85 protein-coding genes and 1 pseudogene (1 of these 86 cut by a window edge) are annotated in these 95,436 nt (G+C 74.1%); 37 read left to right on the plus strand and 49 right to left on the minus strand.

Annotation, left to right across the window (positions count from 1 at the left end; genetic code table 11):
• The 9 genes from PATMI_RS0119600 to PATMI_RS0119640 form a co-directional block, all read right to left on the minus strand.
• On the minus strand, positions 1-271 hold the beginning of the coding sequence (locus tag PATMI_RS0119600; RefSeq protein ID WP_026912107.1) for an acyclic terpene utilization AtuA family protein. It extends 1,529 nt beyond the left edge of the window; only the first 271 of its 1,800 coding nucleotides appear in the window; its start codon is at positions 269-271; the stop codon falls past the left edge of the window.
• Between the two features lie 102 nt (positions 272-373).
• On the minus strand, positions 374-1,006 hold the full coding sequence (locus PATMI_RS0119605; RefSeq protein ID WP_026912108.1) for a TetR/AcrR family transcriptional regulator: 633 nt from the start codon (positions 1,004-1,006) through the stop codon (positions 374-376).
• Positions 1,003-1,599: a TetR/AcrR family transcriptional regulator gene (locus PATMI_RS0119610; protein WP_026912109.1), complete on the minus strand. Its 597-nt coding sequence runs from the start codon at positions 1,597-1,599 to the stop codon at positions 1,003-1,005. Before PATMI_RS0119610 ends, PATMI_RS0119605 begins: the two co-directional genes overlap by 4 nt.
• Positions 1,600-1,669: 70 nt before the next feature.
• Positions 1,670-2,500, minus strand: a complete 831-nt coding sequence (locus tag PATMI_RS0119615) for a glucose 1-dehydrogenase (RefSeq protein ID WP_211241764.1) — start codon at positions 2,498-2,500, stop codon at positions 1,670-1,672.
• Entirely contained in the window at positions 2,497-4,080 is a 1,584-nt protein-coding gene (locus tag PATMI_RS0119620; protein WP_026912111.1) for a class I adenylate-forming enzyme family protein, read from the minus strand. The genes PATMI_RS0119615 and PATMI_RS0119620 overlap by 4 nt, the downstream gene beginning before the upstream one ends.
• A 92-nt stretch (positions 4,081-4,172) precedes the next feature.
• A complete protein-coding gene (locus PATMI_RS0119625) occupies positions 4,173-6,122 on the minus strand; it encodes a hydantoinase B/oxoprolinase family protein (RefSeq protein WP_026912112.1) in 1,950 nt (649 codons plus the stop codon).
• A complete protein-coding gene (locus PATMI_RS0119630) occupies positions 6,119-8,140 on the minus strand; it encodes a hydantoinase/oxoprolinase family protein (RefSeq protein ID WP_026912113.1) in 2,022 nt (673 codons plus the stop codon). Before PATMI_RS0119630 ends, PATMI_RS0119625 begins: the two co-directional genes overlap by 4 nt.
• Positions 8,141-8,144: 4 nt before the next feature.
• The gene (locus PATMI_RS0119635) at positions 8,145-8,378 is read right to left on the minus strand and encodes a hypothetical protein (protein WP_026912114.1); all 234 of its coding nucleotides are present in this window, start codon (positions 8,376-8,378) and stop codon (positions 8,145-8,147) included.
• An 81-nt stretch (positions 8,379-8,459) separates the two neighbouring features.
• Complete coding sequence (locus PATMI_RS0119640; protein WP_084270102.1) at positions 8,460-10,055, minus strand: class I adenylate-forming enzyme family protein; 1,596 nt, start codon at positions 10,053-10,055, stop codon at positions 8,460-8,462.
• A gap of 55 nt (positions 10,056-10,110) precedes the next feature.
• Between PATMI_RS0119640 and PATMI_RS0119645 the strand changes: the two genes are divergently transcribed.
• Positions 10,111-10,893, plus strand: coding sequence for an SDR family oxidoreductase (locus PATMI_RS0119645; RefSeq protein ID WP_036726161.1), 783 nt, complete (start codon positions 10,111-10,113; stop codon positions 10,891-10,893).
• Between the two features lie 54 nt (positions 10,894-10,947).
• Here the strand turns inward: PATMI_RS0119645 and PATMI_RS0119650 are convergent, their stop codons facing one another.
• The 7 genes from PATMI_RS0119650 to PATMI_RS0119680 form a co-directional block, all read right to left on the minus strand.
• Entirely contained in the window at positions 10,948-11,559 is a 612-nt protein-coding gene (locus tag PATMI_RS0119650) for a TetR/AcrR family transcriptional regulator (protein WP_026912117.1), read from the minus strand.
• A gap of 1 nt (position 11,560) precedes the next feature.
• Positions 11,561-12,319 (minus strand): SDR family NAD(P)-dependent oxidoreductase, encoded by a 759-nt coding sequence (locus PATMI_RS0119655; protein WP_026912118.1) that lies wholly within the window; start codon positions 12,317-12,319, stop codon positions 11,561-11,563.
• Positions 12,316-12,918, minus strand: coding sequence for a TetR/AcrR family transcriptional regulator (locus PATMI_RS0119660; protein WP_084270104.1), 603 nt, complete (start codon positions 12,916-12,918; stop codon positions 12,316-12,318). Before PATMI_RS0119660 ends, PATMI_RS0119655 begins: the two co-directional genes overlap by 4 nt.
• Positions 12,919-13,079: 161 nt before the next feature.
• Positions 13,080-14,336 carry a cytochrome P450 gene (locus PATMI_RS0119665; RefSeq protein WP_026912120.1) on the minus strand — a complete coding sequence of 419 codons (1,257 nt, stop codon included), beginning with the start codon at positions 14,334-14,336 and terminating at the stop codon, positions 13,080-13,082.
• 222 nt (positions 14,337-14,558) lie between these two features.
• On the minus strand, positions 14,559-15,650 hold the full coding sequence (locus PATMI_RS35115) for a helix-turn-helix transcriptional regulator (RefSeq protein ID WP_157260867.1): 1,092 nt from the start codon (positions 15,648-15,650) through the stop codon (positions 14,559-14,561).
• A gap of 219 nt (positions 15,651-15,869) precedes the next feature.
• Positions 15,870-16,955: a phosphotransferase family protein gene (locus PATMI_RS31820; protein WP_051472068.1), complete on the minus strand. Its 1,086-nt coding sequence runs from the start codon at positions 16,953-16,955 to the stop codon at positions 15,870-15,872.
• A 12-nt stretch (positions 16,956-16,967) separates the two neighbouring features.
• A complete protein-coding gene (locus PATMI_RS0119680) occupies positions 16,968-18,242 on the minus strand; it encodes an acyl-CoA dehydrogenase family protein (protein WP_051472069.1) in 1,275 nt (424 codons plus the stop codon).
• Between the two features lie 120 nt (positions 18,243-18,362).
• Between PATMI_RS0119680 and PATMI_RS36135 the strand changes: the two genes are divergently transcribed.
• The 3 genes from PATMI_RS36135 (at position 18,363) to PATMI_RS0119695 (ending at position 21,705) form a co-directional block, all read left to right on the plus strand.
• Positions 18,363-19,064, plus strand: coding sequence for a TetR/AcrR family transcriptional regulator (locus PATMI_RS36135; RefSeq protein ID WP_026912122.1), 702 nt, complete (start codon positions 18,363-18,365; stop codon positions 19,062-19,064).
• Between the two features lie 215 nt (positions 19,065-19,279).
• On the plus strand, positions 19,280-20,926 hold the full coding sequence (locus PATMI_RS0119690; RefSeq protein ID WP_026912123.1) for a class I adenylate-forming enzyme family protein: 1,647 nt from the start codon (positions 19,280-19,282) through the stop codon (positions 20,924-20,926).
• Positions 20,923-21,705 (plus strand): enoyl-CoA hydratase/isomerase family protein, encoded by a 783-nt coding sequence (locus tag PATMI_RS0119695; RefSeq protein WP_026912124.1) that lies wholly within the window; start codon positions 20,923-20,925, stop codon positions 21,703-21,705. Before PATMI_RS0119690 ends, PATMI_RS0119695 begins: the two co-directional genes overlap by 4 nt.
• Before the next feature lie 172 nt (positions 21,706-21,877).
• Here the strand turns inward: PATMI_RS0119695 and PATMI_RS0119700 are convergent, their stop codons facing one another.
• Complete coding sequence (locus tag PATMI_RS0119700; RefSeq protein WP_026912125.1) at positions 21,878-22,288, minus strand: YchJ family protein; 411 nt, start codon at positions 22,286-22,288, stop codon at positions 21,878-21,880.
• Positions 22,289-22,408: 120 nt separating this feature from the next.
• Here PATMI_RS0119700 and PATMI_RS0119705 point away from each other — a divergent pair, with 120 nt between their 5' ends.
• Positions 22,409-24,298, plus strand: a complete 1,890-nt coding sequence (locus PATMI_RS0119705) for an alpha/beta fold hydrolase (protein ID WP_169738402.1) — start codon at positions 22,409-22,411, stop codon at positions 24,296-24,298.
• A 30-nt stretch (positions 24,299-24,328) separates the two neighbouring features.
• On the opposite strand, the gene PATMI_RS0119710 is transcribed toward PATMI_RS0119705, so the two are convergent.
• Together PATMI_RS0119710 and PATMI_RS0119715 are read right to left on the minus strand one after the other, a co-directional pair.
• On the minus strand, positions 24,329-25,279 hold the full coding sequence (locus PATMI_RS0119710; RefSeq protein WP_026912127.1) for a DUF808 domain-containing protein: 951 nt from the start codon (positions 25,277-25,279) through the stop codon (positions 24,329-24,331).
• 192 nt (positions 25,280-25,471) lie between these two features.
• Positions 25,472-26,461, minus strand: coding sequence for a GlxA family transcriptional regulator (locus tag PATMI_RS0119715; RefSeq protein WP_026912128.1), 990 nt, complete (start codon positions 26,459-26,461; stop codon positions 25,472-25,474).
• 144 nt (positions 26,462-26,605) lie between these two features.
• Here PATMI_RS0119715 and PATMI_RS0119720 point away from each other — a divergent pair, with 144 nt between their 5' ends.
• The 6 genes and pseudogenes from PATMI_RS0119720 to PATMI_RS0119745 all read left to right on the plus strand — a co-directional run bounded on the left by PATMI_RS0119720 (position 26,606) and on the right by PATMI_RS0119745 (position 32,658).
• Positions 26,606-26,911 (plus strand): putative quinol monooxygenase, encoded by a 306-nt coding sequence (locus tag PATMI_RS0119720; protein WP_026912129.1) that lies wholly within the window; start codon positions 26,606-26,608, stop codon positions 26,909-26,911.
• A 165-nt stretch (positions 26,912-27,076) separates the two neighbouring features.
• On the plus strand, positions 27,077-28,072 hold the full coding sequence (locus PATMI_RS35120) for a GGDEF domain-containing protein (protein ID WP_157260870.1): 996 nt from the start codon (positions 27,077-27,079) through the stop codon (positions 28,070-28,072).
• Positions 28,069-29,268: a winged helix DNA-binding domain-containing protein gene (locus tag PATMI_RS0119730; RefSeq protein ID WP_245604215.1), complete on the plus strand. Its 1,200-nt coding sequence runs from the start codon at positions 28,069-28,071 to the stop codon at positions 29,266-29,268. Before PATMI_RS35120 ends, PATMI_RS0119730 begins: the two co-directional genes overlap by 4 nt.
• Before the next feature lie 97 nt (positions 29,269-29,365).
• A complete protein-coding gene (locus tag PATMI_RS0119735; protein WP_026912132.1) occupies positions 29,366-29,809 on the plus strand; it encodes a helix-turn-helix domain-containing protein in 444 nt (147 codons plus the stop codon).
• A 10-nt stretch (positions 29,810-29,819) separates the two neighbouring features.
• A pseudogene (locus tag PATMI_RS38735) lies at positions 29,820-30,227 on the plus strand (VOC family protein).
• Positions 30,228-30,261: 34 nt separating this feature from the next.
• Positions 30,262-32,658 carry an ATP-binding cassette domain-containing protein gene (locus tag PATMI_RS0119745; protein WP_026912133.1) on the plus strand — a complete coding sequence of 799 codons (2,397 nt, stop codon included), beginning with the start codon at positions 30,262-30,264 and terminating at the stop codon, positions 32,656-32,658.
• A 25-nt stretch (positions 32,659-32,683) separates the two neighbouring features.
• Here the strand turns inward: PATMI_RS0119745 and PATMI_RS0119750 are convergent, their stop codons facing one another.
• On the minus strand, positions 32,684-33,106 hold the full coding sequence (locus PATMI_RS0119750; protein WP_026912134.1) for a GFA family protein: 423 nt from the start codon (positions 33,104-33,106) through the stop codon (positions 32,684-32,686).
• Positions 33,107-33,277: 171 nt separating this feature from the next.
• Here PATMI_RS0119750 and PATMI_RS0119755 point away from each other — a divergent pair, with 171 nt between their 5' ends.
• A complete protein-coding gene (locus PATMI_RS0119755) occupies positions 33,278-34,303 on the plus strand; it encodes an LLM class flavin-dependent oxidoreductase (protein WP_026912135.1) in 1,026 nt (341 codons plus the stop codon).
• A gap of 52 nt (positions 34,304-34,355) precedes the next feature.
• Here the strand turns inward: PATMI_RS0119755 and PATMI_RS0119760 are convergent, their stop codons facing one another.
• From PATMI_RS0119760 to PATMI_RS0119770, 3 genes are all read right to left on the minus strand, one after another.
• The gene (locus PATMI_RS0119760) at positions 34,356-35,075 is read right to left on the minus strand and encodes an NUDIX hydrolase (RefSeq protein WP_051472070.1); all 720 of its coding nucleotides are present in this window, start codon (positions 35,073-35,075) and stop codon (positions 34,356-34,358) included.
• Positions 35,076-35,163: 88 nt separating this feature from the next.
• Positions 35,164-35,460 carry a peptidoglycan-binding domain-containing protein gene (locus PATMI_RS0119765; RefSeq protein ID WP_026912137.1) on the minus strand — a complete coding sequence of 99 codons (297 nt, stop codon included), beginning with the start codon at positions 35,458-35,460 and terminating at the stop codon, positions 35,164-35,166.
• A gap of 73 nt (positions 35,461-35,533) precedes the next feature.
• Positions 35,534-35,740: a hypothetical protein gene (locus PATMI_RS0119770; RefSeq protein WP_026912138.1), complete on the minus strand. Its 207-nt coding sequence runs from the start codon at positions 35,738-35,740 to the stop codon at positions 35,534-35,536.
• A gap of 214 nt (positions 35,741-35,954) precedes the next feature.
• On the opposite strand from PATMI_RS0119770, the gene PATMI_RS0119775 reads away from it, so the two are divergent.
• Positions 35,955-37,424, plus strand: a complete 1,470-nt coding sequence (locus PATMI_RS0119775; RefSeq protein ID WP_026912139.1) for a sigma-70 family RNA polymerase sigma factor — start codon at positions 35,955-35,957, stop codon at positions 37,422-37,424.
• A 113-nt stretch (positions 37,425-37,537) separates the two neighbouring features.
• The gene (locus PATMI_RS0119780) at positions 37,538-38,197 is read left to right on the plus strand and encodes a hypothetical protein (RefSeq protein WP_026912140.1); all 660 of its coding nucleotides are present in this window, start codon (positions 37,538-37,540) and stop codon (positions 38,195-38,197) included.
• A 26-nt stretch (positions 38,198-38,223) separates the two neighbouring features.
• Here the strand turns inward: PATMI_RS0119780 and rpmB are convergent, their stop codons facing one another.
• Positions 38,224-38,460, minus strand: a complete 237-nt coding sequence (gene rpmB, locus PATMI_RS0119785) for a 50S ribosomal protein L28 (protein WP_026912141.1) — start codon at positions 38,458-38,460, stop codon at positions 38,224-38,226.
• Between the two features lie 71 nt (positions 38,461-38,531).
• On the opposite strand from rpmB, the gene PATMI_RS0119790 reads away from it, so the two are divergent.
• A complete protein-coding gene (locus PATMI_RS0119790) occupies positions 38,532-39,056 on the plus strand; it encodes a hypothetical protein (RefSeq protein WP_026912142.1) in 525 nt (174 codons plus the stop codon).
• Between the two features lie 60 nt (positions 39,057-39,116).
• On the opposite strand, the gene PATMI_RS0119795 is transcribed toward PATMI_RS0119790, so the two are convergent.
• Positions 39,117-40,982: a copper resistance CopC/CopD family protein gene (locus tag PATMI_RS0119795; protein WP_026912143.1), complete on the minus strand. Its 1,866-nt coding sequence runs from the start codon at positions 40,980-40,982 to the stop codon at positions 39,117-39,119.
• 90 nt (positions 40,983-41,072) lie between these two features.
• Complete coding sequence (locus tag PATMI_RS0119800) at positions 41,073-41,402, minus strand: hypothetical protein (RefSeq protein ID WP_026912144.1); 330 nt, start codon at positions 41,400-41,402, stop codon at positions 41,073-41,075.
• Between the two features lie 126 nt (positions 41,403-41,528).
• On the opposite strand from PATMI_RS0119800, the gene PATMI_RS0119805 reads away from it, so the two are divergent.
• The 4 genes from PATMI_RS0119805 to PATMI_RS0119820 all read left to right on the plus strand — a co-directional run bounded on the left by PATMI_RS0119805 (position 41,529) and on the right by PATMI_RS0119820 (position 44,493).
• Positions 41,529-41,876 (plus strand): hypothetical protein, encoded by a 348-nt coding sequence (locus PATMI_RS0119805; protein WP_026912145.1) that lies wholly within the window; start codon positions 41,529-41,531, stop codon positions 41,874-41,876.
• Positions 41,877-41,987: 111 nt separating this feature from the next.
• Positions 41,988-42,623: an iron transporter gene (locus PATMI_RS0119810; protein ID WP_026912146.1), complete on the plus strand. Its 636-nt coding sequence runs from the start codon at positions 41,988-41,990 to the stop codon at positions 42,621-42,623.
• Positions 42,620-43,867: a DUF7405 family protein gene (locus PATMI_RS31835; protein WP_036729138.1), complete on the plus strand. Its 1,248-nt coding sequence runs from the start codon at positions 42,620-42,622 to the stop codon at positions 43,865-43,867. The genes PATMI_RS0119810 and PATMI_RS31835 overlap by 4 nt, the downstream gene beginning before the upstream one ends.
• A complete protein-coding gene (locus PATMI_RS0119820; RefSeq protein ID WP_157260871.1) occupies positions 43,864-44,493 on the plus strand; it encodes a hypothetical protein in 630 nt (209 codons plus the stop codon). The genes PATMI_RS31835 and PATMI_RS0119820 overlap by 4 nt, the downstream gene beginning before the upstream one ends.
• A gap of 497 nt (positions 44,494-44,990) precedes the next feature.
• Here the strand turns inward: PATMI_RS0119820 and PATMI_RS31840 are convergent, their stop codons facing one another.
• The 4 genes from PATMI_RS31840 to PATMI_RS0119840 all read right to left on the minus strand — a co-directional run bounded on the left by PATMI_RS31840 (position 44,991) and on the right by PATMI_RS0119840 (position 47,958).
• Positions 44,991-45,506, minus strand: coding sequence for an Hsp20/alpha crystallin family protein (locus PATMI_RS31840; RefSeq protein ID WP_051472072.1), 516 nt, complete (start codon positions 45,504-45,506; stop codon positions 44,991-44,993).
• Positions 45,507-45,732: 226 nt separating this feature from the next.
• Positions 45,733-46,029 (minus strand): putative quinol monooxygenase, encoded by a 297-nt coding sequence (locus tag PATMI_RS0119830; RefSeq protein ID WP_026912148.1) that lies wholly within the window; start codon positions 46,027-46,029, stop codon positions 45,733-45,735.
• Between the two features lie 53 nt (positions 46,030-46,082).
• Complete coding sequence (locus PATMI_RS35125; protein WP_157260872.1) at positions 46,083-46,856, minus strand: L,D-transpeptidase; 774 nt, start codon at positions 46,854-46,856, stop codon at positions 46,083-46,085.
• A gap of 46 nt (positions 46,857-46,902) precedes the next feature.
• Positions 46,903-47,958, minus strand: coding sequence for an ice-binding family protein (locus PATMI_RS0119840; RefSeq protein ID WP_245604224.1), 1,056 nt, complete (start codon positions 47,956-47,958; stop codon positions 46,903-46,905).
• Between the two features lie 559 nt (positions 47,959-48,517).
• Between PATMI_RS0119840 and PATMI_RS0119845 the strand changes: the two genes are divergently transcribed.
• Entirely contained in the window at positions 48,518-48,904 is a 387-nt protein-coding gene (locus PATMI_RS0119845; protein ID WP_036726169.1) for a hypothetical protein, read from the plus strand.
• Between the two features lie 159 nt (positions 48,905-49,063).
• Here the strand turns inward: PATMI_RS0119845 and PATMI_RS0119850 are convergent, their stop codons facing one another.
• Complete coding sequence (locus PATMI_RS0119850) at positions 49,064-49,501, minus strand: hypothetical protein (RefSeq protein ID WP_026912151.1); 438 nt, start codon at positions 49,499-49,501, stop codon at positions 49,064-49,066.
• A 1,122-nt stretch (positions 49,502-50,623) separates the two neighbouring features.
• On the opposite strand from PATMI_RS0119850, the gene PATMI_RS0119860 reads away from it, so the two are divergent.
• The gene (locus PATMI_RS0119860) at positions 50,624-52,003 is read left to right on the plus strand and encodes a class II 3-deoxy-7-phosphoheptulonate synthase (protein ID WP_026912152.1); all 1,380 of its coding nucleotides are present in this window, start codon (positions 50,624-50,626) and stop codon (positions 52,001-52,003) included.
• A gap of 42 nt (positions 52,004-52,045) precedes the next feature.
• On the opposite strand, the gene PATMI_RS0119865 is transcribed toward PATMI_RS0119860, so the two are convergent.
• Positions 52,046-52,486: a VOC family protein gene (locus PATMI_RS0119865; RefSeq protein WP_245604225.1), complete on the minus strand. Its 441-nt coding sequence runs from the start codon at positions 52,484-52,486 to the stop codon at positions 52,046-52,048.
• A gap of 102 nt (positions 52,487-52,588) precedes the next feature.
• Between PATMI_RS0119865 and PATMI_RS0119870 the strand changes: the two genes are divergently transcribed.
• The 4 genes from PATMI_RS0119870 (at position 52,589) to ilvD (ending at position 55,681) form a co-directional block, all read left to right on the plus strand.
• Positions 52,589-52,837 carry a hypothetical protein gene (locus tag PATMI_RS0119870; RefSeq protein ID WP_026912154.1) on the plus strand — a complete coding sequence of 83 codons (249 nt, stop codon included), beginning with the start codon at positions 52,589-52,591 and terminating at the stop codon, positions 52,835-52,837.
• Positions 52,834-53,016: a hypothetical protein gene (locus PATMI_RS36895; protein WP_157260873.1), complete on the plus strand. Its 183-nt coding sequence runs from the start codon at positions 52,834-52,836 to the stop codon at positions 53,014-53,016. Before PATMI_RS0119870 ends, PATMI_RS36895 begins: the two co-directional genes overlap by 4 nt.
• A 94-nt stretch (positions 53,017-53,110) precedes the next feature.
• Positions 53,111-53,692: a hypothetical protein gene (locus tag PATMI_RS0119880; protein ID WP_026912155.1), complete on the plus strand. Its 582-nt coding sequence runs from the start codon at positions 53,111-53,113 to the stop codon at positions 53,690-53,692.
• 87 nt (positions 53,693-53,779) lie between these two features.
• Positions 53,780-55,681, plus strand: coding sequence for a dihydroxy-acid dehydratase (gene ilvD / locus PATMI_RS0119885; protein WP_026912156.1), 1,902 nt, complete (start codon positions 53,780-53,782; stop codon positions 55,679-55,681).
• 101 nt (positions 55,682-55,782) lie between these two features.
• On the opposite strand, the gene PATMI_RS0119890 is transcribed toward ilvD, so the two are convergent.
• Complete coding sequence (locus PATMI_RS0119890; protein WP_026912157.1) at positions 55,783-57,267, minus strand: protein adenylyltransferase SelO; 1,485 nt, start codon at positions 57,265-57,267, stop codon at positions 55,783-55,785.
• 26 nt (positions 57,268-57,293) lie between these two features.
• A complete protein-coding gene (locus PATMI_RS31850; protein WP_051472074.1) occupies positions 57,294-57,728 on the minus strand; it encodes a type II toxin-antitoxin system Rv0910 family toxin in 435 nt (144 codons plus the stop codon).
• A gap of 59 nt (positions 57,729-57,787) precedes the next feature.
• Between PATMI_RS31850 and PATMI_RS0119900 the strand changes: the two genes are divergently transcribed.
• On the plus strand, positions 57,788-58,396 hold the full coding sequence (locus tag PATMI_RS0119900) for an NUDIX hydrolase (protein WP_026912158.1): 609 nt from the start codon (positions 57,788-57,790) through the stop codon (positions 58,394-58,396).
• A gap of 42 nt (positions 58,397-58,438) precedes the next feature.
• Here PATMI_RS0119900 and PATMI_RS0119905 read toward each other — a convergent pair whose 3' ends face one another.
• Positions 58,439-61,528, minus strand: a complete 3,090-nt coding sequence (locus PATMI_RS0119905; protein WP_026912159.1) for a helix-turn-helix transcriptional regulator — start codon at positions 61,526-61,528, stop codon at positions 58,439-58,441.
• 290 nt (positions 61,529-61,818) lie between these two features.
• On the minus strand, positions 61,819-62,097 hold the full coding sequence (locus PATMI_RS0119910) for a hypothetical protein (RefSeq protein WP_026912160.1): 279 nt from the start codon (positions 62,095-62,097) through the stop codon (positions 61,819-61,821).
• A gap of 105 nt (positions 62,098-62,202) precedes the next feature.
• Between PATMI_RS0119910 and PATMI_RS0119915 the strand changes: the two genes are divergently transcribed.
• Complete coding sequence (locus tag PATMI_RS0119915; protein WP_157260875.1) at positions 62,203-62,709, plus strand: hypothetical protein; 507 nt, start codon at positions 62,203-62,205, stop codon at positions 62,707-62,709.
• Positions 62,710-62,739: 30 nt separating this feature from the next.
• Here PATMI_RS0119915 and PATMI_RS0119920 read toward each other — a convergent pair whose 3' ends face one another.
• Positions 62,740-63,366 (minus strand): TetR/AcrR family transcriptional regulator, encoded by a 627-nt coding sequence (locus tag PATMI_RS0119920; protein WP_026912162.1) that lies wholly within the window; start codon positions 63,364-63,366, stop codon positions 62,740-62,742.
• Between the two features lie 45 nt (positions 63,367-63,411).
• Positions 63,412-64,773 carry a cytochrome P450 gene (locus PATMI_RS0119925; RefSeq protein WP_026912163.1) on the minus strand — a complete coding sequence of 454 codons (1,362 nt, stop codon included), beginning with the start codon at positions 64,771-64,773 and terminating at the stop codon, positions 63,412-63,414.
• Between the two features lie 156 nt (positions 64,774-64,929).
• Here PATMI_RS0119925 and PATMI_RS0119930 point away from each other — a divergent pair, with 156 nt between their 5' ends.
• The 3 genes from PATMI_RS0119930 (at position 64,930) to PATMI_RS0119940 (ending at position 70,297) form a co-directional block, all read left to right on the plus strand.
• The gene (locus tag PATMI_RS0119930) at positions 64,930-65,391 is read left to right on the plus strand and encodes a DUF4442 domain-containing protein (protein ID WP_026912164.1); all 462 of its coding nucleotides are present in this window, start codon (positions 64,930-64,932) and stop codon (positions 65,389-65,391) included.
• Between the two features lie 204 nt (positions 65,392-65,595).
• On the plus strand, positions 65,596-67,884 hold the full coding sequence (locus tag PATMI_RS0119935; protein WP_026912165.1) for a penicillin-binding transpeptidase domain-containing protein: 2,289 nt from the start codon (positions 65,596-65,598) through the stop codon (positions 67,882-67,884).
• 178 nt (positions 67,885-68,062) lie between these two features.
• Entirely contained in the window at positions 68,063-70,297 is a 2,235-nt protein-coding gene (locus PATMI_RS0119940; RefSeq protein WP_157260877.1) for a diguanylate cyclase, read from the plus strand.
• A 54-nt stretch (positions 70,298-70,351) separates the two neighbouring features.
• Here PATMI_RS0119940 and PATMI_RS31855 read toward each other — a convergent pair whose 3' ends face one another.
• Together PATMI_RS31855 and PATMI_RS35130 are read right to left on the minus strand one after the other, a co-directional pair.
• Positions 70,352-71,341, minus strand: coding sequence for a PD40 domain-containing protein (locus PATMI_RS31855; protein WP_051472075.1), 990 nt, complete (start codon positions 71,339-71,341; stop codon positions 70,352-70,354).
• Between the two features lie 10 nt (positions 71,342-71,351).
• Positions 71,352-72,119, minus strand: coding sequence for a PRC-barrel domain-containing protein (locus PATMI_RS35130; RefSeq protein WP_051472076.1), 768 nt, complete (start codon positions 72,117-72,119; stop codon positions 71,352-71,354).
• 513 nt (positions 72,120-72,632) lie between these two features.
• Between PATMI_RS35130 and PATMI_RS35135 the strand changes: the two genes are divergently transcribed.
• Positions 72,633-74,153 carry a CapA family protein gene (locus PATMI_RS35135; protein WP_051472077.1) on the plus strand — a complete coding sequence of 507 codons (1,521 nt, stop codon included), beginning with the start codon at positions 72,633-72,635 and terminating at the stop codon, positions 74,151-74,153.
• On the opposite strand, the gene PATMI_RS0119965 is transcribed toward PATMI_RS35135, so the two are convergent.
• Both PATMI_RS0119965 and PATMI_RS0119970 read right to left on the minus strand, forming a co-directional pair.
• Positions 74,113-74,664 carry a suppressor of fused domain protein gene (locus PATMI_RS0119965; protein ID WP_026912167.1) on the minus strand — a complete coding sequence of 184 codons (552 nt, stop codon included), beginning with the start codon at positions 74,662-74,664 and terminating at the stop codon, positions 74,113-74,115. The two genes, PATMI_RS35135 and PATMI_RS0119965, sit on opposite strands and share 41 nt — an antisense overlap.
• A 4-nt stretch (positions 74,665-74,668) precedes the next feature.
• The gene (locus PATMI_RS0119970) at positions 74,669-75,613 is read right to left on the minus strand and encodes a VOC family protein (RefSeq protein WP_026912168.1); all 945 of its coding nucleotides are present in this window, start codon (positions 75,611-75,613) and stop codon (positions 74,669-74,671) included.
• Between the two features lie 58 nt (positions 75,614-75,671).
• Between PATMI_RS0119970 and PATMI_RS0119975 the strand changes: the two genes are divergently transcribed.
• Complete coding sequence (locus tag PATMI_RS0119975; RefSeq protein WP_026912169.1) at positions 75,672-76,352, plus strand: GOLPH3/VPS74 family protein; 681 nt, start codon at positions 75,672-75,674, stop codon at positions 76,350-76,352.
• Between the two features lie 83 nt (positions 76,353-76,435).
• On the opposite strand, the gene PATMI_RS31875 is transcribed toward PATMI_RS0119975, so the two are convergent.
• From PATMI_RS31875 to PATMI_RS0119990, 3 genes are all read right to left on the minus strand, one after another.
• Positions 76,436-77,395 (minus strand): MYG1 family protein, encoded by a 960-nt coding sequence (locus tag PATMI_RS31875; RefSeq protein WP_245604226.1) that lies wholly within the window; start codon positions 77,393-77,395, stop codon positions 76,436-76,438.
• A gap of 120 nt (positions 77,396-77,515) precedes the next feature.
• Positions 77,516-78,274, minus strand: coding sequence for a hypothetical protein (locus tag PATMI_RS0119985; protein ID WP_026912170.1), 759 nt, complete (start codon positions 78,272-78,274; stop codon positions 77,516-77,518).
• A gap of 123 nt (positions 78,275-78,397) precedes the next feature.
• Positions 78,398-79,219 carry a hypothetical protein gene (locus PATMI_RS0119990; protein ID WP_026912171.1) on the minus strand — a complete coding sequence of 274 codons (822 nt, stop codon included), beginning with the start codon at positions 79,217-79,219 and terminating at the stop codon, positions 78,398-78,400.
• A 188-nt stretch (positions 79,220-79,407) separates the two neighbouring features.
• Here PATMI_RS0119990 and hrpA point away from each other — a divergent pair, with 188 nt between their 5' ends.
• Positions 79,408-84,042, plus strand: a complete 4,635-nt coding sequence (hrpA, locus tag PATMI_RS38375) for an ATP-dependent RNA helicase HrpA (RefSeq protein ID WP_084270112.1) — start codon at positions 79,408-79,410, stop codon at positions 84,040-84,042.
• Here hrpA and PATMI_RS31885 read toward each other — a convergent pair.
• The gene (locus PATMI_RS31885) at positions 84,039-84,653 is read right to left on the minus strand and encodes a methyltransferase (protein WP_051472418.1); all 615 of its coding nucleotides are present in this window, start codon (positions 84,651-84,653) and stop codon (positions 84,039-84,041) included. The two genes, hrpA and PATMI_RS31885, sit on opposite strands and share 4 nt — an antisense overlap.
• A 527-nt stretch (positions 84,654-85,180) precedes the next feature.
• Between PATMI_RS31885 and PATMI_RS31890 the strand changes: the two genes are divergently transcribed.
• On the plus strand, positions 85,181-86,245 hold the full coding sequence (locus PATMI_RS31890; RefSeq protein ID WP_084270403.1) for a PQQ-dependent sugar dehydrogenase: 1,065 nt from the start codon (positions 85,181-85,183) through the stop codon (positions 86,243-86,245).
• Between the two features lie 212 nt (positions 86,246-86,457).
• Here PATMI_RS31890 and PATMI_RS0120010 read toward each other — a convergent pair whose 3' ends face one another.
• The 3 genes from PATMI_RS0120010 to PATMI_RS0120020 all read right to left on the minus strand — a co-directional run bounded on the left by PATMI_RS0120010 (position 86,458) and on the right by PATMI_RS0120020 (position 91,730).
• The gene (locus tag PATMI_RS0120010; protein ID WP_026912172.1) at positions 86,458-88,416 is read right to left on the minus strand and encodes an acyl-CoA dehydrogenase family protein; all 1,959 of its coding nucleotides are present in this window, start codon (positions 88,414-88,416) and stop codon (positions 86,458-86,460) included.
• A gap of 87 nt (positions 88,417-88,503) precedes the next feature.
• Positions 88,504-89,007 carry a PaaI family thioesterase gene (locus PATMI_RS0120015; protein WP_051472078.1) on the minus strand — a complete coding sequence of 168 codons (504 nt, stop codon included), beginning with the start codon at positions 89,005-89,007 and terminating at the stop codon, positions 88,504-88,506.
• Positions 89,008-89,102: 95 nt separating this feature from the next.
• Entirely contained in the window at positions 89,103-91,730 is a 2,628-nt protein-coding gene (locus PATMI_RS0120020; protein ID WP_026912174.1) for an NHL repeat-containing protein, read from the minus strand.
• Between the two features lie 198 nt (positions 91,731-91,928).
• Here PATMI_RS0120020 and PATMI_RS35145 point away from each other — a divergent pair, with 198 nt between their 5' ends.
• The 3 genes from PATMI_RS35145 to PATMI_RS31905 form a co-directional block, all read left to right on the plus strand.
• Positions 91,929-93,728, plus strand: coding sequence for a metal ABC transporter solute-binding protein, Zn/Mn family (locus tag PATMI_RS35145; RefSeq protein ID WP_051472079.1), 1,800 nt, complete (start codon positions 91,929-91,931; stop codon positions 93,726-93,728).
• Entirely contained in the window at positions 93,725-94,582 is an 858-nt protein-coding gene (locus PATMI_RS31900) for a metal ABC transporter ATP-binding protein (protein WP_245604227.1), read from the plus strand. The genes PATMI_RS35145 and PATMI_RS31900 overlap by 4 nt, the downstream gene beginning before the upstream one ends.
• Positions 94,579-95,436 (plus strand): metal ABC transporter permease (locus tag PATMI_RS31905; protein WP_084270113.1); only part of this gene is annotated, 858 nt, incomplete at its 3' end. The genes PATMI_RS31900 and PATMI_RS31905, both read left to right, overlap by 4 nt.

The raw sequence follows: 95,436 nt of genomic DNA on the forward strand, positions 1-95,436 counted from the left end.
CCACGGCGTTCAGCGCTCCGGCGTTCGTCACGACCTTGATGCCGCGCTCTGCGATCGTCGGCAGGAGCTCGGTCAGGGCGGACACGGCGTCACCGACGAACCCGGCCTCCGGGTCCTTCGCGCGCGCTCGTGCGAGGAGCGCCATCGTCACCTCGGCGAGGTGATCGCCAACGAGGTAGTCGATGTCTGGGACCTGCAGGACCTGCCGCGCCGCATGCGGTGTGTCCCCCCAGAACGCTGCCCAACTACCGATCCGAACCTGACTCTTCACGCGGGTCTCCTCTCGACTCTGAGCGCATGCTACCGGTCGTTTGGTACCCGTGGAGATTTCGTGCACGAAGTGAGCGCATTCGCCCGCTGGCGCTGGCGATGGTCAGTCCGGGGGTCGAAGCACCGCGCCGAGGGTGAGTGCGGCGTAGACCTCGCCGACGCGTTCGACGGAGGCGCTGCCGGAGGCGCGGAACCACTCGGGGGTGGCCTCGACGCCGCCGAGGACGAAGCGCATCGCGTGGTCGACGTCGAGGTCCGCGTCCGTCGCCCCGGCATCGACGCACGCCTCGATGAGCGAGCGCACGTACGCCTCGTAGCGCCCGCGGTATTCGCGGATGATCTCCCGGCCGTCCCCGGCCACGAACCGCCATTCCCGTTGCAGGACGGTGGCTCGTGCGACGTCGCGCAGGTACCAGTCGATCTGGGCCCGGACGAAGGTCCGGAGGCGCTCGACGGGTTCGACGTCGAGTTTCTCGACGTCCTCGATCATCTGCTCGGTCTCGTCTCCGGCGGCGGTGAAGACGTTCTCGAGCAGCTCGTCCTTCGACGAGACGTAGTGGTAGAGCGAGCCCTTCAGGACCCCGACGGCCTTGGCGATGTCCTGCATCGATGCGCCGGCGAAGCCCTTGTCGCAGAAGACGCCGATCGCGGCGGCCAGCAGCTCGTCGCGACGATCGCGGCGGCCGCTCTTCGCGACGGTCGCCGCGGCTCTGCGCTTTCCCGTCGGCGGGGTCACGCGGGGATCCTCGTCCTGCGGATCATGTTCACCGCGAACTGCGCCGTGTCCCGGGCGACGGACTCCGCCGAGTCCCCCGCGGCGTGCCGGAACCAGTCCGGGGTCGCGTTCACGGCACCGAGGATGTAGAAGCTCGCGAACCGCGTGTCGAGCGGCTCGTCGGCACCGGTTTCGCGGCGGCACTCCTCGACGAGACCTCGGAGGTACCTGTCGTACCCGCGGCGCCGCTCGGTGATGAGGCGCTTCCTCTCAGGATCCTGCACCGAACGCCACTCGCGGAAGAAGACGTTGAGCAGCCGTTCGTCCTCGAGGTACGAGAGCACGTGTCGGCGCAGGTACTCGTAGAGCCGCTCGAGGGGCGGCAGGCCGAGCGCCTCGACCTGGCGCACGAGGGCCTCGCTCTGCTCGTGTGCGATGTCGAGGATCGCGAACAGCAGGTCCTCCTTCGAGCTGACGTGCTTGTACACGCTCGGCTTCCGGATGCCCGCGGCGTCCGCGATCTCCTGCACGGACGTCGCGGCGAACCCTTTGCGGGAAAAGACCTCGACGGCGGCGGCGATCAGGGCGTCGCGTCTTGACGGTTCCTCGGCCATCCGCGCAACGCTACCCCCTCGGTGCGGCGGACGACGGTGAACGCCCGGGGAACCCTCCGGTTCGCGGTCCTCAGGTCGACGGGGGGCTGAGGTCGGTGAGGCCTCCGTGGATCTCGAGCACCTGGCCGGTCACGTAGCCGGCGTCGGCGCTGCAGAGGTAGGCGACCGCCGCGGCGACGTCGTCGGGAACGCCCATCCGCCCGATCGGAACCTTCGCTCTGAGGGCGTCGTAGATCTCGGGCGACAGGGCGTCGGTCAGCATGCGGGTGGCGATGATCCCCGGCGCCACGGCGTTGACGGTGACCGCGTACGGGGCCCACTCGACGGCCATGGCCTTCGTCAGTCCGACGACGCCGGCTTTCGCCGAGGCGTAGTTCGCGCCGCCCGGCGCGCCGTGGACCCCGGCGACCGAGCTGACGTTGACGACCCGGCGGCCGGCCCGCGGCTCGCCACGGAACCATGGTGCGACGGCCCGCATCCCGTTGAACGACCCGCGCAGGACCACGTCGACGACCAGGCCGAAGTCCTCGTCGCTCATGCGGTGCAGGAAGCCACTGCGGGTCAGGCCGGCGTTGTTCACGAGGATGGTCGGCGGACCGAGCTCGTCCGCCCCGTCGCGGACGACGGACGCGAAGGCCTCGGGATCGGCGACGTCCAGGCTCGCCGCGAGCGCGACGTGCCCCTCGTCCGTCAGGCGCGCCGCCGTGCGCTCGGCCTCCTCGCCGTCGAGGTCGGTCACGAGGACCCGCACCCCGTCGGCGGCGAGCCGGCCCGCGATCGCGGCGCCGATCCCGCGGGCGGCGCCGGTGACGATCGCGACCGGGACGTCCCCGCCGCCGGCCTCCACGCCCTCGGGAGGCGCTGCCGCGTCGTCGGCCGGCGGGCCCTCCGGCGGCGTCACCGCGTGGCCGCGCGGAGCGCGCCGATGGTCGTCACGCCGTCGGCTTCGCGCACGAGCAGACCCTCGACCTCGTCGCGCAGCGCAGCGTTCATCTTGGTGCGCTTCGCCGCCGTGCGCGGGATCTCGTCGACCCGGGCGTAGAGCCGCGGACGCTTCCAGCGCTCGATGCGCGCGACGCACCACGCGTCGAGCTCGTCGCGGATCGCGGCCTCGTCGACGTCGTCCTCGAAGACGACGAACGCCGCGGGGACGGTCCCGAACCGCTCGTGCTCGACGCCGACGCTGCCGGTGTCCTTGACCTTCGGGTGCGCGAGCAGGCACTCGTCGATCTCGAGCAGCGAGAGCTTCTCGCCGCCGGTGAGAATGAGGTCGTCCGTGCGCCCGCGGATGTAGAGCCAGCCGTCCTGGTCGCGGTAGGCGTTGTCGCGCGTGTGCAGGAAGCCCTCCTCGTCGGTGGCGTCCGCGGTGCGCTCGGGGTCGTTGAAGTACCCCGGGGTCACGACCTCGCCGCGGATGCAGACCTCACCCTCGACGTCCCCGCCCTCGAGGGTCTCGCCCGTGACCGGGTCCGCGAGCTTGAGCTCGCAGAAGTCGCGGTCGGGACGGCCCGACGACAGCGGAGGGAGCCCCTGCTCCTCCCCGTAGTACAGGGAGACGCCGCTGACGATCGACATCGACTCGGTCATGCCGTACAGCGTGCCGACCTGCGCGCCCTTGGCACGGAGCCCGTCGAAGACGTCCTGCGGGACCGGCTCGCCGGCCACGTGCGTCTTCAGTCCGTCCAGGTCGAGATCGGCCCACCCGGGGTGGGCCATGAGGTCGCGGACCATCGTGGGGACGATGTGGAAGATCGAGTTGACGCCGCGCGCCCGGAGCAGGTCGACGACCCGGCCGGCGTCCCAGCCGTCGCTCCACACGATCGTGCCGCCGAGGAACACGAAGCGGATGCAGTCGATGATCCCGCCGCTGTGGAACATGCTGACGACGGAGAGGTTCCGCGTCCGACTCGAGAGGCCGGCGTGGAGCACCGACGCCATCGCGGACGGCCCGAGGCTGCCGTGGGGCATCACGACGCCCTTGGACGCCCCCGACGTGCCGGCCGTGAAGTTCACCGCGGCGGCGTCGGTGCCGGCACGCGAGACGATCTTTCGCTCGGCGGAGACGCCCGAGCACCGCTCGCGCAGCTCCTCCGTGGTGAGGACGAGCCCCAGGGTGGGGCACGACGACCGGAGGTGCTCCGCGATGCCCGTGTAGTCCGGACTCGCGATCAGCACCTTCGCGCCGCAGCGCTCGACGTCCGCGACGAGCTTCTCCTTCGTCGCCCGGCGGTTCAGGCCGCTGAAGACGCCGCCGATGCGCATGGCCGCGTAGAACGTCGCGACGTGCAGGTGGTCGTCGGGCATGAGCGTGACCACGACGTCGTCCCACCCCACACCCGCCTCGTCCGCCAGGACGTTGGAGATGCGGCCGGACAGGTCGCGCAGCTCGCTGTACGTGACGCTCGGGCCGCCGCCGTCGACGACCGCTTCCTTGTCGGGGTGCTCCCACGATGCCTTCTCCAGGAACCAGGTGAGGTTCACGGCGACTCCTTCTCGGTGATCTTCGCTGAAACACGACCGCGGGGCCGGGGCGTCGGCCCCGGCCCCGCGGCGGATGATGTGGAGCGGGCCGCCTAGGCGGTCCGGCGCTCCTGACGGGTGCGCTCGGTCGCCTCGAGGTCGAGGACCAGGCCCTCCGGATCGCGGTCCGGATCGCCGCTGACGACGACGCCGTACTGCTCCAGGGCACCGCCGATCGTCGAGTAGCCGTCGCGGACGTCGTTCTTCACGCGCTCGGGGTCGCGGTCGAGGGGGTCGCCCCAGCCGCCGCCGCCGTTCGTGATGTACCGCCACATGGCGTCCGGCTGCGTCTGCCAGACCGGGTTGCGGGCGAAGTAGAAGAACTCACCGTTCTCCGGGTCCAGCACATGGGTCTCGGGGTCCATGAGCCCCCCGACGGGCGTCGCATCCCGGTAGGCGGCCTCGTCGACACCGAGCAGTTTCTGCTTCCCGGCGACGTCGAACTGCTCCTTCTCGATCTTCCAGACGCCTCCGACCGAGCCTTCCCCGCCGCCGTTGACGCCCACGCCGCTGGAGTGACGCATGTGCAGCGGCATGACGTAGTGGTCCGCGGCCGTCCGCCAGAGCGAGTCGCGCCGGACGGCGTGCCCGCCGCGGTTCGCGCCCGGTCCGGCCGTGTCCGGGACGTACTCCTTGCGCAGCATCACCATCGGCGCGTCCGTCTCGGCGGCTTCGGTCGGCGGATCGAACGAGTTCGCGTAGAACGGCACGTTGTAGCCGTCGCCGTCACCGTGCCGGGAGCCGCCCCACGGTCCGTGCTCGCCGCCGGCGACCGCCTGGGAGCCCCAGGGCGTGCCGTCGGGCGTCAGGCCGTTGGCGTTGTGCAGGCAGAGGGAACCGAAATCCGCGCCGACCGCCTCAACGCCGAGCGCCTTCTGCATGGCGCGGAACATGGCGGTGATCAGCGGAGCCGTGGTCTCCCAGTACAGGAAGATCGCGCTGTCCGGCGGCATCGCGCTGACCATCGTGCCCGGCGGTATGACGATGTCGAGGTGTCGGTAGCTGCCGGTGTTGTAGTGGCTGCGTCGATCGATCAGCAGGCGCAGCGCGAGCCCGATCATCGTCTTCGCGTCGAGGAACCCACCGTTGATCGAGCCGAGCGCCTGGCGGGACGTCCCCGACAGGTCGACCTCGCAACGCCCACCGCGCTTGTTCACGCGGAGCTTGATCGTGTACTCCTCCGGGTTCACCCCGTCGGCGTCGATCGTGTCCTCGCCGTGGTAGATCCCGTCCGGGACGCCCTGCAGCGCGGTCTGCATGGTCTCGGCCGCGCCGTCGACGGCAAAGCGCAGGGCACCGATGAGCGCGTCGCGCCCGTAGCGCTCGAGCGTCTCCTCCATTAGCCGGGCCGCGAGCAGCAGGCTCTGATGGATGGTCATGAGGTCGGACAGGATGATCCCGCCGGCCCGGACGTTGTCGAGGAAGATGCTGAAGGTCGACTTGACCGGCACGCCCTCGCGGAACAGCAGGATGGGCGGGAGCACCAGCCCGTTCTCGTAGATGTTGGCCTTCGTGCCCGAGAAGCCGTACGGCACCGTGCCGCCCATGTCCATCTGGTGCGCCTGGATCGACGCGAAGCAGCTGAGCTTCCCCTCGTGGAAGATCGGCATCGTGAACAGCGTGTCGTTGACGTGCGAGCCGATCCGGTTGGGGTCGTTGCACATCAGGACGTCGCCCGGCTTCAGGTCCTCCGGGCCGAACTCCTCGACGGCGTTGCGCACGCCGTCGGCCATCAGGCCGGTGAAGACCGCCACGCTCTGCGAGGCCACGGCCATCGCGTAGTCCTCCTCGGGCGGCCCCGAGAGCGTCGCCGCGAAGTCGTACCAGTCGCGGATGATCGGGGAGAACGCCCTGGTCACGAGGCCGGTCGACATGTGCCCGACGGCGTACCTGCACCGGCTCGCGAGCACCGTGGCGGTGAGGCGGTCGGTGTTGTAGCGCTCCTTGAACTCGTCCTCGCCGAGATCGCGCAGCGCCTTGACGGTGGTGGACGTGGTGCTCATGCGGCCCTCCTGATCAGGATCTCGCTGCGGCTGCCGACGGTGGCCGTCTGACCGGCGCGCAGGAACGTGGTGGACGTGGTCTCGCGGATGATCGCGGGACCCTCGATGACGTCGCCGGCGCGCAGGTCGTCGCGGGAGTAGACCGCGGCCTCCGTCTCGTCCGGGTTCAGGTACTTCAGCGGCACGGTCTTGATCGGCGACAGCGTCGTGCCCTCGTCCCGTGCCGGGAGCTCGGGGTACTGGACCTTGTCGATCGCGACCGTCGCGTGGACGCGGTACGTGACGCCCTGCACCGGGATCGGATCGAACCGATGGCCGGCGCGCTGCTCGTAGTTCGTGTGGAACGCCTCGATCAGCTCCGCGACATCGATCTCACCCCTCCCGACAGGGATGAACGGGGTCTCCCAGCTCTGCCCGTAGAGTCGGCCGTCGAAGCTCCGGACGAACTCCGCACCCTCGGCCCGGTCGCCCATCTGCTCGCGCAGCGACGCCTCCATCGACTGGTACACCTCTTCGATGCTGGGACCGGCATCGGGGGTGAGCACCGTGTAGGCGCTCCGACTGGCGGAGTACACCTGGTCGGCGGAGAGCAGACCGAGGGCCGAGAACACGCCGGGATGCGGCGGGATCATGACCTGCTCGACGTGCACGAGGTCGAGCACGGCCGGGAGCAGCATGCCGCCGGCCGCGCCGAACGCGACGAGGGTGAAGTCGCGGGGATCGAGGCCGTACTTGACCGAGATGTTGGTCAGGCCCTCGGCGATGTTGTTCAGGCCGACCTCGTACGCGCTCTTGACGCGCTCCTCGAACGGGAGCACCGAGTCGAGACTCTCGAACGCCTTCTTCGAGAGCGCGGGATCGAGGCTCATGCGACCACCGGCGAAGCCGTCGGGATCGATGATCCCCATGAGCATGCAGGTGTCCGTCGTGGTCGGCAGGACGCCACCACGGCCGTAGCACGCCGGGCCGGGCTCGGAGCCCGCGCTCTCAGGTCCGACAGTGAGCTCGCCGCTCGGGCCGATGGCGACGATGCTGCCGCCGCCGGCGCCGATGCTCGTGATCTCCGTCGAGAGCGCGTTGACGAGCAGCTCGTGCTCGAGCTCGAAGGTCGTGTTGATGAACGGCTCGCCGTCCTGGACGACGGAGAGATCGCAGGACGTGCCGCCGATGTCGGCGCACAGCAGGTTGCCGAGGCCCATGGGCTCGCCGAAGTACGCGCTGGAGACCGTGCCGGCGGCCGGACCGGCGAAGACGATCTTGAACGGCGTCTTCATCGCCACCTCGACGGGGCTGAGGCGCGCCATGCAGTCCGCGAGGTTCAGCTGTCCCTTGAAGCCCTCGGCCCGGAGCCCGTCGTCGAGCTTCCGCGCGTAATCCGTGTAGATCAGCTTCATGAAGACGTCGACGATCGTCGTCGACGCACGGGTGTACTCCTTCGCCAGCGGCGAGACCTCCGAGGAGATCGAGACCGGGACGTCGCCCAGGACCTCGCGGGCGAGCTCGGCCAGACGGACCTCGTGCTTGCCGTCGACGTAGGCATTGATGAGGCAGATCGCCACGCCCTGGACGCCGCAGCGCTTGAGGACCTCGAGCTCGGCACGGGCCTGGTCCTCGTCCAGCGGGATCAGCGTGCCACCGTCGGCGGTGAGGCGCTCCGCGATGCCCCGGCGCAGGTACCGCGGCACGAGCGGCTTGTTGACGTCACCCCACGGGCGCGTCCACGTCGGGTCGGTCAGCGCCTCCTGCGGACGCCACGCGCGACCCATGTCCGGGATGTCCCGGTGCCCCTCGGTGGTGAGGAACCCGATCTTCGGGAGGCGCCGCGTGATGACGGCGTTCAGGCCGTGCGTGCTGGCGTGGTTGAACACCGGGGCGTTCTCGACCCCGAGCTCGACGGCGCCCGCGATCACCCCCTTGTGGGTCTCCCCGACGTTCGTCGCGACCTTCGCGACCGTGATCACGCCGTTCTGCACGGACACGACGTCCGTGAAGGTGCCTCCAACATCGACTCCGAGCACGGGGTCAGCCCTTCGATCCGGGGATGAGCGACGAGTACACCTGGACGGGTCCGAGCAGCGGGCCCTTGGTCCGCTCCACGGAGCACAGGCACTCCTGGCACTTGACGACGTCGAACCAGCCGCCTTCGCTCAGCACGGGGTACCGCTGCAGTGCGGACGCACCGCACTCCGGACAGGTGCCGTCGACCGTCTCGCGTTCGACTGCGAGCGTCTTCTCTGTGGGGCGCGGGTAGATCACGCGGACTCCTCTTTCCTTCGGACGAACGCGAAGCTACCAAACGACTGGTTCCGTTGGGTAGATCTTTTTTCGTCCCCGCTCCTACCGGGCCGCCTTCAGCCCGGAGAGCGTGGTGATCCCGTCGGCGTCCTTGATCACGTGGCCCTCGAGATAGCGCTTGAGGACCGGGGTCATCTTCGTCTGCTTCGCGGTCCTGGGAAGCTCGTCGATCAACGCGTAGAGGCGCGGGCGCTTCCATCGCTCGAGGCGCTCCAGGCACCACGCGTCGAGGATGTCCCGGGCCTCCTCCTCGCCCACCGAGGTCTTCATGACCACGAACGCGGCCGGTACCTCGCCGAACCGCTCGTGGTCGGCGCCGACGACGCCGGCGTCGTGCACGTCGGGGTGCGAGAGGAGGATCTCGTCGATCTCCAGCAGCGAGAGCTTCTCACCGCCGGTGTTGATGATGTCGTCCGTGCGCCCACGGATGTAGAGCCAGCCGTCCTGGTCGCGGTAGGCGTTGTCCCTCGTGTGCAGATAGCCCTCGTCGTCGAACGAGGCCGCCGTGCGCTCGGGGTCGTTGAAGTACCCCGGCGTCACGACGTCGCCGCGGATGCAGATCTCGCCCTCGACGTCTCCGCCCTCGAGGGTCTCCCCCGTCACCGGGTCGGCGAGCTTGACCTCGCAGAACGTCTTGCTCGGCTTGCCCGACGCCAGGTCTGGCGGGTCCTCGTCGCCGTAGTAGAGCGACGTGGCCAGGACGCAGACCGGCATGGTCTCGGTCATGCCGTACATGCGGCCGATGCGCACGCCCTTCTTCTCGAGCGCTGCGCTGACGTCCGGCGGGATCGGCTCGCCCGAGACGTGGGTGTGCAGCCCGTCGAGGTCCAGCCCGGGCCAGTCGGGGTGCCGCAGCAGGTCCCGGACCATCGTCGGGATGATGTAGTACATCCAGTTGGGCTTGTGCTCCCGGATGATCCGGACGACGCGGTCGACGTCCCACCCGTCGGTCCACAGGATCGTGCCACCGACCATCGCGTTGCGGATGCAGTCCGCGATGCCCCCGGAGTGGAACATCGAGATCAGCGACACGTTCTTGGCGTCGCTCCTCATGCCGGTGAGGAAGATCGAGTTCCAGCAGGAGACGCCGAGCTTGCCGTGCGTGTACATGACGCCCTTGGACGTGCCGCTCGTGCCGCTCGTGAAGTTGATCGCGGCGAGGTCGGCCTCGGCGCGGGCGACGACGCGGAACTCGTCGGAGGCGGCGTCGAGCAGCTCGCCGATGTTCGGGTAGCGCGGATGCTCGCCCTCGGTCACGTAGATGCGGCGGATCGACGGCTGGTCCTCGAGCAGCTCCGCCTGCGGCAGGAACTCGGGCGAGACGATGAGGATGCTCGCCTGCGAGCGCTCCACGTCGTGGACGAACTTCTCCGGCAGGTTCCGGCGGTTCAGGCCGGTGAACGCCCCGCCCGCGCGGATCGCCGCGTAGAAGATCGCCATGTGGCGATGGTCGTCGTGGAGGATCGTCGCGACGACGTCGTCCTCCTTCAGCCCCGCGTCATCCACCAGCACGTTCGAGAGCCGGTTCGACAGCGCACGGAGCTCGGTGTAGGTCGCCGAGGTCCCGTTCCCGTTCACCACCGCGGTCTTGTCAGGGTGCTCCCACCACGCACGTTCGAGCCACCAACCAAGGTTCATCCGGTCATCTCCTCGTTGCCTTCGACGTAACCAACCGTATGGTAGCCTGATCACCGTGTCCAGCGTCACAGACAGGGTCGCACTCGTGACAGGCGCCGGAGGAGGAATCGGCCGCGCAACCGTCGAGCGTCTCGTGGCGGGCGGGGCGTCGGTCGTGGCGACCGACCTGGAGGCCCCGGCCGGGTTCGACGCTCACGGCGAGCACGTCGTCGCGATCGCCGCCGACGTGCGGTCCCGGCCCTCGCTCGACGCCGCGGTCGACCGGGCGCGCGAGCGGTTCGGCCGACTCGACATCGTCTCGGCGAACGCCGGGGTCTTCACGGCGATCGGGAAGACGTGGGAGGTGCCCGAGGAGGACTTCTCTCGGGTGCTCGACATCAACCTCACCGGGACCTTCCGCACGATCCAGGCGGCCGTGCCCGCGATCCTCGAGGGCGGTCGCGGCGGCTCGATCGTGCTGACCAGCTCGGTCGCCGCGATGGTCGGCGTCCGTCGCACGGCCGCCTACGCGGTCTCGAAGCACGGACTGTCCGGACTGACGAAGGTCCTCGCGAACGACCTCGGAGCGGACGGCGTGCGGGTGAACTCCGTGCACCCGACGATGGTCGCCACGGACATGGTGCACTCGGACGAGATGCTGCGGCGATTGGTGCCCGGAGTCGAGGATCCGCAGGTGGAGGACCTCGAGAGGCTGCAGCGCGGGAGCCACGTCCTGCAGGTCCCGTGGGTGCAGGCCCTCGACGTCGCCGAGGCCATCCACTTCCTCTGCACCGACGCGGCGCGGCACCTCACCGGCGTCGAACTCCCGGTCGACGCCGGGTACCTCGTCAAGACCTGAGTCGACGCGCTCGGAGGATCGGACGTCGCCGAAGGCGATCGGTGAGCCCGATGCTCAGCTCGCGCGGGGTACGGGACGTCCGGTGAGCGCCCGGATCGAGAGATCGGTGTAGACCGCGGCCACCTGACGTGGCGAGTCGCGACCGCCGCGTCGAAACCACTCCGGAGTGGCTTCGAGCGCCCCCAGGACGAGACGGAGCACGTTCTCGGGGTCGATGGCGACAGGTGATCCGTGCTCGTCGGTGGCCTCGCGGACGAGATCGCAGAGGAACAGCTCGTAGTCGCGCCGGTGCGCGGTCACGCGGGTGCGGAGATCACCTTCCAGGAACCGGAACTCGCGAAAGAGGACCGAAGCGTGCTCGACGTGCTCGAGATACCAGGTCGTCTGCGACTCCAGGAACGCCCGTAGGCGCTCGACGGGCGGGGCCTCCAGCCCGCCCACCTCGGCGATGCGCGCCTCCGACGTCTGAAGCGCGGCATCGAAGATCCAGTCGAGGAGATCGTCCTTGGACGAGATGTAGTGGTAGAGGGATCCCTTGAGCACCCCGACCTCTGACGCGATGTCCCCGATCGACGCCGCGGCGAAGCCCTTCTCGCAGAACACACCGATCGCGGCCCCGAGCAGGTCCTCGCGGCGGTCCCGCCGCTCGCGTCGCGCGGTCGCCACGTCAGGACGCCGTGAATCCGCCGTCGACCGTGAGGGTCGCGCCCGTGACGTAGGAACTTGCGTCCGACGCCAGGAAGACGACGGCCGACGCGAGCTCCGCCGGGTCACCGAGCCGGCCGATCATGATGCGCCGACTCAGGTGGTCGGCATCGTCGAGGTCGTGCTCGGTCATCTCGGTCTTGAAGAACCCGGGCGCCACCGCGTTGACGCGGATTCCGCGGCGCGAGGTCCATTGCCCGGCGAGGTCGCGCGTGAGCCCGACGACCCCGGCCTTGCTCGCCGTGTAGGCGGCCTGCGGGATCCCGCCCGAGGTGAACGCGAGGACCGACGCGATGTTGACGATCGATGCCCCGGGCTCCATCCGTCGGGCGGCGGCGCAGGCGGTGAAGTGGCTGCCCGACAGGTTGACGCGGAGGACCCGCTCGAACTCGTCGGGCTCCTCCTTCAGCGCCGGGGTGACGCGCCCCGTGCCCGCGTTGTTGACGAGGACGTCGAGGCGCCCGAAGGCGTCGTAGGCCTCGGCCACGACGCGCTCGCAGTCCTCGCGGACGCCGACATCGGCGGGCACGACGTGCGCCCGTCGACCCAGCTCCTCGATCGACGCGGCCGTCGCCTTCAGGCCGTCCACGCGGCGGGCGGCGAGGACGATATCGGCACCGGCCTCTGCCAGGGTCTGGGCGAGCGTGACGCCCAGACCGGAGGACGCACCGGTGACGATCGCCACGCGGCCGTCGAGGCGGAAGCGGTCGATCACGCTCACGACGGCACCCCCACGATGCGCACGGCGACGTCGGCCGCCTCGGTCGCGACCTCCTCGGCGGAGGCGCCGTTCTCGACCTTCGCGAACCAGTCCGGGACCCGGTTGACCGCCCCCAGGACGTAGAAGGACGCGTACTTCGGCGCGAGGTCGGGATCGGCCTCCCCCGCCTCCTGGCACGCGACGACGAGCTCCCGCAGGAAGCGGTCGTAGCCGCGCCGGCGCTCGGCGACGAGCGCTCGGCGATCCGGGGACGTCAGGGCATCCCACTCGCGGAAGAAGACCGCCACGCGGTCGACGTCGGCGAGGTACCAGAGCACGTGCCGGCGCAGGTATTCGTGCAGCCGCTCGATGGGCCGGAGGTCGAGGGCGGTGACCTCCTGCATCAGGGCCGCGCTCTGCGCGTGCACCGCGTCCAGGACGTCGAAGAGCAGGTCCTCCTTGGTGGAGACGTGCTTGTAGACGCTGGCCTTGCGGATCCCGGCCGCGTCGGCGATCTCCTGCACCGACGTCCCGCCGTAGCCCTTCTTCGCGAAGACGAGCACCGCGGCGTCGCGCAGGTGCTCTCTACGGGTCTGTTCTGGGACGGGGGCCGTGGTCACGCCTCGAAGCTACCAGGGGGCGTACCGAACGGTTGGTTTCTTTTGCTCGGGGCCCCTGGCGGCTTGTCCGACGCGGTGCGACCGTGCGTCCGCCGGGGCCTCAGCATCGGTGCGGGCGGCTGCGGTGCAGCCCCGCCCGGTGCGATGCGCCGCTGCGCGGATCAGCTGACCGTCCAGGTCGCCGGCAGGTGGCGCATGCTGTTGAAGATGTTCGAGAACCCGACCTTGGGCTCCTGGATCTCGAAGTCGGGCAGCTGCGTGTAGACCTCGCGCAGCGCGCACTTCAGGAGCTGCCGACCGAGGGCGCTACCGAGGCAGAAGTGGATCCCGCCGCCGCCGAAGGCGAGGTGCCGGTTCGGCCTGCGGGTGAGATCGAGGGTGAACGGGTCGTCGAAGATCGTGTCGTCGAAGTTCCCGGACTCGTACCAGAGCACGACCTTGTCCCCGGCCTTGATCTCCGCGCCGCCGAGCGTGCAGTCCTCGCGCGCGGTCCGGCGGAAGTGGATGATCGGCGGGCGCCAGCGCAGGAGCTCCTCGACCGCGTTGTCGATGCGACCCTCGAAGTCCTCGAGCAGCCAGGCCTTCTGCTCGGGGTGCCGCTGCAGCTCGATCAGGGAGTGCGAGATCGCGTGTCCGGTCGTGTCGTTCGACGCGCCGGAGAGCAGCACGAAGAACGACGCGATGTCGTGGTCGGTCATCCGCTCGCCCTCGAACTCCGTCTGCACGAGCCACGAGACGACGTCGTCGCCGGGCTCGACGCGGCGCAGGGCGGCGAGCTCGAGCGCGGTGGCGGCGAGCGTCTGGGCGGCCGAGCCGAACACCTCCATCGGCGTCATCGTCTGCGTGTACGCGGGGTCGTTCCACGAGCCGAGCTGATCGGCCGCGTGCACCGTCCTGTCGCGCATCTCGTCGTCGGTGACCCCGACGTAGTGGGCGAAGATGAGGCCCGGCAGCACCTTCGACAGACGGGTGACCACGTCCGCTGCGCCCTCCGGAGCCATCTCGGCGACGAGGTCGTGGGCGTGCTGCCTGATCCACCCGTCGATCTTCCGGACGTTCGCGGGGCTGAACGCCGACTGCACGATCCCCCGCAGCTCGGTGTGTCGGGGCTGGTCCTCCACGAGGAACGACAGCGCGCCCTTCACCGTGGCGACGTCGATGTCCTCCATGAAGACGCCCTGCCCCGACTGGAAGTTCTTGTTCCGGGAGGCTTCGACGATGTCCGCGTGCCGGGTCACGGCCCAGAACCCGTAGCGGTTGGCCTCCGGCGGCAGCAGGAGGGACTCCGCCGGCGGGTGCCACGAGACCGGGTCGTTCTCGCGCAGCCACTTGAACGCTGCGAGGCGCTCGTGGTGCGGGCGCTCCCAGAACGCGAAGGTCTCGATGTCGGTGGGGATCGCGCTCCCGGCGGTGCTCACGAGGTGCTCCGCGGTCGCGCGTGGACGGGGGCGCTCAGAACCATGGCCCACGGTCCCACGGCACCCTCGCGGCGACAATGGACCGACGGGAGGAACTCGTAGCGACTTCGGGGGGACACCTGCGTCGCGCATGTCTTGCCGGACGTCAGGACGAGGCGTCCCGATCGCGGCCCGTGCGGCTCCCGGCGGCCCGGCCCCGGCGACGCCACAGGCCACTCGACCCTACGGACGGGGCGAGAGGGCCCGGTACCGCGCGACCGCTCCGGCGCGTACCGCGACGCCCAGCTTCCGGAAGAGTCGCGTGGCGTGCGCCTTCACGGTCGCCTCGGCGATCACGAGCCGCGCGGAGATCTCCGCGTTGGACGCCCCGGTCGCCATGAGGGCCACGATCTGTCGCTCCCGGGCGGTCAGCCCGTCAGCGACCCCGACGAGGGACGGGTGCTCGTCCCCGCCCTCGGACGCGGCACGGTCGGCGGTCAGCAACAGCCCCTCGGAGAGTGCGCCGTCCATGCGTACGAGCCGCTCGCTGTCGGCGTCGATCGCGGCGAACGCAGCGGCGGCCCGCCGTGACTGCCGTCCGAGCCGTTCGAGCAGCAGCCCACGCTCGTGGACGACGGCGAGCCCCGAGGCGAAGCCTGCGAGCCGCGCGCGGTCGTCGGCGGTCACCAGGCCGTCGCGACGCAGGCGGTCGGCGTGCAGCAGGCCGACCGCACGCCCTCCCGACACGACCGGCGCGACGACGTAGGACGTCGTCCGTGCGACCTGGACCAGGGCCTTGAACGTCTTGGCGCTCTCGGGGGCGTCGGCCACGAGGCCGGAGACGCGACGTCGAACGAGGTCGGTCTCGACGAGACGCGGGCCGAGCGGGATCCGGGCGGTGGCGACGAACGCGTGGAACGCGGCCGGGTCCGTGTGCTCCACCGCGTGCTCCGCGATCGCCAGCCGACGCGGGAGCCAGAGTGACCCGTCCACCGAGGAGAGCAGCGTGCGCGCGAAGTCGCATCCGCGGTTGGCCTCGCCCGGGGCACGATCGATCACCTGCTGCGGCGGGCACCCGTCGAGCCGGTCCAGCGCCCCGCGCAGGCGGCGGATCTCGGCGATCCGGGCGCGGACCTCGGACTCCTCGTGTTCCGCCTCGAGCTCGTCGATCTCGCGCAGGAGCTCGCCCGCGGTCGTGAGATCCCGGCGGCTCCACGTCCGGGCGCGCTCGCGAAGACCCTCTTCAAGAGCCCTCCGGGCGGCCGGCAACGCGTCGGCCCGGCCGCCCGATATCCCGGCGGCCTCCGCCAGCCTCCGAGCCTCGAGGCAGAGCATGCGCGACCGATCGACCCCGGGCGCCGTTCGGTGGTCACCGGGCGCCGGCCAGGGGTCGGTCGGGCTGTCGAACGGGAGAGCGGAGGTGGTGTCGACCATCGGACGGTGTCGCGGGCGTGCTCGCGATCGACCCCGACGCTACCAGGGGCGTACCGACCGGTTGGTTCCGTCCTTCGCGCTCCGCCGGCCTGCGCCGGGACCGCCCCACGACCGCCGACGTCACCCGGCCAAACGCGCCTCGGCCCGGTCGATCAGCCCGTCGATCACCGGATCGAGCGTGTCGGGGTCGGCGTTCGCGTTCTCCGGCGTGTCGCGGAAGCGCCGGACGACACCCTGCAAGATGATCGCGAGCTTCCAGCAGCCCTGGGCCTCGAAGAACGGCAACCCGTCGAGCGGGTCGCCGGTCGCGCGGGCGTAGCGCTCGGCGATCTCCGCCCGGGTCGCGAAGCCGTCCGCGCGGGTCGGTGCGTCGGCGCCGCCGAGCGCCCACGCGAACGGGTCGCCCGGCTCGATCCAGTACGTCAGGAGCGTGCCGAGGTCCGCGATCGGGTCGCCGAGCGTACAGAGCTCCCAGTCGAGGATCGCGCGGACCTCGCCGTCGTCGCCGAGGATCACGTTCTCGAGCTTGTAGTCGCCGTGCACCACGGCGTCGCGGCGCTGCGGCGGGACGCTCGCCGCGAGGACGTCGCGGACGCGCTCGACGCCTGGGATCTCGCGGGTCCTCGAGGCCTCCCACTGCCGCCACCAGCCCTTGAGCTGCCGGGCCGCGTAGCCCTCGCGGCGCGCCAGATCCCCCAGGCCGGCCGCGTCGATGTCCACCTCGTGCAGGCCGACGAGCGCGTCGACGAGCGACCGGCCGGCCACCGCGCGCTCGGCCGGGCCGAGCGGTCCGAGGTCGCCGGCGGTCGCGACCGCGTGGCCCTCCGCGAGCTCCATGACGTAGAACGGCGCGCCCGTGACGTCCTCGTCCTCGCACAGGCCGAACGGCTCGGGCACCCGGACGCCGGCGGGGTGCAGCGCCGCGAGCAGGCGGTGCTCGCGCGGCATGTCGTGCGCGCCGCGCAGACGCGGCCCCAGCGGCGGCCGGCGCAGGATCCACGACGTCCCCGCCGCGTCGGTGACGCGGAAGGTGAGGTTCGAGCGGCCGTCACCGATCCGGGAGAACGAGAACGGCGGCGTGGCCCCCGGGAGGATCCGCTCGAGCCACGCCGAGACCGGCCCGACGTCGACGCCCGGGGGCGTCGCGGCGGACGGGTCCCGGCCGTCCCCGTCGGTCGCGGCGGAGCCGCCCTGCACGTCGGGCACGGTCCGCCGCCCCTACTCGATCGCGCCGCAGCCGGAGGCGGTCGAGCCGCCGTCGTCCGCGAGCTTCAGGAGGGTACGGGCGATCGTCATGCGGTGGACCTCGCTCGCGCCGTCGTAGATGCGGGCGGCGCGGGAGTCCGCGTACCAGCGGGCGATCGGAAAGTCCTCGGTCGAGATGCCGTGCGAGCCGTAGATCTGGACGCAGCGGTCGAGGATGCGGCCGAACGCCTCTGCGACGAACGTCTTGACCATGGCGATCTCCTGGCGGTGGGGCAGGTCGTGCTCGACCTTCCACGCGGCGTTCAGGACCATCATCCGCGAGGCGTAGAGGTCGATCGCGCTGTCGGCGATGAAGAACTGCAGCGCCTGGTGCTTGGCGAGGTCCACCCCGAACGCCTGGCGCTCCTTCAGGCGGGCCGCGGTGAGGTCGAGCGCGCGCTGCGAGACGCCGATCCACCGCATCGCGTGGGCGAGGCGGCCGCCGGCCAGGCGCTTCTGCGAGATGACGAAGCCCTCCCCCTCGCCGCCGAGGAGGTTCTCGACCGGGACGCGGACGTCGGTCATCCGGATCTCCGCGTGGCCGCCGACCATGTGCGCGCCCGTGATCTCGGGGTCGCGGACGATCTCCCAGCCCGGCGTGTCGCACGGGACGAGGATCAGCGAGTAGTCGCGATGGCTGCCGCGCCGGTCCGGGTCCGGGTCGTCGAGCCCGCCGGTCTTCGCGACGACGATCGCGATCGTGGCGCCGATCGCGCCGGTGATGAACCACTTGCGGCCGTTGAGCACCCACTCGTCGCCGTCGCGGACGGCCGTCGCGGCGAGGTTCGTCGGGTCCGAGGAAGCGACGTCGGGCTCCGTCATCGCGAAGCACGAGCGGATCGTGCCCTCGACCAGCGGACGGAGCCACCGCTCCTTCTGGGCGTCGGTGCCCGCGAGGAGCAGCGTGTGCATGTTGCCCTCGTCGGGGGCCATCGCGTTCAGGCCCAGCGACGCCAGCGGGCTGACGCCGCACTCCTGCGAGATCAGCGACATGCCGACCACGCCGATCCCCAGGCCGCCCCACTCCTCGGGCTGGCCCGGCGCGTAGATCCCGCGCTCCCGGGCGCGGTCGCGCAGGCGCTCGACGACGTGCCACGAGGCGAGGATGTCGTCCGGGTCGGCGAGCTCCGCCTCGGCCGGGATCGCGTCCTCGGCGACGAACGCGCGGATCTCGTCGAGGACGCCCCGCAGCTCGGGCGGGACGGAGAAGCCCAGGCCCTCGATCATCGGACTGCTCTGCACGGTCATGCGGTGACTCCTCGGAATGCTGTGACGCCGCAGGGCGCCATGGGGCAGGGTGCTGGTACTGGCAAGTACCAGCCCACGCGGAGCGCACGGTACCACGTGGTACCGTGGCCGTCGACTCTCGTGACGACGTCCGACGACAGCCTCGAGGCGACCGAGCCGAAGCCGCCGTCCGGTCCGCCGATGACCCCGGCGCCGGAGGGCCCGGCGACCGGGGTCCGGCATCGGCTCGCGACCGATGCCGGATCGGACCCCCGGCAGCGGCTTCTGCGGGGGGTCGCGACTGCGGTAGCCGACAAGGGCTACGTCGCGACGACGATCGCCGACATCGTCCGCCACGCGCACGTCTCGAAGCGCACGTTCTACGAGCACTTCGCCGACAAGCAGTCGTGCTACCTCGAGGCGTATCGACGAGGCACCGATCGGCTGGGCCGGCGCATGCTCGATGCCGGTCGCACGGCCGAGGGGCCGTGGCACGAGCGACTCCGCGCAGGCGTCGCCGCGTACCTCCGGGTGTTGTCCGACGCCCCGGCGAGCACACGGACGTTCACCACCGAGATCCAGGCCGCGGGAGCCGCTGCGGTCGCCGAGCGCCGGGCGATGCACCGCAGGACGGCCGAGGCGCTCCTCGAGCTCGTCGGCCGCGTCCGCGACGACGCTCCCGAGCTCCGCCCGCTCGATCCTCTCGTCGCCGACGGGGTCGTGGGCGCGATGACGGAGTTGGTCGCCAACGCCGTGGCCGACGGCCAGACCGCGGAGCTCTCGGCGCTGGAGATCCCGATCATGGTGCTGCTGGCGTCGGTCCTGACGGCACCGGAGGCCTGACGTCGACCCCCCGGCGCCGCCGAGCCCGTCGGTGTGCTGTCGGCGGCGACGGGCGCCGGAGCGACCACAGGAAAGAGCCTCGGCCACCAATCGGTTGGTTATCGTCGACCGACCGCCTCGTCGAGGGGCCCGCACGGGCGTCCCCGGAGCCGGGACCGAGGAGAGACGACGATGCGCCAGAACCCCAGCACGCGGTCCGGCCGCCGGCCCTGCGCGTGACGATCGACGTCGAGGCGCTCTACGACCGGCGCGCGGACGACCGCTGGAACCGGGTCGCCGTCGGCGACGTGCTGGAGCGGATGACGTGGAGCGACCCCGACAAGGTCGCCATGGTGGCGTCCGAGGACGCGATCGCCGATCCGCGGTACGCGCGGGTCACGTACCGCGAGGCCGACCGCCTCGCCAATCGGGTCGCCAACGCGCTCCTGGCGCGCGGGCTCCGCCGCGGCGACCGGGTCGCGATGCTCTGCGAGAACTCCGTCGAGGCGTACCTGACGAAGATCGGGATCGCCAAGGCCGGGCTCGTCGCGTTCCCCGTGAACACGATGATGGCGCCCGACGTCGTCGAGCACATGCTCCGGCACGTCGACGTCCACGTCGGGATCGTCGACGCCGACATGTGGGCCGCGAAGGGGCGGGCGTTCGTCGCCGCGGGCGTCGAGCCGATCGCGACGATCGCCGGCGCGCTCCCCGGACCGGAGGGCGCGACGCCCTTCGAGGCGTTCGTCGCCGGCGTCCCGGACACGGAGCCGGACGTGCGGATCCACGGCGACGACGTCTGGGAGATCCTCTCGACGTCCGGCACGACGGCGATGCCGAAGGCCGTGATGATCTCCCACACGTACACGTACATGGCCGCCATGAGCCACGCGATGTCGTACACGCGCGGGCTCGAGATCGAGTGCGACCTCGTGACCTGCTCGTTCCTGCCGGTCGTGTTCCACATCGGCGACCACGCGCACGTGTTCTCCGCCTGGATGACCGGCGGGACGGTGGTCCTCGGACGACGGCCCGAGCCGGCGCGCATCGCGGCCGCGGCGGCGGCGCACGGCGTCACGTGCCTCTGGGGCGGCTCGCCCCAGCTGCTCGAGGACCTCGCCCGCGAGGTCGAGCGCGCACCGGAGGCGCACGACCTCAGCCGCATCGAGGTCGTGATCTACGGGTGGTCGGCGATGAGCGCCGACCTCGCCGACCGCCTGCAGGCGCTGTTCCACGGGGTGCGCTTCGTCTGCATCTTCGGGCAGACGGAAGCGATCGCCTGCCACCGCTTCTGGCCCCACCGGTGGCCCGAGGTCAACCGCGGCGAGACCCCCGCCGTCAACAACGTGGGCATCCCGGCGCCGATGCTCGGGGCCACGGTCGTCGACGTCGACGGCACGTCGCTCCGGGACCGGCCGGGCGAGCAGGGCGAGGCCGTCTACCGCTCGCCCGCGATCGCGTCCGGATACTTCCGGGACGAGGCCGCGACGACCGACGCGTTCCGCGGCGGCTGGTTCCACAGCGGCGACATGTGCGAGTACGACGCCGAGGGCCGGCGCGTGATGGTCGACCGCTTCAAGGACGTCGTGAAGTCGGGCGGCGAGAACGTCTCCAGCATCCGCGTGGAGGGCGTCCTCATGCAGCACCCGGCCGTCGACCGGGCGGCGGTGGTCGGGCTCCCCCACGAGCGCTGGGGCGAGGCCGTCACCGGGGTCGTCGTGACGGAGCCCGAGGTCGAGGTCGACGCCGCCGAGCTGATCGCCTTCTGCCGCGCCCGTCTCGCGGGCTTCGAGACCCCGAAGCGGATCGTGTTCCGGGACGAGTTGCCCACGACCGTCGGCGGCAAGGTCCTGAAGTACCGGCTCCGCGAGATGCTGCGGTGAGCACCGACGCGCCCACCGACGTCCGGTACGAGGTCCGCGCGGGCGTCGCGACGGTCACGATCGACCGCCCCGACGTCATGAACGCCTTCCGCGAGCGGACGATGCTCGAGCTGATCGACGCGTTCGACCGCGCCGACGCCGACCCGGAGGTCGGCGTCGTGGTGCTGACGGGCGCCGGCGACCAGGCGTTCAGCACCGGCGGCGACGTGGCCATGGAGCACGCGTTCGACCGCCACGAGGGGCGCCGCATGGCGCGGATCCTGATCCGCCTGTCCGAAGCGGTGCGCGGCGTCGGCAAGCCGGTCATCGCGAAGATCCGGGGCTGGTGCGTCGGCGGCGGGAACGAGCTGAACCTCTGCTGCGACCTCGCGATCGCCGGCGCGTCGGCCCGGTTCGCGCACACGGACTCGAGGCTCGGCAACTCGCCGATCTGGTACGCCACGCAGCTCCTGCCGCTCGTCGTCGGCGAGCGCCGGGCCAAGGAGATCGTCCTCCTCGGTGAGCCGTGCTCCGCCACCGAGGCGGCGGCGATGGGCTGGATCAACCGGGTGGTCCCCGACGCCGAGCTCGACGACGCCGTCGCCGGCTGGTGCGAGCGGCTGCTCGGCAACAGCCCGCAGGCGATGCGCCTGTCGAAGGTGTCGCTGAACTTCGCGGGCGACGCCCTCATGCCGTCGGTCCGTCACGGCTTCGAGGCCCTCACCCAGACCTACGAATCCCCGGAGTTCCGCGAGGGCACGACCGCGTTCCTGGAGCGTCGTCCGCCACGGTTCCGCTGACCCGCCCGGACGTCCGCGGCGACCCGTCCCGTCAGCCGCGCTCGCCCTCGGGAACCGGAACTCGCGGAAGTGCCGCGAGATCGGCCGCGTCCAAGGCGACCTCCTCGGCCGAGCTTGGTCGCCCGATCGCGCGCCGGCGCGGTGCCCGCGATGTCCCGCCGGCCTCCGGGATTCAGCCCACCGCGGCGACGTAGTGCCACCGGCCGTCGACCCGGACGAAGGCGCTGTGCTCCCGCTGCGACCCCTCCGTGCCGGAGCGGTCCCGGAAGTGCGCGACGAACTCGACGGTCCCCCGGTCGTCGGCCGACCCTCCCGCGGTGGTGCCGAGGATCTCGAGCCGGCGCCACGTGAGTCCGGGCTCGAGCTCCAGCGTCGCCGGCCTCGTGGCCGGGTGCCAGGTCGCGAGCAGGTACGGCACGTCGCCGACCGCGAACGCGCTGAACCTCGAGCGCATCAGCCGCTCCGCCGTGGGCGCGACGGGCGTGCCCGTCGTCCGCCCGCGGTGGAGCGCGCCGCAGTGCTCGGCGTACGCGTCCCCGGTGCCACACGGGCAGCGCGACGGGAGATGGAGCGACGACACCATCGGCCGAGGATCCCACGACGCGGGCGCCCTGCGTCGGCCACCCGCCCCGACGCGCGGCCATGCGCCCCGGCTCCGCGGCCGGCGCCCCTGCCGTCCGGCGCGCGGAGCTACGCTGCCCCCGTGTCGCGTGTGTCCCGAAGGTCCCGTCGCCCGTCGCTCCGTCCCCCGGCCCTGGTGCTGCCCCTCGTGCTCGCCGCGGCCGTGGCTCCTCCGGCCTCCGGCGCCGGATACGCGTGCGGGGACCAGTCGGCCGGGCGCGAACGATGCACCCGCGTCGTCGTGCCGCTGGACCGCACCGGGACGGTCCCGGGGGAGATCGGGCTGTCGGTCCGGACGATCCAGCCGGGCGAGTCGCGGCGGAAGGTCCGGCGCGAGGCCGTGATGCTCCTCCCCGGCGGCCCCGGTCAGGCGGGGACCCCGCTCGTGCAGGACCTCGTCCGCAGCCTCGTGCCGCTCCAGCGGAAGCGGGACCTCGTCGCCGTGGACACCCGTGGCACGGGCCGCTCGACCGACCTCATCGCCTGCCCCGAGCTCGAGTCCTCGGCGGTCAGCGGCCTGACGCAGGGCCAGCGGATCGGCTCCTGCGCCCGGCGCATCGGGCCCGCGATCGACCGCTACGCCACGACCGACGTCGTGGCGGACCTCGAGGCCGTGCGCATCGCCGGGGGCTACGACAAGCTCCTCCTCGTCGGGGTCTCCTACGGCAGCCTCACGGCCCAGCGCTACGCGGCCGCGTACCCCGACCGGGTCTCCGGGATGGTCCTGGACTCCACGGTCGACGCCGCCCCGGACGACCCGTTCTCGCTCGCGACGCTGCGCGCCATCCCCGGCGCGCTGCGGAACGCGTGCGCCCGCGGCGCGTGCCGTGGTGTGACCGACGACGTCCTGGGCGACCTGCGCCGGACCCGCGAGCGTCTGCCGCTCACGGTCACCGTCGACGACGGGACGGGGAGGCGCCGGCCCGCGACCCTCGACGACGCCGTGCTGCTCGGCCTGATCCAGGCGGGCGACCTGCGGCCGGACCTGCGATCGGCGCTCCCCGCCGCGCTGCGGCGCGCCGGGGAGGGGGATCCCCAGCCCCTCGCGCGGCTGGCCCGGGCGGTCGGGTTCGGGGCCCGGGAGGGCGACGACGAGGACCCCGAAGCGGTCGGCGCCGCCGGTCTCGACAGCCAGGGGAGCTTCCTCGCGACGCTGTGCCGCGACACGGACGGGCCGTGGGCGCCGGGCACCCCGCCCGGCGAGGCCCGGTCCCGCGCGATCCTCGACGCCCTGGCTGCCCGCAGCGACGCGGAACGCGGCGGGTGGAGTCCGGAGGATGCGATCGTCGTCTCCCCGGCCGTCCCGTGCGCCTTCTGGCCTGCCGAGCCGGAGCACGCGTCCGTCCCGCCCGCCCCGGACGTGCCGACGCTGCTCCTCAGCGGGGCCGACGACGTCCGGACGCCCCCGGAGGAGGCCCGCCGGGTCGCCGCGCGGTACCCCCGGTCGACGGTGCTCGACGTGCCGGGCGTCGGTCACTCGGTCCTGACGACCGCCTCGTCGGTCGGGACCGCCGAGGAGTGCGTCGACGCCGCCCTCGGCGCCCTGGTGACCGGTCGGCCCGTCCGCCGGTGCGTCGCCCCCGCCGAGGTCGAGCGCGCCGTCCCGCTCGTGCCGTCGTCGCCCGCGGAGCTCGGCCGCACCGGCCCCGCCCGGGCCCGGGCGGTGGCCCGTGCGACGATCCTCGACGCCGCGCGTGAGGTGGCCGCCGCGACCTCCGAGGACGACGGGGAGGACGAGGACCCCTTCGCCGCGGCCGCGGCCGCGGCGAAGAGCACGCGCGTCGCCGGCCTGCGCAGCGGCTCGGCGACGAGGACCGCCAAGGGCGGGTTGCGCCTGGACCGCACGGGCTTCGTGCCCGGGACCGCCGTGACCGCGCGCGGGATCCGGAAGCAGGCGCGGATCAGCGTGGTGGTGCGCGGGAAGGGGCTGCGCCCCGGCCGCTACACGATCGCGAACCCGCTGGCGCGGTAGCGCGCCGCAGCACCGTGCCGCGCCGCCCGGTCAGTGGTCCTGGGTCGCGGCGTCGCCGTGCCCGTGGAACCGCAGCACCACCGCCGTGATGATCGCGCCGACGACGATCCCGAGGACGGCGGACGCGAACGTGTTCGTCAGCCACCCACCGACGCCGCCGAACGCGCCGAGGGCGTGGTGGACCTCCTCCTCGGCGTGGTGCACCTGGTGGTAGAGCCACTCGAAGCCCAGGTCCTTCAGCCCGACGAGGAGGATGTGCCCGCCGACCCAGAGCATCGCGGCGATGCCGACCGTCGAGAGCACGGAGAGCACGACCGGCATGCCGCGCACGAGCCCGCGGCCGAACGACGCGACGCCGCCGTCGCCGGTCTTCGCCAGGCGGAGGCCGACGTCGTCCATCTTCACGATCAGCGCCACGGCGCCGTAGACGATCGTCGTGATGAGGATCGCGACCCCGATCAGGATGACCGCGCGGGCGACGATCGGCTCGTGGTCCACCTCGTTCAGCGAGATCACCATGATCTCCGCCGAGAGGATGAAGTCCGTCCTGATCGCGCCCTTGACGAGCTCCTCCTCGTCCGCGGACCCGTCGGCCTCCGCCTGCGCCGCGTGGTGGTGGCGGTGCGGACCGACGGCCTCCCACAGCTTCTCCGCGCCCTCGAAGCAGAGGTAGCAGCCGCCGACCATGAGGATCGGGGTCAGCAGCCAGTCGACGAACTCGCTGAGGACGAGGACGACCGGCAGGATGAAGAGGATCTTGTTGCGGAGCGACCCGATCGCGATGCGCCGGATCATCGGGATCTCGCGCTGCGGCGACACGCCCTGGACGTAGCGCGGCGTCACGGCGGTGTCGTCGACGATCACGCCGACGGCCTTCACGCTCGCGCGGCCGGCACCGGCGGCGACGTCGTCGATCGAGGCCGCGGCGGCGCGCGCCAGGACGGCGACGTCGTCGAGCAGCGCGGCGAGCCCGGCGCTCATGCCGTGGCTCCGCTCAGGGTGCTCGGGGCGGGCGGCGCGGCGACCCGTCGGTGCGTTCGTACGACCATCACGGGAGGGAAGACAACCACAGCCGGAGGCGACCGGGCGTGAACCGCCAGGCAAGCGGGTTCGCGCCACCCTCGGGCGCGCCCGCCGGACGTCGCGGGACGCCGGCCCGGCGCGGGCGGCCGGTCAGTGCGGCGCGGCCCCGTCGGCCGTCGTCCGGAACCGCGCCCGGTAGCCCGCCGGCCCGACCCCGATGACGCGGAGGCAGGCACGGCGGAGGGTCTCCGGGCTGCCGAACCCGCAGCGCGCCGCGACCTCGTCGACCGGCGTCGCGGTGCGCTCGAGGAGCTCCCGCGCGGCCTCGACCCGCACCCGCTCGACGAAGCGGGCGGGCGTCGTCCCCGTCTGGTCGGCGAACCGCCGGCGGAAGTGCCGCTCCGACAGCGCGGCCCGTCGCGCGAGGGCGCTCAGGCGGTGGTCGCCCGCGGGATCCGCCACGACCTCGTCGAGGACCGTACGAAGGGACGGGTCGACGTCGGCGGCGACCCCGAGGCGCGCGGAGAACTGGGACTGACCGCCGGGGCGCTGGAGGAACATCACCGTCCAGCGCGCGACGGCCCGTGCGACGTCGGGGCCGTGGTCCTCCTCCACGAGCGCGAGCGCGAGGTCCATGCCGGCGGTCGCCCCGGCCGACGTCGTGACCGGGCCGTCCCGCACGAAGATCCGGTCCGGGGCGACCGTCACGGCGGGATGACGCCGGGCGAGCTCGGCGCAGAACGCCCAGTGCGTCGTCGCGGTCCGGCCGTCCAGGAGACCCGCCTCGGCGAGGTGGAACGCTCCGGTGCAGACCGAGCAGGTGCGGCGGGCGCCCCGGGCGATCCGCTCGATCGCGGCCGGGAACCGCGGGTCGGCGCTGCCCCGAGGCGAGCGCATGCCGCCACCGACGATCAGCGTGTCGACGCCGCGGGAGCGGACCTGCCCGAGCGCCAGGTCGGCGGCGATCCGCATCCCCGCCGACGCGCGCACCGGCAGTCCGTCGAGCGTCGCGATCCGGACGTCGTACCCGCCCGTGCCGTCCAGCACCTGCGTGGCCGCGTCGAGGATCTCGATCGGCCCCGCGATCCCGATCGTCTGCATCCCCTCGGCGCCCAGGAGCACCACCTGCCGGCGGGTCATGGGCGGGACTCTACGGGCCGACGTGGCGTCCGCAAGGACGAGCATCCCTCGGATCAGGCCACGGCGGCCGGCGTCCCACCCCGGCCGACCTACGGTGGCCGGGACGCCGCGTCCGGCGCCCACCGACCAGCAAAGGACCACCACGTGCCCGCATACGGATTCCTCGTCGAGTTCGAGGCCCTCCCCGGCCGGGAGGCGGCCGTCGCCGACTTCCTCGTCGAGGCGAAGACCCTCGTGGACGCCGAGCCGGGGACGCTCACGTGGTTCGCCTTCCGGCGGGGCGAGCGCTCGTTCGCGATCTTCGACGCGTTCGAGACCGAGGACGACCGCGAGACCCACCTGCAGGGCGAGGTCCGGACCGCGATCGTCGCGCGCGGCGCGGAGCTCTTCGAGATGCCGCCGACCATCACCCCGGTCGACGTCCTCGCGGCGAAGCTGCCGCGGACCTGACGCAGGCGCATCGCGTGGGGGGCCCAACGGTCCACCCGCGGCGGGCGGGGTCAAGGGTGATGCGGGCGTCGCCGAATCTCACAGCATGAGCCACTCCCCCAGCTCGACGCCCTCCCCGCGCCCGTCCGGCGCGCCGGACGACCGCGGCACGCCGCGAGGCGCGTCGTGAGGCCGGTGGTCCGCACGCCGCCGACCGCGGCGGTCGCGGCGGCCCGGGACTACGCGTCCCAGGTCCGGCTGGCACTGGCGTGCTTCGGGATCATGCTCCTCGTCGTCGATCCGGCCGTCCACCCGGTGCCGCAGGCGGCCGCGGTCGGGTTCGCGATCCTGCTCGCGACCGGGCTCGTCCACCGCCGCCGGGTCCCCGAGCACTGGCTGCGGGTCGAGGAGCCGTTCGCGCTCGTCGCCGGGATCCTCATCGTCACGCTCGGCCCCCCGGGGATCGGGGCGCTGACGCTCCTGTGGCTCGTGAGCGCCGCGCTGGGCGTCGTCGGCCGGGGCGGCCGGGCCAGCGCGGTCGGGCGGGTCGTCGTGGTCGTGATCCTCTTCTCGCCGATCGCCGCCCACGGGCTCGACGCGCAGACCGCGACGATCCTGGTCGCGGGTGCCGGCCTCCTCCTGAGCGTCGGCACCGTGTCGAACGAGACCCACGAGCTGCTGCGCGATCCGCTGACGGGCGCGCTGTCGCGGGCCGCGCTGCTCGCGGAGTCGGAGCGGATGGTCGCCCGCGCCCGGGCGGACGCGCCGGTCGCACTGGTCCTCATCGACCTGGACGACTTCGGCAAGCTGAACAAGCGGGAGGGCCACCAGGCCGGCGACGTGGTGCTGAAGGCCGCCGCGCACGCCGTCATGTCCTCGCTGCGCCGGGCCGACACCTTCGGCCGGCTGGGCGGCGACGAGTTCATCGTCCTCGGCATCGGCGACGGCGAGACGATCGCGCGGCGAGCGCTCGAGGCGATCGCGATGGCCGGGATCAGCGCGAGCGCCGGCGTGGCGTCCGCGCCCTTGGACGGCGTGTCGGCGCCCGAGCTCCGTCGCCGTGCGGACGTCGCGCTGCGGGCGTCGAAGCGGGCCGGGAAGACGCGGGCGACCGTCTTCTCCAGGGATGCCGACGCGGCGGCACCGGAGACGCCGGCCGGAGCACCGATACTGCGGGGGTGAGCACCGCCGACCCGCGACCGCTGCGCACCGTCCGCGACGCCGAACGCCGCGCGCGCCTGGGCGTCCGGCACGCGCTCGCAGCGGACCACCGGGCCGTCACCGTCGAGGCGGCGGTCGCCGCGACGGTCTGCCTCCACGCGACGGAGCCCGCCAGCGTCTTCCTCTCCGCGCACGCGAGGTCCGGGGCCTCCGCGGACGACGTGCGGCGCGCGCTCCACGACGACCGCACGGTGGTCCTGCAGCTCGCGATGCGGCGCACGGTCTTCGCGTTCCCGCGCGATCTGCTCCCGGCGGTGCTGGGGAGCGCGGCGGCCCGGGTCGCCGCCCAGCTGTCCGCCCGGCTCGCGAAGGAGGTCGAGCTGAACGGCCTCGCCGACGACGGCACGGCGTGGCTGGCGGAGACGTGCGCGGCGGTGCGCGAGCGTCTCCGCGGGGCGCCGGCGACCACGCAGCAGCTGCGGGAGGCGCTGCCGGCCCTCGCGCTACGGATCGACCGCTCCCCGGGCAAGTCGTACGGCGCGAACGTGCCGATCGCTCCGCAGGTCCTCGGGGTGCTGGCCGCCGACGGCAGCGTGCTCCGCGGCGCGCCCGCCGCGGGCTGGAAGGTCTCCCGCCCGCACTGGACGATCGCCGAGGACTGGCTCGGCGCGCCCGTCGCCCCGGTGGACCCGCGGGCGGGCTACGCCGAGCTCGTCGGCCGCTGGCTGCTGCGGTTCGGGCCCGGCACCGAGGACGACCTCGTGTGGTGGCTCGGCGCGACGAAGGGCGCGGTCCGCCACGCGCTCACCGACGTCGGGGCGGTCCCCGTGGCGCTCGAGGACGGCGCGCCGGCCTGGCTCCACCCGGACGACACCGCGGAGGTCGAGGCCCCCGCGCCCTGGGCGGCGCTGCTGCCCGCGCTGGACCCGACGACGATGGGCTGGAAGGGCCGGGTCTTCCACCTCGGGGACCTCGCCCCGCAGCTCTTCGACCGCAACGGGAACGGCGGCCCGACCGCCTGGTGGGACGGCCGGGTCGTCGGCGGCTGGACCCAGCAGGACGACGGGACCGTCGTCGTGGTCCCGGCCGGCACGCTCCCCCGCGCCGCCCGCCGGCCCCTGGCGGACGAGGCTGAACGACTGACGGCGTGGCTCGACGGCGACGTCGTGCGGTCGATCTACCAGTCGCCGCTCGCCCGGGCCCACGACGCCGGGTGACGACGGCGCCGCCGGGACGGGCGCGGTTCTCCCGGCACCGTCGGTCGCCCGCGCACACCCCCGGGCGCGCCGCACGCGACGTGGCATGATGCCGCTCGTGAGCACCCCGCCCGCCGACGCGGAGCACCTGCGCGAGCTCGCGCTCCTGCGCCGCGTCCGCGACCGGATCGACCGCGAGTACGACCGGCCGCTCGACGTCGAGGCCCTGGCGCGCGGGGCGCACATGTCGGCCGGGCACTTCAGCCGCCGCTTCCGGGCCGCGTACGGCGAGTCGCCCTACGGCTACCTGATGACCCGCCGGATCGAGCGCGCGATGGCGCTGCTCCGTCGCGGGGACATGAACGTCACCGAGGTCTGCTTCGCCGTAGGGTGCTCGTCGCTCGGGACGTTCAGCACGCGGTTCACGGAGCTCGTCGGCGTGCCGCCCAGCGTCTACCGGCGCGAGGCCGCGGCCGCCACGGTCGGCATGCCCGCCTGCGTCGCGAAGCAGGTCACGCGACCGGTCAGGAATCGAGAAGCGCCGGCCCCGACCCGCGCCTAGCCTGCCCCGCATGGACATCGCGATTCACCAGGCACTGCTCCCCCACGAGGACCCGCAGGCGTCGCTGCGCTTCTACCGCGACGCGCTCGGGCTCGAGGTCCGGGAGGACGTCGAGTACGGCGGGATGCACTGAATCACCCTCGGGCCTCCCGGCGGCACCGGCACCTCGATCGTGCTCTACCCGCCGGCCGCCACCCCCGGCCTCACCGACGACGAGCGCCGCACGGTCGCCGAGATGATGGCGAAGGGCACCTTCGCGAGCATCAACCTCGCCACCGACGACGTCGACGCCACGTTCGCGCGGCTGCAGTCGGGCGACGCCGAGGTCGTGCAGGAGCCGACCGATCAGCCCTACGGCGTCCGCGACTGCTCCTTCCGCGACCCCGCCGGGAACCTGATCCGCATCCAGGGCCGCTGACCCCGCCCCGAGCGCCACCGAGCACGGAGACCCGATGAGCACCGCCCCGAGGACCGAGGAGCAGACTCCGGCGCACGCCGCCGACCGCCACGACCTCATCCGCGTCCACGGGGCGCGCGTCAACAACCTGCGGGACGTCTCGGTCGAGCTCCCGAAGCGGCGCCTGACGGTCTTCACCGGGGTCTCCGGGTCGGGGAAGAGCTCCCTGGTCTTCGGCACGATCGCCGCCGAGTCGCAGCGCATGATCAACGAGACCTACAGCGCCTTCCTCCAGGGCCTGATGCCGACGCTGGCGCGGCCCGAGGTCGACGTCCTCGACGGCCTCACGACGGCGATCATCGTCGACCAGGAGCGTATGGGCGCGAACGCGCGATCGACGGTCGGCACCGCGACCGACGCGAACGCGATGCTGCGGGTCCTCTTCAGCCGGCTCGGACAGCCGTACGTCGGCGGGCCGAAGGCGTTCGCGTTCAACATCCCGTCGGTCAAGGGCGGCGGGGCGGTCACGGTCGAGAAGGGCTCGTCGAAGACCGTCCGCAAGTCGTTCTCGATCACCGGCGGCATGTGCCCCAGGTGCGAGGGCATGGGCTCCGTCTCGGACTTCGACCTGACCGCCCTCTACGACGAGACGAAGTCGCTCAACGAGAGCGCCGTCACGATCCCCGGATACAGCATGGAGGGCTGGAACGGCCGCATCTTCCGCGGCTGCGGCCTCTTCGACCCCGACAAGCCGATCGCGAGATTCACGGAGCAGGAGCTCGACGACCTCCTCCACAAGGAGGCCACGAAGGTCAAGATCGAGGGGATCAACCTCACCTACATGGGGCTGATCCCCCAGATCCAGAAGTCGTTCCTGTCGAAGGACCGCGAGGCGATGCAGCCCCACATCCGGGCGTTCGTCGACCGCGCGATCACGTTCACGCCCTGCCCGGAGTGCGACGGGACCCGTCTGAACGCCGGCGCCCGGTCCTCGAAGATCGCCGGGATCTCGATCGCCGACGCGTGCGCGATGCAGATCAGCGATCTCGGCGAGTGGGTCCGGGAACTCGACGAGCCCTCCGTCGGACCCCTGCTGCAATCGCTCCGCGACACGGTCGACTCGTTCGTGGAGATCGGCCTGGGCTACCTGTCGCTCGACCGACCGACCGGCACGCTGTCGGGCGGCGAGGCGCAGCGGACGAAGATGATCCGCCACCTGGGCTCGTCGCTCACCGACGTCACCTACGTGTTCGACGAGCCGACGGTCGGCCTCCACCCGCACGACATCCGGCGGATGAACCGGCTGCTGCTCCGGCTGCGCGACAAGGGCAACACCGTCCTGGTGGTCGAGCACAAGCCCGAGGCGATCGCGATCGCCGACCACGTCGTCGACCTCGGCCCGCGGGCCGGCACGGCGGGCGGCGAGGTCGTCTTCGAGGGCACCGTCGAGGGCCTGCGCGCCAGCGACACGCTCACCGGCCGGCACCTCGACGACCGCGCCGCGCTGAAGGCCGAGGTCCGGTCGTCGACGGGCGCGCTCGAGATCTGGGGCGCCGACACCCACAATCTGCAGGACGTCGACGTCGACGTCCCCCTCGGCGTCCTGACCGTCGTCACCGGCGTCGCGGGCTCGGGCAAGAGCTCGCTGATCCACGGCTCCGTGGCCGGACGGGACGACGTCGTCGCCGTCGACCAGAGCGCGATCAAGGGCTCCCGGCGGAGCAACCCCGCGACCTACACGAAGCTGTTGGAGCCGATCCGGAAGGCGTTCGCGAAGGAGAACGGCGTCAAGCCCGGGCTCTTCAGCGCGAACTCCGAGGGCGCCTGCCCGACCTGCAACGGGGCGGGCGTGATCTACACCGACCTGGCGATCATGGCCGGCGTCTCGGCGCCGTGCGAGGACTGCGAGGGCAAGCGCTTCCAGCCCGAGGTTCTCGAGTACCGGTTCGGCGGCAAGGACATCAGTGAGGTCCTCGCGATGCCGGTCTCCGAGGCCACCGCGTTCTTCGGTGCCGGCGAGGGCAAGCTCCCCGCAGCGCACAAGATCCTCGCGCGCCTGGACGACGTGGGCCTCGGCTACATCAGCCTCGGCCAACCGCTCACCACCTTGTCGGGTGGCGAGCGCCAGCGCCTGAAGCTCGCCGTCCACATGGGGGGACCCGGTCCCCACCCACCGCAGATCTACGTCCTCGACGAGCCGACCACGGGCCTGCACCTCGCCGACGTCGAGCAGCTCCTCGGCCTGCTGGACCGCCTCGTCGAGTCCGGCAAGTCGGTGATCGTCATCGAGCACCACCAGGCGGTCATGGCCCACGCCGACTGGATCATCGACCTCGGCCCCGGCGCCGGCCACGACGGCGGCCGGGTCGTCTTCGAGGGCACGCCGGCCGAGCTCGTCGCGGACGGCTCGACGCTGACCGGCGAGCACCTCGCGGAGTACGTCGCGGGCTGAGGCCCGCGACGCGCCCCGCCGCGCCTCAGGCCTGCTGCAGGTCGCGCGGGAAGGAGCCGATCGCGTCGTCCTGGCCGACCCACGGCTGCGCGCTCTCGCGCCAGACCTCGACCTGCGGCTGCAGCCACGAGCGGTCGTCGAGCGTCCCGGCCTTGATGAACGCGAGCTCCGGCATCTCGGCCAGGAGCGTGATCACCGGCGAGCCGCACTCGGGGCAGAAGCGGCGCTCCCGCGGCTGCCCGGAGTCGGTCCCGGTCGTCCCGTAGGTCTTGAGCTTCGCGTCGTCGACGGTGAGGGCCGCGAGCGGCACGGCCACGTTCAGCGAGAAGCAGGCGCCGCTCTGGCGCTGGCAGTCGTCGCAGTGGCACTGGGCGACCATCGCGGGATCGCCGGTGAAGGAGTACTCGACGGCTCCGCAGAGGCAGTGGCCGGTCTTCGTGTCGGTCATGGACCGAGTCTCTCCCGCCCGGGTGCCCAACGGGGGAAATCGGGCGCTTCCACCCACGTCGTGCGCCCGTACGACCCGACGCGTCGGCCGCAGCCGGACACCGCCGTCTCACCGACCCAGCGACCACCGCTGCTATTCGGACCACGGTCCGTTTCGTGCTAGGATCCCTCCATGGATCGCATCGGCTTCCTCTCCTTCGGCCACTGGGGACGCAGCCCCGGTTCGATGACGCCCACCGGTGGCGATGCGCTCAAGCAGACGGTCGAGCTCGCGGTCGCCGCCGAGGAGCTGGGGATCGACGGGGCCTACGTCCGCGTCCACCACTACGCCCGGCAGATCGCCTCGCCGTTCCCGCTCCTGGCCGCGATGGCCGCCCGCACCAGCCTGATCGAGTTGGGCACCGGGATCATCGACATGCGGTACGAGAACCCGCTGTACATGGCCGAGGCCGCCGCGACGACCGACCTGCTCGCGGACCAGCGACTGCAGCTCGGCGTGAGCCGTGGGTCACCGGAGCCCGCGCTCGAGGGCCCCGCGACGTTCGGGCACGTGCCTGTCGACGGGCACAGCGACGCCGACATGGCCCGCGACCACACGGAGCGCTTCCGGGCCGCGATCGCCGGGGCGGGCGTCGCCGACTCGAACCCGCAGATGTCGGGGACGGGCATGCGTCTGGCGATCCAGCCGCAGGCCCCCGGGCTCGCCGATCGCATCTGGTGGGGCTCGGGCAGTCGCGACACCGCGGTCTGGGCCGCCCGCCAGGGCATGAACCTCATGAGCTCGACGCTGCTGCTGGAGGACACGGGCGTGTCGTTCGACCAGCTGCAGCTCGAGCAGATCCTGCTCTACCGCGAGGCGTGGGGCGAGGCCGGCTGGGAGCGCACCCCGCGGGTCTCGGTCAGCCGCAGCGTCCTGCCGATCATCTCCGACCTCGACCGCCGGTACTTCGGGAACGGCGGCGGGAACGACCAGGTCGGCGTCCTCGACGGCGCGCTCTCGCGGTTCGGGAAGACCTACGCGGGCGAGCCGGACGCGATCGCGGAGGAGCTCCGCCGCGACGTCGCGGTGCGGGCCGCCGACACGCTGCTGCTCACCGTCCCCAACCAGCTGGGCGTGGAGTACAACGCCCGGATGCTGGAGACGATCGCGAAGGAGATCGCGCCCGCGCTGGGCTGGGCACCGAACCTCGTGGCGTAGGGGCGTCGGGACCGGGCGCGGCGGGCCACCGACGGGGCGCACGCCGGGCCGCTCACCCGGGGTGTCCCGCCTCCGCGCGCTCCCGGGCCTCGTCGAGCGACCACCGCGGCGCGGCGTCCCACGGCCGCTCCCACCCGCCGAGCCGCAGGAGGGCGGCCACGACCTCGCCGGTGAAGCCCCAGACGAGCATCCCGGCGACGTCGAACGCGGGCCCGACCCAGCGGGACAGCTCGACGGTCAGGCGGTTGTCGGGATCGGCGAGCTCGCGGAGCGGGACGCGCGCGACGCGGGCGGTCTCCCCGACGTCCACCGCCGTCACGGTCGACGGACGGTGCCAGTGCGCCAGGACCGCGGTCACCTGGAACCCGGACGGCGGGATGAACAGCCGGGGCAGGGTCGTCAGCGGCGTGACGCCCGCGGGATCGAGCCCCGTCTCCTCGACCGCCTCGCGGAGCGCGGTCTGCACCGGGCCGCGGTCGCCGTCCTCGCGACCCCCGCCGGGGAACGACGGCTGACCGGCGTGGTTCCGGAGACCGCCCGCCCGCTGCTGGAGCAGGACGTCCGGGCCGTCCGGGCCCTCGCCGAAGAGGACGAGGACCGCCGCCTGCCGCGCGCCCGCGGTCGTCGCGGGCAGGTCGTTGTGGCTGAGCGCCTCGGGACGGATGTCGGCGGCCGCGCCGACGAGCGGCCGGAGCCAGTCGGGGGCGCGCTCGGGATGCACGTCGACGGCACCGAGCCACCGCTCGATCTCCGTGGCGACGTCCGAGCCCATCCCCGGATCATCCCGGAGTCGGCTGGTCGGCGGCGCGGCCGGCCGTCGTCCGCGGAGCCCGCCGGCACGGGACGGCCGGTCCTCGACCTCAACGGATCCGCAGGCGTCCGGCGGTGATCGTGCCCGCCACGCCGCTGGCGTCGAGGCCGCAGTCGGCCTGGAACCGGCGGATCGCGTCGGCGGTCGGCACGTTCCAGGTGCCGGTCGCGGCCCGCTCGGGGAGCAGGCCGAGTTCGACGAGGCGCGCCTGCGCGTCGCCGGCGGAGACCGCCGGGACGACGTCGGAGGCGCAGGCGCTGCCCGGCACGAGGGCGACGGCCATCAGGCGGGGCGAGCGCCGTCGGCGCGGGGCGCAGGCGACGAGCGGCGAGGTGAAGGTGCTCATGGTGGGAGCGATCCTCCAGACGCCCCCGGACGGCGTGCAAGCGAACGTGCGTTCGCCCTTCCGGACCCGAGGCTCAGCGCCGTCGGGACGGCCCCCGGGACCACTCGCGGCGGACGGACGCGACGCTCGGCGTCGTGCGCCTATGCCAGCCGGACCGGCGGGTCCGCACGGGCGGGAGGTCGTCGTCCTCCTCGTCGCGCAGGGTGTAGCGGGTCGGCTGGTGGACGCTCCAGACGTCGGTGCCCGCGACCTCTCGGGTCTGCCGCTCGCGGTCGTTCATCGCTCTCACTCCTCGGGTGGTGCTGGGGGTCTCCGTCCCCATCGGTCTATCCGTTCCGGTCCGCGACGACCACCCCTCGGGAGTCGGATGTTCGTCGACCGTCGTGCCTCGGGCGACGGAGTCGGACGGGCCTGCTGCGCCCGTCGTCCCGGCCGGGGCGTAGCCTGCCCGTCCGGGCGGTGTCCCGAGCGCCGCCCGCCGTGAGGACTCCCCCGTGTCCGTCGCACCGCACATCCCCCTCGACCGCCGGCTCGCGGCACGCGTCGCTCGCGGCGACGACGCGGCCTGGGCGACCATCGACGCCCGCCATCGCCCGCGACTGCGGCGGTACGTCCTGACGCTCGCCCGCCCGGGGACGATCGACGTGGACGACGTCGTCCAAGAGGCCATGGTCAAGGCCTACCGGCACCTGTCCTCGGGCCGGGCACCTGCCGAGCGCCTCGACCCGTGGCTCCACCGGATCGCCCGGAACTCCGCGATCGACGCGATCCGGGCGACGGTCCGGACCCCGGACGGCACCGCGGACGCCGACCCCGCGGACGACCGCACCGAGCCGGAGCGCGTCGCGACCGGGCGCGAGCGGCTGCGCGGGATCGTCGCCGACATCGCGGTCCTGCCCGAGCGGCAGCGCTCCGTCTTCCTCGCTCGCGCGGTCGACGGACGATCGGTCGACGAGGTCGCGACCGAGCACGGGATCAGCCCGAACGCCGTGCACATGACCGTCCAGCGGGCCCGCGAGACGCTCCTGCGCACGGAGCGCGCCCGGGACGCCGCGTGCACCGAGATCCGTCCGCTGCTGCACGACGCGCACGACCGGCGCACGCGGCCCGCCGAGACGGCGCGCCTGCACCTGCGGACCTGCGCGGGCTGCCGGGCGTTCCGGTCGGACCTGCGCCGCCTCGACCGTCGCGTCGGGGCGCTGTCGCCGCCCGGCTGGCTGCTCGGGCTCCTCGGCGCAGCGGCCCCGGCGGGCCCCGGGGTCAAGGGCGCCGCCGTCGCCGCCGGGGTCGGTGCGTCGGCCGTCGTCGCCGGGACGCTCGTGGTCGGGGGCGTCCACGTCGGGCACGCGGGGTCGCCGGCCGCGATCCGGATCCCCGGTGCCAAGACGTTCGGGCCGACGCGGGTGCAGGCCGGCGACCCCGTGCCGCGCCGGACGTCGCTCGTCCACGCGCGGGTGCGCGTGCCCGCGAGCGCCGACGACGCGCATCCCCGGTTCGTGACGCTCCGCTGCCCGGCCGGCCAGATCGTCGGTGGACTCGCGACCCCCGAGCAACGGACGGACGTCCGCGCGAACCCCGCGATCCCGATCCTCGACCGCCGCGACACGGCGGTGCGCTGGCGGCTGTACCGGGGAGGCACCTCGTCGGTCGGGGACGCGACGATCGGCGTCGTCTGCCGCCGGCCGGACGCGAACGGCTCGATCGTCGGCCGGCCGCGTCGGGCGCGGGCGGGCGAGCGGTCCGCGCACGCCTGCGTCCTCGGGACCACGGCGCAGCGCCGGGCGAAGGGCATCCCCGTGGAGAACGGGCTCTACGCCCGCGCCGGAGGCCGCGGGTACACGGGGCGCGTGATGGACGGCCAGCCGGTCTCGGTCCTGCGGACCGCACGGGGCGGGCGCTGGCTCTTCGTGATCGCCGACGACCGGCAGGTCCGGGGCTGGATCGCCCGGCGACTCGTCTGCTGAGCACTGCGTCGATCCGCCGGAGGAACATCCGTGAGTTCCGGCCGGCACGTGCGTCGAAGGGGTGCAGGGCGTCACCTCGCCCCGTCCCCCGAACCACGTCCCCGGAGATCCCCATGTCACCGTCACACCGTCGCCGCCTGCTCCTGGCGGCCCTCGCTGTCGGCTCGCCCGCCGCGGCCGTCGTCCCCGCCTCGACCGGCGCGGCCGCCACGACCACGTCGTGCGCCTCGCGCGTCGCGGCCGCCGCGAAGCGCACCGACGCGGGCGGCACGTTCAACCGCGTCGCCCGGTCGTCCTCCGTCCAGGTCTTCGCCCCGAAGGGCGCGGGCTTCGGCGCATACCACTACGCCTGCTGGGCCCGCACCGGAGCGCTGCACCGCTTCGCCCGGAACTCCACCGGGACGGCCTCGACCGACGTCCTGACCGTGAGCATCGTCGTCCGCGGCGACGCGCTGGCCTACCGGACGGCGTCGCGCGGCGACCGCAGCCGCGACCGCTTCGTCGTCCGCGACGGCCGGACCGGGAAGGTCCTGCGCGACACCGGTGAGGTCACGACGTCCGAGAAGGGCGGACCCCGGAGCGACCAGCTCGTGCTGCTGCCCGGCGCGGTGATCGCCTGGTCGGCCGCGGGCTCCGGCGTCCACGTCACGGACGCCGACGGCGACCACGTCCTCGCGCCGGCGGCCGACGGCCGGGCCACGAAGCTGTCCACGACGACGCGGACCGTGTCGTGGACCTCCGGCGGCGAGCGGCACCACGCCCCGCTGCCCTGACACGCGATCGGACGCCGCGCGGGGAGTCAGAACCGCTCCCCGCGGGCGACCATCTCCCGGTAGACGCGGTCGATCCCCCGCACGTCGATGATCTTCTGGCCCTTCGCGCTCAGCGTGATGCGGATCCAGCGACGTTCGCTGGGCACGTAGAAGCGCTTGCGCTGGACGTTGACGCGGAACCAGCGCTTCGTCCGCTGTTGCGAGTGGGGCACGTTCATGCCGGTGCGCGGGCGCGCGCCGGTCACCTGGCAGGTGCGGGACATCGGGTCCTCCGGGGTCGGGTCCGCGAACCGTACCGCAATAGGACTGAGTCTTGTTCCTGTAAAGTCGGGGCGTGTCCTCCCGCCCCGATCCGCGCCACCTCGCCCTCGGTCCCGACCCGCTCCGGCTCGCCGACGACGTCCGCCAGGCCAAGGCGGCCCAGGAGTTCGCCGCCGGGGCGCACCCGGTGCGCAAGGACCTCGTGGTCCGCACCGACGACGGCCGCCGGGTCCTGGTGCTCGCCGTCGACGAGCGACGCCAGACGCGACTGGGCCGGCTCTTCGCCGCGCTGGACGCGTCGCCCGCCTCGCATCCCGACGGGGACACCGCGTGGAAGGTCCTGCACGAGCCCGCGACGGGCCGGGCGCTGGCGATCCGGCTGGACGCCGTCGTCCGGGCGCCCGTGGCCTGTCGCGTGCACCTGCTCTTCTCCCCGCGGAACGAGCTCGTCGTCCGGGCCGCGATCTCCTGCGGCCACGTCTGCCTGCTGCCGGACGAGGGGTTCGCCGGCCTGGAGACGAGCGGGCGCTGCGACCGCCGGGGCCTCGTCCTGCCGGCGCCGCCGGCCGACGCGCTGCGGCGCGCGCTCGAGCGGTAGGTCCCGGCGGGGCACGCGGCCCCGCGTGCCGGGGTCCCGGCCCGCGGCACCGCGGCGGCGTCAGCGGACCGGGACCTCGACCGTCGTCTCGTACTGGTCGAAGTCCGAGACCCGGACGCTGACGGCGACCGTCCACGTCCCCGCGACCGAGAGCGGGGCGCCGTCGACGAGGAACCGGCCCGGTCCCGCCGCCTTCGCCGTCTGCTGCAGCGCCGGGATGTCCTGCGCGGGCAGCGCCTCGGCCAGGTCGACCTCCTTCGCGCCCGTGAACGGCCGCCCGGTCCTCGGGTCGGTCAACCGCAGGACGATCCGGTTGGGCCCGACGCCTCCCGGGGTCACGTCGATCCGGGCCTGCAGCGGTCCGACGGGGCGCGTGGCCGAGAACGGCTCCGGCGGCTTCGGCTTCGAGGTCTGCCGCGCCGTCCCCGGCGGGTAGGTCGAGAGGGCCGCCGTCACGCCGAGGACGACCACGATCAGCGCGGCCTCGATCCGGACGGCACGGCGCAGGCGGGCACCGGTCGCGGCCGCCGTCGGCCCGTCGGCCACCGGGACCGCGCCGGCCGGGTCGGCCGCGGCGAGCGCCCGCAGCCGCGGGACGCTGCGCCGGTGGTTGCCGGTCGCCACGACCGCCAGGGCCACGAGCAGCAGCGTCTTCAGCGTGACCGACCGGCCGTACCCCGTGTCGAGCAGCGCCTCGGGATGCCGGACCAGCACGTACGCCTGGACCGCCCCGGTGATCGCGACGATCCAGACCGCGACGAACGCGACCCGCGAGAACCGTCCGAGCACGTCGGCCGCGACGCCGAGCCGCGCGGACTCCGGCAGGGCCCGCAGCGCCGCGGGGAGCACGAGGAGCAGGGCCGCGATGCCGCCGATCCACGCGGTGACGGACGCCACGTGGATCGTGATCGAGGGGAACAGCAGGCCGACCGGCGACTGGCTCGACCCGTGGCCGGCGAGCGCCGGGAGGACGAGGAGGAAGGCCGCGAACGGGAGGAGCCCGATCAGTCGGCGATCGCTGCCGGGGAGCAGGGCGCCCGCGGATCGTGCCTCCCCGCCCGCGGGCCCCGGCGTGGCGCGGGTCGCCTCGCCCGCGACCGGGGGCGACGCCGGCCGTGGCGTGCGGAACGCCAGGAACGCCACGACGCCGACGACGATCCAGCTGATGCTCCCGAGCGCCCAGACCTTGCCGAAGCGGGTCCCGAGCGAGTCGCCGAGGACGTCCGGGTCGAGCGCCGAGAAGAACGAGACGCCCGCGCCCTGCGCCCCCTCGAGGACCACCCCGGCGGCCGCGCTGAGCGTCCCGGCGACGGCGGCGCCGAGCACGATCCGCAGGACCCTGCGGCGGGCGACCGCCTCGTCGCCGTCGGGTCGCCGGCGGAGCGCCGGCCCGAGCAGGACGACGAGGAACGCCAGGACGCCGAGTCCGACGGCGATCGCCGTGTACTGGATCCCGCGGGCGACGGCGAACGTCGTGGCGGTGACGGGCCCGGCCGTGCTGCCGGCGAGCGCGTCCGCCAGGCTCGTGGCCGTCCGCGAGGCCCTCCCGACGGAGAACACGACCCCGCCGGAGATCGGGTGGCCGTCGGCGGAGATCAGGCGGTACGTGGCGGTGTAGGTGCCCTGCGGGAGGCCCGGGCGCAGGCGGATCGCGATCTGCTTGGCGTCCCCGCCCGGCGAGTACGCCCCGCCCCGCTGCACCTGCTTCCCGGCGCCGTCGTACACCCGTACCGCGTCCCGCCCGGCCTGCACGCCCTCGCCGAAGCGGAAGTCGACCTGCGCCGGCTGGCGGGCGACCACCGCACCGGACGGCGGGACCGTCGACTCGAGCTGGGCGTGCGCCGACGCGCCCCCTGGGAGGGCGAGCAGGGCGATGATCGCGGCCAGGGCGGCGAGCACGGGTCGGACGGCACGGATGGTCGGCACGGCGAGGGTCCTTCGGGGAACGGGGTGGCGGGTCCGCCGGCGGACGGGCGGACGGCACCCGGCCGCGTCGCGGGACGCGGCTCCGGGTGTTCAGCGGGCGACGAGCACGCCGACCGGTGGCGCGTTGCCCGAGAGGTGGAGCCCCAGCAGCGCGCCGCCGCCCGCGGGACGTCCGGAGCGCCGGCGGCGGGTGCCGTCGGACAGCGGCGGACGGCCGCGGCGCCGGGACCGCGAGGTGCGGCGCAACCGGTCGAGGACCGTCGCCCCGGGGAACCACCCGGCGACGAGCACCGCGAGGAGCAGCAGCGCCGGGACCGCCGAGAGGGCCTCCGGCGACCACACCGCGGCCGCGGCGAGCACGAGGACCGCCGCGGCGAGCACCGCCGCGCGGGACCACCGTGAACGTCGGACCTGCAGCACCGGCGGATCATAGGCAGAACCAGCGCGCGAGCATCTCCCGATTCCTGATCCGGGTTTCGCGGCGGACGGGGCCGGCGACGCCGGCCGCCGCGCCGCCGGGGCCGCGAGGGCGCTACCGTTCACGCCGTGACGCCCTGGCCATCCCACCGGAGTGCGCGCGTCGTGCTCCCGATGGTGCTCGGCGTCGTCGCCGCCGTCTCGGTGCTCGTCTGCGCCGCCCACGGCGCGCCGGTCCTCGGCACCGGGGTGCTGTACCTCGTGCCGGCGATCCTGCTGGTCCTGCCGCTGATCGCCCGGCGGTACGTCGGCGAGGAGCGGCTGGCGGGCCTCGCCCGGCGGATGGCCCGGCGCGCCCGGCCCACGGTGCCGCGGAGCGCCCCCAGGGTCCGCCTGCTCCCCGCGGTGCGCATGGTCCGCGGCGGGCGCCTCGTCGGCGCCGGGCTCAGCGTCCGCGGACCACCGGCGCGGGCCTGACCCGATCCGCACGGCCGGGACCGCCCCGACCGTCGCACGGACCCGCAGCCCGAGCCCCGGCCCGGCCCCGGTCCCGCGCCCCACACCTCCAGAAGGACCACCATGACCCCGATGACCCGTCGCGCGTGCACCGCCGCGGCGACCGTCGCGACCGCCGCGCTGCTCGCGGGCTGCGGCGACGACACCTCCTCCAACGTGTCCGCCAGCGGCACCACCGCCGGAGGGCACGCCGCCGGCCACGACATGTCCGGCATGGACATGGGCGGCACCACGCCGAGCGCCGCGTCGCAGAAGTCGCACGCGTCCACCATGCAGATGAAGAAGCTCGGGACCGCCACGAAGGACGGCGAGTCGGTCGAGCTCGACATCTCCGAGCCCGTGACGTTCTCCGTCTACGAGGGCGACCAGCTCGTGAAGCACGCGCCGCGGAAGGACCAGAACGCCCACGTGATGCTGCTCCTCTCCGACGCGGAGACCGGCGACCGGCTGCCGGACGCGACGATCACGCTGCGCATCACGGACGCGGCCGGGAAGGTCGTCTCGTCCGGCCCGCAATACCCGATGATCGGCATGGGGATGGGCATCCACTACGGCGACAACGTCTCCCTGCCGAAGGCCGGCAAGTACGTCGCGCAGCTCGTCGTCGGCCCGCCCCGCATCGGGCGCCACGCCGACACGACCGACCGCTGGCGGACGACGACCCGCATGTCGATCCCGTTCACGTGGGACGGGGCGACCACGCGATGAGGACGACCCGGCGCCGGCTCCTCCTCGGAGGGGCCGCCTCGGGTGCCGCGGCCGTCGGCGCGGTCGTGGCGGTGGCGACCGGCGACGAGGGCACCACGCCGGGCGAGACCGACCGCGCGCGGCTCCCGCGCACGGACCGCCCGGCCCGGCAGCACGCCTGGGACGCGGTCGTGCACCGGGACGCGCACGGCAACGGCCTGCCGCCGAAGCACCACCGGCTGCTGCTCTGCGACCTGGCCGCCGACCCCACCCCCGCCCGTGCCTGGGCCGCCGAGGCCGCGCTCCGACGCGTGGAGCGCGTCGTCCCCGACGGGCCGGTCGGCGTCTTCGTCGTCGTCGGCTGGGGTCCGTCGTGGTTCCGGCGCCTCGGCGCGACCTCGCCGATCCCGCGCCCCAAGCCGCTGAGCGACGTCGAGGCCCCGATCCTCGACGACCCCGCGGCGATCCTGCACCTCGCCTCCGACGACGAGCGGCGTCTCGACGCGGTCGAGCGGGCGCTCCTGAACGGCGTGCCGCTCCGCGGCGCCGGTGACACCGACCTGCGCGGGCTGCTGCGGGTCCGGACCCGGCGGACGGGCTTCGTCGGCGCGGGGCTCCCCCGCGCCCGGCAGCGCGGCACCGTCGGCCTGCCGACCGACCGTCCGATCGCGCGGAAGGCCCCGCTCTACATGGGCTTCCAGTCCGGCCTGCGCAAGAATCAGGCCACCGAGGACGACGTGACGATCGAGGACGGCCCGTGGAAGGGCGGCACGACGATGCACGTCTCCGCGATCGATCTGACCCTGAACACCTGGTACCACGGCGTCGACGACGCGGGGCGCGTGCGGCGGATGTTCGCCGCCGACAGGACCCCCGCCGACGTCGCGCGCCACCCGACGGGGCTCGACAACCCGGAGGACGTCGACCTGCCGGCCGTCGCGAAGGAGCACGGCGTGATCGGCCACGCCCAGGCGATGGCGAGCGTCCGCCGGAACGGCCGCCCGCGCATCATCCGCCGCGACTTCGACAGCGCCGACGGCGACGCCGCGCAGGTGCACTTCGTCGCGCTGCAGCGGTCGATCGCCGACTTCGAGGCGACCCGCACCGCGATGAACGCGGCGAAGGCCGTGAACGAGCAGGCCGGCGTCGGCGCCCAGATCAACAACGGGATCAACGAGTGGATCACCGTCACCGCCCGCGGCAACTACCTCGTCCCCGCGCGGGCGGACCGGATCTGCCCGGGACTGCCGGGGTGGTCGGCGTGAGCGCGCCCCGGCCGGCGGTCCCCGGGGCCCGGACGACCATCCCGCCCACGGACGCGCGCCCCGGTGGGCTGCGAGCCGTCGCCCGAGCGCTCCTCGTCCTCGCCGCCGCGGCGCTCGCCCTCGTCGGCCTGGCGCCCGCGAGCGCGTCCGCCCACGGCGGGATCCTGCTCGGCAGCGCGGTCGCCGGGCCGTACCGCACCCAGGTCACGGCTGCGCCGCTGACCGAGCCCGGGAAGCCGCCGGCGATCGACGTCACCGTCTACGTCTCGAACGCGACGACCAGCGCACCGGTCTCCGGCGCGAAGGTCCGGACCACCGTGCAGGCCGACGGGCGCACCGTCCGGCCGGAGGTCAGGGAGATCGCCGGAGGGTACGAGGCGATCGTGCCGGTGAAGGACGCCTACACCGTCGGGAAGCAGACCATCGACGTCGACATCGCCGGGCCCCTCGGGTCCGGGCACGTCACGGTCCGGCCGCTGAAGAAGGACGGCGGTCCGCCGGTCGTCCTGGTCGTCGCCACGGTGGTGCTGCTGCTCGGTCTGCTCGCGCTGACCGTGCGGGTGCGGCGACGCCGGGCCATCGACGGCGGGGACGACGACGTCTGGCCCGACCGGGCGACGGCCTGAACGGCCCCGCCGCCACCGCGCCCGAGGTCCGACCGGCGGGCGATGCGCCCGCGAAACGACGCCGAAGGCCGACCCGTGCCGCGAAGCGGTCGTGACCTCCATAACCGGTTGCGTTGCACCGGATGACGCCCCCGTCCCGGAAGTCAATTCGGACGGGTCTATCGGGACGGCGAGCGTGCGTTCGCACCGAAGGACCCGCACCGTGGTCGGATTCTCGGTCGGCGTTCGTACGTGAGACCCGCGCTCAGTACGCGCGCGGGGCACCCAGAGAGGACGATGACCTTCGGGGGTTGCTCTCTGAGTCCTTCACCGCACGGTCGGCACCAATCACCCTCAGAGGCGGCTGCGTCCCGCCGCGTACCGCGCTCGACGCCGTATCTGGCCTCGACCGGGCCGGTGTCGCAGGGCGACTGCCTCCGGCCCGATCGAGCGGGATGGATCGACGTTCGGGACCCGGCCGGACCTCCCACAGCTAGAGCCGGGCCCCGAACCGGCGGTCAGGCGGTGATCTCGGCGGAGTCGCTGCGCCCGTCCGGCGTCGCGGACCGGTCGCTCGCACCGCCGTCGATGACGTCGTGCCCACCGGCGACGTCGATCGTGATGCGCCGCGGCCGCGCCTTCACGGGCTTGGGGATCCGGATCTCCAACACGCCGCGGTCGAACGACGCGACGATCTCGTCCGGATCGACGCCCTCGGGCATCGTGAGCTGCCGACGAAACGACCCATAGGACCGCTCCGACCGCACCAGCCTCGTGTCCTGCCCGGAACGACGCGTCCGCGCGCCGCTCAGGGTCAGGACATTGCGCTCGACATCGATCGCGACGTCGTCCGCGGACACCCCGGGCAGATCGGCGAGCAGCACGTAGCCGTCCTCGGACTCGTGCAGATCGACCTGCGGCACCCAGCCCGCACGCCGCGCGCCGGTCCCGCCGGCGAACGACGAGAACAGCTGGTTGATCTCGCGCTGCAGCGACCCGTAGTCACTCGCGGACTCCCAACGAACGATGGCCATGACAGAAACCTCCGTAGCTCGAAGAACAGATCTTGCATCCGGAACAATAGAAATCTCAGTCCAAACGTGTCAAGTCTGAGGCGAGGAATTCGCTCGGACGATCGCTGAGATCGTCCGTTCGAACACCCGCTGAGCTAGGGGAACTCGGACCGATCCGGTGCGGCCGCGCTCGGGAAGGCACTCCGGTCCAAGGGACTGTCCGCCCCGGACCGGCATGCCGTACGAGCTACTTCACGGCGACGAGGTCGATCTTCTTGAGGTCGGGGTCGCCGTCGAGCAGCTCGGGGGTGATCGTGCCGAGGCTCTTGGCGATCTCGCCGCCCAGGTGCGCATCGCGGCCGGAGTCGTCGGCGAACGTGTCGAAGATGCCGAACGTGAGCTCGTCGACCTGAAAGGCGTACCAGTTCACGGTGCCCTGCTCCTCGACCGCGAGCGCGCGGGCGGCCTCGAGGAACGACCGCAGCTCCCCGCCCTTCCCGGCCTTGGCGTGCAACAGCGCGAGAATTCCGACGTTCTGGGTCATGAGGTGCTCCTTGGGTCGAGCGGCCGATGGTCCGGCCGCTCTGGGATCCAGGTCTACCACCGAGGTGGGCGCCCTCGGTCTCCGCTGGCGTGGGCCGCGGGGTGGGTGCGGATGGTGACGCGGACCCCGGGTCCGATCCGGTCGGCGAGCCAGCGGATGTCGGGATCGGTGAGGCGGACGCAGCCGTGCGACGCGGCGCTTCGCATGGTGCCGCCGAGTCCGTCGCGGCCGTGCAGCGCGATCTGTCCTGGCCCGCGGTCGAATTCCTGGAGCACCGACGAGCGGGCGCTGAGGGCGAGAGCGAACGGCCCGGCGACCGTCCCACGCGTCAGCCGGACCGTCTCCTCGACGAAGTAGCGGCCGGTCGGCGTCGGGGTGGCGTGCGCGCCGACGATGACGGGGAACCGCCGGACGACGCGGCCCAGGCGCAGCACCGTTCCGTCGCGTGCCGTTCGGTCGATGTCGATCGACCACGGGGTGGTGGTCGCCCGCGTGCCGCGATCGCGGATCCACCCCGCGGCGCCGTTCGGCCGGCCGGGAAGCAGGACCTGCGACCAGCGGTGCCCGGAGCCGTCGCGGGCGGTCCGGAGCACAGGGAGGACGGTGCTCGTGCCCGTGATCGGCCGCTTCCGGGGAACGCGGGTGAGCAGCCGCGAGGTCGCGGACGGGGCGGCGCGCGCGTCGGTCGACGTCGACAACGTGATCGTCGGCGAGCGGACGGGGCCGGCCGTCGTGGCGTCTGCGGGGCCGGCCGTCGAACCGGTGCTGATCACCACGGCGAGGAGCGCCGCCCCGGAGGAGCGGACGGCAGAGGCTGCAGAGGACATCGCGGGAGACCGGCCGAGGGCCCGGGCGTGTGCCCGGGCCGCTGGATCAGCCGGCGAACCCGCCGGATCGCCGGGGACGGCGCGCGGCACATCCTTCGGTGCGGAAGGTGCGGTCGCGACCGAGGACCCTCCGGCCGCTCCGCGGGATCACGATCAGGCGGTAGTGGTAGGTCGTGCATGGGTCGAGGTTGTGGAGGGCGCGGCGGACCCGGCGGCTGGTCGCGTCGGCGGGGAGGCGGCCTGGCGTCGTTCGGCGCCCGTACCGTCGCGACGTCCCGTACTCGAAGCGGTAGATGAGGTCGAACGCACCCGGCACGATCGTGCCCGTCAGAACGCCGCCGGTGGTGCTCGGTGTCGCCGCGGTCGTGGCTGCCGTGGGTCGCACGACGGAGCTCGTGGTCGCCACGCCCCCGGTCGACGTTCCCGGCGCCTCGGAGTCACCGCCGTCTCCGGCATCGCCGCCGGGGCCCGGGGTCGCCTGCGACCCGCTCGGTCCTGTCGGCGGCGTTCCTCCGGGCGTCCCGGATCCGGAGGTCGTCGACGTGGCGCACGTCGAGCGCCGGACCGTGTTGCTGTCGAGCGTCACCGCGCCGTTGCGGGCCAACGCGCGGCCGTCGAGGGTGGCGCTGGTCGTGAGGGAGATCGAGGTGCGGGCGAGGATGGTGCCGGTGAAGGCGCTCGCCATGCCGATCGTCGCGGAGCTGCCGACCTTCCAGAACACGTTGCAGGCCTGCGCACCGTTGACGAGGCGCACGCTGCTGCCCGACCCGGCGGTCAGCGCCGAGCCCGCCTGGAAGACGAACACCGCGCCGGGGTCGCCCTTGGCGTCGAGGGTGAGCGTGCCCGACAGGCCGAGCGACGAGGTGGCCGTGTAGACCCCGGAGACGAGTGTGCGGCCCGCGAGGTCCGCTGTGATCGGAGCGGTCGTCCGGCGGCCCGCGGCGTCGTCGTAGGCCGTGACGAGGTCCGATGCGGCCTGCAGCGCGTTGGCGTCGTTGTCGTGGATGGTGCCCGTGACCGTCCCTGGCGGGAAGCCGGAGATCGCGTTCCCGGGGGCGACGCCGAGGTCGCCGAGGATGGTGCTCGGCCCGGTGTTGCTCACCGCGCTTCCGCCGAGGACCGCGTAGGCGTCGGCGGTGCCGAGGCCGATAGCAGCAGCGTGCGCTTCACCGACAGGGAGCACTGCGAGTGCCGCGACGGCGGACGCGCCGCCCCAGAACGCTCGGCGGCGCCTGCTGTCGGTTCCGTGAAGCCACACGAACGGCCGCGGAGACGCGCCGGGGGCCTGCACCGACCCGAGGGCGTGGTCCACGGGGTACTGGTCTGCAAGCCGCATGAGCGACCTCCGGATGACGGGTGTGGGAGGGGGAGGGGGATCGTCGTCGAGTATCCGCCGCGCAGATCTGAGGACCTGGGGGTTTTCCCACCACACGGGACCGGCCTCGAGCCCTAAGTACGGTCGGCTCCGCGCCAGGATGCGGTCTCCGGCTGACCCGTGATGTCGAGCATCTCGCCGGACTGCCGTCCTGCTCGCGGCCGGGTCGTCGAGGAGGGACCGCCCTGGGCCGTGCCTCGGGGCTACGCGGACCCGGTCGGGCCGCCGCCGTCACTGGTGGGATAGCCCCCGTATGGGAGCACCGGAGCGGGCGCATACTCAAACGATGTGCCCGCACCCACGCGACCGTCCGGACGAGCTGTCGAGCGCCATGCCGGGCGATCCGGACCTCGAGGCGTTCGCGGAACGGATCATCGAGGACCTCATCCCGTCGCTGCAATCATCGCTGGAGGGCTTCGCGGCAGCGGCGCTCGCGTCGGGTGACGAGGCACTCGGCGTCGAGGGCGTGCTCGCACAAGTCCTGGTGATCATCCACCGGCTCCGCGGGCTCGCGGCGGAGATCCACGCCGGCCCTGAGGCCGGATCGCCTCCCCGCACGATCGAGGTGCTGGCCGGCGCCGTCGCGGCGGAATGCGAGAACGGCCAAGCACTCCTGGCCCGGACCTCGGAGCTGCTCGCGGGCGCCCGCCGCCTGCAGGTCGACCACACGTGAACGGGCCAGGACCGGCCCGTGGGTCGGGTGGCGGGCGGCGCGTCGTCTCCCGTTCATGACGCCCTCGGCGTCCACGGGACGCCGATCGAGGGTTCATCACTCGGGCGAGACCCCGAGCGCCGCGCGACCGCCCCGCCACGGTTCCCACCAGGCGTTCGGTCACGGGGCTGCGTAGCGTGTGGCGCGGCCGGTGCCGGTTCGTACGATCACGCCACGCTGCGCGGCGCGACCGAACAGGCGTGTGAGGCGCGGGGCTGGGATGCTGGCGCTGAGGTCGAGGGCCGCGCGTAGCTGGCCTGCGGTCAGTGGCCTCCCGGCCGTCCGGAGCGTCGTGACGAGGTGCTCGTCGCTGACGTCGACCGACAGCGGTCCGCGCCTGATCGCGGAACCGTTCGGGGTGCGTCCTTCGGCCAGTTCGAGTGCCGCGCGCCAGCGCGCGAGCTCTTGGTGGTGGTTGGCGATCTGCGCCTCGAGCGTTGCGATCTCCGTCTGGGAATCCCTTCGGATCGCGTCGATCCGTGCTCGGACCGGTGCGATCGAACGTTCGAGGTGCGCGATCGCCTCGCGGATCGCTTGGATCGCATCCAAGTCGTTCACGAACGCGACCGTACCTGCCGACGTGGCTACCGGTCGATCGATGCAACGAAGGCGCGTTCTGCTGTGCCCAGTACGGGTCGGCCAGCTTGGAGGGTTCATCGGTTTGCCGGTGAGTCATGCGGGTGGCCCGGAGGGCCAACTCGATGCGCGGCAGATGGACCACCGGGCCACGGTCTGCAGGGTCGCGTGAGCCGAATACGAGGTATGAGGGGACTGCTGCACGGAGAGGTGACATTTGATCTGTGGTGCCCAGAGGAGTGCCGCTGGAAGGATGTGCAGCGTGCCGAAGCCGTATCCGCGGGAGTTCAAGGAGGACGTGGTCCGGGTCGCGAGGGCCCGTGACGGAGCGACGACGATCAAGCAGATCACGAAGGATTTCGGGATCAGTGAGTCGTGTCGCCGGCATCCCCATCGGCTTCGTCCTCGTCCTGATCCACCGGGCGCTCTTCGACCATCTCGAACAGCGCACGGTCACCGCTAGCGACTCCGCCGTCGCGTCCTGAACGACGTTCGGACGACCGAGTCGTCGCCGGTGCCCGTCGCGCACGGGACTCCGGCCGCGCAACCGCCTGGCCGGCCTGATGCCGTCGTCGCCACACTGACGGGTGCGGCGTGGGTCGCCGACGGCCAGGTGTGGCTCAGCGATGCCCCCGGTGTCCGGACCACCAGCGTCACGGGGACGGGACGCGCGGGGTTGCGCCTCGTCGGAGCGCGCTCATGGTGGAGGTCGACGCTCGGACCTCCACCTTCGATCTCAGGCCGATGGGCCGATCGCACGACGATCGCCCCGCGTCGGACCATCGACTCCGGGGCCGGCCCCTGCGGACGGGGCGTCCCCGAGTGCCCGGCCATCCCGTAACCACGTCGCGTACCACCGCCGGCATCACCGGAGCCGGGATCCGCGTGGGTCCGGACGATTCGCGCGACGCCGCGTTTCGGACCGCGGCGGGGCGCGGGGTCGCGGCCACGACCGATGCTGCCGGCGGGTACGACGCTCCGGGTGTCCCCGTAGGCGACACGCCTCGCGACGTGTGGATCGTCGCGCAGGTCCCGGGCCGGGGACTGCTCTGGCACCGCGAGCGGGAATGCGCCTTCCGTGCGACCCCACGTAGGGTAGGGAGGGTGAACTGGACGATCGACATCCCCGCGGAGTCGCTGCCCGACCTCCCGCCCCTCCCGCCGCAGCTCCGCGCATCGCTGGACGAGGCGCTCGCGCGCCCCGCGCTCCAGCAACCGTCCTGGCCCGACGCCGACTACACCGTGCGGGTCCGCCGCCTGCTCGAGGCCGTCCCGCCGGTCACGCTGCCGGCCGAGGTCGACCGGCTCCAGGAGCGCCTCGGCGCCGTCGCACGCGGCGAGGCGTTCCTGCTGCAGGGCGGCGACTGCGCGGAGACCTTCCAGGACAACACCGAGGCGCACCTCCGCGGCACGATCCAGACGCTGCTGCAGATGGCCGTCGTCCTGACGTACGCGACGTCGATGCCCGTCGTGAAGGTCGCCCGCATCGCCGGGCAGTACGCCAAGCCGCGCTCCTCCGACACCGACGCGCTCGGGCTGCCGTCCTACCGCGGCGACATGGTCAACGCGTTCGAGCCGACGCCCGAGGGTCGGCGGCCCGACCCGGCGCGGATGATGCGCGCCTACGCCAACGCCTCGGCCGCGATGAACCTCACGCGCGCGATCACGAGCTCCGGCTTCGCCGACCTCCACCACGTCCACGAGTGGAACATGGACTTCGTCGCCAGCGGGCCCGCCGGCGCGCGGTACGAGCGCGTCGCGGGCGAGATCGATCGCAGCCTCCGCTTCATGGACGCCTGCGGCGTCGAGGACGTCTCGCTCCGCACGACCGAGATGTACGCGAGCCACGAGCTGCTCGTGCTCGACTACGAGCGCGCGCTGCTGCGCCTCCAGGGCGACCGCCTCTACAACCTCTCCGCGCACCTGCAGTGGATCGGCGAGCGGACCCGGCAGATCGACGGCGCGCACGTCGCCTTCGCCGCGCTGACCGCCAACCCGACGGGCGTGAAGCTCGGGCCGAAGTCCTCGCCCGACGACGCCGTCGCGCTCCTGAAGGCGCTGGACCCGCACAAGGTCGACGGCCGCGTCACGCTCGTCGCCCGGATGGGCAACGACAAGGTCCGCGAGGCCCTGCCGCCGATCGTCGAGGCCGTCCGCGACTCCGGCCACAAGGTCGTGTGGCAGTGCGACCCGATGCACGGCAACACCGAGGAGGCGCCGTCGGGCTACAAGACGCGCCACTTCGACCGCGTCGTCGACGAGGTCAAGGGCTTCTTCGAGGTCCACCGCGCGCTGGGCACGCACCCGGGCGGCATCCACGTCGAGCACACCGGCGAGGACGTCACCGAGTGCCTCGGCGGCGGCCAGGAGATCTCCGACGAGCAGCTCGCCACGCGCTACGAGACGGCGTGCGACCCGCGCCTGAACACCACGCAGTCGCTCGAGCTGTCGTTCCTCGCCGCCGAGATGCTGTCCGAGCGGTAGGCGAGGCGCGGGCGGCCGATCGCCGCCCGCGCCGCAGCCGGCCTACGCGGCCGGCGGCGTCTCGACGATCGCCAGGTGATTGCCGTCGGGGTCGCTCAGCATGAACAGCAGCGGCGCGCGCGGGATCTGCTGCGGCGTCGGCCCGACCTCGAGCCCGAGCGCCGCCAGGCGGGCGTGCTCGCCGAGGACGTCGTCGGTCTCGATGCCGATCGCGCTGCCGCCCGGCGTCGACACGCCCTCCATCGGCGGGTTCAGGGCCAGGCGGGCGGTCGAGCCCTTCGGCGCGACCTCCACCCAGCGGTTCTCGCCGGACTCGCCGAACGCGACGTCGGAGCGGAGCTCGAAGCCGATCTTCTCGGTGTAGAAGGCGATCGCGGCGTCGACGTCGGCGACGGTGAACATCGCGACGCCGATGTTGTGGAGGGTGGTGGGGGTCTTCGTGTCGGTCATGCGGTGCAGACCGCGGACCGCCCGGGAACTCATCGGTGCGGTCGATCAGGACCACGAAAAGAAAGAGGGGGGGAGATCGGCGCTCGCTCCGACTACGTGATGACCCCCCGACATCACGTCCCTGGGAGCAGCCCCGTGTCGACCTCGTACCCCCACCACTCCACCGCCCCGTCCTCCGGGACGCAGCTCGAGCCCGCCCTGCGCGACGCGCTGCGGCACCGCTCAGCTGACGTCGTCGGCCGTCTCACCGTCCTGACGGACATGTGGGTCGCGGGCGAGGCCCCGGAGGCCCGCGACCTGCGCGCCGTCGCCGCCGAGATCGCCGCGATCCGCGCCCTCGTCCTCCCCGTGCTCGCCGAGGGTGGCGGACCGCTCGCGTCGTGAGTGCCGCACCCGCCATGCCGTCGCGTCCAGGCGACGGCCCCAGCGCCGCACCCGTCGACTCCGACACGGAGCGGGAACAGATGATCAGCGCGCTCGAGCGGCTCCGCTCGCAGATCACCGCGACCAGGGACGAGCTCGACGCGCAGATCGCCCGTCGTCGGCCGTCCGCCACGCGCTGACCCGCCCGACGGCGACGTCCGCCACCGCCGCCCCCGGCGCTGCGTACACTCGTTCGCGAAGCACGCCGGCACCGCCGAGTCGCTGACCATGGGGTTGTTCCGGAGATCACGCGCGGCCGCCGTCGCGCCCGCCGAGGCCGAAGGCTCCGATCCGCCGGCGGACGCCCCGATCGACGGGACGGACGCCGCACCGACGGCGTCCCGCGACGACACCCCGTCGGCCACCCCCGCGTCCGCGCCCCGCGACGCACCGAGGACCCTCGCCGACCTGCCCGAGCTCGTCCGCACGCTCGAGTCGTTCGGGCACGACATCCGCCTCTCCGACCAGCTCGGGAGCGCCGCGGTCCCGGAGCGCCTGAGCGTCATCGCGTACCGGATCCTCGAGGCCGGGGTCGGCATCATCGGCCGCCGGTTCCCCGACGGCCAGCAGCTCCACCTCCGCGTGCGCGCCGACGACCAGGAGCTCCTCGTCTCGATCCAGAGCACCGGCCTCGACGGCCTCGGGCAACAGGGCCTCGTGCCCGAGAGCGATCGAGCCGTCGTCCGCAGCCGCATCGAGGCGATCGGCGGCAAGCTCACGCTCCGCCGCACGCCGAGCGGCAACTGGATCGGCGTCGTCCGGCTCCCGATGACCGGCTGGGACGACCGGGAGCCGCCCGACACCGGCGCAGCCTGAGACGCGGCCCCGGGTCCCGCCGTCCGGCGATCCTGGCCGCACACGAGGATCCGCCGATCGGGGGAGGCGATGTTCTAGCCTTGGAGCATGCCCGCCCTCCGGTCGAAGACCGTCACCCACGGCCGCAACATGGCCGGCGCACGCTCGCTCATGCGCGCGTCCGGCGTCGCCGCCGCCGACATCGGAAAGAAGCCGATCGTCGCCGTCGCGAACTCGTACACCCAGTTCGTCCCCGGCCACACGCACCTGGCCCCGGTCGGCCGGATCGTCGCCGAGGCCGTCCAGGCCGCCGGCGGCATCGCCCGCGAGTTCAACACGATCGCGGTCGACGACGGCATCGCGATGGGCCACGGCGGGATGCTCTACTCGCTGCCCTCGCGCGACCTGATCGCCGACAGCGTCGAGTACATGGTCAACGCGCACTGCGCCGACGCCCTGATCTGCATCTCGAACTGCGACAAGATCACGCCGGGGATGCTGAACGCCGCGCTGCGGCTGAACATCCCGACGGTCTTCGTCTCGGGCGGCCCGATGGAGGGCGGCACCGCGACGCTCGTCGACGGCACGGTCCGCAAGGGTCTGAACCTCATCACCGCGATCGCCGACGCCGTCGCGGACGAGGTCTCCGACGAGGACATCGCGATCATCGAGGAGAACGCCTGTCCGACCTGCGGCTCCTGCTCGGGCATGTTCACCGCGAACTCGATGAACTGCCTGACCGAGGCCCTCGGACTGGCCCTCCCGGGCAACGGCTCGATCCTCGCGACGCACACGGCGCGCAAGAACCTCTACGAGGCCGCCGGGAAGTGCGTCGTCGACATCGCGAACCGCTACTACGACGGCGACGACGCGTCCGTCCTGCCGCGCAACGTCGCCACGCGCGCGGCGTTCGAGAACGCAATGGCCCTCGACGTCGCGATGGGCGGCTCGACGAACACCGTCCTCCACATCCTCGCCGCCGCGCAGGAGGCCGAGCTCGACTTCACGATGGACGACATCGACGCGGTCTCGCGTCGCGTCCCGTGCCTCTGCAAGGTCGCCCCGAACGGCGTCTACCTGATGGAGGACGTCCACCGCGCGGGCGGCATCCCGGCGATCCTCGGCGAGCTCCGCCGCGGCGGGCTCTTCAACGACGACGTCACGACCGTCCACTCGCGCACCGTCGACGAGTGGCTGCTCAGCTGGGACATCCGCAGCGGGCAGGCATCGGAGGAGGCCCTCGAGGTCTTCCACGCCGCGCCGGGCTGCAAGCGGTCGGCCGAGGCGTTCTCGCAGTCCGAGCGCTGGGAGACGCTGGACACCGACGCCGCCGACGGCTGCCTCCACGACGTCGCGCACGCCTACTCGAAGGACGGCGGCCTGGCGATCCTCACCGGCAACCTCGCCGTCCGCGGCTGCGTGGTGAAGACCGCCGGCGTCGACGAGTCGATCCTCACCTTCAGCGGTCCCGCGGTCGTCGTCGAGTCGCAGGAGGACGCGGTCGACGCGATCCTCTCGGACCGCGTGAAGGAGGGCGACGTCGTCGTCATCCGCTATGAGGGCCCGCGCGGCGGCCCGGGCATGCAGGAGATGCTCTACCCGACCTCGTACCTCAAGGGCCGCGGCCTGGGCAAGGCCTGCGCACTGATCACCGACGGCCGCTTCTCGGGCGGCACGTCGGGCCTCTCGATCGGCCACGTCTCCCCCGAGGCCGCCTCGGGCGGCACGATCGCCCTGGTCGAGACGGGCGACACGATCGAGATCGACATCCCGAACCGCTCGATCACCCTCGCGGTCCCGGACGACGAGCTCGCCGACCGCCGCGAGCGCCTGGAGTCCGGCGCGGGGTACGTCCCCGCCGCCCGCGACCGCGTGGTCTCCCCCGCCCTGCGGGCCTACGCGGCGATGGCCACGTCGGCCGACACGGGTGCGATCCGCGACGTCAACGCGGTCGAGCGGGCGGTCGCCGCGGCGGCGTCGTCGCGGGCGGCGTCGCTGTCGGGGGACTGAGTCGCGGGGGCGGAACCCACGTCGCACACGCGAGCGTTGGCACGTCGGCCACCGTTGACGTGGCAGACGTGCCGACCCCGCTGGCGGCGGCGCCCGCCCGATCAGGTCCCGCAGAACGTCCGGTAGCCGCCGCCGAACTCCTCCGGCGCGGGCGCGGCGTAGCGCTCGAGGCCCGGGCGATCCACGAACGGCTGTTGGACCACCTCGAGCAGGCGCTCGAACGGGTCGAGGTCTCCCGCGGTCGCCGCCGCCAGGGCCTCTTCGACGAGGTGGTTGCGCGGGATGTACAGCGGGTTGACGCGGTCCATCGCGTCCGCGGTCTCCGCAGCGTCCCGGCCCTGCGCCTCGAGCTGCGCGCGCCACCGCGCCAGCCACGCGTCGCGCGCCTCGTCGCCCGGCAGCAGCGCCCGGACCGGTGCGTCGTCGCCGCGCAGGACGGCCGCCAGCGCCCGGAACGCGCCCGTGTGGTCGGCGCGCTGCAGGTGCATGAGGTCCAGGAGATCGGGGCCCAGGGTGCCGTCCTCCGGCTCGCCGGTCAGTCCGAGCTTCTCGTGGTACCCGCGGGCGAGGTGCGCCTCGTACCGGGCGGGGAAGGTGTTCAGCACCGCGGTGGCGGCCTCGACCGCGGCGTCCTGCTGGTCGGCGAACAGCGGCAGCAGCGGCTCTGCCAGACGGGCCAGGTTCCACTGGGTGATGTGCGGCTGGTTGCCGTAGGCGTAGCGGCCGGCCTCGTCGATCGAGCTGAACACGGTCGCCGGGTCGTGGGCGTCCATGAACGCGCACGGCCCGTAGTCGATCGTCTCGCCGGAGATCGTGACGTTGTCGGTGTTCATCACGCCGTGGACGAACCCGACGTGCATCCAGCGGGCGACGAGCGCCGCCTGCGCCTCGACGACGGCCTCGTAGAACGCGAGGTACGGGCGCTCGGCGTCCGCGGCGGCGGGGTGGTGGCGCGCGATCGCGTAGTCGGCCAGGCGCGGGACGATCGACGCGTCCTTCAGCCGCGCGGCGTACTGGAAGGTGCCGACGCGGAGGTGGCTGGCGGCGATCCGCGCCAGGACCGCGCCGGGGAGCATCGTCTCGCGGGCGACGTCCTCCCCCGTGGCGACGATGGCGAGCGACCGGGTCGTCGGGATCCCGAGCGCGTGCATCGCCTCGCTGACCACGTGCTCGCGCAGCATCGGGCCGACGGCGGCCTTCCCGTCGCCGCCGCGCGCGAACGGCGTGCGACCGGAGCCCTTCAGGTGCAGGTCGCGCCGGCGGCCGTCGGGGCCGATGAGCTCGCCGACGAGGAGGGCACGGCCGTCGCCCAGCCGGGGCGAGTAGCCGCCGAACTGGTGGCCGGCGTAGCCCTGCGCGACGGTCGTGGTGCCGTCCGCCTCGGTCACCGCACCGACCAGGACGCGCACGCCGTCCGGCCCGGCCAGCGCGTCGGGGTCGATGCCGAGCTCCCGGGCCAGCGGCGCGTTCAGCGCCAGGATCCGCGGGTCCGGCGCCTCCGCGGCCTCCCAGGGCAGGTACAGCCCCTCGAGCTCGCGGACGAACGTGTCCTCGAAGGAGAAGAGCGAGCGGGCAGCGGTGCTCATCCCCCGAGGCTAGCGAGGGACGGTGCTCACCCCTCCGACAGGACCTTCTCGAGCCCGTCGAGCGTCCGGTCGGCGCGCTCCTCGATCCACGGCTTGAGCTTGCCCTCGACGGGCTTCAGCGCAAGCCCGCCGATGGTGGCCGTGAACGCGACCGTGCTTCCGCCGTCCCGCGGCGTGACGCGGAAGTCGACGCCCATCTTCGAGCGGCTCGGGCCCTTGCCCTCCAGCACGAACCGCTGCGGCGGCTGGAGCTCCTTGACCTTCCACTGGACGTCGCCGGGCAGGCCGAGGACGCGGACCTTGTGCTTGAACTCGACGCCCACCGCGGCGGACGTCGGAATCGGGCCCGACCAGCCCTTGTGCAGCGCGAACCACTCAGGCCAGCGCTCGAGGTCGGCGACGGTGGCGGCCACGTCCTCCGGCGATCCGGGGACGTCACGGGTGCGCGTGATCTCGATCATCGGACGCGACCGTACCGAGACGGACCCACGAGCGGGGTCCGGGACCGTAGGTTCGACGTGTGCAGCACCCGACCCGCAACGCCGTGACCGACCGGCTCCGTGCGTTCCGTCCCCGGACGCTCCCGCTCCCGGAGGGGACGCGGCGGGCGGCGGTCGTCCTCGCGATCGTCGACGACGGCGAGGAGCTCGGGCTGTGGATCACCCGGCGGGCCGCACGGATGCGTGCGCACCCCGGGCAGTGGGCGATCCCGGGCGGCCGGCTCGAGGCCGGCGAGACCGACGTCGCGGCCGGCCTCCGGGAGCTCGGCGAGGAGCTCGGCGTCCACCTGGGCGAGGACGCCGTGCTCGGCCGCCTCGACGACTACGAGACCCGCTCGGGCTTCGTGATCACCCCGGTGGTCGCCTGGGCCGGCCGACCGGCCGAGCCCCCGGTGCCGAACCCGGCCGAGGTGGACGAGCTCCACCTGCTGACGCTCGACGCGCTCGACGTCGAGCCGCTGTTCCACGAGATCCCGGAGTCCGACCGCCCGGTCGTGCAGCTCCCGATCCTCGACGACCTGATCCACGCCCCGACGGCGGCGATCCTCCACCAGTTCCGCGAGGTCGCCCTGCACGGACGCGACACGCGCGTGGCGGAGTTCGAGCAGCCCGTCTTCGCCTGGCGCTGAGGACCCGACCCGGGCGCGGCGGACCGGGTCCGCGGCGGAGACTCACCCGTCGGCGAGCCCCTGCCGGTGGGCCACGGCGGCCGCCTCGGTCCGGCTGCGGACGCCGAGCTTCGCGAGGATCCGCGAGACGTGGACGCTCGCGGTCTTCTCCGCCATGAACAGCGTGGCACCGACCTCACGGTTCGTCGCCCCACCCGCCACGAGCCCGAGCACCTGGACCTCGCGGGGCGTCAGCCCGAACCGCTCGACGGCGGCCGCGCGTGCGGACTCGGCGGCGTCCGGGCGGCCCGGCGCCCCGGCGGGACGTGCCTCCGTCCGCGCGGGGTCCTCGTCGGGACCGCGACCGGCCCCGTGGCCCGCGCGGTCGGATCCGGCACGTCCGTCGTCGGGATCCTCGCCCGCATCGACGCGACACTCCAGGACGAGTCGGGCGCGCGCCGCCAGGCCCTCGACCTCCGCGAGCAGCCAGGTGGCGCCCAGGTCGCGCGCGCGGTCGCGGGCGCGGGTCGCCGCCCGGACCGCCTCCGGTCGCGCACCCCGTGCGGCCCGGGCCTCGGCCTCCCGCCACCGCGCGAGCGCCGCCGGGTAGGGGCGCTCCACCGCGTCCCAGGCGTCCGCGGCGCCCGCCCAGGCGTCGCCGTCGTCCGTACCCCGGGCGCGCAGCAGCGCGGCCTCGGACTCCAGCAGCAGCGCCCGCTCCACCGGCCGGTGCGGCGCTGCGGCCGCGCGCACCCGCTCGACGAGCGCCGCGGCCCGGGCGACGTCGGCGGCAGGGTCCTCCCCGCGGTCCCGGGCGAGCACCGCGGCGTCGGCCTCGACGGCGACCCCGACGGCGGCGGCCTCCGCCGGGCGCGTCGCGTCCTCGGTGCAGTACGCCATCCGGTCGATCGCCTCGGCGACCACGGCGCGGCCGCCGGCGAGGTCGCCGCGACGATGCGCGAGCTCGGCGGCCGCGGCGGCGTAGGGGCCGAGGAACTGCGGCTCGACGACGTCGTGGAGCAGCGGCGCGATCGGGACCAACGCGGCCTCCGCGTCCTCCTCGCGATTCTCCGCCAGCGCGAGCACCGACCGGCGGATCAGCAGGTTCACCAGGCTCCGGGCCTCGACGCGGCGGGCGTCCTGCGGGGTCCGCTCCCGCGCCACGTCCCAGTCGCCCGCGGCGAAGGCGAACTCGCCGAGACCGAGCTCCATCCACAGGTCGCGACGGGTGGTGCGGCCCTCGAGCTCCTCCATCGCCTCCAGGGTGATCCGGATGGCGTCGCGCGACCGCCCGATGAGGTGCATCGCGTCGGCGAGGTTCACGTGCGCGCTGGCGATGTCGCCGACGCGGTCGCGCTCCCGGGCGATGCGCAGGGCGGCGAGGAGCTCCGTGCGCCCCTCCTCGACGTCGCCCAGCGAGATCAACGACACGCCGAGCGCGTTGCGGGCGTCGCCCTCGGCGTGGTCGTCCAGTGCGGCCGCCAGCGGTGCGGTCTCGCGCGCCGCGACGATCGCCTCCGCGTACCGGCCCTGGAGCATCCACCGCTTGGCCCGCCACGCCAGCACCCGGGCGCGCCAGACGCCGGGCTCCTCGTCGTGCAGGAGGGCGAGGGCGTCGGCGCTGACGTCGAGCGCGGAGTCCTGGCGGTTCAGCTGCCACATCGCCGCGGCGAGCTGGTGGAGCGCCGCGGCCCGCTCGTGGCGGGTGGCGGGGTCGTCGCCCGGGCTCGCGTCGACCGCGGCGCGCAGCAGCGCCTCGGCGCGCGTGTGCTGCTCGGCGAAGCGATGGGCCATCCCGGCCCGCCGGAGCAGCCGCGACCGCGGCCCGCCGGAGACCCGCTCCGGGTCCTCCACGCGGTCCCACAGCTCGAGCGCCCGGTCGAACAGGCGCGCCGCGTCGGTGTCGGCGTGGATCCACTGCGCCGCTTCCGCCGCCCGGAGCGCGGAGGCGAACGCGGCGTCGCGGTCGCCCGCCGCCGCGTGGTGGTGCGCGATCCGCGCCGCCCGCTGGACGGTCGCGCCCGGCTCGGCCGGGTGGCGCTCGAGCGCCCGGGCGAGCGCGCGGTGCGCCGCCACCCGCTCCCCGGGCAGCAGGTCGTCCTCGAGGACCTCGCCGAACAGCGCATGCCGGAAGGCGTAGCGATCGTCCCCGTCGGTGACGAGCACGTGGTCGTCGACGGCCGTCCGCAGCGCGGCGTGGAGCTCGTGCTCCTCCAGCCGGGCGGCCTCGGCCAGGACGACGTGGTCGACGGCGCGACCGACCGCGACGAGGCGGGCGACCTCCTGCGCGTCGGCCGGCAGCCGCTCGACCCGGACCCGGAGCGCGCGGGAGACCGTCGGCGGCAGGCCGCCGCGGCCGTCGAGCCCCGCGGCCAGGAGCTCCTCCGTGAACAGCGGGTTGCCCTCGCCGCGCGCCCACAGGCGGTCGAGCAGGGCGTCGTCCGGCGCCGCGCCCAGGATGTCCGCGAGCAGGGACCGCAACTCCGTGCGCGTGAGGCGCGGGACGTCGACCCGGAGCGCGCCCGCCTGCCGCTCCAGCTCGGCCAGCAGCGGGAGCAGGGGGTGGCGGCGGTGCAGCTCGTCGGGCCGGTAGGTGGCGACGACCAGGACCCGCTCGTCGACGAGGCCGCGGGCGAGGAACGACAGGAACGCGCGGGTCGCGGCGTCGGCCCAGTGGACGTCCTCGACGACCAGGACCAGACCGTCCTCGCGACCGAGCGCGTCCAGCAGCGTCAGCAGCGCCTCGAAGAGCGCCGCGCGGTCCCCTCCGTCGGGACCGCCGGCCCGGAGGCCGCCGGCGGCCTCCGTCCCGAGGCCCGGCACGAGGGTCCCGAGCTGCCGCCGCACGTCGGCCGGCAGCGCGGCGAGCACCGGGTGGCCGGCGCGCGCGAGCGGGCGCAGCGCCCCCGCCACCGGTGCGTACGGCAGCTCGCCCTCGCCGAGCGCGACGCACTCGCCGCGCAGCACCGGGACGCCGGCGTCGGCCGCGAGGGCCGTGAAGGTGCTCACCAGGCGCGTCTTGCCGACCCCGCCCTCGCCCGCGACGAACGCGAGCGCCGGGCGGCCCGCGCGGGCGTCAGCGAGCGCCGCCTCGAGCGTGGTGAGCTCTGGGGCCCGCCCGATCAGCCGGGCGCTGGAGACGCGCGTGGACACGGGCCCAGTATCGCGCGGCGACGGGACGGCCACGGACGGCGCCCGGGGCGGTGCTGCGGGTGTGTCGGCCGTCGCCGGACCGGTCGGCGTGGACGGCGGCGACGAGGTGGTCGTGGAGGAGTCCGGGCTGCATGGTGCGATCCCTTCGATCGGAACGAGGTGGTGCGCTGCGGGCACGCCTCCGATCGTGGACTGCGCACGACGTATGCACATCGGGCATCCGGTGCGGTCTGCGGGGTTCGACCCCTTACGGCCTGCGGGGTCGGTCCCGAAGACCCCTCAGGCCCGGCTCACTCGTTGCGGGCGGAGATGATGCGGATGTCGTCGCCGTCGGCCCGGACGTCGAGCTTCGCGCGGCGCTTCTCGTCGGTCTCGACGGAGCACGTGTAGCGGTTCTTCTCCGTCTCCTCGCACGTCGCCGACAGCAGGCGCCGGAGGCCCGCGGGCGGCGGGTTGACGGTCAGCTTCTTGATGACGTCGGCCTTCGTCAGGCTGCTCTCGGTGGTGTCGCTGCACGCCGCGAGGGCGAGCCCCGCGAGGACGACGGGTACGACTGCTGCCACGCGCATGGCCGCAGTCTACGGACTGTGTGACCAGGGTCCACCGTCCCCGCCGGGCGGGGTGGCGGGCCATCGTCCGACGCGGGCGTCTACCGTCTGGTCGACCCGGTGCCGATGCCCGCCCCCCGCTCCTCCACCCCCGCGACCCGTGCACGGCCGTTCGCGGCGCTCGTCGTCGCCGCCGCCGCGGCGGGCCTCTCCGGGTGCGGTCAGGCGCAGGAGGTCCGCGACGCGCTCGGGTACACCACGAGCGTCAACCGGATCATCGCCGGGCTCGACCGCGACCAGCGCCGGCTCAACGAGGAGTCCCGCGACTTCCGCCGACCGGCGGAGGTCGCCAGCGGTCTGCGCCGGCTCGCGGGCGACGTCGACCGCGTCCGGGCGGACCTCGGGAAGGTCCGCCCCCCGGAGGTGGTCGCCCGGCTCCACCGGGACCTGATCGGGTCGTACGGCCGGCTCTCCGCGCCGATCCAGCGCTTCCAGCTGCTCGTGCGCAAGGGGCGCCGGCCGGCGATCGTGGCCGGGCAGCAGGCCTACCGGCGGGAGAACGACGCGATCCAGCGCACCATCGACGCCACGCTGGTGCGCATCAACGCGGAGCTGGCGCGCTTGTCGGACTGACGCGCGGCCGGTCGTCCGCGTGGCGGCCCCTCACGTCTCCGCCGCCGGTCGCGGCGCCGGCGCCAGCGTGACGAGCTGCACGAGCCACGAGACGATCGGCCGGGACTCGGCCAACGGTCGGTCGTGGAGGAACTGCTGCAGGACCATCTCGCGCAGGCTCCCCGTGAGCATCACCGCGACCTCGAACGGCAGCGGCTCGTCGATCCCCGCGGCGGCCCGCAGGTCGGCGGCGAGCTCGTGCAGCAGCGTGGCGGTGCGGTCGTTGGCCGAGACCACGCCCGCGAGACCGCGCTCGCCGGTCAGGTGGTACTCCGTCCAGTAGCTGCGGCTGAGCTCCGGGTCGTCGTCGAGCATCGCCAGGTAGCCGGCGATCGCCCGGTCGATCCGTTCATGGACCGGGCCGTCGCCGGCGACCGCGCGCCGCGCGGACTCGAGCAGCAGGTCGCCGGTCGCGTCCATCAGCGCCAGGTAGCAGTCGATGAGGTCCGAGAAGTGCTGGTAGAAGGTGCGCCGCGAGACGCGCGCCAGGGTGACGACGTCGGCGACCGTCGACCCGCGCAGCCCGCTCCTGCGGACCGCCGCCGCCATGCCCTCGAGCAGCCGGGCGCGGTGCTCGTGATACTGGGGCGACGTCGGGTCAGGGACGGACGACGGCACGGGCCGAGGCTCCCATCCCGGCCGGACGCGGCCGTCGCCGGGCGCTCACGCGGCGACCGGCACGGCCGTCCCGGTCGCCGGGCCCGCCGTCGTCGGGTGGCGCCGGCGCACCACCGCACGGCCGCCGTCGGCCGGCGCGAACGCGACCCCGCGGAACCGCCACCGCTCGCCGGGGGCGGACGTCGGCCGGAGGTCGTGGGTGCACAGCAGGGTCCGGAGCACGACGTCCATCTCCATGTGGGCGAACGACGCGCCGATGCACCGCCGGATCCCGCCCCCGAACGGCAGCCACGCGTACGTGTCCGGCTTCGCCCCGACGAAGCGCTCCGGGCGGAAGCGGACCGGGTCGTCGTAGAAGCGGCCGTCGGACTGCGTGAGGATCGCCGACGCGAGGATCGTCGTCCCGGGCCGCAGGCGCCACGGCCCGAGGTCGAACGGCTGCATCACGTACCGTGCTGCGCCGCCGATGACGGGGCGCGTCCGCTGGACCTCGCGGATCGTCGCGTCGCGCAGCTCGCGGCCGCCCTCCCGCGCCTCGGTCTGCAGGCGGGCGAGGAGGTCGGGGTGGCGCCGGATCCGCTCGATCGCCCACGACAGCGTCGCGGCGGTCGTCTCGTGCCCCGCGACGAGCAGGGTCAGGAGCTGGTCGGCGAGCTCGTCGCGGGACATCGGCCGGCCGTCGGCGTGGGTCGCCTGGACGAGCAGGGCCAGCACGTCGGAGCGCTCCGCCAGGGCGACGTCTCCGCGGGCGTCGGCGATCAGCGCGTCGACCTGCTCGTCGAACGCCGCGCGCAGCGCCCGGAACCGGCCCCACGGGCTGCGCGGACCGAGGTCGCGTTGCAGGAACGGCAGGGTCGCCACGCGCGAGCCGATCGTCACGAGCTCCGGGAGGATCCGCCGCAGGGCCTCGAGCTCGGCACCCGCCGCCCCGAACACCGCGCGGAGGATGGCGTTCAGGGTGATCCGCATCATCGGCTCGAGCGTCGGCAGCTCCCGGTCGTCGGGCCACGTCCCGAGCTCGCGCCCGGCCTCCTCCGCGACGATGGCCTCGTACGAGCGCATCCGCTCGCCGTGGAACGGCGGGAGCAGGAGCCTGCGCTGCTGCAGGTGCTTCATCCCGTCGATCGTCAGGAGCGACTCGGCCCCCAGCACCTGCCGCAGCGGGCTGCGCTCGCCCGCGAAGAGGACGTCGCTCGGCGCGGTGAACGTCTGCTTGATCAGCGCGGGGTCCGCGATCACGACGACCTTCCCCAGGGCCATCAGATGGACGGTGAACGCGTCGCCGTACGTGCGGTGGAGCCGGCGGAGCGTCCGCAGCTGCACGAACGCGGCGAGGGCCGCCTGCAGCCACGGCGGCGTCGTCGGGCCCGGCGGCGTGCTGAACGGGGTGTCGGTGGACGGGGTCACGGGAGCTCCTCGATCCGCGGGACGGTGAGCGGTACGTCGATGTACCGCACGCGAACGGTACATCGGCGTACCGCACCGGCGCAACCCCGCGGTGGGCGCCGGCGCCGATCACCGCTCGTGCACACCGCGCCCGCTCGCGGCAGGTAGACCGGGGGCATGGACACGACCGCCGTCGCCGCCGCCATGCTCGAGCCCGTTCCGGCGAACCGCCTGTTCGGGATCCGCGTCCGGTCCGCGACGCCCGACGGTGCGGAGGTCGAGCTCGACGTGCGGACCGAGGCGACGAACGTGATCGGGTCGCTGCACGCCAGTGGTCTCGTGGCGATCGCCGACGCGGCCGGGCTCGCCGCCGTGCTCGGGGCCGCGCCGTCCCCCGCCGCGCTCGAGGGCGTGAGCGCCCTGGGCGCCGCGGCCGAGCTGCGGTTCGCCGCCCCCGCCCGCGGCCGGCTCGTCGGCCGGTGCGCCCTCGACGACGACGCCGCCCGGACGCTCCGGGGCCTCTACGACCGCGACACCGACCGCGCGACGCTGGCGACCACGGTCGCGATCGAGGACGAGGCCGGCGACCTGGTCTGCACCGGCACGTTCGACTGGCGCCTGCGGCGCCTCGAGGACTGACCGACCCTCCCCGCCGGAGCCCCGGCGCGGGCGGGCGCTCCCACCGGCTTGCCGCGACGCCCGCTCCGGTAGCGTGGGCGCCGCGTGGACCCCGGCCCGGTGGGCGCCCCGCGGATCGGCGGGCACCGGAGCAGGGACGTCCTCCCAGTCAGGTCGTGTGCGGTGGGATACCAGGAACGAACGACACCGGCACCGCAGCTCGCGGTGCGGATCGCGGCCTTCGGGATCGTGGCGTTCGGCGTCTTCGCGATCCTGTTCCTGCGCCTGTGGTTCCTCCAGGTGCTGCAGGGCGACCAGTACCGCGCGGAGGCCCTGCGCAACGGGGAGCGCATCGTCCGCACCGCCGCGCCACGGGGCGCGATCGTCGACCGCGAGCGCCGGGCGCTGGTCACCAACGAGGCCCAGACGGTCGTGACGCTGCGTCCCGAGGTCGTCCCGGACGCCGACCGCAGCCGGATCGCCGGCTGGGGCCAGGCGCAGGGCACCTACGACGTGGCGCTGCAGCGCGGCATCGACCGCATCGTGGACGCCCGCCGGGCACGCGAGGCGGCGCGGGCGAAGGCCCGCAGCAAGGCCGCGACCGACCGGCTGCAACGACGCCTGGACGCCGAGACCCCCGCGCAGTTCCGCGCGCGCACCCGCGCCGACGCCCGCCGGCGGAAGGCGCAGCTCGCGGCGGCCCGGCGTCGCACCGTCCGACGGCTCGCGCGCACCGGTCCGCGGGACCCGCGCAACCTCACGTTCTCGCGCGACGCGTCACCGGGGATGACCTCCCTGCTGCGCCGCCTGTCGGAGCCGCTCGAGGTCTCCCCCGCCCGCATGTACCGGCGGCTCGTGACCAGCGTCGTGCGGCTCCCGTACGCCGACATCCCCCTGAAGAGCACGGGCATCGGCGACGCGCAGCGCAACTTCCTGCTGGAGCGCCGCCGCGCGTTCCCGGAGATCGAGGTCAAGCGGGACTACCGCCGGCACTACGTCGACGGCGGGATCGCGTCGCAGCTCTACGGCACGGTCAACGAGATCACGGCCTCGCAGCTGAAGGAGCGGAAGTACGCCGGGCTGCAGGCCGGGCAGAAGATCGGCCAGGACGGCCTGGAGTTCGAGTACAACGCCTACCTGCAGGGCAAGGACGGGGCCGAGCGCATCGAGGTCGACGCGCAGGGCCGCCCGACCGGGCGCCGGACCCCGGGCCCCGTCGTCCCCGGGCTCCGCCTGCAGCTCTCGCTCGACAGCCGGCTCCAGCGCACGGCCGAGCGGGCGATCGCGGAGACGATCCACGGGGACACCGACTCGAAGACCGGGTACCGCGCGGCCGGGTCGTTCGTCGCCATGGATCCCCGCAACGGCGAGCTCCTCGCGACGGGCTCCTACCCCACCGTGGACCTCAACCGCGTCTACGACCCGTCGCTCGCGCGCCGGACCTACGCCCGCATGGTCGGACGGGCCGCCGGCGCGCCGCTCTACGACCGCGCGACCCGCGGCCAGTACGCGATCGGCTCGACGTTCAAGATCGTGACGGCGCTCGCGGGGCTCTCCTCCGGCCTGATCACGCCGGGCAGCCGCGACGGCGGCGGCGCCTGCATCAAGGTCGGGCGCGAGGACCAGGCGTTCTGCAACGCCGGCAAGGCGGACCTCGGCACCTCGAACCTGGAGCGCGCGCTCCAGGTGTCCTCCGACGTCTACTTCTACGAGATCGGTCGCGACGTCTTCCAGAAGCCGGGGCAGCAGATCCAGAGCTGGGCGCGCCGGTTCGGCTACGGACGCCCGAGCGGTGTCGACCTGCCGGGAGAGTCCCCCGGGGTGATCCCGGACGCGAAGTGGCGGACGAAGCGCAACGCCGAGGAACTGGCGTGCCGGAAGCAGCGGCACGTCGACTCCTGCGGGCTCGTGTTCTCGCCCGACGGGCAGTTCCTGCAGGGCGACAACATCAACCTGGCGATCGGGCAGGGCGACTTCCTCGCCACCCCGCTCCAGGTCGCCGTGTCCTACGCCGGGCTGTACGACCCGCCGGGCTCCTCCAGCCCCGACCTCCACTTCCCGACGCCGCACCTGGGGATGGAGATCCAGGAGTCCGACGGCCGGCTGCGCGACCGGTTCAAGGCCGCGCCGCGCCGGACCGTCCGGGTCCCCGACCCGTCGTGGAAGAAGGACATCCTGGACGGACTGCACGAGGTGACCTCGACCTCCGCCGGCACCGCCGGCCGCGTCTTCTCCGGCTGGGACCAGGGCGCCTTCCCCGTCTACGGCAAGACCGGCACGGCACAGCGGTGCGCGACGGCCGCGGGCTCGACGTGCCCGGACCAGGCGTGGTTCGCGGCGATGGTCCCGGACCGCGACCGCCCGATCGTCGTCGTCGCGACGGTCGAGAACGGCGAGTTCGGCGCGACGACCGCGGGGCCGATCGTCTGCCGCGTCCTGCGGGCGTGGTACCGCCAGTCCTCGTCGTCCGCGAGATGCACGGACAAGCAGGGCAGCGTCAACCGCACCGAGTAGCCGGCCACCGATACCGGACTGATCCGCGGGCGACCCGGACCCGACCCCGCACGTCCGCATCATCGACGGTGCGATGCACGACGCGCGCCCGGAGTACGATCGACGGGCGTCCCCGGACGTCCCCCAGCCTTCCCGTTCGCTCCCCACGACCGGACCCGACCTGGCGCCCCTCCGCGGGGTGCCGACCATCGCCCACCCGGAAGCCGCCCCGAACGTGACGAGCAACAGCCACCTCCGCACGGTGACGGGGTCGCCGCGGACGTCGGCGGCCGGCGCGCTCGCGGACCCCGCGCGGCTCGACGTGCTCCGGCGACTCGGGCTGATGGGCGCCCTGCCCGACGACGCGTTCGACCGCGTCACGCGCCTGGCGACGAAGCTGACCGGCGCACCGATCAGCCTGGCGGTCCTCGTCGACGACGAGCGCCAGTGGTTCGCCGGGCAGACGGGGCTCGCGGAGCCGTGGGCGACCCGCCGTCAGACCCCGCTCAGCCACTCGTTCTGCCAGCACGTCGTGAGCGACGCCGCGCCGCTCGTCGTCACCGACGCCCGGGACGACGACCGGCTGCGGGACAACCGCGCCATCCCCGACCTCGGTGTGATCGCCTACGCCGGTGTCCCGCTCGTCTGCGGCGGCGTGGCGGTCGGGTCGCTCTGTCTGATCGACGGGGAGCCGCACGAATGGTCGGCGGACGAGCTCGACGTCCTGCGCGACCTCGCCGCGATGACCACGACCGAGCTCGAGCTGCGCCTGGCGATCGTGGACCAGGAGGCCGCAGGCCGCGCACGCGTCCGCGAGCAGGAGGCCCTCCGAGCCGTGGCGACGCTCGTCGCCGGGCAAGGCCCGCCGAGGGCGGTCTTCGCGGCGGCCGCGGAGCACGTCGCCCACGTCTGCTCCGCGGCGATGAGCCGCGTCGTGCGTCTCGAGCCCGACGGGACGACGCGGCTGGTCGGCGCCTGGGCGCAGGACGCGCCGTCCGCGCCAGAGGTCGGGCGCGCGGTCGTCCTCGACGAGGGGACCGCGATCGCCACCGTGGTCCGGACCCGCCGGCCCGCCGCCGTCAGCGGTCGCGGCGTCCCGGCCGATGCGGCGGAGCTCGACGATCCCGCCGCGGCGATGCGGGCCGGTGCCGCCGCGCCGATCGAGGTCGACGGACGCTTCTGGGGGGCCATCAGCGTCGGGTGGGAGGACGCCGCGACCGTCGACCGCGAGGAGATCTCCCGCGTCACGCGCTTCGCCGACCTCGTCAGCCTGGCCGTCACCGGTGCGGAGGCCCGCCAACAGCTCTCCGAGCTCGCGTTCACCGACCACCTCACCGGCCTGCACAACCAGCGGGCGTTCTCCGACCGGCTCGAGGAGGAGGTCCGCCGCTGCCGCCGCTACCGCCGCCCGCTGAGCCTGGTGGTCTTCGACCTCGACCACTTCAAGCTCATCAACGACACGCACGGGCACGAGTCCGGCAACCGGGCGCTCGCCGAGTTCGCCGAGCGGCTCGTGGCCGTGCGGCGCGGCAGCGACGTGATCGCCCGCGTCGGCGGCGAGGAGTTCGCCTGGATGCTGCCGGAGACCGACGGCCGCTCGGCGATGGTCGCGGCGGAACGGGCGCGCGCCGCGATCTCCGACCTGCCGTTCTCGGACGTGGGCCGCATCACGAGCTCGGTCGGCATCTGCTCGCTCGACGACGCCGACGATGCGCAGCAGCTCTACCGCCACGCCGACCTGGCGCTCTACTGGGCGAAGGCGGCCGGACGCAACACCATCGTCCGGTACACGCCCGAGCTCATCAGCGCGCCGCCGGGCGGCGCCGCGATGCACCGCCTGGAGTCCGCGAAGACGCTCGCCGCGGTCCGGGCGCTGGCGAGTGCGGTCGACGCCAAGGACCCCTCGACGCAGCGGCACTCCGAGCGGGTGGCGGAGCTGGCGGGCGAGCTCGCGCGGACGCTGGGCTGGGACCCGGCGCGCGTCGTGCTCCTGCACAGCGCGGCGCTGGTGCACGACGTCGGCAAGATCGGGGTGCCGGACACCATCCTCCTGAAGCCGGCGAAGCTCACGGACGCCGAGTACGAGCAGGTCAAGACCCACGCCGCGCTCGGCGCCGAGATGGTCGCCGACCTCCTGAGCCGCGAGCAGGTCCTCTGGATCCGCCACCACCACGAGCGGCACGACGGTCACGGCTATCCCGACGGCGTCGCGGACGACCAGATCTCCGACGGCGCGAAGATCATGGCGGTGGCCGACGCCTGGGACGCGATGACCGGCGCACGCCCCTACGGCCGGCCGCGGCCGCTGGCGGAGGCGATCGAGGAGATGCGCCGGGGCGCGGGGTCGCAGTTCGACCCCACCGCCATCGAGGCGCTGCTGCTGCTGCACCAGCGCGGCGGCCTGCGCGTGGCGTCGTCGGACCCGACCACGTAGGCGTCCCGCGACGAGGCTCGGCCGGTCGCCCCCGGCAGGGTGCGTGCGGGCGGGTCAGCCCCGTGGAGCCAGAAGCCCCTGGATCCCGGAGAACAGCGGGTCGAGCAGGTCGCGCAGCGCCCCGAGCCCCGAGCCCTTCGGTCGGACCTGCCAGTCGGGCGACTCCTCCATCGTCGGCAGGGCGATCACCCGCGTCTGCCCGGTGCCGTCGGCTCGCATCCGGTACGCCTCGTAGTTGCCGTCCCGTCCACTCGTGAACGCGATCGAGCGGCCGTCGGGCGAGAACGAGGGGCCCTCGTCGACGCCGGCGGTCGTGGTCAGGCGGCGTTGTCCGGCGCCCGTCGCCCGCATGATCCAGACGTCCTTCGTGGCGTCGGCGTCCAGCACCGACCCGCGCTCGAACGCGATGCGGCGCCCGTCCGGCGACCAGGACGGCGCGGAGTCGTACCCCGGGTCGTGGGTCAGCCGTGCCGGCGAGCCGCCGTCAGCCCGGGACACGTAGACCTCGTACTGGCCGTCGCGGTCGCTGGAGAACGCCAGCCGACGCCCGTCGGGCGAGAAGCCCGGGTACCGCTCGTCCGCGTCCGGGGTCGTGACGAGCGCGTGTGCGTCGGTGCCGTCGGCGTCCATCACCCAGACGTCCGAGCGCGCGGCGCCGCGCTCCCCGCGGCGGAAGACGATCCTCGTCCCGTCCGGCGACCACCCCGGCTGCGACTCGTTCTCGGTGCTCGAGCTGACGCGCCGCGACGCGCCGGAGGCGACGTCGGTGACGTAGACCTGGAACGGCGCACCGGCCGCGGGGCGCCTCCGGTACGCGACGTACCGGCCGTCCGGCGACCACGAGGCCTGGGCCTCCTCGACGTCCGGGGTCGAGGTGATCCGCAGCAGCCCCGAGCCGTCGGGCTGGACGGACCACAGGTCGTCCTGGCTGGAGAACGCTATGCGGCCGTCGAGGCCCGGGGTCGTGGCACCCGCCGTCGCCGGCAGGACACCGGCGACGGCGACGCTGCCGACGAGGACGAGGAGGGACGCGCGCACGGACATGCGCGCGAGCCTACGGGCTGTCGGGGCTCTCGGGGGCCTCGAGCTCGTCCTGCGCGGTCGACGGGCTGGTCGGGCCCGACTCGGGGGTCGCCTTGGCGCCGCCCGTCGGGATCTCGATGTGCCCGAGCCCGTGGGCCCGCGCGGCGTCGGTGTCGGGGGCGCCGGCCGGCTTGGGCACGTCGCTCACGGGCTGCTCGCGACCGTCGGGCGCGCCCGGGGGCTTGGGCACGTCGTCGGAGGAGCCGTCCCCCTCGACGTGCGGGAGCCCGGCGGGCGCGGGGACGTCGCCGGAGGCCGGCGGGGCCTCGCCGTCCGGCGGGACCGGATCCTCGGTGTCGCTGCGGCCGGTCGGCCCCTCGGGCCCGCGCCGCTCGTGGTCGACCGGGGCCGCCTCGCCGATCGCATCGCCCCCGTCGCGGGACTCGCGCGGCGAGATCACGCCGGAGTCCTGCGGGACATCGTCGTGCGTGCGCTGCCCGTAGTGGGCGACGAGGCGCTGCTCCTCCTCCGGGCTGAGCTCGTGCTCGGCGTCGACGTCCGGGGCGTCCTTCACCGTCGACTTGTCGTACGGCACCGACAGGGCGCCGTCGACGTCGCGGGCGTCCCCGATGGGCACGAACGACGACCGCAGGCCGAAGAGCCCCGTGTTGACGATCGCCCACGCGGGCTCGCCCGAGTCCGCCCCCCGGAGGACCTCGTCGATCTTGCCGATCTTCTCGCCGTCGGCGCCGACGACCTGTCGGCCGTGCAGGTCCGCGGCCTCGTGGAGCTTCGTCATGGGGTGCCCTTCCGTGTGTGCGGTCTCCGGCCCGCGCGTCCCACGGGACGTCGGCCGACCGGCTTCTGCGCGCCCGCTACCCGACCGCGAAGCGGACGAACGTCACACGACACGATCGCGGACGGGGTGCGCCCGGACGCAGCCGCGGAGACCGGGGCGCGCGTGCGCCACCCCGGGCGAGCCGGCCGGTCAGTCGTTGCGAGCGCCGCCGCGGCGGTCCCGCACGTCCCGGACCGTCGCCCGGCGCGCCCAGCCGTCGCGGCGCGAGCGCGGGACGGGCGGGCCCTGCCGGAGCCGCTCGTCGAGGTCCACCGACCGCCGCGACGATCGGGCACGCGCCGGCTCGACGCGGCGTGAACGGGTCGTGGTCCGGCGAGGGTCGCGGTCTTCCATGGCGGCCAACCTAGCCGCTCGCGGGCCGCGGGTGGTGACGATTCTGCGCAGACCGGCCGGCCCGCCCCTTCCGTCCGGTTTGCAGGGAGGATTCACGCGGCCGACGCCGTACACGCCTGGATGAGCACCTTCAGCGGGAGGACCGGGGGCCACCGGCCCGCGGTCGCGGGCCCGTCGCCCGCCGTGCGGTTCCTGGAGCGCCGGTCGACGATCACCGCCGCGCTCGCGGTCGTCGCCGTCGTCGGGGTGACGGACGTCGTGCTCCTGGCCGGGCCCGACCGCGGCCGCGGGGCGATCGTCGGACCCGGGGGCGCGACCGGCCTCGCGTCGTCCGACGGCCGGCTGGCCGGTCCGCGCGTCGTCGCGCCCGGCGGCCGGGTGCGCATCGTCGCGCGGGGCGTCCGCGTCCCCGCACGGGTCCAGGAGCAGGTGGGCGGCCGGTGGGTCGCCCGCGGCGAGCCGATCACCACCGACGGTGGTGCCACGCGCTTCCGGATCCGCTCGACGACCGGCAGCGCCCCGCTGCGCGCGGTCGGGGCCGACGGCCGCGTCTCCGGGCGCCTCGACGTGCCGGTGCGGGCGTTGCGGCTCCTGGCCGTCGGGGACATCAACCTCTCGCCTGCGCCGCTCGGGTCCGTCGCCGGGACCGACGCCGCAGCGCCGTGGCGGAGCGTCGGGCCGCGCCTGCGCGGCGCCGACATCGCGTTCGGCAACCTCGAGACGGCGGTGTCGACGCGCGGGACCGCCGAGGCCAAGCAGTTCACCTTCCGCACCAGCCCGGCGGCGCTGCGCACGATGCGGAAGCGCTCCGGCATCGACGTCGTCAACCTGGCCAACAACCACACCGGCGACTTCGGGCGTCAGGCGACGACGGACACGCTCCGCCACGTGGCCGACAACGGGATCGTCGCCGTCGGCGCGGGCCGGGACGAGGACGACGCGCACCGACCCCGGATCGTGCGGCGCCTGGGCCTCAAGGTCGCGTTCGTGGGCTTCTCGACCGTCGAGCCGTCGGACTTCCGAGCCGGGCCGTCGACCCCCGGCATCGCGTGGGCGACGCCCGAGGCGGTCCGCACCGCCGTCCGCCGTGCCGCCGCGGAGGCGGACGTCGTGATCGCGACGTTCCACTGGGGGATCGAGCTGGCCCGCACCCCGACCGACCAGTCCGCGCAGCTCGCGCGGACGGCGATCCTGGCCGGTGCGACCGCCGTGATCGGCGGGCACCCGCACGTGCTGCAGCCCGCGATCGGGGTCGGGAAGGACCGGCTGATCGCCTACAGCCTCGGCAACTTCGTCTTCCCGTCCCACTCCCCCGCGACCGCCGACAGCGGGATCCTGCAGCTGCGGCTCGGCGCCGGGAAGGTCCTGTCGCACGCGTTCTTCCCCGCGACGATCCGGGGTGCGACGCCGGTGCTGCGGCCGGGCCCGCCGGACCCGTCGCCGTCGATCCCGACCTCGCCGGCCCCCGCGCCCCCCGCGCCCGCGCCGACACCGGGCGTCCCGGTGCCCGCGCCCGTGGCCCCCACGCCGGCCGCGCCGACGGCCGCAGCACCGGCGACGCCCGCCGCACCGGCGACGCCCACTGCGCCGGCGGCCGCCGCTACGCCCGCGACGGGTCCGTCCGCAGCAGCGGGTCCCTGACGGCCAGGCGGTCGAGCACGAGCGCCGTGCCGACGCGCTGCATCAGGAGGTACTCGCCGGCCGTCACGGACACGAGCTGCAGGACCTCGACGGGTCCCGGCGGGTCGATCACCGGATCGGCCCGGACCCCGACGGCGACGAGGCCGGAACCCGCGCCGTCGACCGCGCCGCCCGGCGCCATCCGCGCCCCGGCGTGGAACGGCCGGCCGACCGACAGCGCCGTCCGCGCCGCGCCGTCCAGCAGGGAGAACGCCCAGGCCGGCGGCTCGTCGGCGGCCGGCAGGAGCACGGTCAGCTCGTGGCCGAGCGGACCGGCGTCCGGCGCGCCGTCCCGGCCCTGCGGGACCCGTGCGGCGAGCCCGATCGTGACGAGGTGCAGCAGCCCCTCGCCCCGATGGACGGCGATGCCCCGGAGCGCGCCGCCCCGATCGGCGGCGGCGATCCGGGCGCCGTCGCCGTAGTGCGCCGCGAACGCCGCCCGGACGGCGTCGGGCGGCCCCTGGTCCGGCACCCCGCTACGGCGCGTCGAAGCTGATCGGCTCGCCCGTGCGCGGGTGGACGACGGGCGTCAGCTCGCCCGCCAGGCGCTCCCGCAGCGGCTCGTGCTGCGTCGGCAGACGGAGTTGCTCCCCGAGGTGCGCGGCGTCCTCGTCGGTCACGAAGCCCGGTCCGAGCGTCGCGATCTCGAAGAGCACGCCGCCGGGCTCGCGGAAGTAGATCGCGTGGAAGTAGTCGCGGTCGATGACGGGCGTGATGTTCGCGCCGGCCTGCGCGAGCTGTGCCCGCCACGCCTCGTGGTCCTCGTCCCGGCTCCCCCACGCGATGTGATGGACGGTCCCGGCACCCGGGACCCCCGGGGCGCTCGGCGCCGGGTCGAGCGTCCAGTGGACGTGGCGGGCCTCGCCGAAGACGGTCCACTCGTCGCCGTCGTCGGACGGCTCGCGGCGGAAACCGAGGAGGTCGTTCAGGACGAGCACCGACGCGTCGGGGTTCGCGGAGTAGGCGCGGGCGCCCATGACGCCGGAGATCGCGTGCTCGGCGGGGACGTCGGGGTGCGCCGCCTTCAGCTGCGCGCCGACGTCGTGGACGGTGAGCTCGAGGCCGAGGCCGTCGGGGTCCTCGAACAGGACCCCGTTCTTGCCGCCCCGCAGGACGACGCCGCGCTCCTGCAGCCGCCCGGCCCAGAACTCGAGCGCGGGGACGTCGGCGACGGCCAGCTGGAGCCGGTGGACCATGCCCGCCCCGGCGCGTCCCTTGCGGGCGCCGCGGAACTCGAACCACGTCAGGACCGAACCCGGGCTGCCCTGCTCGTCGCCGAAGTACAGGTGGTAGGCCTCCGGCTGGTCGAAGTTCACCGTCGTCTTGACGAGCCGCAGACCGAGCACGTCGCCGTAGAAGTCGACGGTCCGCTGCGCGTCGCCGGTGATCATGGTGACGTGGTGGAGGGCCTCGAGGCGCATGCCCCGGAGCGTAGTGCGCGGACGCGTCCGACCCGTTGCCCCGGGGTAGCCGTCCCGCATGCTCGTCTCCGAGGACCTGGCCCTGCTCCTGCACGACGACGACTCCGGGAAGGGTGTCACCGACCGGCACACCGTCGGTCTGGCGCTGGCCGGTGGCGTGCTCGTGGAGCTCGCGATCCGCGGGCACGTGCGCGTCGCCGACGACGGCGAGGACGTCAAGGAGGGCCGGCTCGTCGTCGAGACGGACGGCTCGACGGGCGACGACCTCCTCGACGACGGACTCGAGATCGTCCGCGGGAAGGAGGGCCGGAGGCCCAAGGCGTCGCTCGAGAAGCTCCGCAAGGGCCTGCGCGAGCGCGTGCTCGAGCGTCTCGAGGCGGCGGGCGAGCTGCGCCGCGACGAGAAGAAGGCGCTCGGGATCGTCTCCTACACCCGGTGGCCCGCCGGCGACGGCCACCGCGAGGACGAGGTCCGCCGCGACGTCCACGCCGCGCTGCTGGACGGCGCGGACCCGGACGAGCGGACCGCGGCGCTGATCGGGCTCGTCCAGGCGATCGATCAGATCACGAAGGTCGTGCCGACGGACGACAAGAAGGCGCTGAAGCGGCGCGCCGAGGAGATCGCCGACGGCCCGTGGGCCGCCGAGGCGGTCCGCAGCGCCGTGGCGGACGTCCAGGTCGCCGTGATGACCGCGGTGATCGCGTCGACGTCCGCGTCGACGGCGGCCGTCAACTCCTGACCGGCGCGCCGCGGGCCCGGCTCGTCGTGGCCTGATCGCCGGCCCTCGGCCGACCGACCGACGACCGTTCCCGGGGGCGTCGTTCAGTCGGCGGGCGCCGGGTCCGCCGGCGCGGGCGCGGGTGCGTCCAGCACCGCCTGGCGCGCCATCTCGAGCACGCCCTCGCGGCTGCCCGCAACGGCCATGAACCGCGCGACGTGGCAGAAGACCGCGTCCGGGACGCCGGTCACCTCCTGCAGCGGCTCGCCCTCCAGGCCCTTCCAGCTCTCCGGCAGGTCGTGCCGGTTCGCGAACCCGTGATCTCCGGCGGGCACGGCCTGGAGGCTCCAGTCGCCGCGGGACCGCGGCGAGACGACGAACAGCACGTCCGGCGCCTCCTTCTTCACGACGCCGCGCCACGGCATCCCGCGGTCGAGCTCGAGGATCCGCGGGTGCTCGGAGCGCTCGAGCGCCGCGCGCACGAGGTCGGCGGCACGCGCCCGGCCCTGGGACGCCTCGAGCTCCCGTCGGATGATCCCCTCGGCCAGGTCGACGGCCTCGTCGAACGCGGCGCGCTCGGCGGCGGCGCCGTCCTCGGCGTCCCACGGCGGGTTCATCGCCGCGATGACGCCCGGGACCGCGTACGGCTGGGCGCCCTCGATCAGCGGCTCGTAGAGCTCCTGCCCGTTGTCGCCGGCGTCGATCGGCGCGACGACCCGTCCGTCGACCGACGCCGCGACCTCGGGGCTCCCGGCGAGCTGCTCGCCGTAGGTCTTCCAGACCAGCCCGAAGGACGCGTAGCGGATGCCGTTCTCGCGCTCCCCGACGTCCCCCTGGTGGTGGTCGAAGTCGCCGGTCTCCGGGTCGTACCTCCGTCCCACGTCGATCCGCATCGCGCACGCGGCGAGCTTCTCCGGGGTGCGGGTGCGGACGATCTCGAGCGGCCCGAGCGCCAGGCGCAGGGTCGCCAGCGCGAAGACCTCGTCCGCGTGGAACGAGCCCGAATGGGTCCCGACCTTCAGCGGCTCGGGCTTCGACTCGGGCGTTCCGGCTGGGTCGGTCACGCGGCGGACTGTAGCGGCGGGCCCTCCCGGGCCCGGCAGGACTCCGGTCACGCGCCGTCCGACGGGCGGACCCGCTCGGACGTCCGTCCGGGGCACGCCCCGGATCGAGGGCGGCCGGCGTCATTCGCCGAGCGGGCCGTCGATGGCGACGGTGCTCTCGTGGGTGCCCTCGTCGGTGTCGCGGTCGCAGCGGGCGCCGGCCCGGAACGAGATCCGCCCGTCCATGCCGGTGCGGGCGACGGTGTCGCGGGCGGGGTCGCGATCGCGGTACCGCAGGAGCTTCCACGCGCCGTCGGAGCCGTCCTCTCGGACCTCCCACGTCGGGCCGTCCTCGAAGGTCACCTCGCTGCAGGGCCCGGTCGTGCGCCCGGAGACGTCGAAGCGGGTGCGCAGCCGCACCATCTCGCCCGGCCGCACGAGCACCCCCTCGCCCTCGGCCGGACGCCACGACCCGACCACGTCGACGGCGAACTCCCCCGGGCGGAGCTCGTCGCGGGGCCGCTGCGGCGCGACCCAGCCCTTCCAGCGCACCGCGGGGTCCGGGTCGTCGCGGAGGACCTGCGCGCTCGAGAGCTGGCGGATCCGCTGCGCGGGCGCGTCCTCGCGCAGCCGGACGACGTGGTACCCGAAGGTCAGGCTCCCGCGGCCGTGGTACTCGACGATGGGCGTGTCGGCCTCGGTGAAGGTGTCGCCGACGGCCGCCCGCGGCGCACGTGCCCGGCCGAGGAGCCCTTCGCCGCTCACCGGCCGGGAGGACTCCCGCTCCCCGGCCCGGAACGGGAGGCCGCCGTCGCCCCGGGCCACGACGACGACCACTGCCGCGACGACGAGGGCGACCAGCACGACGACGGCAGGGACGGCACGACGGGGGACGGACATGGGGACTCCGGGACGGGGACGAACGACGGGGTGGACGCCGTTCGCCGGTGCCCGGCCCGACCGGATCCCATGCGCCGGACCGCGGTCCGGGCCCGCGACGGCCGGTCGCCCGGACCGCTCGGGTCAGTCGTCGTCACGGTCGCCCGCCAGTCCGGTGACGGAGCTCGGCCGGCACCCGTCGCGACCGATCCGGAAGCCGACCGTGCCGTTCGCTCCCGTCCGGACGGTGATGACTCGCACACCGTGCGCGTCCTCGGACCGGGCGGGGAGCGTCGTCCAGCCGGCCTCGTCGAGCCCGGAGTCGTCGGGTGCGCCGCCCGCGGCGTGGATCTCCCACTCCCCGCCTCCGTCGAAGACCTGCGTGGTGCAGAACCGGTCGCGGGAGCCCGGCACGTCGTAGCGCGTGCGCAGCCGGACGGTCTCCCCCGGTCGGACGAGGACGCCCGCACCGGCCGCCGACCGCCAGTGCAGCGGGGGAGCGGAACGTCCGGCGCCGAAGTCCGCGGGCTCCCGGGCCACCCACCCGTGCCACCGCACGTAGGTGGAGCGGTCGTCCCCGTCGCGCTCGACGCGGTACGCCGACCCCACCTGACGGATCCGGAGCGGCTTCGCGCCCCGGTCGAGCACGAGCTCCGCATACCCGAGGACCGCGCTGCCCGGACCGACGAGCGAGACGACGTAGGGGTCGCCCGCTCCGGGGTGCCGGTCGTCGACCACGGGGCGCATCCGGCGCCGGTCCCCCATCAGCCCTTCACCGTCCCGTGACGCGTACGACGGGAGCGTCGGATCCCGGACCGCGAAGTCCGGACGGTCGTCGCCCCCGCCGCGGACGAGCAGGACGACGCCCACGACCGCGAGCACCCCGACGAGGACGAGCCACGGGAGCCCGCGACGAGCGTCCTCCCGACGTCGCGGGTCGGCGACGGCCTGCCCCGGACGGGTCATCGCGCTTCGGACGGCCGGGCGGCGTGCGGTGCGACGCGATGGAGACCGGGACGCCGGCGTGGGGACCACATGGGACGAGCTCCTGGGAACGGGACCGCGGGACCGGTCGGACCCGAACCTTCGCACGCAGGACGGCCGCACGCCCGCCGTCGCGCGGCCCGGCGGCGTCGCCGCCTATCCTGGGTGGGATGCCCGTGCCGCCCGAACCGACGCCCGCGGGCGCGTCGACCGCCCCCGACGCCCCGGCCGACGAGGCCCGCGAGAACCCCGGTCCGTCCTCCCCGGACGACCGGGTCGACGAGACCTCCGCCACGCCCACGGCCCCGTCCGTCGGCGACCTCCGCGCCCGCCTGAAAGAGCTGCGCCTCCGCGACGAGCACCGCCTGATCCGCAAGGTCGACCGGCTGCGCCACCAGAAGGACCAGGACGTCCGGGCGAAGGACCTCGCGAAGCTCGTCGACGAGATCGAGCGGGCCGAGGTCGCCGTCGCCGCCCGCCGCGAGGGCGTGCCCGAGCTCTCCTATCCCGAGGACCTGCCGGTCTCGCAGCGCCGCGATGACCTGCTCGAGGCGATCCGCGAGCACCAGGTCGTGGTCGTGGCCGGCGAGACCGGGTCGGGCAAGACCACCCAGATCCCGAAGATGTGCCTGGAGCTCGGGCGCGGGATCCGCGGGCAGATCGCCCACACGCAGCCCCGCCGGATCGCCGCTCGCACTGTCGCGGAGCGCATCGCGGACGAGACGAACACGCAGATGGGCGAGGCGATCGGCTACTCGGTCCGCTTCAACGACCACTCGGGCGAGAACACGCTCGTCCGGCTCATGACCGACGGCCTGCTGCTGGCCGAGATCCAGCGCGACCGGCTGCTGCGCCGCTACGACACGATCATCATCGACGAGGCGCACGAGCGGTCGCTGAACATCGACTTCCTGCTCGGCGTGATCAAGCAGCTCCTGCCCCAGCGGCCGGACCTCAAGGTCGTCATCACCTCGGCGACGATCGATCCGGAGCGCTTCGCCGAGCATTTCCGCGACGGCGCGGGCGAGCCCGCCCCGATCGTCGAGGTCTCCGGGCGCACCTACCCGGTCGAGGTCCGCTACCGACCGGTGGAGGGTGAGGACGGCGACGAGGACCGCGACCAGATCGACGCGATCGGCGACGCCGTCGAGGAGCTCGGCCACGAGGCGCCGGGCGACGTCCTCGTCTTCCTGTCGGGCGAGCGCGAGATCCGCGACACCGCCGAGGCGCTGCGCGGGCGGTTCGGCGGGTCGAAGGACACGCGGCCGGGACCGGGAGGTGCCGTCGAGGTCCTGCCGCTCTACGCCCGGCTGTCCTCCGAGGAGCAGCAGCGCGTGTTCCGGAAGGCGCCGGGCGGCAGGCGCCGGGTGGTCCTCGCCACGAACGTCGCCGAGACCTCGCTGACGGTCCCCGGCATCAAGTACGTCGTCGACCCCGGACAGGCGCGGATCAGCCGCTACTCGTCGCGGTTGAAGGTCCAGCGGCTGCCGATCGAGGCGGTCTCCCAGGCGTCGGCGAACCAGCGCAAGGGCCGCTGCGGCCGCACCTCGGACGGCATCTGCATCCGCCTGTTCGCGGAGGAGGACTTCGACGCGCGGCCCGAGTTCACCGACCCGGAGATCTTGCGCACGAACCTCGCGTCCGTGATCCTCCAGATGGCCGCGCTCGGCCTCGGTGAGATCCAGGACTTCCCGTTCCTCGAGCCGCCGGACCGCCCCCAGATCAGGGACGGCATCCAGCTCCTGGAGGAGCTCGGCGCGCTGAAGCAGGACGAGGAGGACCCGAAGAAGCGCCTGACCCCGACGGGCCGGACGCTCGCTGCGCTGCCCATCGACCCGCGCCTGGGCCGCATGGTGCTGGAGGCCGATCGCCTGGGCTGCACCGAGCAGGTCGTCGTGATCGCCGCCGCGCTGTCGATCCAGGACCCGCGCGAGCGGCCCCAGGACAAGCAGGAGCAGGCGCAGCAGTCCCACGCGCGCTTCAAGCACGAGACCTCCGACTTCCTCGGCTTCCTGAACCTCTGGGAGTACCTCCAGACCCAGCAGCGCGAGCTCTCCGGCAGCCAGTTCCGGAAGCGCTGCAAGCAGGAGTTCCTGCACTACCTGCGGATCCGCGAGTGGCAGGACCTCGTCGCCCAGCTGCGCCAGGCCGCGAAGGGCACGGGCATCACGGTGCCGCGAGGGAGCGGCAAGCGGCCGGGGTTCGCGACAGGACTGGGCTCGGACGGACCGCTCGAGGCCGACGCGCCGGACGGGGCGGACCAGGACGGTCGGGCCGCGGGCCGCGGGCCGGACGCGGACACCTCCGGTGGCCGCGGGCAGCGCGGCTCGTCGGACGCCGAGGGCGGGGTCCGCCCCGCCAACACCACCGGCAACCGCAACGCCCGACGCCGCGGGCGGGGCCGAGGCCGCGACGGCCAGGCCGCGACCCAGGCGACCGAGACCGCGTCGACCCCGGTCGGTGGCGCCGACGGTTCCGGCGCGACCGACACGGGGCCACGTGCCGGCGGCTCCTGGCGCGAGCAGACCGGCGAGGCCGGGCTCCGTCCCGTCGACCGCGCCGGCGGCACCGGCGTCGCCCGCCTCCGCGCCGCGGAGCGCGAGGCCGCACGCACCCGCCAGGCGAACGAGAACGACGTCCACCAGGCCCTGTTGTCCGGCCTGCTCTCCCACGTCGGCCTGAAGGACGAGACGCAGAAGACCGACCAGAAGGGCCGGATCCAGCGCAAGGGCCGCCCGCAGCGCCCCGAGTTCCTGGGCGCCCGCGGCGCGCGGTTTCAGATCTTCCCCGGGTCGACGCTGGCGAAGCGGCCGCCGACGTGGACGATGGTCGCCGAGCTCGTCGAGACCTCGCGGCTCTGGGGCCGGACCGCCGCGACCATCCAGCCCGAGTGGATCGAGCCCCTGGCCGGGCACCTCCTGCGTCGCACGTACGCCGAGCCGCGCTGGTCGAAGAAGCGCGCGTCCGTCGTCGCCGACGAGCGGGCCACGCTCTACGGCCTGCCGGTCGTCGCCGGGCGGCCCGTCCAGTACGGGCAGATCGACCCCGTCCTCAGCCGCGAGATCTTCCTGCGCCAGGCGCTCGTCGAGGGCGAGTGGCACGGCGGGAAGACGGGCGGCCGGCAGGTCCTCGAGCACAACGCGGCGATGGTCGAGGAGGTCCGGGCGATGGAGGAGCGCGCCCGGCGCCGCGACCTCCTCGTCGACGACGAGGTCCTCTTCCGCTTCTACGACGAGCGCGTCCCCGAAGGCGTCCTCTCCGGCGCGCACTTCGACCGCTGGTGGCGCGACCAGAAGCGCAAGACCCCCGAGCTCCTGCACTTCACGCAGGACCTGCTGATCGACGAGCGCAGCCAGCTCTCGGTCGGGGCCGGCGAGGACCTGCAGCAACGGCCCGAGGCGTGGAAGCAGGGCGAGCACGTCCTGCGGCTCTCCTACGCGTTCGAGCCCGGCACGGACCACGACGGCGTCACCGTCCACGTCCCGCTCGACCTGCTCCCGCAGATCAAGGCCGTCGGCTTCGAGTGGCTCGTCCCGGGCCTGCGGCGCGAGCTGATCGAGACGCTCGTCCGCGGGCTGCCGAAGGACCTCCGGCGCGAGCTCGTGCCGATCCCCGACACCGTCGACGTGATCATGCAGCGGATCACGCCGCGCAGCGCCCCGCTCCCGGTGGCGCTGGCGCGTGAGCTGAGCGAGCTCCCGGGCGTCCAGGTGACGCCCGGCCTGCTGCGACTCGACGCCCTGCCCGCGCACCTGCGGATGACGTTCCGGATCGAGGACGCCGACGACACGCTGCTGGCCTCCGGGCACGACCTCGCCGCCCTGCGGGTCGAGCTGCGCCCGACGCTCCGCAAGCGCCTCGACGACGCGACGCCCGACCTCGAGCGCCACGGGCAGAAGGACTGGACGTTCGGCACGCTGCAGCGCGAGATCGGCCTCCCTGGCGGCGGCGAGCACGGCGTCCGCGTCTTCCCGGCCCTCGTCGACGAGGAGACCGCCGTCGGCGTCCGCGCGTTCGACGACCCGTCGACCCAGGCGGAGTCGATGCACCGCGGCATTCGTCGCCTGCTGCTCCTGACGACACCCTCCCCCGCCCGCAAGGTGGTCCAGTCGCTGCCGACGAGCGCGCAGCTGACGCTCGCGACCGCCCCGCACGGCTCGGTCGACCGGGTGATGGACGACACGATCGCCGCGACGGTCGACGGCCTGGTGCAGGCAGCGGGCGGCCCCGTCTGGGACGAGGCCGCGTTCCGCGCCCTGCACGGCGCGGTCGGCCGCGCGCTGCCGAAGGCGACCGCCCGGGTCCTCGGGCAGGTCGTGAAGGTGATCGTCGCCGAGCGCGAGGTCCGCTCGCGCCTGGAGCGCTTCGCGTCGGCGCCGCCGCACCCGGCCTTCGAGGCCGCGTACCGCGACGTGACCGCCCAGCTCGGTCGCCTCGTCCGCCCGGGCTTCGTCGCGGACACCGGGGCCCGCCGGCTCCCGGACGTCGTGCGGTACCTCGAGGCCGCCGCGGCCCGCCTGGACCGCCTGCCCGACGCCCGCGCGACGGACACCGACCGGATGCTGGCGGTCCACGAGCTGGAGCAGGCCTACGCCCGGCGCGTCGAGGCGTGGCCGACGGGCCGCCCGCTGCCCGCGGCGCTCTCCGAGGTCCGCTGGATGCTCGAAGAGCTCCGCGTCGTCCAGTTCGCCGGCGGCGTCGGCACGAAGGCCGTCCGCGACCCGGGCCGCCCCGATGCGCCCGCCAAGCCGGTGTCGAGCAAGCGGATCCGCAAGGCGCTCGACGAGGCGCCGGTCCCGGCCTAGGCGGACGCCACCCACCCGCGGAACGTGAACGCCGCGTAGAACAGCCCGACGTCGCGGAAGCCGGCCTCCCGGAGCAGCCGCTCGTCGTCCTCGGGCGTGAGGACCGGGAGCTTCGTGCCGACGGCGCGGAGACCCTGCTCGGCGTTCCCCGCCGGGACCCCGGAGGAGATCCCGAACGCGGCGAAGCGCCCGAGCCACGCCTCCCGCTCCGCGGACCCGCCGGGGATGCTGTGGTGCGCGACGACCAGCGGCCGGCCGGGCGCCAGGCGCCGTCGCAGCTCTTCGAGCGTCCGTCGCCGCTCGTCCTCCGGCAGGAAGTGGACGGTCAGGAGGCAGACCGCGCCGTCGTAGGGGCCGTCGGGCGCGTCGTCGACGTACCCCTCCTGCAGCCGGACGCGGGAGGCGAGGTCCCCGAGGTGCTGCTCGGCGGCCATCAGCATCGGTCCGGAGGGGTCCACGCCGTGGAACCGCCACCCGGGCTGCGTCGCCGCGAGGTGCCGCAGCTCCAGGCCGCCGCCCGCCCCGAGGACGAGGATCCGTGCGTCGTCCGGAGCGCCCTCGGCGAGCAGGAGGCCCGTCATCCGGTGCAGCGCGTCGAGGCCGGGCACCAGCCGGCGCGGCCCGTCGGCGTACCGCGCCGCGGCGTCGGGGTCGGCGAACGGGGTCGCGGTCGTCGGCGGCCGCTCGTCCGGCCGACGGGGGGCGGCCGCTGCGTCGTCGCGGTCGGCCCCCGCCGCGTCGTCGTGCCGGATGCCCGCCGCGTCGTCATGGTCCGGGTGCGGCGTGCTCACCGAGCCACCGTTGCGCGATCCAGCGCCTACGGCAAGCGTTCGTGCCGGATCGGCAATCACTCCGCCGGAGCGGACGGTGTGCACGCTCTCGACGCCCCCGGACGTCCGCCGAACGGCGGGAACCGTCGCACCGCCCCGGCCACCGTTGGCATGCTTGCTGCATGCACGGTCCCGGTGCTCGTCCCTTCCGCGGCGCGCTCGTCGCGTTCGCCTCTGCCGCCAGCCTCATGACGGTTCCCGCGGTGGTCGCTGCGGACGGGCCGGCCGCGGCGACGCCGTCGCCTGCGCCCGGCACGGCGGCGTCGCCGGCCGCCTCCCCGCCGGCCAGGACCGGGTCCGCGCCGGCGATGCCGGCTGTCCCGGCACCGCCCGCCACGACCCTCCCCTCCCCGACCCCGACGGCCCCGGCCCCACCCGATCCGCCGGTCACCGGGCGGGCGACCGGCCTGAAGATCCCGTGGTGCGTCCTCCCCCTCCCGGACGGCTCGGCGCTCGTCGACGAGCGGAACACCGGCCGGATCCTGCGGGTGCCCGCCGACGGCGGCCCGCCCACGCTGCTGACGACGATCCCGGACATCGCCACCGACACCGCGTCGGGTGGGCTGCTCGGCCTGGCGCGCTCGCCGCACTACCGGCGCGACCACCTCGTCTACGCGTACGTGTCGACGTCGACGGACAACCGCGTCGTCCGCTTCTCCACCGACGACCCGGCGCACACGATCACGCCCGTCTTCACCGGGATCCCGACGGAGCACCAGCACAACGGCGGGGCGCTCGCGTTCGGGCCTGACGGGATGCTCTACATCGGCACCGGCGACGGCGGCAAGCGGATCCGCCCGCAGGACCTCGCGAGCCTGAACGGCAAGGTCCTCCGCGTCACCCCGGACGGGCAGGTCCCGCCCGACAACCCCTACGGGACCGCCGTCTGGTCGATCGGCCACCGCAACGTCGAGGGCTTCGCGTTCGACCACCGCGGCCGGCTCTGGGAGAGCGAGCTCGGCGACGCGAAGTGGGACGAGGTCAACCGCATCGTCCGCGGCGGCAACGGCGGCTGGCCGCTGCGCGAGGGCCACGTCGCCGGGCCGAAGCCGGACTACCCCGCCGGGCCGGGCACGATGCGCGAGCCCGAGATCGTCTGGGCGACGAAGGACGCCTCCCCCAGCGGCGTGACGGTGCTGCACGACACGCTCTACGTCACGGCGCTGCGCGGCGAGGGTCTCTGGCGGATCCCGATCCGTCGGCACGGACTGGGCGCCCCCGCGAAGCAGTTCGCCGGCGTCTACGGCCGGCTGCGGGCGGTGGCCCCGGCCCCGGGCGGCGACCTGTGGCTCGGCACGACGAACCTCGACCACCCCGGCAGCGAGCGGCCGGGCGACGACCGGCTGCTGCGGGTGCATCTCCGGGGTCGCTGAGCGGACGCCGGCCTCCGGGCGCCGGTCGGCCGCTGCGGATTCCTGCCGTCACGCGGCATCGATCCGCAGCACCCGCCGTCCACCGGTCGGCCGCTGCGGATTCCTGCCGTCACGCGGCATCGATCCGCAGCACCCGCCGTCCACCGGTCGGCCGCTGCACGTTCCTGCCGTCACGCGGCATCGATCCGCAGCACCCGCCGCCTACCCGCCGCCTACCAGCGGTCCCCGGTCACGTCCTTCGCACCGATCCGGGACGCCAGCACCGCGTCCGGGATCCCGAACGCGTCGACCAGGTCGGCCGCGTGCGGGCGCAGCTCGTGGCAGCGGCGGTCGACGAGGCGGGTGACCTCCTTCGAGCGGCCGCCCGAGATGCGGCCGTGCTCCAGGTACCAGGCGCGCTCGCGCTCGATGGTGCGCAGGGCGTGGAGGTCGCAGAGGCGGTCGAGGATCGCCTTGGTGCCGGCGTCCTCCTCGCGCTCCACCCGGGCGGCGAACGACTCGAGCACGAAGCGGTCGACGTGCGAGCGGGCCGCGGCCAGGAGGTGCGGCTGGCAGTACGAGAACACCTCGAAGGGGTCGCGGCCGTCCTTGATGCCGGCGCGCAGGCGCTGGGCGACGCGGGAGACGAGGTGCTCCTCGCGCTCGCGGACCAGTTCGAGCTGATCGGCGCGCTCGAGACCGCCCTCGTCGCCGTCCCGGCGCGGCAGGACGTCGGAGATCGCGCCGAGCACCTGTCGGACGGCGGTCCGCTCGACGATCACGTCGAGCACCTGTCCGGCGACGAAGCCCGCGGTGCCGAGGGGGCTGAGGTTGCCGAAGTCGTCCCGGAAGCCGGTCAGCAGGGTCTTGCCGACGAGCTGCAGCAGGACGGTGTTGTCGCCCTCGAACGTCGTGAAGACGTCGGTGTCGGCCTTCAGCGCCGCGAACCCGGCGTCGCGCAGGTACCCCGCGCCGCCGCACGCCTCGCGGCACTCCTGGATCGTCTCCGTCGCGTGCCACGTGGCGACCGCCTTCAGACCGGCGGCGCGCGGCTCGAGCTCGCGTCGCCGCTCCTCGACGTCCTCGCCCTCGGGCGCACGGATGATCGCGTCGAGCGCGTCGACGGTGTCGTGCTGCGCGAAGCTCAGGGCGTACGAGGTGGCCAGCAGCGGCAGCAGGCGCCGCTGGTGGGCCAGGTAGTCCATGACCGGGACCTCGGTGCCGTCGGGGTCTTCGAACTGCCGGCGGTCCAGGCCGTGCCGGATCGCGATCGTCAGCGCCGACTTCGACGCGCTGACCGCCGCGCCGCCGACGGACACGCGACCCTGCACGAGGGTCCCGAGCATCGTGAAGAACCGGCGACCCGGACTCTCGATCGGACTCGAGTAGACGCCCGCCTCGTCGACCGACCCGAAGCGGTCCAGGAGCGCGGTACGGGGCACCCGGACGCCGTCGAACCACAGCCGGCCGTTGTCGACGCCCTGGAGCCCGAGCTTGTCGCCGCAGTCCTCGATCCGGATCCCGGGCAGCGCGCGGTCGTCGCCCTCGTCGCGGAGCGGCACGAGCAGCGCGTGGACCCCGTGCGACTCCCCGCCGACGACGAGCTGGGCGAAGACGACGGCCTCGCGGCCGTGGCGGGCGGCGTTCCCGATCCAGTCCTTGCTGGCCTGGTCGTCGGGGGTGTCGATCACGAACTCGGCGCCGACCGGGTCGTACGTCGCGGTCGTCCGGAGCGCCTGGACGTCCGAGCCGTGCCCGCGCTCCGTCATCGCGAAGCAGCCCGGGAGCTCGAGCGACCCGACCCGCGGCAGGTACGCCAGCCGCTGCTCCGCGTTGCCGAGCTGCTGGATGGCGCCGCCCCACAGCCCGAACTGGACGCCGATCTTCACTAGCAGGGAGAGGTCGCCGAACGCGAACGTCTCGAAGCCGGCGATGAAGCCCGCGACGTCGTGCCGCCCCCCGACCTCCTCGGGATAGCCGCGCATCGTCTCGCCGGTGGCGGCGACCCGCCGCGTCCAGTCCAGGACGCGGTCGCGGTACGCGTCGCGGTCCAGGGAGCCGACGTCGCTGCGGTCGAAGCACGGGTCCGAGAGGAGCTCCCGGACCCGGTCGCGGACGACGTGGTGGTCCCCGTCGAGCGCCCGGCGCAGGGCGGCGACGTCGAGGGCCGCGGACGCAGGCTCCGTGCTCATGGCCGCATCGTCCCACGCGACCGGCACCTCTCCGCGCGCACGGCGGATTCGCCCCCGGACCGGGGGTCCTGCGTCCCGTCCCGCCGGTCAGGGCGCGATCGTCGGGCGGGCCGGCGGGTCCGCGTCGCGCGGACGGAAGTGCTCGGGCGGCACCTCGATGAACAGCGCCCGGGCGCTCGCCAGCAGCCGCTCCCCCTCCATCAGCCGCGCGACGATCCGGATCTTCCGGCCGTCGCGCGCCTCGAGCCACGACTCGGTGACGAGCGACCGCCCGATCACGACCGGGGACGCGAACTCCACGTCGAGCTTCGCCGTCACCGCACGCAGCCCGAGCGTGCGCGGGATCGCGCCGGATATGTCGTCGAGGATCGCGGCGACGATGCCGCCGTGCGCGAGCCCCGGCGCACCCTCGTAGGCGGGCGGGAGCGCCACGTCGGCCCGCACCACGTCGCCGTCGCGGACGAACGAGAGCCCGAGGCTCGCGGGGTTCTCGGGACCGCAGCCGAAGCAGGTGGCGGTGTGCGGGCGCATCGGCCCGTCGTCGCCGGCGGGCAGCGGGGCGGACGGCGGGAGCTCCGGGCGGACGGACATCGCCCGGAAGCCAACCAGACGCCGGGCCCCGCTGCGCGGCGGCCACGCCCCGCGGACCCGGGCGTCGCGTCGACCCGACGCGACGCCCGCCCGCCTCAGCGCTTGAGGCGGATGCTGCGGGTCGTCCGCTGGACGACGCGCTTCTGCTTGTCGGTCGCCGTGAGCCGCAGGCGGTAGAGCCCCGGCTTCAGCGTCCGTCCCGGGAACCGCGGCCCGACGTCGGCGGTGGTCGTCCCGGCGATCAGGCGCAGCGTGCGGGACGTCGGCAGGAGTGCCCAGCGGGTGCACCGCACCTTCGCGGCGACCTTCGCGCCCGAGCGGACCTTGGCGCACCGGCGCCTGGAGCCGTTCCCGATCGTCTTGCCCGGACGGGACTCCTCGACCTGCAGGCGGACGCGGGCCTCCTGCGTCAGGCGGATCCGGAGCTTCGCCTTCGTCGCGAGCTGGGCCGGCCTGGCCTTGCGGCTGCCGCGCTTGCGGACCGCCTTGCGCGTCAGGTGCCACTGTGCCGTCGAGAGCGTCGCGGACGTCAGCTTGACCGGGGGCGGCGGGACCGCTCCGAACGTGCCGACGATCGACAGCGCCTTGGACGCCGCGATCTGGCACACGGTCCCGGCGCCGGCGGGGGCGCATTCGCCACCCCAGCCGACGAAGCGCGCGTTCTCGGCCGGGCGCGCGGTGAGCGTGACGGTCCGATTGCCACCGATCAGCTGGGAGCAGTCGGTGCCGCAGTCGATGCCGGGCGGGTCGCTCGTGATGGTGCCCTGCGTCGGTCCGCCGCCGACCGTGACCTGCACCTTCTGACGGACGGGCGGCGCGGCCCCCGGGGCGTCGAGCCGCAGCACGCGGCTGTTCCCGGCGTCGGCGACCAGCAGCGTGCGGCCGTCGGGGCTCAGCGCCAGGTTGGCGGGGTCGCTGACCTGGTTGAGACCGCGGCCCTCGGTGAGGATCGTCTCCCACGAGAAGCCGCCGTTCACCTGCGGGGTGCCGCGGAGCACCCGTGCGCCGTTCGCGGTGCCCGGCCGGGCCTCGGACACGTAGAGGGTGCCGTCGCCCGCGACCGCCAGGCCCTGCGGGTCGTCCCAGTACTGCGCGCCGTCCGGCGGGGCGACCCGGGCGCCGGTGTCGTCGTCGATGATGAGCTTCGGGCCGGCGACGTAGGCCTTGCCCGTCGGTCCGACGGCCACGGCGGTCGGACGGTTCAGCCCCGCCCGCTTGGTGGAGACCTGGCCGCCGGGCTCGACGCGCACGAGGCGGCTGCCGCCCGAGTCGGTCGCCAGCACCGCGCCGTCCGGGAGCGCCGCGACCCCGCGCGGCCGCGAGATCTCGCCCGGCGCGGTGGTCGCGATGACGGCCCCGGAGCCGTCGAAGCGGACCAGGCGGTTGTTGAACGTGTCCGCGACCCAGAGCGCGCCGGAGGTGTCGTACGCGACGCCGCTGGGGAGCGTCATCTGGTTCTCGGTGTCCTTGCCCGGCGCGGCGAAGCCGTTGAGCTTGCTGATCCGGCCGAACATCCCGATGTACGTGCCGTCGCCGGCGATGATCTCGGCGCGGTGGGCGAACGTGTCGGCGATCGCGATCGTGCCGTCCGCCCGGTAGGCGACGCCGCGGGCGCGGGTGACGTACCCCGGCCCGCGCCCGGCGACGCCCCATGCGGCGGTGAAGACGCCGTCGCCGGAGACGCGCTGGATGCGGTTGTTCGCGGTGTCGGCCACGTAGACGCCGCCCGCGGGGTCCAGCGGGTTGGTGGCGACCGCGCGCACGATCGAGAAGCGCCCGACGCGGTAGCCGGAGCCGCCGAACGTGCCGAGGAAGTTCAGGCTCGAGGCGTCGAAGACGTTGACCCGGCCGTTGATGTTGTCGCCGACGTACGCCTGGTTCGGGGTGCGGGCGTCGACCGCGACGTCGTAGGGGAACTTGAACTCGCCCGGATCCGACCCGAAGGTCCCGGCGGTCCCGATCTTCGCGAGCGTCGTCGCGTTCAGCACCAGCAGCCGGTGGTTCTGGTTGTCGGGCACGTAGAGGCGGTCGCCCTTGGGGTTCACGCCGACGCCCTGCGGCCGCTTGATGCCGAGGCCGCTGGTCGACTTCGGGGCGCCGTAGGGCTGCAGCGAGTTCGGGTCCAGGGCGAAGCGGAGGATGCGGTCGCCGCCGCTGTCGGCGACGAACGCGACGACCGACTTCCCGGGCGCGTCCTGTTGGACCGCGATCCCGCCGGACGTGATGCCAGCGTCCTCGCGGTCGGAGCCCGACTTCAGCGTGAAGGTCGACGAGTTGCCGAACCCGCTGATGTACCGCCCGTCGTCGGCGGAGAAGACCTGGACGCGGTCGTTCTCGCTGTCGAGGACGAACACGTGGCCCTGCTTGTCGACGGCGACGCCGCCGACGACGCCGAGCCGCCCGGCCTCGCCGCGGGTCGCGCGCCCGCCGAACGTGAACAGCGGGGCGCCGCCCGCGTCGAACGCCTGGACGACGCCCGAGTACTGGTCCGCGACGAAGACGTGGCCGTTCCTCGGGTCGATCCCGAGGCCCTGCGGGAAGCGGAAGACGCCGGCGCCGATCGGATCCTCGCCGACGACCGACGGGGTCAGCGGTGGTCCGGCCGCGCGGGCGGGAGATGACGGGAGGGCCGCGGCGGCGACGGCGAGCACGGTGACGACGAGCGCCGACGCGCCACGTGCACCGCGCCGGACGCCCGGCCTGGGGAAGGCTGGGGGGAGCATCGCCGCACATGGTGCCCCGTCGGCCCCGCGCGTGCGCCGGTCGCACGTCGTCCTGCGGCCGGCGCCTCCGGGCGAGCGGGTCCTCGCCTGTGAGGACCCGCAGGTCACCCCCGACGGCGGACACCTCGACGAACATGGGAACCGATCTCATGTAGGATCCCACGTCGGTCCGGCACCGGTCGTGCCCGCCTCCGCACGATGCTCGAGCCGTTCTCCCTCCCCTTCGTGCAGCGCGGCCTCTGGGAGGTCCTGCTGCTCTCCGGCGGTGCCGGGGTCCTCGGCACGTGGATCGTGCTCCGCGGCCTCTCCTTCTACGCGCACGGCGTGGCCGCCGCGACGTTCCCGGGGCTCGTCCTGGCGGCCGGCCTGGGCTTCGCCGGGCCGCTCGGGGCGTTCGGCGTCGCGCTGCTCTTCGCCCTGACCGTCGGGCGCCTCGCCGCGAAGGACGTGACCGGGGACCACAGCACCCTGACCGCCATGGTCCTCGTCGGGGCCCTGGCCACGGGCGTGGTGCTCGCCAGCGACGCGTTCCCGCGCGCGGCGAACGTCACGTCCCTCCTGTTCGGCAGCCTCCTCGTGATCTCCGACCGCGACCTCGTGATCGCCGGTGCGGTCTCCGTCTTCGTGCTCGGCGCGTCGGTGCTGCTGGGGCCGCGCTGGCTGGCGGTCGGCTTCGACCGCGCGGGCGCCCGCAGCACCGGGGTCCGCGCCGGTGGCCCGGATGCCCTGCTGCTCCTGCTGGTCGCCGTCGTCGCCGTCGCCACGCTGAGCGCGGTCGGCTCGCTGCTGGCCGCCGCGGTGATGGTGATGCCCGCGGCGGCCACGCGTCCCTGGGTCCGGCGCCTCCGTGCGTGGCAGCTCTCGACGGTCGCGCTGACCGCGGTCCAGGGCGTCTGCGGCCTGTGGCTCTCGGCGCGGACCAACGCCCCGCCCGGGGCCACGATCGCGGTCCTCGCCGGCGCGACGTTCGCCGTCTCCGTCGGCCTGCGGGCGCTCCACGAGCGCGGCCTGACGCGCGGGCCGGGCGTGCGGGCGACCGCCGCGGCGTCGCTGGCCCTCGTCGTCGGCGCCGGGATCGTCGTCGGCGGCACCACCGACGACGCCCGCGGCGACGGACGCCTGCGGGTCGTCGCGACGACCACCCAGCTCGCCGACCTCGCGCGCAACGTCGGCGGCGACCGCGTCGACGTGCATCAGGTCCTCCACACCGGCAGCGATCCGCACGAGTACGAGCCGCGTCCCACCGACGTCGTCGCCGCGGGCCACGCGAAGGTGGTCCTCGCGTCCGGCCTCGGGCTCGACGACTGGATCGACGACGTGACCGCCGAGTCCGGCGACGACGCCCCGATCGTGCGCGTCGGCGAGGCCGTCCCGACCGTGCTCGGCGGCGACGACCGCGTCGAGGACGACCACGCGGAGGGCGGGCACGACCACGGCGACCACGACCCGCACTGGTGGCACGACCCGCGGAACGTGGAGGCCGCGATCGACACGATCCGCGACGCCCTCGTGCGCGCCGATCCCGCGGGCGCCGTCGCGCTCCGTCGGAACGCGGGCGCCTACCTGGCGAAGGTCCGGGCGCTCGACGGCGGCATCCGCCGTTGCGTCGACGCCGTCCCCGCCGGCGAGCGGACGCTCGTGACGAGCCACGACGCGTTCGGCTACTTCACGCGCCGCTACGGGATCCGCGTCGTCGGCGCCGCGATCCCGTCGCAGACCACGCAGGCGCAGGCCTCCGCCGGTGACGTCGCCCGGCTGGCCGCCCTGGTCCGCCGCGAGCGGGTCCGCGCGATCTTCCCCGAGGACTCCGTGAACCCGAAGCTCGCCGACGCGCTCGCGAAGGAGACCGGGGCGACCGTCGACCTGAAGCTCTACGGCGACACGCTGGGCGGTCGCGGCAGCGCCGGGGCCACGTACCTCGGGATGGAGCAGCACAACGCCGACGCCGTCGTGCGCGGCTTCACCGGCGGCGCCCGAGGATGCAGGATCTCGCTGTGACCGAGCACGCCCACTCCCACGACCACGTGGCCCCGGCCACCGATCCGGAGCAGCCCATGAGCACGCAGGTCGCCCCGTCCCCCGCGCTCGCCCCCGACCACCCGGTCGCGGTCGGCACCCCGCTCCTGACCCTCGAGGGCGTCGGCGCCGGCTACGACGAGACGCTGGCCCTCCGGGACGTGACGTTCACCGCGAACGCCGGCGACCGGATCGCGGTCCTCGGGCCCAACGGCGGCGGCAAGACGACGCTGTTCCGGGTCGTCCTCGGCGAGCTCGCCGCACGCACCGGCCGGGCGACCGTCGAGGGGGACGTCGCGATCGTCCCCCAGACCGAGCGCTCCCGGCTCGACTTCCCCGTCTCCGCCCTCGACGTCGTCCTGATGGGCACGATCGCCGGGCGGCCCTGGTGGCGGAGCGCCGGCCGGCGGGACCGCGAGGCCGCCCGCGACGCCCTCGCCGCCGTCGGGCTGGGTGACCGCGTCGACGCGACCTTCGGGGAGCTCTCGGGCGGGCAGCGGCAGCGCGTCCTCGTCGCCCGGGCCCTCGTCCGCCGTGCGCGCGTGCTCCTCCTGGACGAGCCCTACCGCGGACTCGACGCGACGAGCGCCCGCCGGCTCGACGACCTGATCACCGCGCTCGCCGCCGAGGGCCGCACGCTCCTGATCGCGACCCACGACGTCGCCCAGGCCCGAGCATGGGACCGCGTGCTCTGCCTGAACGGGCGCCAGGTCGCCTACGGCCCGCCCGACACCGCGCTGACGGCGGAGACCCTCGCGGGCACGTACGGCGGGGACCTCGTCCGCGTCGCGGAGAGCGGCGAGCTCGCCGTCGTCGCGGAGCACCACTGCGGATGACCGACCCCGCCCTCCTCGCGTCCGTCCTCGACGGCCTGGTCGACCCGTGGCGCAGCGGCATCATGCAGCGCGCGCTGATCGAGGTCGTCCTGCTCGGCGCGACCGGCGGGCTGCTCGGCTGCTGGATCGTGTGGGGCGGGCTGTCCTACAGCGCCGAGGCCCTGCCGCACGCGATGTTCCCCGGGCTCGTCGGCGCCGCGCTGATCGGCGCGCCGCTCGTCCTCGGCGGGGCGGTCGGGCTGCTCGTCGCGGCGCTCCTGATCGCCGCCGCCTCGCGGGTGCCGACGCTCGACCGCGACACCTCGATCTCCGTCGTCTTCACGTCGATGTTCGGCCTCGGCACCCTGATGGCGCTGTCCCCCGACACGCCGACCGGGGTCTCGGAGCTGCTCTTCGGCGACGTCCTGGGCCTGACGAACGGCGACGTCGCGGTCGCGGCGGCGCTCACGCTCCTCGTCCTCGCCGCGCTGCGGGTCCTCCACCCGCGCCTGCTCGCCACGACGTTCGACCGCGACGGCGCCCGCGCCGCCGGCCTGCGGGTCGGCGTCACCGACGTCGCCCTCGTCGCCCTGATCGCGGTGGCGACCCTCGTCTGCGTCCAGGCGCTCGGCAACCTCTTCGTCGCCGCGACCCTCGTCGCCCCCGCCGCGACGGCCCGCACCTTCGGCCGCCGCCTCGGCCCGACGATGGCGTTCGCCGTCGCCGTGGCCCTCGTCTCGGGCGTCGGCGGCCTCCTCCTCTCGTACCACGCGGGCACGGCGGCGGGCGCGTCGATCGCGGGCGTCACGGTCGCGATCTACCTGGTGGTCGCGGCCGGCGCCGGCGTGCGGGGCGCCCTGTCGGCCCGCGGGCGG

This window comes from Patulibacter minatonensis DSM 18081 (genome assembly GCF_000519325.1).
Lineage (GTDB): Bacteria > Actinomycetota > Thermoleophilia > Solirubrobacterales > Solirubrobacteraceae > Patulibacter > Patulibacter minatonensis.

Excerpts from the sequence above, each read along its gene's own strand:
- PATMI_RS0119610 (WP_026912109.1), bottom strand. The coding sequence starts at position 1,599 with ATGGCCGAGGAACCGTCAAGACGCGACGCCCTGATCGCCGCCGCCGTC.
- PATMI_RS0119625 (WP_026912112.1), bottom strand. The coding sequence starts at position 6,122 with ATGAGCACCACGTCCACCACCGTCAAGGCGCTGCGCGATCTCGGCGAG.
- PATMI_RS0119640 (WP_084270102.1), bottom strand. The coding sequence starts at position 10,055 with ATGAACCTTGGTTGGTGGCTCGAACGTGCGTGGTGGGAGCACCCTGAC.
- PATMI_RS35115 (WP_157260867.1), bottom strand. The coding sequence starts at position 15,650 with ATGCTCTGCCTCGAGGCTCGGAGGCTGGCGGAGGCCGCCGGGATATCG.
- PATMI_RS0119680 (WP_051472069.1), bottom strand. The coding sequence starts at position 18,242 with ATGACCGTGCAGAGCAGTCCGATGATCGAGGGCCTGGGCTTCTCCGTC.
- PATMI_RS0119700 (WP_026912125.1), bottom strand. The coding sequence starts at position 22,288 with ATGGTGTCGTCGCTCCATCTCCCGTCGCGCTGCCCGTGTGGCACCGGG.
- PATMI_RS0119710 (WP_026912127.1), bottom strand. The coding sequence starts at position 25,279 with ATGAGCGCCGGGCTCGCCGCGCTGCTCGACGACGTCGCCGTCCTGGCG.
- PATMI_RS0119715 (WP_026912128.1), bottom strand. The coding sequence starts at position 26,461 with ATGACCCGCCGGCAGGTGGTGCTCCTGGGCGCCGAGGGGATGCAGACG.
- PATMI_RS0119745 (WP_026912133.1), top strand. The coding sequence starts at position 30,262 with ATGAGCACCGCCCCGAGGACCGAGGAGCAGACTCCGGCGCACGCCGCC.
- PATMI_RS0119750 (WP_026912134.1), bottom strand. The coding sequence starts at position 33,106 with ATGACCGACACGAAGACCGGCCACTGCCTCTGCGGAGCCGTCGAGTAC.
- PATMI_RS0119755 (WP_026912135.1), top strand. The coding sequence starts at position 33,278 with ATGGATCGCATCGGCTTCCTCTCCTTCGGCCACTGGGGACGCAGCCCC.
- PATMI_RS0119760 (WP_051472070.1), bottom strand. The coding sequence starts at position 35,075 with ATGGGCTCGGACGTCGCCACGGAGATCGAGCGGTGGCTCGGTGCCGTC.
- PATMI_RS0119765 (WP_026912137.1), bottom strand. The coding sequence starts at position 35,460 with ATGAGCACCTTCACCTCGCCGCTCGTCGCCTGCGCCCCGCGCCGACGG.
- PATMI_RS0119770 (WP_026912138.1), bottom strand. The coding sequence starts at position 35,740 with ATGAACGACCGCGAGCGGCAGACCCGAGAGGTCGCGGGCACCGACGTC.
- PATMI_RS0119780 (WP_026912140.1), top strand. The coding sequence starts at position 37,538 with ATGTCACCGTCACACCGTCGCCGCCTGCTCCTGGCGGCCCTCGCTGTC.
- rpmB (WP_026912141.1), bottom strand. The coding sequence starts at position 38,460 with ATGTCCCGCACCTGCCAGGTGACCGGCGCGCGCCCGCGCACCGGCATG.
- PATMI_RS0119810 (WP_026912146.1), top strand. The coding sequence starts at position 41,988 with ATGACCCGTCGCGCGTGCACCGCCGCGGCGACCGTCGCGACCGCCGCG.
- PATMI_RS31835 (WP_036729138.1), top strand. The coding sequence starts at position 42,620 with ATGAGGACGACCCGGCGCCGGCTCCTCCTCGGAGGGGCCGCCTCGGGT.
- PATMI_RS31840 (WP_051472072.1), bottom strand. The coding sequence starts at position 45,506 with ATGGCCATCGTTCGTTGGGAGTCCGCGAGTGACTACGGGTCGCTGCAG.
- PATMI_RS0119830 (WP_026912148.1), bottom strand. The coding sequence starts at position 46,029 with ATGACCCAGAACGTCGGAATTCTCGCGCTGTTGCACGCCAAGGCCGGG.
- PATMI_RS35125 (WP_157260872.1), bottom strand. The coding sequence starts at position 46,856 with ATGTCCTCTGCAGCCTCTGCCGTCCGCTCCTCCGGGGCGGCGCTCCTC.
- PATMI_RS0119845 (WP_036726169.1), top strand. The coding sequence starts at position 48,518 with ATGTGCCCGCACCCACGCGACCGTCCGGACGAGCTGTCGAGCGCCATG.
- PATMI_RS0119865 (WP_245604225.1), bottom strand. The coding sequence starts at position 52,486 with ATGAGTTCCCGGGCGGTCCGCGGTCTGCACCGCATGACCGACACGAAG.
- ilvD (WP_026912156.1), top strand. The coding sequence starts at position 53,780 with ATGCCCGCCCTCCGGTCGAAGACCGTCACCCACGGCCGCAACATGGCC.
- PATMI_RS0119890 (WP_026912157.1), bottom strand. The coding sequence starts at position 57,267 with ATGAGCACCGCTGCCCGCTCGCTCTTCTCCTTCGAGGACACGTTCGTC.
- PATMI_RS31850 (WP_051472074.1), bottom strand. The coding sequence starts at position 57,728 with ATGATCGAGATCACGCGCACCCGTGACGTCCCCGGATCGCCGGAGGAC.
- PATMI_RS0119910 (WP_026912160.1), bottom strand. The coding sequence starts at position 62,097 with ATGCGCGTGGCAGCAGTCGTACCCGTCGTCCTCGCGGGGCTCGCCCTC.
- PATMI_RS0119915 (WP_157260875.1), top strand. The coding sequence starts at position 62,203 with ATGCCCGCCCCCCGCTCCTCCACCCCCGCGACCCGTGCACGGCCGTTC.
- PATMI_RS0119930 (WP_026912164.1), top strand. The coding sequence starts at position 64,930 with ATGGACACGACCGCCGTCGCCGCCGCCATGCTCGAGCCCGTTCCGGCG.
- PATMI_RS31855 (WP_051472075.1), bottom strand. The coding sequence starts at position 71,341 with ATGTCCGTGCGCGCGTCCCTCCTCGTCCTCGTCGGCAGCGTCGCCGTC.
- PATMI_RS35130 (WP_051472076.1), bottom strand. The coding sequence starts at position 72,119 with ATGACGAAGCTCCACGAGGCCGCGGACCTGCACGGCCGACAGGTCGTC.
- PATMI_RS35135 (WP_051472077.1), top strand. The coding sequence starts at position 72,633 with ATGAGCACCTTCAGCGGGAGGACCGGGGGCCACCGGCCCGCGGTCGCG.
- PATMI_RS0119970 (WP_026912168.1), bottom strand. The coding sequence starts at position 75,613 with ATGCGCCTCGAGGCCCTCCACCACGTCACCATGATCACCGGCGACGCG.
- PATMI_RS0119975 (WP_026912169.1), top strand. The coding sequence starts at position 75,672 with ATGCTCGTCTCCGAGGACCTGGCCCTGCTCCTGCACGACGACGACTCC.
- PATMI_RS0119985 (WP_026912170.1), bottom strand. The coding sequence starts at position 78,274 with ATGTCCGTCCCCCGTCGTGCCGTCCCTGCCGTCGTCGTGCTGGTCGCC.
- PATMI_RS0119990 (WP_026912171.1), bottom strand. The coding sequence starts at position 79,219 with ATGACCCGTCCGGGGCAGGCCGTCGCCGACCCGCGACGTCGGGAGGAC.
- hrpA (WP_084270112.1), top strand. The coding sequence starts at position 79,408 with ATGCCCGTGCCGCCCGAACCGACGCCCGCGGGCGCGTCGACCGCCCCC.
- PATMI_RS31890 (WP_084270403.1), top strand. The coding sequence starts at position 85,181 with ATGCCGGCTGTCCCGGCACCGCCCGCCACGACCCTCCCCTCCCCGACC.
- PATMI_RS0120010 (WP_026912172.1), bottom strand. The coding sequence starts at position 88,416 with ATGAGCACGGAGCCTGCGTCCGCGGCCCTCGACGTCGCCGCCCTGCGC.
- PATMI_RS0120015 (WP_051472078.1), bottom strand. The coding sequence starts at position 89,007 with ATGTCCGTCCGCCCGGAGCTCCCGCCGTCCGCCCCGCTGCCCGCCGGC.
- PATMI_RS0120020 (WP_026912174.1), bottom strand. The coding sequence starts at position 91,730 with ATGCTCCCCCCAGCCTTCCCCAGGCCGGGCGTCCGGCGCGGTGCACGT.
- PATMI_RS35145 (WP_051472079.1), top strand. The coding sequence starts at position 91,929 with ATGCTCGAGCCGTTCTCCCTCCCCTTCGTGCAGCGCGGCCTCTGGGAG.